Raw genomic sequence first — 115343 nt, forward strand, 5'->3', positions numbered from 1 at the left:
CGCATGACGCAGACCTCTGAAATCGGCTTCACCAGCTTCCAGCCCTCCCTGAATGAAGAGAATATCGCGCTTCTGGTGCAGACCTTTTATGGCCGCGCCCGCGAGGATGATTTGCTCGGGCCGATTTTCAACAGCGCGGTGACCGACTGGGATCATCACATTTCGCAGATCAGCGATTTCTGGTCGTCGATGATGCTGAAGACCGGCCGCTACAATGGCCGGCCCATGCGTCCACATCTCGTGTTGCCGCTGAAGGGCGAACATTTCGATCGCTGGCTTTTGCTGTTCGAACAGACCACGCGTGAGATATTTCCGGCTGAGGTCACCGAGGCCTTCATGACCCGCGCGCGCCGTATCGCTGACAGTTTCGAGATGGGCGTTGCCTCGGTGCGCGGTGAAATCGTCAAGCCGCGGCACAGCGTTTAAAAGGGTAAGTATGTGACGCATGGCCGGTCTTGCGAGAGCCGGTAGTTGCGCTAGGCTGCGGCTCCAACAAACCGGGAGTCGGTCCATGAAACGTCTGTCTGTTCTCGTTCTCTTGAGCCTGTTCAGTGCTGCGCCCGCAATGGCGCAATCCTGCAACGCCGTCAGCGGCGACGGCAAGCCGCTTGCGGGCGCCGCCAAGAAGAGCTTCATGAAGAAGTGTTGCGAGGACAACGCCAAGAGCGCCGAGGGCAAGCCACTGGCCGGCGCCGCCAAGACCTCATCAGTCAACAAGTGCATGAAGGGCTGAGCTTGCAGCCCCACGCATCCAGACGTGCAAAAGCCCCGCTCGCGCGGGGCTTTTCGTCTTCGGGCTGAAGCGACCTCGGCGCGAGCCCTTGTCTCAGCTCCTGGCTTCTAGCTTGTCCTGCGTGTTCGTGTCGAAGTCGCTGGCGTCATGGCGTTCGCGCAACTGGCCGGCCGGGTCGCCCGAGGTGCGATTGACCATGCGACCGCGCTTCACCGCAGGTCGTGCCGCGATGGTCCTGGTCCAGCGCTGCAGGTTCTTGTAGCTCTGCACATCGAGGAAAGTGCCGGCATCGCCATAGATCGCGCTCTCCGCAAGGCCGCCATACCAGGGGAAAATCGCCATGTCGGCGATGCTGTAGTCCTTGCCGGCGATGAACTCGTTGTTGGCGAGTTGGCGATCGAGCACGTCGAGCTGGCGCTTGGTTTCCATCGCATAGCGGTCGATGGCGTATTCGATCTTGGTCGGTGCATAGGCATAGAAATGGCCGAAGCCGCCGCCGAGGAAGGGGGCGCTGCCCATCTGCCAGAACAACCAGGACAGGCACTCGGCGCGTTCCGGGCCGCCCTTTGGAAGGAAGGCGCCGAATTTCTCGGCGAGATGCACCAGGATCGCGCCGGATTCGAACACGCGAAACGGCTTGTCGCCGCTGCGGTCGATCAGAGCTGGAATCTTGGAATTAGGGTTCACATCGACGAAACCCGAACCGAACTGGTTGCCGTCGATCCGGATCAGCCACGCATCATATTCCGCGCCTGTATGGCCGGCTGCGAGCAGTTCCTCGAACATGATCGTGACCTTCTGGCCGTTCGGCGTCGCCAGCGAATAGAGCTGGAACGGATGTTTGCCGGTCGGGAGCTCCTTCTCATGGGTGGGGCCGGCGATGGGCCGGTTGGTCGAGGCAAATTTGCCGCCGTTTTCCTTGTCCCAGGTCCAGACCTTGGGAGGCGTGTAGGGGGCGTCGGTCATGTCAGGCTGGCTCCGGAAAGGGGCGGGGTTGATGGTTGTCGGGGACAGGTAGGGTTGAATGCATCTGCATGCAAGATGGCGATGCTTCCTATGTCGGAAGCCGCCTTGTGCCGGGTGGTGACATGCGATGTAACGAGTTCGCGCCGTCATTGCTGACGGCAGGATTCCCTCCGTCTGAAGATTTCCGACCGATGAGCGACACCCCAGCGCAGACCGTCGGCGCACCGCCCACCAAACGATCCTTCGCGGCGCTGCATCACCCGGGTTTTCGCGCCCAGTTCATCACTTACGTGCTGGCCATGATGGCCGACAATATCGAGCATGTGATCAGCTACTGGGTGGTGTTTCAGAAATTCCAGTCGCCGGCGCTCGGCGGTTTCGCCATCGTCTCGCACTGGCTGCCGTTCCTGCTGTTCTCGGTCACGTCCGGCGCGCTGGCGGAGCGTTTCGATCCGCGGCGCGTGATCCAGTGCGGCATGGCGCTGTTCATTCTGGCATCGCTGGGCTGGGGCTATTTCTTCGTCACTGATACGCTGCAGATGTGGCAGGCCATGGTCCTGCTGGTGATCCATGGCTGTGCCGGCGTGCTCTGGCAGACGTCGAACCAGATGCTGCTCTACGACGTCGTCGGCCCGGCGGACCTGCCGAGCGCGGTGCGTCTGAACGCCATGGCGCGCTATCTCGGTGTCATGGTCGGCCCTGCGGTCGGCGGCGTGATCCTGCTCGTGTTGGGCCCGGCCTATGGCATCATGCTCAACACCATCTTCTATCTGCCGCTGGTGCTGTGGCTGATCAATGCGCCCTATGGTCCGCGTTTCCGCAAGGGCGCGCCGATCCCGCAGCGCGCGGTGCGCGGCTTCGCTGATATCGTCCAGACCATGCGTGACGTTCGCCACCGGCCCGTGATTGTCTCCATGATCTCACTGGCCGGCGCGGCATCGTTCTTCGTCGGCAACGCCTATAGTTCACAGATGCCGAGCTTCGCCCACGATCTTGGCCACGGCGATCCCGGCATGTCCTACAGCATGCTGCTGGCGGCTGACGCAGCTGGCGGCCTGCTTGCCGGCCTGGCGCTGGAGGGCAGGCAATTGCTGGCGCCGAAGCCGCGTACGGCGATCATTCTGGCGCTGCTCTGGTGCGGGGCGCTGGCGATCTTCGCGCTGACCGGTCACTACGCCATCGCACTGGTGTTCCTGTTTGCAGCGGGATTTCTTGAATTGTCGTTCAACGCGATGGCGCAGAGCCTCGTGCAGCTCGACGCCCCGCTCGATAAGCGCGGTCGCGTCATCGGCCTGTTCAATATGGCGAGCCTGGGTCTGCGCGCCTTCAGCGGCATCTCGGTCGGCGTGATCGGCAGCATGATCGGGATCCACTGGTCGCTCGCGCTGTCGGCGCTGGCGACCATGGTTGTCGCGGCGGGACTGTTGGCGCTACCCTAGCGAGGAGAACCCCGGCGTCCTACCAGTCGACGAACCGGTCGTCGCCGCCGAATGCAGCCGGCATGGCAGCGTAATGTGGGAGGCCGTCGCGGACCGGAGCGATTGCTTCGCTGCAATTGATATGCAGGCTCGGCTTGAACGCATCTCCGAGCAGATAGCCGTTGATGCTGCGCATGCCGATCCCGTCGAGTTCGATAATCAGCCGCGTGGCACATTTTGCGCAACTGAGGCGCGGGGTCGTCTTCAGCGCGAACGACGTCGTGTCGCCTTGAACGACTTCGACACCGTCAGCCGGATAGACAGCCTCGGCCACATAGGCCGCACCGTGGACGGTCTGGCAGTCGGCGCAGTGGCACCAGAAATGGGCGATGGGGTCGGCTGAAATCCTGAGCTTCACGGCGTTGCAGGGGCAGGCGAGTTCCATGGGTGCACCTCATCTGATGCGCAAACTACCAGCCGACCGCCATCGCCGACAACCGCCGCGGCTTGCGACAAATCGCTCGCCGCAGCGCTCATTCGCTATTTGCCGTTCTGCAACGCCGCCGTCTGTTTGGCGAGCTGCTTGTCGAAATCCTGTTCGAGTGTTGCAGCGTAGGTGGCAAGCTCGCCCGGTTTCACGAACGGGTTCGGCTCGCCGTCCTTCATCGCCGCGCGCTTGGCCTGCATGCCATAGACTTCCGGATGCGGTCCGAGCAGCACGTCGATTTTCATGGCTTTGGCCTTGGCATAGGTCGACCGATAATCGTCGACGATGCCGGAATGGGTCGGATTGCCGACCAGCCGGTTCAGCGCCACGGTGCCGCTGCAGAAGAACAGGACCTCACGGTTCTCGCTGCCGTCCTTCACGGTCATCTCCCAGCTCGTGCAGCCCGGCGAATGACCGGGCGTCGCATGCGCCGTCAGCGTGGTGCCGCCGAGCGTGACCTTGTCGCCTTCGGTGACGGTGCGATCGACCTTGACCGGCGGGAAACCGATGTCGGTGTTCTTTTCATCGCCCGGATAGGTGCCGCTTTCGAGCAACGGCTTGTCCCGTAAGCCTGCGATCAGTTGCGCGCCGGTGTCTTTCTTGATCTCCGCAAAACCGCCAGTGTGATCGAAATGGGCGTGGCTGTTGAGGATGATCTTGATGTCGGCTTCCTTGAAACCGAGCTTCGTGATGTGGTCCTTGATCATGCCCGTCGATTGCGGGACGCCGGTATCCATCAGGATCAGGCCGTCCGAGGTCTTGATGATATAGACCGCGATGCCATCGGTGCCGACATAATAGATGTTGTCGATGAGCTGAAAAGGCTCGAATGGCGCGGTCCATTTGACCATGACCTGCGCCAGAAAATCCTTGACTGTCTGTGCCTGCGCGCTACCTGCAAATAGCGCCAGAGCGCAAATGGCTCCTGCGAGCGTCTTCATGATGGCCTCCCGGTCTGATTTTTATTGGTTCTTCTGAACGCCAGGATTGAAGCGCGATTTGGGCAGATTGCTCAAGCGCTATTCACGCATGACGGGATCGCGCATGACAGACACGGCCCGGCGGCGAATATTGCGAGCGCCGCCGAACTATCCCGGCCGTTTCGGGTTAGAGTTCACCCATGAAACAACTGATCTGTCCCAATTGCCAGACGCGCGTCTTCTTCGAGCAAAGCGATTGCGTGCAATGCGGCGAGGCGCTGATCTTCGATACTTCGCAGTCCAATGTCGTCAGCGCCGCGTCAGCCATGTCCTGTGCCAATCGCAATCTGATTGCGTGCAACTGGGCCACAGATGAGAGCGATCCGTTCTGTCCGTCCTGTCGCCTGACGCGCACGATTCCCAATCTGGTGTCCGATCGCAATGTCGCGCTCTGGAAGCGGGTCGAGCAGGCCAAGCGACGTCTGACCTATGATCTGATGCGGCTCAGACTGCCTCTTGCCGTTTCGAGTGGCGCGCATATCGCGTTCGACATTCTCTCGGACGAGACCGCCGGACATCCGATCATGACCGGACATTTGTCGGGGCTGATCACCATGAATCTCTCCGAAGCGGACGATGCCGAGCGCGAGGCGCGGCGCGCGGCGTTTCGCGAGCCGTATCGTACATTGCTCGGCCATTTCCGCCACGAGGTCGGGCATTTCTACTGGGAGGCGCTGGTCGATCAATCGCAGCTCATCAGCCCATTCCGCCTGATCTTCGGCGATGAAACCCGCGACTATGGCGAAGCACTCGCGGCCTATCACAATCGCGCTGATTGTTCGTGGAACAGCGACGCCTTCATCAGCGAATATGCGACCTCGCATCCGTGGGAAGACTGGGCCGAGACCTTCGCGCATTTCCTGCATATCGTCTCGACGCTGGACACCGCGTCGTCGCTGCCGCTGTCACTGGACGAACGCTCGCGTCATACGCTGGACGATCCCTATCTCGAGCGTGATTTCGAAGCGCTGCTGTCGCTATGGGATGCTGTGTCCTACAGCATGAACGAACTCAATCGCTCCATGGGCATGAGCGATGCTTATCCGTTTCACCTGACACAGGCGGTGAGGGGAAAACTGCATTTCGTGCATCTGGCGATTCTGAAAACGCGCGGCGAAGGGTGAGGGTGGCTCTGTCATTCCGGGTTCGCGCCGGTCTGCTTCGCAGATCAGCGCGCCCCGGAATGACGAGCTACGTTCTTACTGCTCCATCTTGATCCCGGCGTCGGTGATCACCTTTTTCCAGCGCGCGATCTCGTCGGTGACGAAGGCGCGGAATTCATCCGGGGTGGTGCCCATGGGGACGATGCCCTGATCGTCGAGCTTCTTCTTCAGGTCGGGATCGGTGAGGGCTTTCTTTGCTTCGAGCGAGACGCGGTCCACGATCTCCTTCGGTGTACCCGCCGGCGCGATGATGCCGGACCAGGTGCCGGAGACGAAATCCGGCACGCCGGCTTCCGTCATGGTCGGCACATCGCCGGCCGCCGGGACGCGCTCCTTGGCGGCGACGGCGAGCGCCTTGGCATTGCCGGACTTCACCTGCGACATCAGCGGTCCGATGACGTCGAACATCACATTGATCTGGCCGCCGACCGTATCCTGCAGCGCGCCGGACGTGCCCTTGTAAGGAATGTGCTGCAGATTGATGCCTTCGCGGCTCTTCAGCATTTCCATGGTCAGATGTGCCGCCGAGCCGATGCCTGACGAGGCGAAGTTCAGCGAGCCGGGCTTAGCCTTGGCGAGCGCGATGAACTCCTTCATGTCCTTGACGGGCAGGGATGGTGTCGCAATCAAAATCAGTGGCGCGACCGAGGTCAGCGACACATAGGTGAAGTCCTTCATCGCATCATAGGGCAGCTTCGGATTGAGCGTCGGATTCACCGAATGCGCGGCGATCACGGTGCCGAAGGTGTAGCCGTCGGGGGCTGCCTTGGCGACGGCGTCGGTGCCGATGGCGGCATTCGCGCCCGGCTTGTTCTCGATGACGATCGGCTGGCCCAGCGCCGCCGACATCTTTTCGGAAACGAGGCGCGCCATCAGGTCGGTATAGCCGCCCGGCGTATAGGGCACGACCATGCGGATCGGCCGGTTCGGCCAGCTCTGCGCAAAGGCAGTCCCGGCGCTGCCGGCGCAGGCGGCCATCACGGCGATCACGCTCGCGGCGCGGACGAAGCTCTTCATCATTTCATTTCCTCGACTGCCGGCGCGCTCCGAGGCGGCGGGAGCGCCAAAGCGCCTGCCTCGGATCGCAGACCGTTCTTCTTGTTGTCTGCCCGTTCTGCGCCGCGACGGATGTCGCGGGATGCAGAGTCCCGTAGGCAGGCTATCGCATCACACCGTAACCGGGGAAGTAGACGAAAGGCCGCTAACGTCCGCTGCCGCAGCGTGGAATTTGCCGACGTGAGACGCGGATGCATGTGACCAGGATGCTTGTGGCCAAAGAGCATGTGACCTCCCGTGATGACGTTGTTGATCGCTGTGAATGCAGGTGAGGGGACGGCCACGCGCCGTCCTTGCCCGCGCCGGTGGCGCGTGAGTGGCAGTCCCGGTGGCCTCCCTCAAGAATGAGGGAGATGAAGCGCCGAAAGGCGCGACTTCAGTTAATGCCGCAGCATAGTGTCCGGATCGCCGGACAGCAGAGGCTGCGGAAACGCCTTTCGACGCTCCACCGTGACGATTTCTGTCCTCGGGGCCGTGCTTCCGGGTACTGGGCACAGGCATCGCGCCCGTCATCCGGCAGGCTTTCGCCCGCCTTCGCCCGCACCCGTCCAGCCGCAAGCGGCAGAGCCCCGTAATGGGCCCGGACGGCTACCCAAGGCCTCCCGAGTGCGTGAGGGAACGTCTCCCTCCCGCCCGCAGGCGCCACATCCCGCCCCGCGCTAACAAGCGTCCCTGGCAACGCCCCTCAAAGTAGGACGGGATGCAGGGGAATATAATCTGCATTGAAGCGACGTCAAGGATTATTTTCAAGATCGCCGCGGGCGCGCACGCCGACGATGGAGGGGCAGCATGTCAGGCTCAGGAACGCCCGGACATGCCGACGGGCGCGGGCTGTTCGGAATATTCAGCCCAGGCCTGACGGAGTATCTGCACCGAGGAGGAGAGAAATATGAAGGCCATCACGGCGGCAACCGCCAGATCCGGCCACGCGCTCGACGAGCCCCAGACTCCCAGGGCTGCGAACATGACAATGACGTTGCCGATGGCATCGTTGCGGGAACACAGCCAGACAGAGCGCACATTGGCGTCGCCGTCCTTGTAACGCATCAGGAGCAGCACCGAGGCGAGGTTGGCTGCCAGCGCCAGGAAGCCGATCGCGCCCATGACCTCGGCACTTGGAACGCCCAGGATCAGCGTGTGATAGACGGTCGAACCGAACACCCACAGCGCCATGACGCTGAGCGAAAGGCCCTTGAACAAAGCCGCCGTTGCTCGCGTCCTGATGCTGCTGCCGATGACCGCGAGGCTCAGTCCGTAAGTGACTGTATCGCCGAGGAAGTCGAGCGCATCCGCTTTCAGCGCCTGCGATCCCGCGATCTGTCCCGCGATCATCTCGACAAGAAACATGAGGCCGTTGATCGCAATGACCGCCCACAGCACGCGCTTGTAACGAGGATCGACGCCGTCGAAGACCGGAACGCCGCCAGAGCAACCGCATGCCTCGGTCCCGCAAGCCGCCGGGGAGATAGGCTTCGCGTTCGCCTTCGAAAAATCGATGGGCGGCGGCTCGCAGCAGGTGTCGGTGGTGCAACAGGTCTTGTCGGACATCGGCTTCCTTTCAATGTGAGACAAGCGTACAACCTCTAGCGACTAGAGGTTCAAGGGAAAAATGGATTACGCAATCGGAGAAGCGTCGCGTCTGACGGGCATCAAGGTGCCGACGATCCGTTACTACGAGGGGATTGGTCTGCTGGCCGCGCCCACAAGGACGGAGGGAAAGCAGCGCCGTTATCGCCCCGAGGATGTCGCCCGTCTGAACTTCATCCGGCACGCACGCGAACTCGGCTTCGAGATCGCCGACATCGCCGAATTGCTGACCCTGAGCGAGGGACCCGATCAGTCTTGCGCAGAGGTCGATCGGATCACGCGTCGGCACCTGTCGGACGTCGAGCGCCGGATTGCGCAACTCACCGCGTTACGCGGAGAATTGAGGCGCATGGTGGAAGAGTGCAGTCATGGCAGGGTCGGTGACTGCCGGGTGATCGAGACGCTGTCTGGATGACACAAAGCACGGCGGTTGCTCGCCGCGCATGGGGTACTCGTCCTCGTAAAAATGTGATGACCGATATCGGGCGGCTCGTCGCGACGTGATCGGTTGCGAGCTTTTTTGTTCGCGGCATCAGACCGGATGGTCACAGTTGATCGGTAAAACGGCTCGCGACGTCGACGCGTCGGCGCGCTCCGACCTTGGTGCGTGCGCATCCTCAAGCCAATGAGCCCGCGATGCCGATCCAATTCCGCAAGGCCTCAATCAGATCTCGCAAGCGAACATTGGGACTGGCCGCCTTCGGCCTGATCCTGGACGCGATCGTCAGTCATCCCCGCGTCGACGTGCCGGCGATGGTGAATGTCGCGATGATGTCGCGCTTTGCCATAGCGCCTGTCATGGCATCGCTCGGCGGTCTCTCATGGACGAGCAGCACAGGTTCGAGCAACACCGTCGCGCCGACGCCGGTGACGAGCGCGGATCATGTGGCGTGGATATGCCCGCGGGCGCGTGGCAGCGCAAGTTGATCGACAACCAGCTCTCTTAAACAACAACGGCCCGGATGAAGCAGGCGCTTCATCCGGGCCGTGTTGGATCAGACCACTCGTCGGCTCAGGCGACGCGCTTGATAGCGTCGCTGAGGATCGAGACGATCTCGTCGATATGGTTCTTCTCGACGGTCAGCGGCGGCGACATCGCGAAGGCATCGCCGCTCTGGCGCAGATAGAGACCGGTGTTGAAGCAATCCACCATCACCTCGTAGCCGCGGGCACCGGGTGCGTCCTTGCGCGGGGCGAGTTCGACGGCGCCCATCAGGCCGCAATTGCGGATGTCGATCACGTTTGGCAGATCACGCAGCGCGTGCAGGCTGTCGCGCCAGTATTCGGCCATCGACGCGCCGCGGGTCAGCAGACCTTCGTTCTTGTAGATGTCGAGCGTGGCGATGCCGGCGGCGCAGGCGACCGGATGTGCCGAATAGGTGTAGCCGTGGAACAGCTCGATCTGGCCTTCCGGGCCGTTCATCAGCCCATCATAGATCTTGCGGCTGGCGAATACGGCGCCGCAGGGCACGGTGCCGTTGGTGATGCCCTTGGCAGTGGTCATGATATCCGGCGTCACGCCGAAGAACTGCGATGCGAATGGCGCGCCGAGGCGGCCGAAGCCGGTGATGACTTCGTCGAAGATCAACAGGATGCCGTGCTTGGTGCACAGCTCGCGCAGGCGCTGCAGATAGCCCTTCGGCGGCGGCAGCACGCCTGTGGAGCCGGGGACCGGCTCGATGATAACGGCAGCGATGGTGTCGGCGCCATGCAACGCGACGAGACGCTCGACGTCGTCAGCAAATTCAGCGCCGTGATCCGGCAGGTCCTTCGAGAAGGCGTTGCGGGCGAGATCGTGGGTGTGGCGGATGTGGTCGACGCCCGGCAGCTGGGCGGACGAGAAGGCGCGACGGTTATTGACCATGCCGCCGACCGACGTGCCGCCGAAGCCGACGCCGTGATAGCCGCGCTCCCGGCCGATCAGGCGCGTGCGGGCGGCCTGGCCGTTGGCGCGATGATAGGCGAGCGCAATCTTCAGCGCGGTGTCGCCGGATTCAGAGCCCGAGTTCGTGAAGAAGATGCGGTCGAGGCCTTCCGGGGCGATCTCGGCGAGGCGGTTGGCAAATTCGAAGGCCAGCGGGTGGCCCATCTGGAAGGCCGGGGCGAAATCGAGGGTGGAGAGCTGCTTCTCCACGGCGCTGGCGATCTCGCGGCGGCCGTGGCCGGCATTGGTGCACCACAGGCCGGCGGAGCCGTCGATCACCTTGCGGCCGTCTTCGGTGGTGTAATACATGCCCTGGGCCGACGCGAACATGCGCGGTGCCGCCTTGAACTGACGGTTGGCCGTAAACGGCATCCAGAACGTGTCGAGCTGCAGGCTGTTCGGAATCTGATGGACGGTCACGTCGCGCTCCCAGGGATGATGTTCGGGCTGATTTTCGCATCTGGATCATGTTCGTAACATTGCAACAAGTCCTTTTCTTGAGCTGATTAAGCTGTTGATTTTGCTGAGCGGACCGAGCCATATTTGTTCGATCCAGAACACTCACAACAGGATTTGAGCGTGAGCATCGATCTCGGCGAACGGCTGCGCTTCGTGCGCGGGCGCCACAAGCTGTCGCAGCGCGAGTTGGCCAAGCGGGCGGGCGTCACCAATTCGACGATCTCGCTGATCGAATCCAACCAGATGAACCCGTCGGTCGGCGCGCTCAAGCGCATCCTCGACGGCATTCCCATGGGGCTCGCCGAATTCTTCGCCATCGAGCCGGACCGGCCGCGCAAGGCGTTCTACCGCTCGGATGAGCTGACCGAGATCGGCAAGAAACCAATCTCCTATCGCCAGGTCGGCGATAACCTGTTCGGCCGCGCCTTGCAGATTCTGAAGGAGTGTTACGAGCCGGGTAGCGACACCGGGCGCGTGCCGCTGGTGCATGACGGCGAGGAGGGCGGCATCGTGATCTCAGGCCGGCTGGAAGTCATCGTCGATGACGAGCGCCGCATCCTCGATCCCGGCGATGCCTATTATTTCGAAAGCCGTCGCCCGCATCGCTTCCGCTGCGTCGGCAACAAAGCCTGCGAGGTCATCAGCGCCTGTACGCCGCCGACGTTCTGAGGATCCAAGCCACGCTAACGGGACGTATCGATTCCTCTCATCAGCAGGTCGATACTGGCATCGGTGAAGACTGCGACGTCAATCTGCCTTCGCGTTCCAAACAACAGTGACCACACGGTCAACAGCAACGCCGGGCTCATCACGATTTCGGTGAATGTGCTTGCCTGCGACGGGCGGAATTCGCCGGCCGCGACTCCCGCGTTGATCACCATTCGGAACTGGTCGATGACCGGCCGCATGAACTCGTCATAATGCCGATCGACGAGGTCGGGGAAGCGGGAGCCGTCGGCGATCAGGAAGCGGAGTGTTTCGCGGAAAGGTCTGTCTTCGGCAATCTTGCGATACACGAAGACCATGAGTGCGCGCAGGCGCGCGTTGTATGATCCTTCCAGCGTCGCGGCATAGCTTTCCAGTTCGGGAAAGAACGCCTGCGACTTGTATCGGATCATCTCGTCGAACACGCGCTCCTTGGTTTCGAAATAGAAATAGATCGTGCCCTTGGTGACGGACGCGCGTGCGGCGACATCCTCCAGCCGGGTCGCGGCATAGCCGTTTTTGGCGAATTCCTCGAAGGCCGCGTCGAGGATCTCGATCGGTCGTTCCGCTTTTCGACGGGCGCGCTTCTTCAGCTCAGCATTCATGGGGGCAGGATAATCGATCCCTTGCAGAGGTGCTATTGACTTTTGAGTCAGTCAATAATAGTGAGTGATCGCTCACTTAATACGCGCGGTCAAATGCATAGTGCTTTCAAAACGATGTCTCCGTTGCCAGCCGATGCGGCCGGCACCGCGGATCGGCGACTCAAGCTGATCGAAACCGTGGCCACAACGAAAGCGACACTGATTGCCCGTCAGGCGCCGGACGGGGCGGGGGCTGCATGACGAATGCGGATGACAGCAAACCGCCACCGCAACTGTTCCGTGGTGCCCGTGTCCGGATGAGCCTTCTCGGTCGTGAGCGGCATCCCAAATACGGCGATCGCCAGGGAGTCATCGTGGGGCACGGCTCGCCGAGCAGTTGGCGGGTCAAGTTCGACGAGCGCAAGACCATCCAGGCGATCCACCGTGACTATCTCGAACTCGTTGCTCAGCCCGCGGCGGCATCCCATCAGGTTGTCCAGCGACGCGGTTCCATGGGTGGGGCGTCGAACCCGTGAGCGCTCTCCTTACCGAACAAGTCATGCATGGCCGCCCCTGGCGGCCGTCGGTCTCGTTGCTTGTCGTTGCGGCGCTGGGCCTTCTGGTGGCGGGATGTTCGTCATTGCCGCGGACGCCGCATAGCGCCGCAGATGCATCCAGTGCGCGCGTCCTCGATCTTACGGACCTGCGCCGTTATGCGGACGAACCGGCCTCGACGTTCCGAAACGGTCAGAACCAGGTCGCGTTGCGAGGGCCTCGAACCTATCTGGCGCTGTCCGGAGGCGGGGCGGACGGCGCCTATGGCGCCGGCGTTCTGAGCGGCTGGACCGAGGCGGCGACGCGCCCGACATTCTCGATGGTGTCCGGTGTGAGCACCGGTGCACTGATCGCGCCCTTCGCGTTTCTCGGTCCCGGCTATGACGCGACCTTGCGCGACGTCTACACCAGCGGCGTCGCCGCGAGCCTGCTCGATGCACCTAATCCGTTCAATGCGATCTTTGGTTCGGGCCTGTTCGGCAACACGCGGCTACGCGAGCTGGTGGCGAAGTATATTGACGAGACCTTCGTTGCCGCCGTCGCAGCCGAACATGCGAAGGGGCGGATGCTGTTCGTAGTCACGACCAATCTGGACTCGCAGCGGACCGCCATCTGGGACATGGGACGGATCGCCTCGCTCCGCACGCCCGAAGCATTGAACCTGTTCCGGGATGTTGTCGCGGCATCGGCGAGCCTGCCCGTGGTGTTTCCGCCGATGCTGGTGACCGCGGAGGCGAACGGCAAGCGCTTCGAGGAGATGCATGTGGATGGCGGCGTCACCGCGCCTGTCCTGACATTGCCCGAGGCTTTCCTGCTGCGCGACGCCACGTTCGCCAAAGCAGAGAAGCTGCAACTCTACGTCCTGATCAACAACAAGATCGAACGGGAATTTCAGGTCATTCCCAATTCCACCATCGAAATCGCTGCGCGGGCGTCATCGACCGTGACGAAGATTCAGACGCGCTCTATCCTTTACAACACCTATGCCTTCGCCCGCCGCAACAAGTTCGGATTCAATCTGACCTATATCGAGGGCGATCGACCGCCATCGCCGATGTCCGGCTTTGACACCGCCTATATGCGCGCGCTGTTCCAGTACGGTTACGAGAGAGCGCGGGGCAATCGTCTCTGGTCGAAATCCCCGCCCTCCGACGATCAGGATTCCGTGGCGGCGTCACACACAGCACCCACGCGGCAGGTCGCAAGCGGCAACTGATGCGCGATGCGACTTTCAAACCCGGCACATGCGTGCTGAAACAGGAGTGACCTCATGAGACTTACCATGCTTCGCAAGATCGTTTCGCCCCGCCGGATTGCGCTGGTGTCGATCCTGCTCGTCGCCGCCTCGGGTTCGGCGGCGGCGCAGTCGCTGCCGTTCACAGGCCTTACCGGATCCTGGGCAGGCGCGGGAGCGATCTCGCTGTCCGACGGATCGAAGGAGCGGCTTCGCTGCAAGGCGACATACCAGGTCAGCGGCGGCGAAAGGCGGCTTCTGCAGAGCCTGCGTTGCGCGAGCGACAGCTACCGCTTCGATCTCAACAGCGACGTGGTCAGCCAGGATGGCACCATCGCCGGAACGTGGAGCGAAACCAGTCGCGGAATCAGCGGAAGCATCGCGGGCCGCGAGTCCGGCGGCCTCATCTCGGCCGTCATCGATGCGCCGGGATTCTCGGCCAACCTGTCGCTCTCTACGCGCGGCAACAAACAGTCTTTCTCGATATCGTCCGAAGGCGATATCCGGAACGTCACCATCAACATGAGCAGAAACTGATCGGGATCGCTGCTCCGCGATCGGAGGCGTTGAACCCTGCGAGGTGATCAGCGTCTGCACGTTGCCGACATTTCGAGGGCTGCCGCGCGATCGGTTAGCAGCCCTTACAGACGTTTCCGATCATCTGTTTTATTTTTCTCTCACTCTCTTCGTAAGTCTGCGCAGGTGGCCGCGCTCCAAACCGGACCGGCAAATGGATCTCTTGCAGGGCCTCGTCGTCGGCTGAAACTATCGGGAATGGTTGCAGCTTCGCCAGCCACTCCAGTAAATCCTGATCAACCTTCGGAATGCTTGTTCCCTTTTCGACTATCGGGTTCAACAGTTTACCATCCCGGTCGAGTGAGAATTTTAAGAGCACATCGATGGGCAGACGCTCACTTCGTAATTCTGCCGGGAAACCGATCGGGTGTGCAGCCACGTATGCGCTGAGTTGTTTCTGGAAGAATGTTGGCTCCTTCGCCAATGCCTGCGTCCCGAGAAAGCCGATCATCAACAGATAGCAGAACAAAAATCGCATCACGGTCTTCCAAATTTGGCGCGGGGGCCGTCGCGCTTCATGATCAGCTCGGCAGTGAATGCGGCTCGTCCTGCAGATGTGGCGGCCACGTCTCGACGCGTTCCAGGATATCGGCGAGGGGCTTGGTTTTCATGGTGTGAGGGTATCACGGCGGAGACACAACGTCACAGGATAGCCTGAGGAATCCATCCGCCCCACCTGAATTTGAATGGCTGCCCGCGCGCCAAATCTCTATACTGTGGGTATGTCGCGATTCATGTGTCTATTGGTTGCTCTCGTCCTATCGCTCATTTCCGCCGTTGCACTGGCTGCGCCGGTCAAGAAGAAATCGCAGCAATGGAAGGGCTACGGCTTCCTGCCGGGCTATCACCAGCCACTGAACAATAGCGTTCCGCTGTTCATGCAGAAGCGCGCGGACCTGCGCATGGCCAAACGCGACCGGCGCCATTGGTATATCGACCGCACCCCGGTCTATTACCGCTGGTCCGACGGCGAGAAGTATTATTTCGGCCGACCCGGCTTCTATCGCGGCCAGTACAATGGCGGCAGCATGGGCCCATGCTGGACGCGAACCCCGATCGGGCCGATCTGGAATTGCGGCTAGGCGAGGCGGCGCATGTCGCGGCGCCGATTCCTGTGAAAGCTTTCGGTCGACGTTGTAGCGACCCTCATTAAATCATCGCAGCGACTATCTGTTGCTCCGGTTTGATCGCGGCGGAGTTCAAAAGCTCCGTGAAATCAAAATCAACGAAAGCACATTTCGGGTTCCGGCCACTATCTTCGCCTGACAGGACTTTGGTTCAGGGGCGGAGATATCAGTGGCTAGGATTTCACGACGTGACGTGTTGGCGGGTGGCGCGGCCATGCTTGGGTCGCTTGGCGCATCCGGGGGGACGTTCGGCCAGCAGCCCACTGAGAATTTCGATCTCGTGATCCGGGGCGGTGAGGTCATCGACCCCAGCCAGAATCTGCGCGGCATTCGCGATATCGGCATCAAGTTCGGGCAGGTCGCCGCCGTCGAGCCGAGCATTCCTGCGGAGCGGGCCAAACAAAGCATCGATGCCAAAGGCAAGCTGGTGACGCCCGGCCTCGTCGATCTTCACACCCATGTCTATCCCTATGGGTCTGCGATCGGCATTCCGCCGGATGAGCTGGTGCCGTTCTCGGCGACGACGACCTATGTGAGCGCCGGAGATGCCGGCGCCAACACGTTTGCCGGATTCAAGCGCGACGTCGTCGGACATTCGCGCAGCCGGCTGTTTGCCTTCGTGCACATCTCGACAATCGGCCTTGCGGGCTTTCCCGTCGGCGAGTTGCTGAATATCGATTACGCGAATGTCGATGCCGCGGCGCGCACCATCGCCGAAAATCCCGATCTCGTGCTCGGTGCCAAGGTGCGCGAGACGCTGGCATTCGTCGGCAACAACGGTATCGAACCGCTGAAGCGCGCCATTCTGGCCGTCGAACGCTCGGGCACCAAGGGCCGGGTGATGTGCCACATCGGCAATGCGCCAGGCGATCTGTCGGTGCTCGTCGATACGTTGCGTCCCGGCGATATCCTCACGCATCCCTACAGCGCACTCGGCAACAACACGGTGCAGAACGGCAAAGTGCTTCCCGCGCTGCTGGAAGCCAAGAAGCGCGGTGTCATCATCGATGTCGGTCATGGCGCCGGCAGTTTCGACTATGACATTGCCGAGGAGGCGATCCAGCAGGGGCTCGTGTTCGATACGATTTCCAGCGACGTCCATGTGGCCGCGGCGAACACGCCGAGCCGGCCCTATCTGCCCTGGGTGCTCAGCAAGTTTCTCGCGCTCGGCTTCTCGCTCGATCAGGTGATCGCGGCGGCCACGATCAAGCCGGCCAATGTCATCAACCGCGTGCCCAAGCTCGGCACGCTGCAGGTCGGCGCGCCCGCGGACGTCGCCATTCTCGAACTCGTCGAAGGTCCGGTCGAACTGCTCGACACCTCGAACAAGCCCCGCACCGGTAAGGCCTATCTGAAGGCGGTCCAGACCGTGCGCGGCGGGGTCCCGTTCGGACAGCCATATTCTCTGCCGTTCTCGGCGAACTGACGAGGGCAGCGCGTAGCCCTGGTGAGCGAAGCGGCACCCGGGGCGCCGGCGGCCCGGCTATGGTGCCGCAGGGCGCCATCCGGCCGGAATTCGCCGCCGGTGGCGGGTGACGGCAATCGCCATTCCGCACGCTGGTCTGCCCTGCGTCTGCCGCGCGCTCAAGGCACCCGCCACGGCTTCCGAAAAAACCACCATCCGGTCTAGGCTCGCACCAACCGAATCTCGAATTGGACGTGCGACATGACATTGGCGATGAGCTGGGACGAATGGGCCAAACACGACGCGGTAGCGCTGGCCACGCGCGTGCGCAAGGGCGACCTGGCCCCGGCCGAACTTGCGGCGCAGGCCGCCGCCGGCATCGCCAGCACCAATCCCGCGCTCGATGCCGTCGTCGAAGTATTCGACGACGTCGTCGCTGATCCTACCAGGGACGGGATGAATGCCGAGGGCGCGTTCGCTGGCGTTCCTTACCTGATGAAGGACCTCGGGCCGACCCTGAAGGGACGGCTGCAGGAATTCGGCTCCATGATCATGCAGGGCAACCGGCCCGCGCAGGACAGCTTCCTGACCGGCAAGATCCGGGGCGCCGGGCTCAACATCATTGGCCGCAGCACCACGCCAGAATTCGGCGTCTGCAGTTCTGCTGAGAACAAGCTCTATGTCACGCGCAATCCCTGGGACACCGACTACACCACCTGTGGCTCCTCCGCCGGCTCTGCGGCGATGGTCGCGGCCGGCGTGCTGCCGATCTCCCATGCCACGGATGGCGGTGGTTCGATCCGCATTCCCGCGGGTGTGAACGGCCTGATCGGCCTGAAGGTCTCGCGCGGCGTCTATTCGCTGGCGCCAGCGCTGTCGGATCTCTCCGGGTTGGTCTCCATCCAGGGCTGCGTCAGCCGCAGCGTGCGCGACACCGCAGCCTTCGTCGACAATTGCCGCGGCGGCGCGCCCGGCGAATTCATGCCGTTCTGGTCGCCCGCCGAACCCTATAGCGATCTCATCAAGCGCGACCCGGGCAAGCTGCGCATCGCGCTGTCGCATGAGTGGGGCGACTACAAAGCGCCGCCGCATTTCGTTGCAGAGCTGGAGCGTGTCGGCAAAATGCTCGAAGGGCTCGGCCATCACGTGGAATGGGCGCTGCCGGAGGTGGATTTCCGCAAGGCGTTTGCCGCGCAAACGACCTGCTACATCAGCAATTTCGCGCAGGTGATCGCCGGTCATCTGGCGCGGCTCGGTTTGGATAAGCCGACCACCGATCTGCTGGAGCCGATCAACATCAAGATCTGGGAGAGCGGGCTGAACACGTCCTATACCGAGCGCAACGCGATGCAGGCGGTGTTCAACACGACGTCGCGCGCTTTCGGCGCGTTCTTCGAGCGTTACGACATCATCCTGACGCCGATCACCGCCAAGCCGACGCCGAAGGTCGGCACATCAGAATATCTCACCACCAGCACCAATCCGTCGGTGCACGACTGGTTCGCCAATCTGTGGAAGAATTTCGCCTATACACCGCTCGCCAATCTGTGCGGCATTCCCGGCATCTCGCTGCCGCTGGCGGCGCAGGAGAACGGACTGCCGCTCGGCATCCAGGCGCAGACGCGTCAGGCGAATGACGGCCTGCTGCTGCAACTGGCCGCGCAGATCGAACGGGCGATCGACGGCAAGTGGAATGGCGGTAAGCTGCCGGCAAAGCATGTGAGCCGGCAATAGGCGCGTCAGCGCATCTTGTCTTCGTCGCACTAAAGATACGTGACACAACGGATATCGAATGGATCGAACATGGTTTCAAGCTTACCGGCTCCCGTGTCCCAGTCGGTCGCTGCCAGGCTGACGCGGGCGGCGATATTCCTGGTCGTGACGATCAATCCCGGACCGGCCCCCGAGAAGGCGGTTCGTGGCTTGTGCGGCGACCTGTCCAGCCTGTTGCGTGGCGTGGGATTCCGCAATCTCAACGGGCAGTTGTCCTGCATCATGGGGTTCGGCTCCGATGCTTGGAGCCGGCTGTTCGGAGCGCCGAGTCCGAAAGACTTGCATCCGTTTCGTGAAATTCGCGGTGTGCACACCGCCGTTTCGACATCCGGCGATATCCTCTTTCACATCCGTGCGGCGGGCATGGATCTCTGTTTCGAGCTGGCGACGCACATCATGTCGCGGCTCGCCGGCGCGGTTTCGGCTGTGGACGAGGTGCATGGCTTCAAATTCTTCGACGACCGCGATCTGATCGGCTTTGTTGACGGAACTGAAAACCCTGTCGGTCAGGCCGCTGACGCGGCCACCCTTGTCGGCGATGAAGACCCCGGCTTTGCCGGAGGCAGCTACGTGATCGTGCAAAAATATCTGCACGACGTCGCGCGATGGAACAAGGTGCCCGTCGAGGAACAGGAGAACATCATCGGCCGGCACAAGCTGTCCGATATCGAACAGCGCGATTCCGAGAAGAAGCCGTATGCGCACAACGTCCTGACGTCGATTGAAGAGAACGGGGAGCAGCTTCAAATTCTGCGCGACAACATGCCGTTCGGCGAAGTGGGCAAAGGTGAGTTCGGTACCTATTTCATCGGTTACGCCCGTTCCCCGCAGCGCATTGAGAAGATGCTGGAGAACATGTTCATCGGCAACCCGCCGGGCACTTACGACCATTTGCTGGATTTCAGCCGCGCGGTGACGGGGACGCTGTTCTTCGTTCCCACAGCGACGTTTCTGGACGATGTCGATCCCGAGGCTTAACCGGTGTTTGCTTATCTGCCCGCGGCTTGCTGAAACAGGAGATTGTGCATGGGTGTCGATCTCTTGAACATCAAGGGTCTCACAGAGCTCGCGCATCAGGGGCCGGTCGTCATGGTCAATCTGATGCGATTCCGGGAGCGCTCGCTCGACGGCGATGGGTCGGGCTGGGACGCCTATCTGCGTTACAGCGCGCTGACCGTGCCGATGATCAAGGCGCGGGGCGGCACATTGCTGTGGACTGGCGACGCGAAGGCCGTTGCGCTCGGCGAACCGGATCACCAGCAGTGGGACTATCTGGCGCTGGTGTATTATCCCTCCGTTGCAGCCTTCATCGAGATGATGACATCACCGGACTATGAAAATCTCTGCGACCCGCACCGTACTAACGGCTGTGCCGAGCATGTGATCATTTGCACGAGCGAGGCTTACAGCAAGTTCAAGATCGGGTGACGGAGGATCGCCACTGGCTTCCAGCTCATTCGGGGCATTGAATCTCAAATGAGCCGGGTGGCGATGAGGACGGAGATCACGAGAAGAACCGCGACGATGACCACGACGAAGGGAAACATTGCGCGATAGGCGTCCCGCTCGTGGCCGGGCGTGCCGGCGAGATTGCAGACGATCGACATCCGCACCGGCGAGACCATGTTGAGCGAGAGTGCCGCGGCATGCTGAAGCGCGACGACGGCGGCGACGTCGAGGCCGGCTTCGGTGGCGAGGCTGAGCTGCGACGGCATGAACAGTCCGTTGGCCGCATTGCCGCTATTGGCCAGCGCGCCGAACACGGCCGAGATCATCGGCGTGACCGTCACCGACCAGACCCCGAACGTGTCATACATGCCGCGGGCGAGGCCGCCGGCGATGCCCGAGCGCGACAGCAGTTCGGCCATCATCGAGAACACGATCACGGTAAGCACCGCGAGCCGGCCGGTCTTCCATGCGGCTGCGATCTCCGCAGGGAAGGCCCGCTGATGGCCGTGCAGCAGGGCGGTCAGCACGGCCGCCGCGACCAGCCAGGTGCCGGCGTGAAACAACGGCGCCCAGACCGGCGCGCCGGCGAAGGGCTGCATGCTCCATGCGGTCTGTAGAAGCTGGTTGAGCGGCGGCACGAGGCGCGTCAGTGCGAGCCAGCCGATCAGCAGTGTGAATGGCAGCATGCGCCGTGCCGCAGCGGCGATCGCCGCGCGATCCGGCTTCTCGTCGATGAGATAACGCAGCACGATGGCCGGCCCGAACGCGGCCAGCATCGCCGGCTCCGGCCCAAGAAACGCCGTTGCGACGATGGCGAGGCCGAGGCTGCCGATGAGCCAGAGCGCTTCGCTGGCGCGCTCGCGCCAGTCGGCGGTGATGCCGGCGCGTTCCGCCATGCGCCAGTAGATCGGCAGCCACAGGATGTTGAACACGAGATAGATGAGGCTGGTGCGTAGCGCGAGCGCCGTGGGATCGGTCCGCGCAAACGCTGCGCCGACCACCGCGCCGCTGCCCATGGCACCCCATACGATCATGGTCTGGCTGATCAGCGAGAAGGCGAGAAGCTCGATCGGCTTCAGGCCGAGGCGGCGGATCAGCACCATCGTCCCCATGATGCCGATGCCGAAGCCTGTGGCGGATTCCGCGAAGGGGCCGATCAGATAGCAGGCGGTGAACAGCAGGCGACGCCGCGCATGCGCATCCGGCAGTGACGTCTCGACCGGCATGGCCGCGTCGCCGGGGCGAATTGCCATCTGCCAGAACAGCAAGCCGCCGAGAATGTAGGGTACGACGATCCACCCGATCCATGCGCCGCGCAGCAGCGCCGTTCCAGCGTCAGTGATCGAGAACAGCTGCGGCGCAGTGGCCAGCGCGACCGCAAGCGCCGTGGCGAGGCCGATGAGCGAGGCGGGGAGCGTGCCGGCGAGTCCGCTGGCGATGGCGCCGATCACTGCCAGCGCGGGCAGCGCCCAGATCAGGTAAAGCACGTTCCGCCCCCAAGTTTCTCGTTGGGGGCTGGATGCGCGGGAAAGGCAGGGACGTCAACCGCGCTGCGCGCATAGCGCGCGTGCAACGAGCCTCATCATCGGCTCTATGCTGCGCCGGGGTTCGAACACGCGCCGCGCATCCCGGCGCGCGCCGGCTAGCTGTCTTTGCTCACGCGGATGCCAAGCTTGTTGACGCGGGTGCGCACTATGAGCGGCGACCGCTTCAGGCGGAGCGCGATCTCGTTGATACTGCGCCCGTTCGCCAGTTGCCGCCGCAGCTCCTCGTCCTGCTGGGATGTCCAGACGGTGTCGGTTGGGGCGTGCAGTTTCATGGACGGCTACGCGCGTTCATTGTCGAAGCCGACGAATACCGTGGCTTCCTCGACCGACTTGCGTTCGGATACCACCGCGTTCGCAGGAAAGCTGTCATCGGGCCATCCGAGTGCAATGCTTTTCATGATGACCTGATCGTCGGCAATGCCGGCATGCTCGCGCACGACCGGCGACTGCATGATGCCCTGGCTGTTGATCACCGCGCCAAGGCCGCGCGACCAGGCGGCATTGACGAGGGCGGTCGCCACGGCGCCGCAATCGAACGGCGTATCGTCGCTGCCGTCCAGCACGCGGTCATAGGTCACGATCACGCAAACCGGCGCATCGAACTGGCGGAAGCCGCGCAGCACCCAGTCCTGGCGCATCTCCTTGTCGTCGCGCGCGATCCCCATGGCCGAGAACAACTGCTTGGCGACACCGACCTGCCGGTCGCGGTGATGACCTGCAAAAGCCTGACCGGTGCGAAATTCGCGCGACTGCGGGATGCCTGCGATCATCCGTTCGGTATTGCCGGCGCGGATCCTGTCGAGCGGCTCGCCGGTGACGACATAGAAATTCCACGGCTGGGTGTTCATCGACGACGGCGCGCGCATCGCCAGATTGATGATTTCCTCGATCAGCTTTTTGGGGACCGGGTCGGGTTTGTAGCCGCGGATGCTGCGGCGGCCGAGAATGACGTCGTCGAACTTCATAGGCCTGGAATCTCCCCGGGGCGTTTCTGAATTGGGCGGGATATTCCCGGTTTTCTGAGCCGTGTGCAAGATTGACGCGAGGGGCATAAGGCGGTCGCCGCTCAGTTGCAGGGCGGAAGAGCGAAGCGTATTCCGCCGCGTAAACATCTCGATGGCGGCAGATTACGCTTCGCTCTTCCGCCCTGCGATTGCTAGTGTCGTGGTTCAATCCCATCATGCCGGGCCGAGGGCGATGAACACACGCAGCGATCATCTTGAAAAGCCAATGACGTTCAATGGCGTGACGCTCACGCCGCAGAAGGAGATGGTCCGCGCTTTCTACAAGGATATGTGGGACCATGCGGACGTGACTTTGATCCCGCAAATTTTCCATGAGGATTTCACCTTCAGGGGATCGCTCGGACCGGTGCTGGTCGGACATGCGCAGTTCGCCGACTATGTCCGCTGGGTCACCGGCGTGCTGCAGAATTATACGACGGACATTCTCCTGATGATCGAGGAGGGCAATCGCGTTTCCGGCAAGGTCTATTTCCACGGCGTTCAACGTGAAGCGATGTTCGGCAATCCGCCGACAGGAAAGCTCGTCGGCTGGCTTGGAGTGCCGATCTTTTCGTTCGACGGGCCGAAGGTGCGCGACCTCTGGGTGCTCGGCGACATCTACGGCCTGCTCGGACAGATCAGGACGGACGGCATGCAGGGCAACGAATTTTCGACGTCTCGGTGAGGCCGGGCGGGAGCGCGCTCAACCCATCATGCGCTGATCCTCGGTGCTGAGCGAGTAGGGTACAATAGCGAAACGTATTGCGCCGCTCAGCAGCAGGGTAGCGGATTATGCCGCGCTCATTCGCCCTCCGGGCTGAGTTCAAGTAAATGCGATGGAAGCCGTGTTGACACTCGGTTCTATGGTGCTTTAATCCGCAGCACGGGGGTGGCGATCCCCCCGCGAGGCGACATGCCCAAGTATCGCGTCCTGAATTCACCAAGGGCGCAGCATGTCTTCTTGCACCTCAATTTTTCCCGATAAACTGTCTCTTCTCGTTGGAACTGTCAGCGCGCTGACGCTCGTTGATGTGCGGACTGACGAGGATTTCGATGCGGATCCAACATTGTTTCCGGGCGCACGACGACGGCCGCACGCAGGTGTGAACGATCGGGCGCCGAAGTCACGGGTCGTTCGGTCGTGATTATCTGCCGACAAGGTGGAACACGAAGCGAAAGAATGGCCGCGTGCTCGCGGCGCGGCATACGCCGTGTTGCGACCATTGCCTCATTGCCGCCGGGAGCAACCGAGCCGGCGCCAGCTACAGATCACGGAGACTGCAATGAAGCCACCCAAGGTCGCAATTCTGTGGCGCGGAGACGCGGAGACCAGGCAGACTGCGACGTCGCAGAACAATCGCTTCCACCGCATTTTCGAAGAACTCGAAGCGGTAGGCATCGAAGCGGTTCCGGCGGTCTACGATGAAGCTTTCGCTGACGATCTCCGGAGCCAATTGCTGGGAACGGATGGCGTCCTGGTGTGGGTAAATCCGCTTCAGGACGGAAAATCTCGGCGTTCTCTCAATAACCTGCTTGCAGACGTCGCCGCTGTTGGGCCATGGGTCAGCGCGCACCCGGACGCGATCCAAGCCATGGGCACCAAGGAAATACTATTCCGCACAAAGCATCTTGGTTGGGGGACTGATACAAAGCTCTATGGGTCGCGTGCCCAATTGCGGGACGAGTTTCCGGGCGTGCTCGCCGCTAGGGGCGCACGCGTTCTGAAGCAGGCGCGTGGCAACGACGGTCATGGCGTATGGAAGGTAGAACCAGTTTCATCAGGCTCGCAGCGCGTTCGTGTAATGGAGGCGGCTGTCGAGGGGGTGGTAGAAGAGATGTCGCTGGACGATTTCCTTACGCGCTGTGAAGGGTACATGGTGGGCGACGGGTTCATCGTCGATCAGCCGTTCCAGGAGCGGCTCAGTGAGGGAATGGTCAGGTGTTACATGGCCGCAGAAAAGGTCGCCGGGTTCGCACACCAATATCCGAAAGGTTTACTGCCGCCGGGCCACGTCCGGCCTCACGCTGAGAAGCGTATGTTCGCTCCCGATGAGCAGGCGTTCGCGTTGCTGCGCCGGGAAGTCGAAGACCTATGGGTACCGCAAATGATTGCCGCGTTAGAACTGGATCGCCGTATACTTCCCGTGATCTGGGATGCCGATTTCCTCTATGGTCCGAGGACAGGGGCGGGCGAGGACACCTTCGTCCTGTGCGAGGTCAATGTGAGCTCGGTTTTCGCGATTCCGGATGACGCGCCGGCGGCTATCGCAAAAGTGGTGTCGAACCGATTCAGGGACCGATCGTAGATCGCCGCAGGCAGTCACTATTTCGGGACCTTGCAAGTGCAGCAAGCGATCATGACGGTGTGGCCAGACGTCGCGCTTTCACATTTGCGATCTGGTTGCTCGTCGGCGTATTACCGCGCGCATTTCTGTCGTGGATGGTTATCGAAGGGCCTGCGTTGAATTGCTGGCCGGGGAAGGGCCGCAAAGAGGCCGAAATCGACCAGCGAACTGCAGCGTTGTTACATTATTGCGGATCGACATGAATCGCCGATCCATGCTACCTCGCTCGCAGAGTTTGAAAGAGAAGCTAGAAGTGACGATTTTCGCCCGCATCTTCCGCCATGGCCTGCTGCGCATCTCGCGCAAGGCGTTGGTGATGGTTGTGCTGACGACGTACATCTTCGCCGGCGCCGTGCACGGTCTCTGCGAATGCGATGTGACTAATCCGTCGGGAGCGACGATCGTCTCGCTCACAGAGAAGGCGATCGGCCATTCCGACAAGGGAGTCGTCGCGGGCAAGCACTGCCACGGCTGCTTCTCCGTGACAGCGCAGCCGCTTATCTTCGCGGCGATGCCCGTCTCCATCGAGACCCGCACGGCGGTTTTTCACGATGTCGAACGTCGCAGCCTGCCGCGCGGGATTGATCCTCCCCCACCCAAATTCCTGACCTGACCGTCATCGCCGGGCGCATCGCGCCCAGAGTCCGTCATTCGTCAGGTTTCCATCATGTTTTCGAAGATCGCCACGCGTTTTGCGTGCGCGGCTGTGCTGTTCGTCAGTTCGCCGCTGACGGGGGTAGCTCATTCGCAAACCCTCACCATGGGGGCTGCGCTTCAACGCGCGCTCGCCGCCAGTCCGCGTCTGACAGCCGCCGAGCGTGACGTTGGGATCGCGCGTGGCCAGCGCATCCAGTCCGGTGCGCTGATCAATCCGGAGATTTCGTACGAGCAGGACAACTCGTTCGGTTCAGGCGCCTACAGGGGAACCCGCTCGGCGGAGACCACGCTGCAGGTCAGCCAGATGTTCGAGCTGTGGGGCAAGCGCGATGCGCGGGTCGCCGCCGGTCAGGCGGGCCTCGATGCGGCGGGCATCGGACGTCAGGCCATCCGGCTCGAAGTGCTGTCAGAGACCGCGATCGCCTTCGTGAGCGTGCTCGGCCTGCAGCGGCGGATCCAGATCCTCGACGAACAGATCGAGGCGATCGACAAGATCTCGCCGCTGCTGCAGCGGCGCGTCGAGGCCGGCGCATCATCCATCGCAGAGACCGGCCGCGCCGAGGTCGCATCGGCACTGGTCAAGGCCGATCGTGAGCGCACCAGGTCGTCGCTCGCGAGCGCGCGCCGTGAACTGGCGATCCTGATGGGCGATAGCGCGCCGAAATTCGCGGCCGTCTCCGGCCGGCTGGAAGCGACCGGTAAGCCGCCGACCTTCCAGTCGGTGGTCGCGGCGATTGATGCCAACCCGCAGCTCGTTCGCTGGAAAGCGATCTACGCGCAGCGCAACGCCGAACTGCTGCTCGCCCGGTTGAAGCCCTATCCGGACGTCACGGTATCCGCCGGATGGCGCCGCTTTAACGAGACCGGCGACAACGCCGTTCGGCTTTCGCTGTCGGTGCCAATCCCGGTGTTCGACCAGAACCAGGGCAACATCCTCTCCGCGCAGGAAAGCCTCGCCAAGACCGCCGCCGAACGCCAGGGCAACCGCAACACGCTGATCGTGGTAGCGGGCCGCGCCTACGACTCGCTGCAGGGCTCGCTGCGCGAGCTCGCCATCCTGCGCGAGACCGCGATCCCCAAGTCCAGGGACGCGGCCGATGCGATTTCCGAAGGCTACGGGCAGGGACGTTACTCGTTGCTCGAAGTGCTCGACGCGCAGGCCAGCGTCGCGCAGGCGCGCCTGCGCGAGCAGGAAGCCCAGCAGAATTTCCACGTCGCCGTCGCCACCATCGAGGGGCTCGTCGGCAATCCGTTTGCACTGGCGCGGGGGAGCGCACGATGAACAAGCCGATCATGTTGCTGGTGAGCGCGGCCGCGATCTTAGCGCTCGGCGCGGGCGTCTACGCCACAGCACCAAACAAGTCCGACACGCAGACCGCGGCCACCTCCAAGGCCGCCAGGCAGGGCGACAAGGGCAAGGGCGACAAGGGCCACGACGAGAAAGGCCACGGTGAAGAGGGCGTCGTGGAAATGAGCGACGCGCGCGTCGCCTCGTCGAACATCGAGATACTTTCCGCCAAAAGCGAAACGCTGCACGACTCTCTGGTGCTGAACGGCATCCTGCAGCCCAATCAGGAGACGCTGGTGCAGGTGACCCCGCGCTTTCCGGGCGTCGTGCGCGAGATCAAGAAGCGCATCGGCGACACCGTCGAGAAGGGCGAGCTCCTCGCGAAGATCGAGAGCAACCAGAGCCTGAGCGTCTATGAGATGCGGGCGCCGATCTCCGGCACGGTGATCGATCGCCAGATCTCGCTCGGCGAATATGCCTCCGAGCAGAAGCCGGCCTTCATCGTCGCCGACATCTCGACTGTCTGGGTGGATCTGTCCGTCTACCGTCGCAATCTGCCGCGCGTCCGGATCGGCGACAGGATCCTGATCGATGTCGGCGATGGCGGAAAGCCGATCGAGGCGAGCCTGTTCTACATTTCGCCGGTCGGCAGCAGTGATACGCAGAGCGCGCTCGCACGCGCCGTCGTGCCGAATATCGACATGCGCCTGCGCACGGGTCTGTTCGTCTCGGCACGCCTGATCCTGTCGGCCAAGCCGGTCGCGGTCGCCGTTCGGGCCTCGGCGATCCAGACGGTCGAGAACCGCAGCGTCGTATTCGTCCGCAACGGCGACAAGTTCGAGGCGCGTGACGTCGAACTCGGCGCGCGCGACTCCGACAATGTCGAGATCCTGTTCGGACTGCTCGACGGCGACAAATACGCGGCGAGGAACAGCTTCATCGTGAAAGCGGAGCTCGGAAAGGGATCGGCGTCCCATGAACACTGAGCTCGCTCGGGCGCGGCGGGACCGCGTCCGCTCACGTCTCCAGCGGTCCCCGTCAGGGATCGTCATGTCGGGAATGAGGTCATGATCGACAAGCTTCTTGCGTTCTCCGTGCACCAGCGCTGGCTGGTCATGATCGCTGTGTTGATGATGGGCGCCTTCGGCGTCTGGAACTTCACACGCCTGCCGATCGACGCCGTCCCTGACATCACGAATGTCCAGGTTCAGATCAACACCAACGCGCCGGGCTTCTCGCCGCTGGAGGTCGAGCAGCGCATCACGTTCCCGATCGAGACGGGAATGGCCGGCCTGCCGAACCTCGTGAACACGCGCTCGCTGTCGCGCTACGGCCTCAGCCAGGTCACCGTCGTGTTCAAGGACGGCACGGACATCTACTTCGCGCGCCAGTTGGTCAACGAACGTGTCCAGCGGGTGAAGGACTCGCTGCCGACCGGCATCGAGACGGCGATGGGACCGGTCTCTACCGGCCTCGGCGAGATCTACATGTACACGGTGGAGGCGAAGGAGGGGGCGAAGAACGCCGACGGCAGGCCCTACACGCCGAGCGACCTGCGGACCGTGCAGGACTGGATCATCAAGCCTCAGCTTCGCAACGTGCAGGGGGTCAACGAGGTCAACACCATCGGCGGCTTCGAGAAGCAGTTCCACGTGCTTCCGGATCCGGCCAGGCTGATGGCCTATCGCCTCAGCTTCCGCGACGTCATGACGTCGCTCGCCAACAACAATGCCAATGTCGGCGCCGGCTATATCGAGAAGAACGGCGAGCAGTATCTGGTGCGCACGCCCGGACAGGTCGCTGATGTCGAGGAGATCCGGCAGATCGTCATCGGCTCCCGGAACGGCGTCCCGGTCCGCATCCTCGACATCGCGGAGGTCAAGGAAGGCACCGACCTGCGAACCGGCGCGGCGACCGTCGACGGGAAGGAAGTCGTGCTCGGCACGGCGATGCTGCTGATCGGCGAGAACGGCCGGACCGTCGCGCAGCGTGTCGGGCAGAAGCTGGAGCAGATCCAGAAGTCGCTGCCGGAGGGCGTCTCTCTCCGCGCGATCTACGACCGGACCCATCTGATCGACGCGACCATCGCGACCGTCGAGAAGAACCTGGTCGAGGGCGCGCTGCTCGTCATCGCGATCCTCTTCCTGATCCTCGGGAACTTCAAGGCGGCCTTCGCCACCGCGCTCGTCATTCCGCTGTCCATGCTGTTCACCATCACGGGCATGTTCGAGAACAAGGTCAGCGCCAACCTGATGAGCCTCGGCGCGATCGATTTCGGCATCATCATCGATGGCGCTGTCATCATCGTGGAGAACTGCCTGCGTCTGCTCGCCCATGAGCAGGCGAAGCGAGGGCGCCTGCTGACCCGCGAGGAACGCTTCGAGACGATCATCGAAGCGTCGCGCGAGGTCATCAAGCCCAGCCTGTTCGGCACGCTGATCATCGCTGTGGTCTATCTGCCGGTGCTCACGCTGACCGGCGTCGAAGGCAAGATGTTCACGCCGATGGCGCTGACCGTTCTGATGGCGTTGCTGGGCGCCAGCATCCTGTCGATGACCTTCGTTCCGGCCGCTGTCGCGCTGTTCGTGACCGGCAAGGTCTCCGAGAAGGAGAACTGGTTCATGCGCGCCGCGCGCAGGACCTATATGCCGTTGCTCGATCTCGCGATCCGTCTGCGCGTCGTCGTGGCGGCCGCGGCCGTGGCGCTCGTCGTCGTGAGCGGATACGCCGCGACGCGGATGGGCGGCGAGTTCATCCCGAGCCTCGACGAGGGCGACGTTGCGATCCAGGCGATGCGCATCCCCGGAACCAGCCTCACGCAATCGCTCGAGATGCAGATGGCGCTCGAGAGGCGTCTGTTGAAGATTCCGGAGGTGAAGGAATCCTTCGCTCGCACCGGCACCGCGGAGGTGGCGACGGACCCGATGCCGCCGTCGATCTCGGACGGCTATGTTATGCTCAAGCCGCGCGACCAGTGGCCCGATCCGAAGAAGCCGAAGCTCGATGTGATGAAGGAGATCGAGGCTGCATCCGAGGAGGTCGCAGGCAGCCTTTACGAGCTCTCGCAGCCGATCCAGCTTCGCTTCAACGAGCTGATCTCGGGCGTGCGCAGCGATGTCGGCGTGAAGATTTTCGGCGACGACCTCGACGTGCTGGCAGGGATCGCGGGGCAGGTGCAGTCGGCGCTGCGGAACATCCAGGGCGCCGCGGACGTCAAGACCGAGCAGGTCGCGGGTCTTCCGGTGCTGACGGTCAAGCTGGACCGCAAGGCGCTGGCGCGCTTCGGCATCAGCGTGTCCGATGTGCAGAACCTGGTCGAGATCGCCGTGGGCGGCAAGACCGCGGGCCTGGTGTTCGAGGGCGACCGCCGTTTCGATCTCGTCGTGCGCCTTCCGGATGAACTGCGGACGGATATCGAGGCGATCAAGGCGCTGCCGATCCCGCTGCCGCCGCTGGAGGGCCAGCCGAGCCAGAACAAGGCGATGCCAGCGGCGTTCGGCACCTCGCCGCTGGCCCAGATGCGTTACGCGCCGCTGTCGGAACTGGCGGAGATCTCGGTCGCGCCGGGCCCGAACCAGATCAGCCGCGAGGACGGCAAGCGCCGTATCGTCGTCTCCGCCAATGTGCGCGGACGCGATCTCGGCTCTTTCGTCGGCGAGGCGCAGCAGCAGATCGCGCAGAAGGTCAAATTGCCGGCGGGCTACTGGATCGGCTGGGGCGGCCAGTTCGAGCAGCTCGTCTCGGCGACGCAGCGTCTGACCATCGTGGTTCCGATCGCGCTATTGCTGGTCTTCCTGCTGCTGTTCATCAGCCTCGGCTCCGTGGCCGACGCACTGCTCGTCTTCAGCGGCGTGCCGTTGGCGCTCACGGGCGGCATCTTCGCGCTGCTGCTGCGTGACATTCCGCTGTCGATCAGCGCGGGCATCGGCTTCATCGCGCTCTCGGGCGTCGCGGTGCTCAATGGTCTCGTCATCATCACCTTCATCGAGCGGCTGCGCCGTGACGGAAAGAAGGTGGTGGAGGCCGTGCGCGAGGGCGCGCTGACCCGCCTCCGGCCTGTGCTGATGACGGCGCTGGTGGCGTCCCTCGGCTTCGTGCCGATGGCGATCGCGACGGGAGCGGGCGCCGAGGTGCAGCGCCCGCTCGCGACGGTCGTCATCGGCGGCATCGTCTCGTCCACCATCCTCACGCTGCTCGTTCTTCCCGCGCTCTACATCCTGTTTCGCCGGGAATCGTCGCCTGCCCATGTGCAGGCGATGTCTGTCCACACCACCCCGGGAGACCATCGATGAAGACGATCCTGCTCGCCCTATCCGCGCTGTTGCTGGCGGCTCCGGCGATGGCGCAGCACGCCCATCAGAAGGGGCCGAATGGCGGACCCATGGAGGATGTCGCCGGCGTGCATGTCGAGATGATCGCTGCGGGGAAGACGCTGACCTTCAACATCCTCGACGAGGCTAACAGACCGCTCCCGGCCAGCGGCTATTCCGGCGCCGTGCTGCTGACATCCGGAAGCGACCGCGAGACGCTGCCGCTCGTCACCTCCGGGACTGCATTGAAGGCCGAAGCGAAGAGCGACATCGCCAAGGGCGCTTCGGTGAGCATCACGCTGAAAACGGCCGCCGGCAAGTCTGGGCAGGCCAGGTTCAGGAATTGAGCGACGGCAGAGAGTAGCAGTGAAATAGCGCAGCATATTTCGCCGCTCATCGGCAGGACGGCGGATTACGCTGCACTAATGCACCCTACGCTTGCAGATGGACATCAGACCGAGATGGTGATCATATCGCCAGAGTGTCGTTGTCTATCTGAAGACACTGACGTGACGACGATACAGACCAATCCGCCTAACCTGCGGCACTCATTCGCATTCGAAAGAACACGATGACAGGTCTCTCGCGTAGGACGACGCTGGTGAAGGCGACAAGTGCAGTCGGGGCGCCGGACGTTTCAGAGCGCACCATGATCGCGCGCCGCCAACTCTTGCGTTTTTTCGCCGCTAGTCCTCTTCTCACGGCGACCTCTCTCGGTGCGATCACCACCCTGTTGACGGCGAACTCGCATCAAGCGCTCGCGCAGAGCTACGACGTGCTGCGTGGCTCTCGAAGAGCGCTCGGCCCAGACGGCACCATCACCGCTGCGGCCGATGCGCTGGATGTGTTTGAGTTCGAGCCGGCGGCAAAGAAGGCCGTGCTCAGCCAGGACGCGCCGGCGCACTGGGGCTACCTCCAGAGCGGCGTCGACGGCGACGTGACGCGCGATGCCAACCACACCGCCTACGCGAAGTACAACATCCGCGTCCAGCGTCTCATCGATGCGCGAAAAGTCGACACCAGCGTGAAGATCTTCGGCGAAACCTGGGCCAGCCCCATCTTCATGTGCCCGGTCAGCAGCCTCGGCGCCTACGATCCCGAGGCGGGGGTCACCGTGGCGCGCGCCGCTGCTAAGCGCAACCATCAGATGATTCTTTCTACGGTCGATAATGCGAGCATTGTCGACGTCAACAAGGCGCACGGCCGGCCTGCTTGGTTCATGTTGTATCCGACCGATGACTGGAACGTGACGCGCGCGCTGGTGCAGCGCGCCGAGAACGCGGGCTCTCCGGCGATCGTCCTCACGGTCGACCGCCAGGGCGGCCGCAACACCGAAACCCTGTTCCGCGAGCGGCGCCAGGACCTGCGCGAGTGCTCGGGCTGTCACACACCGGGCTTCACCAACGAGGTCAGCCGCAAGGCCAACTTCTCGGACATCGATGTTTCCAAAGTCACCAACCTCTACGGCACCGGGATGACGTGGGAATTCATCGATCGCCTGCGCGGGATCGTCAAGGGCAAGCTCGTGCTGAAGGGCATCATGACGGGTGAGGACGCCAAGGAGGCGATGCGCCACGGCGTGGACGGCCTGATCGTCTCCAACCACGGCGGGCGCGCGGAAGAGAGCGGGCAGGCGACGATCGGTGTGCTGGCAGAGGTCGTGGATTCGGTGGGCGGCCGCATCCCGGTGCTTATCGACGGGGGCGTACGCCGCGGCACTGATGTCCTGAAGGCGCTCGCTCTGGGCGCCACGGCCGTCGGCATTGGCCGGCCTTACGTGTGGGGCCTGGCGTCGTTCGGCGAGGCCGGCGTGGACCGGGTGCTGCAGATCCTGGACGATGAGTTCATCACGATCATGCGGCAGGTGGGGGCACTGGACATCAACCACATCACGCGGCGCTGCGTCACTAGCGCTTAGCCTTGCCTGACCTCCGATGAATGAACTGCGCCTCGTGCCTGGACCATGGCCGTCGACCGTTTGACCGCGCACGACAAGACATCCAAGTTTTCCCTAATCCCCGGGATTCGGAAAGACGCAGTTGAAGTATTTCCTTTGCAAGTTCGTGCCGCCCCGAACGAATTTCCTCGCGCCACACCAGAGCATGGCGTTCATCCGAGTTGGGGTCCCGCTTCGGTGCTTCTTCACATCCAAGCTGCGTGAGGGGCAGAGCCCTCGGCGTAGCTTGGCGAGTAGGGCGCAATAGCAAAGCGTATTGCGCCGATACGAAGATAGCGGGTTACGCTGCGCTAACCCGCCCTACGCCCGCTCCGCTCATCCGGGCTACGCTTGCTATTTGAGGCCGGCGAAGAAGTCGCGGTCGTCAGCTGACTCTGCCGATAGATGCTCTTGAATATAGGCTAGGCGGCAAGCCAACGAGCGGCCTCTTCGGGGTCGCCGCGTCCGAGGTGCTGCAGGCAGAGCGCCGGCGGGCAGCGCGAAAAGGAACATGGGGAGGCTGCTCGCGACCTGGACCAGGGAGACCGTGAGTGGATCCAGAGTGAGGCTGGTCATCAGCCATCCGGATGCCGCGTTGTACATCCAGGTACCGACATTGGCGACGACGGTCGCGATCCAAACAACCGTAAACGCCTTGTATCGGAACGCGATCCAGGGCGATGCGCTCCGCGTTTGATTTTCGTCAATCTTTGTCATGTGCTTGCTGCGCAAATCGCATCCTTTCGCTCTGGCGCAACGAAGGATCGAAACGACGGCGCAAGGCGGGCCCCGCTCTGCTATGCAAAAGGCCCTGCAAGAATTAGCGGACCGCTGCCTGGTCAGTATTTGACGTCACCTCTCAGAGTGATCGCCGAGACCCGCCCCGATGGGCGCAAATTATCGGACGAATGCCGGGGCGGTGCCAGACGCACGATCTTGCGATGCCCAAATGCGATGTGGAAATAATTGTCCTCGGGCAGGAATTTGTTGTCCGCGATTTCAACGAAACGCGTCGCCGTGGCGGCTTGCAGATCGAGAAAGAAACCTGCGTCGTCTTCACCAAGCACTGCGCCAATCGTCTGGTCAACCGCCGACGTCGGGGGGGAAAGAAAATGAAAGGCCTCTTGAGGTTGATCGGAGTGCTCGGCCGCGAACGTTGCATGCACGGTGTCATGCGCCGCTGGCCCAAAGCGATAGCAGTGACCGGCGTCGAAGAACCGGTCGAGCATCTCGAACGCTCCGATTGAAAGCCCGGCATGCGGCGCGATGGTCACATTGCGCACCGCTTCGATCACCGGCGTCTTGCCGTCTCTCAGGCAACGCAAGGTCAGTTTGCCTGCGGCGGCCCGCGGCGTGTCGTTGACGAGATGCAGGTAGAGCCCGTTGGTGCCTTCGTCAGTGATCGACAAGCGCAGCGGCAGCGAGGCGCGGCGCAGTGCGTAGAAGGCTGATTTCGGGCGGCCGTAGCAATCCAGCAGGCCCCAGCCTGCGCCGGGCTGCAGGTCGCGCCACAGCCATATCAGCGCGCCAGCGGTGGTGGAGGCCGGGCGGCGCCATTCGTCTATTGTCCGTTCGATGACTTCGGCTGAGATTGCGCGCGAAAGTTGGCGCCACCGCAACGGTTCGCTCGCGCGAAGGCTGCGGCCGTCCTCGGTCCACAGCGCCTGAAGATAATGCTCGCGCACATCGTCAAAGTCCCAGGACGCGCCGCCGTCGCGCGGCACGCCGGCGAGCCAGCTCTCGGGATTGCCGGCTGGATCGATGCGGTGCTCCGCAAAATGGCGATCGTCCGGCAGGTTGGCGAAGGCGAGGCACTCGGAGGCGAAGCGGACATTGGCGCGGCGCGCATCGTCGAGCGGCCGCAAATAGGCACCGACGCCGTAATAATGCGACGGGCCGGCTTCTGCGACGAAGGGCAGGGCGCCGCCGGACGGCGAACCCGGCACATAGGCGACGTCACACCAGCCCGCCAAAACTTCGGGAATGACGGTTTCCGCCAACGGTACGTCGCGCATCTGGCGCGGCAGGCCCATCATCGCAGCCTGCTGACCAACCTCACTGCCGCCGCACATCACGACTAATGACGGCGACGCGCTCAACCGGCTAACGACCGTCGTGATTTCGCTGCGTATGACTTCAGCAAAGGCCGCATCCGACGGGTAATCAAAATTGGCCATCATGACGTCCTGCCAGACCATGATGCCGAGCCTGTCGCAGAGGCGGTGGAAACTTGGGATCTCATAGACCATGGTCCCGCTGAGACGGACCATGTTGAGGCCAGCACTTTGCACTAGGCCAAGGTCCTGCGCGTAATCGGCGTCAGATGCCTGCAGGCTCACCACGTCGATCGGCGTCCAACATGCGCCGCGGCAGAAAATGCGGACGCCGTTGACGTGCAGGGCGAAGCCGTTTCCATCCGGCCCGCGGTCGACCGCGATCCGGCGAAATCCAACCTCTCCCAAATCGATCCGGACGGTACCGATGTCGATGGTCACCGCATGGAGCGTCGGGCTACCATGGGTGTGAGGCCACCACAGCTCCACATCGGGGATCCGCAGTGTGCCCTGCCAGCGCGCCGCACCGGCCGGCGGCGCTTCCGTGTCGATCGGTCTCAGCAGCACCTCCGCCCCAGCGCAGTGAAGGACCGGCGTCACGCCTTCTGCCACTCCTGACAGATCGAGCGCGAGCGTCAGAACGCCTTCGGTGTCGTCGAGCCGGCTGCGCAGATCTACATTGTGGGCGCGAACAATTCCCTCTTCGATCAGCAAGACGGACCGGTATGGGCCGGCCACATCGACGGGCGGGCACCATCCGGGCATGTGCCCGATCAGCGTGGTGCGCAGGAACCGCAGCCGTGGCTCCTCGATCATCATCGTCTTCCAGCGTGGCCGAGGGCCTTTCGTTCCTGCCAGCGCGCCGCGGAGGCTCCTGAAGGCGATATGCATCCAATGCTCACCGCCGAGCACAATCTCGGCCTCATACGGCTCGAACATCGAGCTCCCGGTCAGGATGAGCCTGCCATCGAGAAAAACCTCGGCGAATGTCGCGAGCCCCTCGAACCGCAGCTTGCGCTTGCCGTTTCCACTGACCTGAATCCGGTACCAGACGTCCTTGTCATGCAGCGGTTGAGGGTCATCGAAACTCCATTGTCCGAGGGCCCGCAGCGCGCCGGCGGCCGTGCCAGGGACGATTGCGGGCAACCAGACGGCTTCACTCAGCCCGCTGGGCTCCTGCCATGCGTGAGGGAGCGACAGCGCCAGTTCCCAGCCGGTGTCGAGCGGCTGAACCTTGCGTCCCGTCATGGCGCGGATGTCGGTCATGGCAATCAACAGGCCGATCAGGTCACAGAGAAATCATGCCGCGGCGCCGTGAGCCGCGAAGCCGTTCATGAGGCTGTCGAGAGCGATATCGTAGTCGGTCGCGAGCTGGCGGATGGCATCCGCCACATCCGGAACCTTGCCGCGGGCCGAGGCGCGGGCGAATTGAAACTGCATGATCTTGGTGCCGCCGGCGATCGCCTCCGCGGCCAGCCTGGCGCGCTCCAGCGCCGGGTCACCGTGCTCTTGCAACCACGCCAGATAGGTCGCGAGCAATTCGAAATTCGCACCGGCCTGACGTAATGTACTGAAAGCGTAGGTGTGAAACCACTCGGGAGGCCGTCCCATCAGCCGGCCGATGTCGGCACTGATCACGTCGCCCCATGCGGTAAATGGATTCCGCGCCGGACGACGACGCAGATGTTGCGCCAGCAAGGTGCGAGACATTTCGATCTGCTTATGGGCAGAAGACGCCGGACCGAACTTGATGAATTCGACGTAAGGGAAAAGCGGCAGGCCGTTGTCACGCACGGGCCGCAACAGCGCCTCGAAGTCTTCGCCTTCGAGGCGGAAGTATCCACCATTGTGAAAGTAATCGAGCCGGCGGTCGACCGAATCCAGGACGTTGACGCCGATGGTCGTTTTGCTGTGACTATGACGATAGGTGATGCCGCGGGTATCCGGCAGGTAGTAAGAATCGACCTCGATCAGCGGCAGACGGCCTCGCGTCAACTGCACGCGCGCGTGATCTTCCAGCTGATCGAAAATCGCGAGCTCCAGAATCTCGACGCCGTACAACAGCGCGAGATCAGCGGCCGGGATCTTGAAAAACGTGAACTGGTCGCCCTCGTAATCCTGCGCGACTGTGAAAGCCAGCGCGGCCCGGGGATCATGCCCGCGTCGGGCCAGTACTTCGATCAGTAGATCGACGTAGCAGTTCGTCTCGGGCCAGTTGCGCGCGGGATCATGCAGCCCGTGACGCACATAGGTTGCGGGATCCAGTCCATCGATGGCGCAGGCGGTTTGCAAGGCCTAGCCCCACAGCACGCCACGGACATCCGCGGGCCACGCGTCGACCTTGGTGCCGTGGTGACGGAACAGCGCCAACGCCGTCCGCTCCAGGCCGAAGCCGACGCAGGCCGAATGTGCGACTTCGCCGTCTGCGAAATGCATGCCCCACAGGCTGCCGAAATGGTTCTGATGATAGTTGAATGACAGACACGCGGTCGGATTTTCATCGCTGGCGACCGGGATCAGCAACTCAAATTTCAGACCCTGGTCGCGCTGGCTCGACGCCATGACACGGCCTGTGCGCCCGAAGAAGGGATCGTTGGCCACATCGATAACGCAAGGCAGGCCCAACGAAGCGATAAGCTTCTCGCCGCGCTCGAGCCAGGTGGCCCGGAAAGACGTCACTTCGTCGGCCGTGCCGATACGGACGAATTCGCGCATCCGGAACAGCTGCATCCGCGCCGGATCCTTCGAGGGCTCATGGCGGAAGCAGTATGACTTGAGATCGAACAGCCGACCGCCTTCCGGTATCGGACCTTCCTTCGCGACAGTGGGATACAGCGGGTAGCAGGCAGCCGGCGTCAGCGCGACTTCCGTCGCATCCTGCATCTCGGTCCAGTCTTCACCCCGCTCGATCATATCGACGAGCTTGGCATGGTCGGCGTTATCGCCCATGAAAGAGTGAACGCAGCCGGCCAATTGCGGAAAGCTCTTCAGGTAACCGGCTTTCACAAGATTCTTGCGCGGTATGCCCGGCGGAAAATGAATCCGCGTCGCGTGATCGCCGACGGCCATTTTCGTCACCGCGGCTTCGAATCCGTCGATGACCTCTTCGAACACACCGGCGCGGCCATAGAGGCCATCGACGCCGGTCCTGATCAGGATCGACTCATCGAACAGGGCGTCGAGAAATGCTTCCGGACTTTGCACGGCTTTAACAGGCGCGTTCATCACTATCACTCCAGATCTGAGTCAAATCGGCTCGCGACCACGAGGCCAGCGGTGTTGGCGAGGATGCGATCGTTAGCCACCATCAGCGGCGCGGACAGTACATCCCTGAGATGGCGGCCGACCGAGAATGGACCGTCGTTGCGATAGCCGGCGATGCCCGTCACCATCAACGCTTCACGTACGATGTCGACGGCCATGGTCGAAGCCATGACCTTGAGATTGTTCATTTCGATCGCGAAATTGATCGAGCTGAGATCGTCTTCGTTGCGCTTCGCCGTCTCGAACCGCTCAATATGGGCGACGAGCGTGGACTTGAACGTCTGCAATTTGGCGGTGGCCTCGGCCAGTCGAGCCGCGCCTGGGAGCGGCCCGGCGAAATCGGACGGCACGCGCCGCGCCGTTGCTCGAACCGAGGCATGCGCGCGCGACAAAGCATCGGTCGCGATCCCGAACCAGACGCTCGCCCACAGCACATGCGCGGTGGCCAGCATGGACTGCACTGCGATCTCGTGGAACGGCTTCGGAAAGATCTGATCGACTCCGGCCGTTGCCGTCAGCAGGAAACCCTCGGAGCAGGTGGCGCGCATGCCGAGCGTATTCCACTCAGCGGTGCGCTGAAGTTGATAGTCGCCACGCCGCAGCGCGATCAGGATCTGATCGGACCCGATCGACGCCGGACCGCGCCGCGCGGTCGCCATGATGATATCGGCTTCCGCGGCATAAGACAGGACACTTGCCTGCTTTGTCAGCGAAACCCGATCACCCGTCGTCTCGATCGCGCAATTCGATATCCGCAGATCGCCGCCGATACCAGCCTCCGTGGTCGACGACGCGATCAGTAGCTGCTTGACAGCTACATCGCGCATGAGGGCGCGATGATATTCGGTTTGCATCCCATGGGCGACCAGGCTCGATAGCTTGATCTGATGCATGGCGTAAATCATGCCGCTGGCGCCGCACGCGCCCGCGAGAATCGCGCAAAGATTGGCAATCTTGCGCAATTCCAATTCCTGGCCACCAAGGCTTCTAGGTACCATCAAGCCGAGCATCTTGTTACGACGAAGAGCTTCGAATGTCTGTGCTGGAAACGTCGCGGTTAGGTCCGCAAAAGCGGCATTTGGCGAAGCAACCTCAGTGGCAACCCGCCGCATCGCGTCACGCCAGGACACGGCTTCGGGCACGTCAATGCCTTGCTTAACCGCGTTCGGGATCATGACCCTAGACTTTCTCAGAGACGAGTTGCTCGACAGCAGCAATCAACCCACCAAGCGTCGCAAATGTTTTGCGAGTCAGTAGACTATTCGGGAATTCGATATCGAACTTTTCCTCAATCGCTAGCATCAGTTGAACTGAACCAAACGACGTCATGCCCGCATCGAACAGATTGTCCTGGTCGGATAAGCCATCGACTGGAACGGGAAGTAGGTTCAGCGATCCGACAATGGTGCGAATACGATCACGCATTAATTTTCTCCAAAGTCATAAGAAGTGTGCCGCTTCAAAAAAGATTGCGACCGGCGTCATAGTTATATGAGGGAGATGTCAGGTAAATATGTAGTGATTCGTAATAAGCCTCAAATGCAACGGATCGTTCTGGTATCAAGCTTAACAAAATGACGATGGAATCACACAGAACCGACGCGTTCGCGGGTTCGAAACCGATCGTGCGAGATCCCTCACTATGATTAGCGAATAGCTAATATCGGCAAACCATGCAGCGCTGAGCACACGTTAATGATGGAGCACGATACCGGATGACACCTTCATCGCCCCCGAGTTAGGAAATGAACACCCCGCAAGGTCGATTGCTTGACAGGGGAAATATCGGGATGCCGGCCGCATTCCGCGGATGACCTGGGTTAGGCAAACTGTGATAGTTTCAAGATCATGACATCCCGATATGGCGCACCTGTAACGTTTGATACTTTCGGCGGCTTTTATCACGCGGGCTGCATTGATCGATGCGGACGCAAGGCGGTGCTGTTGCTCGCACCGATCGGATATGAGGAGTTGTGTACCCGAGCCACATGGAGTGCTTTGGCCGAGTACATTGCCGCGGCAGGTCATGCGTGCCTCAGATTCGATTATCCCGGCACGGCAGATGCAATCGATCTCGCTGGCGACCCTGAAGGCATCTCTGACTGGTTTGTTGCTGCCCGTCAGTGCGCTGCATTCTTGCGGGAACATAATCCTGATATCGAGATCGTTCTGGTCGGACAAGGCCTTGGCGCTAGTCTGGCCGCACAGCTCGGAACTGAGTTAGCCGACGTCGCAGCGACGGTCCTGATGGCGCCGGTCGTCAAAGGCCGCGTCTATCTTCGTGAACTTCAGGCTTGGTCTCGCATGCTGACCGACCGGATGGGTATCGGGCCCGACCCTTCCGACAACGGCTACAGCGTCGCTGGTATTCCACTGGCAAGCAGCCGTGCCGCAGCCATCAAAACTATCGATCTTATTCGGACAACTGAGCCTCCCGCCGCACGGGTCCTTTTGGTTGAGCGTAGTCAAATGTCCCGCGACAGCTCAATCGGCAACCACCTGAAGACGCTCGGAGCCGATGTTTCATCCATCGACTACGAGGGGTATGAAAATATCCTGCAAAATCCAAGTTTGGCTGGTCCACAGCTCGGCACGCTGACACGCATCGTGTCATGGATCGACAATCTCGGGCATTTTCCAATCTCGGGCGCCAACGGTTCTGTCAAAGTGGTAGGGCCCGCGCGGCCAATCGCTGGACCTCACTATGACGAGTTACCGGTTCGGTTTGGGCCAGACGAGCGGCTCTTCGGAGTCCTGTGTCTGCCGCTCGGTCGAAGGCCTTCAGCTATCGCAGTGCTCGCCAATTCGGGGCGCGACTATCACATCGGCTGGGGTCGCGCGGCAGTAGAACAGGCTCGCGCCCTCGCGGAGCGCGGGATCGCTTCGTTGAGAATCGACGCCGGCGGTATAGGCGACAGTGCGGCGTCGGCAGGCGCGCCGGCAGAAGTGCTTTATTCGGAAGAGCAAACTGCTGACCTGCATCACGCGATCGACTATGTAGAGAAGCTCGATGCCGGCCCGATCGCCTTGGTCGGACGCTGCAGTGGTGCTTACGCCGCATTCCAGGCAGCGGTGCAAGATGTGCGCGTTCGCAATGTCGTCGCCATCAATATCATGCGTTTTGTCTGGGACCCACGGGAAACCGTCGCTGAAGCCTTGTTATCGGCCCATCGAACCATCGGCGGGTCCGTTGCGATGTTGTTTAGCAAGCGAAGCCTGAGACGACTGCTGTCAGGCAATTTGCGCATCAAAGCTCCGGTTATCTTTTTCTCAAAACGCCTCGTTCGGACTGTCTTATTGATAGCCAGCCACATCCCGGGCCGGGCCGGCCAAAAGCTCTACAGCGAGGGTCATCGCCGTTTCCAAATTCTCGAAAGTCGCGGCGTTCGTCTAGCGATGTTATTTTCGGAAGGAGATCACGCGCTGGGCGAATTCCGCACGTATATGGGAAGAAGGGGCGCGCGGCTACGCCGCTATCCGAAGGCTTCGATTTCGATAATCCCTGATGCCGACCACGATTTCACCCATTCGGCGGCGCGCGCGCGACTAACGAACGCGTTGTGCGACGTGCTTGCGGCACCTTCGTCACCGCCATCTCGCGAATCGCACCGTCAGGCTTCCAAGTTTCCCTCGAGGTCTCTCCTGCGCCGTTAACGTTTCTCGACTGCTTTGCAGTGCCTCACCTCTCTCAACGAGCGAAGACGTTGCTACGTGCCATCGAACGTTTGCGCTCGGACAGCGATACGGATGTCTCTTTGTCCGCCCTGGCCTTGGATGCCGGCCTGTCGCGCTTTCACTTCTGCCGCGCTTTCAAGGAAAGCACCGGGCTTTCGCCACACGCGTGGTTGCGCCAACACCGCCTGGAGCCGGCCATGAACATGCTGCGCGATACCGACGCATCGGTCGTATCGGTAGCTGCAGCGCTCGGCTATTCGTCCCAAACCGCGTTCGCTGCGGCGTTTAGGAAGCTGACCGGCGAAACCCCGACCGATTGGCGGCGGCGCGTTCTCTGACGGCAATTGCTCTGCAGGTCGAGCAATCGCTCTGGCGCAGAAGAACGCCCGCTCCACTAGAAATCATCGTGCCACGTCAACGACAGGAGACGAACGATGAACTCGAAACGCGTCGTCAGCGGGCTTGCGAATGCCTCCCGACGGAGGGTGCTTGCGACCACGCTTACGTATGCGATTTCGCTAGTCGTCAACTCCACGTCGGCCGCGGGCATCCAAACGATACTCCCCATTTATCCAACGCAGAGGAACGATCCCATGACCTCCATCACCACCAAGGACGGCGTTCAGATTTTCTACAAGGACTGGGGCGCGACCTCGGCCCAACCGATCGTCTTTCACCATGGCTGGCCGCTGAGCTCCGACGACTGGGACAACCAGATGCTCTACTTCGTCCGCAAAGGCTTCCGCGTCATCGCCCATGATCGACGCGGTCATGGTCGATCGAGCCAGGTAAGCGACGGCCACGATATGGATCGCTACGCGGCCGATATCGCCGAACTGGTCGAACATCTCGATCTGCGCAATGCAATTCACATCGGACATTCAACCGGCGGCGGCGAAGCGACACGGTACGTCGCTCGTCACGGTAAGGGTCGCGTGGCCAAGCTCGTGATCATCGGTGCGGTGCCGCCGTTGATGCTGAAAACCGCCGCAAATCCCGGAGGCCTGCCTATCGAGGCGTTCGATAATCTGCGCAGCCAGCTTGCAGCCAACAGGTCGCAATTCTACCTCGATTTCTCGGGCGGTCCGTTCTACGGATACAATCGCCCGGGCGTTGAACCGTCGCAGGCGATCATCCAAAACTGGTGGCGCCAAGGTATGATGGGCAGCGCAAAAGCGCACCACGACGGCATCAAGGCCTTCTCGGAGACGGATTTCAGCGAGGACCTGAAGAGCATCGCTGTGCCAACGCTCATCCTGCACGGCGACGATGATCAGATCGTGCCTATCGCGGATTCCGCTCTTCTGTCGGCGAAACTTCTGAAAAACAGCACACTCAAAATCTACGAGAAGCTACCTCACGGCATGTGCACGACCCACGCCGACATCATCAATGCCGAGATTTTGTCCTTCGTAACGGCCTAAAGTCTTCGCTTAACCGACCGCGTCACCGAAAGCCAAGCTCAGTTGCTCTCAAAGTGCGGCAACGGTGACGCGCGTCTGCTCCACCAAACGTTACATTAAATGGACCTGTTTGTCTGATACGGTACTGGGCAAACGGAGGAGCTTGACGATGAACAACGAGGACCGGGAAATGAAGGGCTCCGATCTGCTAGTGGCGGCTCTCGAAAACGAGGGCGTCGACCGCATCTTTGGCGTCCCCGGCGAGGAGAACCTCGACGTCGTCGAGAGCTTGCGCAAGTCTTCCATCGAGCTGGTCGTCACTCGTCACGAGCAGCCTGCGGCCTTCATGGCTGCGACCCACGGGCGCCTCACAGGGAGGCCAGGTGTCGCGCTCAGCACTTTGGGGCCCGGAGCCCTGAACCTTTCTACAGGGGCTGCCTATGGGCTCCTGGGGGGCATGCCGATGGTCCTGATCACTGGCCAGAAGGCGATCCACGCCAGCCGGCAGGCGCACTTCCAGATCGTGGATGTCGTCGCGAGCATGAAGCCGCTCACGAAACTGTCGCAGCAGATCGTCAGTGCGTCTTCCATCGCAACCGTCGTCCGGAACGCTTTCCGGATTGCGATGGAGGAGCGTCCCGGGCCCGTGCACCTGGAGCTTCCGGAAGATGTCGCGGCGGAGAAGGTTTCCGGCGTTTCGGTCGTCCCGGTCCACCCGACCGATCTCCCGGCGCCCTCGCTGGATGCCGTCCGGAAGGCCGCCGAGCTAATTCTCTCGGCGAAATGCCCGTTGCTCATGTTCGGTGCCGGTGCCAGCAGGCCCAGGCTCGCGCCCGCGCTCTCCGAATTCGTCCGCCGGGTGAAGATCCCATTCTTCAACACGCAGATGGGGAAGGGTGCCGTCGGCGGGGCGTCCGACTACTATGTCGGCACGGCGGCGCTGAGTGAACGCGACTACGTCCACCGCGCGATCGACTGCGCCGACCTGATCATCACCATCGGCCACGACACCATCGAAAAGCCGCCATTCATCATGGGGCGTGACCGCCATCAGGTGCTTCACATCGGCTTTACGCCGGCGACGGTCGAGGAGGTTTACTACCCGCAAGCTGAACTTATCGGCGACATCGCGAAAGGCCTCGACATGCTGGCGGCCGAGCTCGATGGGAAGCTCAAGCAGACCACGCGGTGGGACGGCGTGCGCGCGGATATCCTGCGCCACATCGGCGACCGTGCCAGCGAAGACCGCTTTCCGCTGACGCCGCAGCGGATCGTCCACGACGTCCGCCAGGTCATGCCACCCGACGGCATCGTCGCGTTGGACAACGGGATGTACAAGATATGGTTCGCGCGCAACTACCGCACGGACGTCGCCAACACGCTGCTGCTCGACAATGCGCTTGCGACGATGGGAGCGGGGCTTCCGTCGGGCATGATGGCGGCGTTGCTGAATCCGAAGCGCCGTGTGCTCGTTGTCGCCGGCGACGGCGGTTTTATGATGAATTCGCAGGAACTGGAGACCGCGCAGCGTCTGAAGCTCGATCTCGTCGTGCTCGTAATCGAGGATCACGCCTACGGGATGATCAGGTGGAAGCAGGCCGTCGACGGTTTCGCCGATGCGGGGATGACTTTCGGCAATCCGGATTTCGTCGCTTACGCGCAGTCCTACGGTGCCCAGGGTCATCGCGTGACCGGGGCGGGCGGTCTGGCACCGACACTGGAGAAGGCCTTCGCGGCCGGTGGCCTCCACCTCGTAGTGGTGCCGGTGGACTACAGCGAGAATGTTCGTGTTTTGGTGGACGAACTGGCCGACATGCAGCACTAGGGCGCTTTGCTTTTAACGCCGCCTCATCGCCGATGCCGCGTTGCAATCGACGGCCATGGCCGGCCTTACGTATGGGGCCTGGCGTCGTTCGGCGAGGCCGGCGTGGACCGGGTGCTGCAGATCCTGGACGATGAGTTCATCACGATCATGCGGCAGGTGGGCGCGTTGGACATCAACCACATCACGCGACGCTGCGTCACCAGCTTCTAGCTGTGCCCGACCTCCGATGAATGAACAGCGCCTCATGCCTCGACCATAGCCGTCGACGGTTTGACCGCGCACTGCGTCGAGAGACAGTTGCGGCGGATTACGCTGCGCTAATCCGCCCTACGCTTGCTGATTACGCTTGCCGGTTGGATGTCGCAGTGAAGGCCAACGCATTGACGTTGGTGCATCCGATTACTGGTTCTGGATGGAGACGCTCATTCCGCTCAGGTCTAAATCGAACTGGAGGCCCAGTTGCTCGCCTTCCAGCGTCAGGACAACGCCCTTGGCGTTGCGCATCTGGATGGCGCGCCTGCCTGCACCGACCGCCAGACCTGCACCGAGCGCCGTATAAATGCCTTCGATGTCCGAAGCCTGACGCATATTTTGCGCCGTGCCGACCAGATCGGTCGAGGAGCCCCCAAATGTCAGGCCCGCGCTCACGCCGCCGATGCGAAACGGATACATCTCACCACGGTAACTGAGGATTCCGCTCCCTGCCTGCGCTCCGATGAACCATCCGGCCTTGAAGAACTTGAAGCGGACTTTGCCGGTGTCCGCGTGAGCGGGCAGCGACAGTGCGGCGGACAGCAGAGTTGCGACGGTGAGAAGAGTGAGACAGCGAGCCATTGGAAAGCGCATATTGATATTCCGGTCATCGGGTTGCCGCATGGCGGCACTGCGGCAACTAGATAGAGCATTGCAGGACTCGTCAATGACGTCGGCGCGATGTGCAGTCGCTTCCCAAGGGGCACAACGTCCAACGTCAACGAGTGGGGCGCAAGTGCGACCCGTCCGCCGTAGCTTGCAGCGCGAAGGCGGAAGCGTATTGCGCCGAGACGAAGCTGGCGGATTACGCTGCGCTAACCTGCCTTGCGCGTGTTGCGCTCATCCGGGCTACGCTTGCTGGGGCATAGGCCCTGTGTGGCAAGAAATCCGAATTACGCAAGGGATCTACCCGGTCTATGCTCACCGCAGAGAAACTAGGAGGATCAAAGGTGAGCTTGGAGACATCGCAATATTACGCGCTAACGGACGCTGCTTCGGGGCAGACGATATACGTTAATCCGGCTGCGATTCGCTTTGTCGTACCGGCCGGCCATCGTACGGCTCTTATATTCTCTGAACAGCACGTCGTCACAGTTACGGCTGACATCGAGGCAGTAATAGCTTACGGTTTGTTTGGTGTTGCCAACAATAGTTAAGCAACGGCGCAATAGCGAAGCGTATTGCGCTGAGAAACAGTTGCGGCGGATTACGCTGCGTTAATCCGCCCTACGCTTACTACAGGTTTTTCTTTCGCGAAGCGGTGAATACTTGATGATATCAAACATTCTAACCAACGCCGAACGATTGATTTCGGATGCCGAATTCATGCATGCCGGGAAGCGAAGCCGATCGGCCGCGACTCTGATTGTGATTGCCCTAGAACAGCTTGGGGCATTTGTGGAGGCTCTCACAAGAGAAACCTACCCGGACGCTGGAGTTCATATGGGGATTTTCGGCGACCGGGCCAACGCGCATGCAAGACGTCAGGACGCTCTAGCAGGCCACATCATGAACTATGCTTTCGGGGCCTTCAACAACCGAACAATGGGAAAGCGCTACGCGATCGAGTTCAAAGACAAGCCTACGGAAGACTTCACCGCATGGCTGTTACGGAAAAAATCCTTCCACTTCACCGAAGAAGAGCAGGCCGACCAGAGGTCTTGCCCGGACATAAAGGCCGCACATATCCTGATGCACTTTGTCAGAACGAATGTACTAAAGGACCTGAGAGAGTACGGACTTTACGAACATAACGCTCGGACTTTCACCGAAAAGGAAATCGAGCAAACGATAGAATTGGCTGCTCGCGTGCGTGCCATGCTTGAAAAATCCTGGGTTACTCCGGAGCCGTTCAAATTGGTCGGTGTTAATATGCCGGAGGGGATGACGTTCGACCAAGACGGCAAGCGGCTTACGTGAGCGCGCTCCATGCGCCGAGGGTGGCGCACTTCAAGATACAGGGATGGTTCGCCGGGCTGGAGCGTCAAGCCCGTAGAAGCGCTCTATGATCGTCGTGGCGAGCAAGTAGGACGCAATAGCGAAGCGTATTTCGCCGCCTGTCTCCGACACGGCGGATTATGCTGCGCTAATCCGCCCTATGCTTGCTTTCTTCAGGGCAAGAAACTGCAGCGGCTGTGAGAGCACAAATGTAAAAGGCCGCTCGTGAGAGCGGCCTTCTACTTCTATCTATCAATGAACGTTGTCACGAACACCCCGTGGTGGACCCGCACGTATCGCACTTCATGCAGGTCCCATTCCGCACCAGCGTGAAGTTCGAGCACTCGCCGCACATGTCGCCTTCATAGCCCTTGGCTTTCGCTTCGGCGCGACGCTCGGCCTTGCTTGGCGCGGCGGCTGCGGCGCTTCCCGCTTTGCTCCAGGCTTGCGCCTCGAGTTTTTCGGTCGGCGAGAGCTGGTGCTCGGGCTCTGCGGTCTTGAGGGCCACCGCGGCATCTCCGCTGCCATGGCGGGCAGTGGCGCCCGACGCGTTCAGCGAGGTGACGTTGCCCGACGCGCGGGCGTCAGTGGTGTCGGCAGGTGCCGGCGCGCGCATGACGACAAGGTTGTCGGTGCGCGAGCGGGTCAGGCCCTTGGAGACATACTTGTTCTGGTCGACCGGCGCCTTGCCTTCGTCCTCGCCCTTGCCGAGCGCATCGAAGCCCGCTTCGGAGACGTCGACATGGCCGAGATCGAAGCGCGACATGTAGGAGACCGCGAGTTCGCGGAACACATAGTCGAGGATCGAGGTCGCGAACTTGATGCTGTCGTTGCCCTGCACCGGACCCGCGGGTTCGAAGCGGGTGAAGGTGAAGGCGTCGACATATTCTTCCAGCGGCACGCCATACTGGAGACCCAGCGAGACGGCGATGGCGAAGTTGTTGATGAAGGAGCGAAGGGCCGCGCCTTCCTTGTGCATGTCGATGAAGATCTCGCCGAGGCGGCCGTCGTCATATTCGCCGGTGCGCAAGTACACTTTGTGACCGCCGACGACGGCCTTCTGGGTGTAGCCCTTGCGGCGATCCGGCATCTTCTCGCGGTCGCGCATGACCACGATGCGCTCGACCAGACGCTCGACCACCTTCTCGGAGATCGCGGCGGTGCGGGCCGCCATCGGCTTCTCCATCAGGCTCTCCAGCGCATCATCATCCTCGTCATCATCGCTGATGAGCTGCGAGTTGAGCGGCTGCGAGAGCTTGGAGCCATCGCGATACAGCGCGTTGGCCTTCAGGGCGAGCTTCCACGACAAGAGGTAAGCGGACTTGCAGTCCTCCACCGTGGCGTCGTTCGGCATGTTGATGGTCTTGGAGATCGCACCCGAGATGAAGGGCTGCGACGCCGCCATCATGTGGATGTGGCTTTCCACCGAGAGATAGCGCTTGCCGATCTTGCCGCAGGGATTGGCGCAGTCGAACACGTTGTAGTGCTCGGCCTTCAGATGCGGAGCACCTTCCACCGTCATCGCGCCGCAGATATGCACGTTGGCAGCTTCGATCTCGCGCTTGGTAAAGCCGACGGCGGCGAGCAGGTCGAAACCCGGGGCCGCGATGGCTTCGGCTTCGATCTTCAGGGTGTCGCGCAGGAAGTCCTCGCCGAAAGTCCACTTGTTGAAGGCGAACTTGATGTCGAAGGCGGTCGGCAATGCTGCCTCGACCTTCTTCAGCGCTTCGTCGGTGAAGCCCTTGGCCTTCAGTGTCGACACGTTGATGCCGGGCGAATTGCTCAGCGAACCGTGGCCAACGGCATAGGCTTCGATCTCGGCAATGCTGGCCTCGCTATAGCCGAGCTTGCGCAAGGCGGCGGGGACGGCGCGGTTGATGATCTTCCAGTAGCCGCCACCGGCGAGCTTCTTGAATTTCACCAGTGCGAAGTCAGGCTCGATGCCCGTGGTGTCGCAATCCATGACGAGACCAATGGTGCCGGTTGGCGCCACGACGGTGGTCTGGGCGTTGCGGTAGCCATGGAGTTCGCCGAGTTCGAGGGCGAGATCCCATGCAATCTTGGCGCGGGTGACGATGTCGGCCTGCGGGCAGGAGGCATGGTCCAGCGCCACGGGGGCGACGGCGAGGCCTTCATAGCCGCGGGTTTCGCCATGCGCGGCACGGCGATGGTTGCGGATGACACGCAGCATATGGGCTGCGTTCTTCTTGTAGCCGGGGAACGGACCAAGCTCCTTGGCCATCTCGGCCGAGGTCGCATAGCTGACGCCGGTCATCACAGCGGTAAGGGCGCCGCACAGTGCGCGGCCTTCCTTGGAGTCGTAGGACAGACCCATGGTCATCAACAGGCCGCCGATATTCGCATAGCCCAAACCGAGGGTGCGGAACTCGTAGGAGAGTTCAGCGATCGGCTTCGACGGGAACTGGGCCATCATGACCGAGATTTCGAGCACCATGGTCCACAGACGGCAGAGATGCTCGTAGGCGTGGATGTCGAAGGTGGCCGAAGCGGTGTCGTAGAAGGTCAGCAGGTTGGCCGACGCGAGGTTACACGCCGTGTCGTCCAGGAACATGTATTCCGAGCACGGATTGGACGCGCGGATATCGCCCGACGACTTGCAGGTGTGCCAGTCGTTCATGGTGGTGTTGAAGTGCAGGCCGGGATCGGCCGACGCCCAGGCGGCGTAACCGATTTTTTCCCAGAGATCGCGGGCCTTGATGGTCTTCATGACCTTGCCGTCCTTGCGGGCGATCAGGTCCCAGTTGCCATCGGTCTCGACGGCGCGCAGGAAATCATCCTTCAGCGAGACGGAGTTGTTGGAGTTCTGGCCGGCAACGGTGAGATAGGCCTCAGAGTCCCAGTCGGTGTCATAGATCGGGAAGTCGATGTCCTTGTAGCCCTGCTTGGCATACTGGATGACGCGCTTGATGACGTTGTCATTGACCAGTGAGCGGCGGGCGAGCTTGATCTCGCGGCGCAGCGCCGGGTTCTTCTCGGGATCGAAGCAGTCGTCGCCCGAACCTTCGCAGTTCACGCAGGCCTTCAGGATGGCCTTGAGGTGCTTCTGGTTCATCTTCGACCCGGTGACGAGGGCCGCGACCTTCTGCTCTTCCTTCACCTTCCAGTCGATATAGGTCTCGATATCCGGATGGTCGGCATCGACCACCACCATCTTGGCCGCGCGGCGCGTGGTGCCGCCCGACTTGATGGCGCCGGCCGCGCGATCGCCGATCTTCAGGAAGGACATCAGGCCAGACGAGCGGCCGCCGCCCGACAGCTTCTCGCCTTCGCCGCGCAGCTTCGAGAAATTCGAGCCGGTGCCCGAGCCGTATTTGAACAAGCGGGCTTCGCGCACCCACAGGTCCATGATGCCGCCTTCATTGACCAGATCGTCCTCGACGCCCTGGATGAAGCAGGCATGCGGCTGCGGATGTTCGTAAGCCGACTTCGACTTGGTCAGCTTGCCGGTCTTCCAGTCGACGTAATAGTGGCCCTGGCCGGGACCATCGACGCCGTAGGCCCAATGCAGGCCGGTGTTGAACCACTGCGGCGAATTCGGCGCGACCATCTGCTTGGCGAGCATGTAGCGCAGTTCGTCATGGAAGGCGTGGGCGTCGGCTTCCGACGTGAAGTAGCTGCCCTTCCAGCCCCAATAGGTCCAGCAGCCAGCGAGGCGGTCGAACACCTGCTTGGACGAGAGTTCAGAGACGAAGCGCTCTTTCTCGGGCAAAGTGGCGAGGGCCTCGGTGTCCGGCACCGAGCGCCACAGCCACGACGGTACGGTCTCTTCCTCGACCTTCTTCAGTTTCGCGGCGACGCCGGCCTTGCGGAAATACTTCTGGGCCAGCACGTCGGAGGCGACCTGCGACCATGAGTCGGGCACTTCAACGCCTTCAAGCTTGAACACCACGGAGCCATCCGGATTGCGGATCTCGGACGTGGTGTGGCGGAAGTCGATCCCGGCATAGGGCGACTGTCCTTCGGTGGTGTAGCGGCGTTGAATCTGCATCGTGGTCGTGCCCCGTCTTAAGCCCGACACCCCATCTGGCGGCATCGGCGATTTCTGTTAGCGACGTCCGGGTTGCCCCAAATTCGCCGCAGCTTGGCCGGGTGAACCGGTCCTGTTTATCTCTGTGGAGCATGTGCTGGCCGTCATCTCGGCCACCCGGGACTGCCGGGGTCATGCTTCCCGGATCTGGCTTTCCTTGCAACTGCAGGTCGACCCGATCCTAACGCCTCACCACGCTGTTTGAGCCGGTTTCCGGCCCGTTTTTTAATGCTCCAAGCGCCGACTTTCCGGCCCGGATTCCAGGACGCAAATCCCCGATCCCGTAGCCTCGACTGGAGGACGGAGCGGTCAATCTGGAACCCGTTTGGGAGCGTCCGGCGGGACAAAAAACGACCCGCGCCGAACAGTTCGAAAACTAGGCCAAACCGATCTCACCCGTCAAGGAGTAGTCGGGGTTCCTGAATCAAATACTAAATATGGTGGAAAGGGTGGATAACCAAGGGGGCAGAGCGCGCCTCGATTGGGGGCAAGTATCAGTGAGTCCTCATGGATTCGGAAGTCAAAAATATTTCTAAAACTGTCCGGAATCCGAGCTGCGCCCACTGTTCACAGCCCAACTTTATTTTGTCATCCAGGGATTGCGTTTGGGGGGACTCAGACGCAGCGGCGGTTGGCGGTCAGGTTCCCTCCACCGGCAGTGGTCAGGCCTCCGGATTGCGCGCATGGTCGCGCCGATTCCTCAGCCGGTTCCCTCCATGACAATGCCCAGTCCCCCCGTTTCGCGCGCGCGAATCGCTCCCTTCGGTCTCGTGTTGCTCGCCATCGCGTCGATCGCCTGGGGGCTGAACTGGCCGGTGTCGAAAGCGCTGCTGTCGGAATGGCCACCGCTGTCGGCGCGCGGCAGCACCGGCATCGTCGGAGCATTGCTGCTGGCCGGGATTGCCGTCTGGCGCGGCGAGAGTCTTCGCGTGCCGCATCATCAATGGTTGCATCTGGTCGTGCTGGCGGGCCTGAACGTGTTCGGCTGGATGGCTTTCGTCGGCTTGTCGCTGCTGTGGCTGCCGGCCGGCGAGGCCGCGGTGATTGCGTTCACCATGCCGGTCTGGGCTGCCGGACTGGCCTGGCTGATCCTCGGCGAGCGCCTGTCGATGCAGCGGATCGTGGCCATGCTGATGGCCTTTGCCGGCATCGCCGCGTTGATGGGGGGCGGTGGCCTGGCCGCGAGCGCGGAGAAGCTCCCGGGAATCGCTCTGGCGCTGCTGGGCGGGTTCGGCTTTGCGCTCGGCACGGTGCTGGCCAAGAAGTTCGGGCTCACGCTGCCACTGGTGACGTCATCCGCCTGGCAGATCGGGATCGGTTGTGTGCCGGTGCTGTTGCTGGGTCTGATCTTCGAAAGCCCGCATTTTTCAGCACTGACGCCGCTGGGCTGGGGGCTGCTCGCTTATGTCGTGCTGGTGGGGTTCTGCATCGCTTATGTCTGCTGGTTCGCGGCGCTCAAGCAGTTGCCGGCCTCGGTGGCCGCAATCGGGACCATGGCGGTGCCCGTGATCGGCGTGGTCAGCTCGGCCATCGCCCTGCGGGAACCGCTCGGCGCCATGCAGATCGCGGCCCTGGTATTTACGCTGGCGGGCGTTGCGCTGGCGACAAGGGGCTAGGCGCGGGCGCGTCGCCACCCGGCCACATCCTCTGCAGTTCGGGATGGCCGTCCCAGAACTGATGCTTTAGCGCGGCGGCGATGTGTAGGCCGACCAGCGCATAGAGCGCATAGGACAGCCAGACGTGAAGGCCGCCGAAGATGTCGTGCAGGCGTTCCTTGAAGGCTGGCTCGACACTCATGATCCAGCCGATGCGCGGCCACTGGAACAGCCCGAACAGATACATCGGAATTTCGCCGGCGGCCTTCCAGGCGGAATCATGCATCCAGCCCGACAGTGGCAATCCGATCATCAGCACATAGAGCGCGAGATGCGCACCACGTGCGGCGGCCTTCTCGGCGGGCGGATAGGTCTCGGGCAGATCAGGTGGCCTGTTCGCCGCGCGCCACAGCAGGCGCATCAGCACGAGGCCGAGCACGGTGATGCCGAACGACTTATGCGCATCGACGACGAAGCGGATGTTGTCCTCGGGAATGAGGTTGACGCTCCAGATCAGCGCGACGTTGAGTGTGATCAGAACGGCAATCAGCCAGTGCAGGATCATGGCGATGCGGCTGTAACGTTGAAACGGCATTTTCTGTGCGTGCATGGAATAAGTTTAAACAGGATTTGTCTTTTGAGGCATGACGACTTTGTGTGTTCGTCGTGACCGCAATCACGCGCTATTTAGTCGCGGCTCCGCAACTCGATCACGATTCACGCGTAGCTCTCGCAGGATCGGTTTGCTCGAACGCGCGATTGAATTGACGGCATGACAATATCCCTTCAGGCGGCCTTCGCCGCCGCATCGCCGCGTATCACACCGCGCCGGATGCCGTTCATCAGCCTGCTGATCTATCTCGTCGTACTCGCGCTATGGGCGCTGCTGTTCGGTCGCGCGTTCTTCCTCACCAGCATCTGGGCGTGGTCAGCGGGCATGGTCTACATCGCCTATGACACGGTGCTGATGCTCTATGTGGTGTGGCAGACGCTGCCGCTGGCAGTGTCTGCGCGTGGTCCATCTGCAGCGGTTGCCGGGCAATCGCGTCCATCGGTGGGCATCCTGATAGCCGCGCACAATGAGGCGCTGAATCTGCCGGAGGCGCTGGCCGCCATCGCACGGCAATCCGATGCGCCGGATCTGATCCTGATCGCGGATGACGGCTCGCGCGATGCAACTGATACGCTCCTCCGTGACCGCTACGGTCTCGCCATTCCGGCTGTCGGCCAGAGCAGCATCGACCAGTTCGGCAGTTCGAGGCTGCAATGGCTGCGCCTGCCGCATCAGGGCAAGGCGCGGGCGCTGAACACGGCGATCCTCAAGGCCGATACCGACATCGTCATCACGCTGGATGCCGACACGTTTCTGGCTGACGATGCCATCGCCGAAATGCGCGCGGCCTTTGGCGCCGATCCCAAGCTAGTCGCGGCCGGCGGCATCCTCGTGCCGGTCTGCGACGACAGCGCCAGCGGCCGCGTGATGCAGTGGTTCCAGACCTACGAATATATCCGCAACATCATCTCGCGCTTCGCATGGATGCGCGGCAACAGCCTGCTGCTGATCTCTGGCGCCTTTGCCGGCTTCCGCAGGGAGGCGCTGGTGGCCGTCGGCGGCTTCGATGCGGAGTGTCTTGTCGAGGACTATGAGCTGACCCACCGCATGCATCGCTATGCCGTCGATCACGGATTGGATTGGCAGTTGCGGATGGTTGGCACGTCGCTGGCGCGCACTGAAGCGCCGTCTCACGTCATGACGTTCCTGCGGCAGCGCCGGCGCTGGTTCGCGGGCTTCCTGCAGACGCAGTACTGGAATCGCGACATGACCGGCAATCGCCGCTATGGCCGGCTCGGCATGCGCATGTTGCCGATCAAGGCGCTGGATACGCTGCAGCCGATCTACGGCCTCACGGCCTTCGTGTTGCTGCTGGCTTTGCTCGTTACCGGCAAGACCACCATCGCCGTGCCAGTGTTCGGTCTGATCACCGCGAAGATCGTCGCGGATTTCCTGGTCTATCTCTGGACCGTGCACCTTTATCAACGACTGACCGGCGGCCGCACGCGGACGAGCTTTGCCGCAGCGGTGTTCGCCGCGATCCTCGAACCGTTCAGTTTTCAGTTGCTCCGCCACGCCGGCGCGGCCTGGGGTTGGATCGCCTTCCTGCGCGGCAACAACGAATGGGGCTTTGCACCCGTGACATCGCCCCCGCGTCAGGCGCCCAACGCGGGCGAGTAGTCGCTAGAGCGGTTTCGCCGCCAACGGCACTTTCACAGTGAAATGCGAACCGTGGGTGAGGTCAGACTTCACCTCGATCACATGGCCGAGTGCCTCCGCCGTCCGCCGCACAATCGACAGTCCGAGGCCGAGACCTTCGCTGGCCGGATTGATCTGGTGGAAGGCGTCAAAGATCGCGCTGAGCTGTTCGGCGGGAATACCCGTGCCGGAGTCCAGCACCTCGATGGTCAGTGCATTGCCATGCTTGCGGCAGCCGACCAGCACGCGACCGTGATCGGTATATTTGATGGCATTGCCGACAAGATTGCCAAGGATGGCGCGCAACATGCCGGGATCGCTGACCACCTGCGCCTTGCTGGGGATTACGACGAGGTCGAGGCCTTTGGCGTCGGCATGCAGGCGCCAGTTGGCGATGATCGACTCGAACACGTCGGAGATAGGGAACGATCGCAGGTTCGGAATCCCAAAGCCGGCATCCATCACCGAGGTTTCGGCAAGACGGTCGAGCTCTTCCGCCATCCGCATGCCGGCATCGATGGCGTAGCCGAGCCGCTCACGATCCTTCTCGTCGGTCAGCTTGTTGCGGATGCGGTCGATCGCCATGATCATGACCTGCAATGGCTGCTTCAGGTCGTGGCCTGCCACCGCCATCAGCCGACTGATATTGCGCTGAAGCCGATCCGACAGATGCAGCGCGCGGCGGAACTCCATCTGCGCCATGACCTGGCGAGCGAGGGCGGCCAGCACCTCGCGCTGCTCGGTCGACAGTACGCGTGGCTTGTCATCGAGCACGCAGACGGTGCCGAGCGGCAAGCCGTCGGGCGTGCGGAGCAGCGCGCCGGCATAGAAGCGCACATGCGGCTCGCCGGTTACCAGCGGATTGCAGTTGAAGCGAGGGTCTCCGGTGACGTCCTCGACTTCGAGAAAACTGTGTTCGAGGATCGCATGTGCGCAGATCGACTGATCCATTGGCGTCTGCCGCACGCCAAGACCGATCTCCGACTTGAACCACTGCCGGCCGTCATCGACCAGGCTGATGATCGAGATCGGTGTCTGGCAGACATAGCTGGCGATCTTGGTGATGTCGTCGAAGGATGGCTCAAAGGCAGTGTCGAGAATCCCGTAGGAGCGCAGCGCCTTGAGGCGTTCGGCTTCATTGGGATGGAGCCTGGCGATCTTCGGCTTGTCTGACGCGTCCACTGAACCTGCTCACACCCGACGTCGTCGACCCATCGAACCGGTAGATAGGTCCACATGTCCACAAACACTACGCGCGAGTTCCCTGAATGTCTCCCGCGCGCTGTATCCACGTTCTTAGACCTTGAGACGGCAGGCGCAAACCAGAAACGACAAAGGACGATGCCGCGAGGCACCGTCCTTTGCGTAATGCTTAGATCGTCATGCTATGGGCAGGCGTAACGCTGGCCGTCATAGCCAAGATACGTACCGGTCCGCACATTGTACGACTTGTAGGTGCGGATGCAGTAATCGACGTCACCGCCGCCGGTGTCAGGAGCGACTTCGACGGCCTCCGGGGCATCGTCATAGTAGGAGCTGCCATAATACGGGCTGCCGCCGTAGTAGCCATACGAGTTCCCGTAATAGCTGCTGGCCGCCAGTCCGCCGCCAATGATCGCGCCGGCTGCAAAGCCCGGGCCGAATCCGCCGCCACGGTAGCCACCACCGCGCCAGCCGCCGCCGTGATTCCAACCACCACCTCCGGGGCGCTGGCCGCCATGCCAACCGCCACCTCCGCCAACAAAGCGCGCGCCGCCGCCAGAGAACGTGCCGATTGTCCGCGCACCGCCGGGGCCGACGCCCACGACCTTGGTGTTCTGTGCGTAGCTGGGGGTCACTGCGAAGGCGGGGATGGCCACAGCGACCGCTGCCGCGACGCTCAATATCTTCAAATTCGTCATCGTCTGCTCCTGTCTGGGATGCATGTTCAACCCCCTGAAGGGACTGCCGTTCCCTGCCGCCACGCGGTTATTGCGCAATGACAGGATGGTCGTCCGGAACTGTATGCGGCATGAATGGATTGCGCCGTTTCTGCGATCACCGGTACTTTGGAGGTAGGGTTCGGGGGAGGCTGATACGAGGCTTGTCACGATCAGTTGCAGGCGGCGATCGGTCGCGGCGGTAACTGGACATTTGGCGGCCCGGATGGCATCAACAGCCCGACGAAAACCTTCGAACGGTTCAAAATATGAAACAGTTTCTGCTGAAATTCTTCACGTGGTGGAGCGGGACGACCTTCGGGACGAACCTGTGGACGTCGCGATTCGGCGAACTGGTCGGCACCGACGAGCAGGGCAACAAATATTACCGTACCAAGGGCGGCAAGATCGATCCGACGCTGGGCTTCGAGCGCCGCTGGGTCATCTATAACGGCTATGCCGAAGCCACCAAGATCCCGACCGGCTGGCATGGCTGGATGCACCACACGGTGGACGTGCCGCCGACCGAAGAGACCTATATGCCGCGCGAATGGCAGAAGCCGCATCAGCCGAACCTGACCGGCAGCCCGGCCGCTTATCGTCCGTCAGGCTCCACGCTCGCCTCTGGCCGCCGCCCGAAGGCGACCGGCGACTATCAGGCCTGGACACCAGGCTCTTAACGTCTCATCCGCTCTGGACGACCGGTTGCGCGAGCCACGCTGTGGCGCGCTCGAGCTTGGCCTCGCGCTGTTTCCAGCCGTCGGCTTTTGCGGTCAGATAGGCTAGCACGTCCGCCCATCTCGAGGGAGCCCGCCTTCAGGGCGGCGCCGGATTGTACTCGATCGATTGGGCTAGGGCGGATACACTATAGCCGTAACATGTGAGTTCGAGACGTTAAGTTTCGAAAGCTCACTGCGCATGATCGGGGACGAGGACGACTGGCGAGATCATCGCTTGTTCACGGCGACAACTCAGGAAAATCCGACATGACCAAGGATACGCGCAGTGAGCACGACCTATTGGGCAACCGCGATGTTCCGGCCGACGCCTATTACGGCGTTCATACGCTGAGGGCCGTCGAAAATTTTCCGATCACCGGGATTCCGATTTCCATCTATCCCGAACTCATCAGCGCGCTCGCCGCGATCAAGCAGGCGGCGGCGCTGTCGAATATGGAGCTGGGGCTGCTCGACAAGGTGCGCGGCGATGCGATCATCGCTGCCTGCGAGGAAATTCGCGCCGGTCGCCTGCATGACCAGTTCGTGGTGGACGTCATCCAGGGCGGCGCCGGGACCTCCACCAACATGAACGCGAATGAGGTGATCGCCAATCGTGCGCTGGAAATTCTCGGTCACGGCAAAGGCGACTACGAGCACCTGCATCCGAACGAACAGGTCAATATGAGCCAGAGCACCAACGACGTGTATCCCACGGCGTTGAAGATCGCGACCTATCACGGTGTGTTTCACCTGATCGATGCGATGGCGGTGCTTCGTCAGGCATTTGAACGCAAGGCCGAAGAGTTCAAGGATGTCCTGAAAATGGGCCGCACCCAGTTGCAGGACGCGGTGCCCATGACGCTCGGTCAGGAGTTCAGCACTTACGGCGTCATGATCGGCGAAGACGAGGATCGGCTGTGCGAGGCGGCATTGCTGATCTGTGAGATCAACATGGGAGCGACCGCCATCGGCACCGGGATCGCGTCGCATCCGGACTATGCGCGGCTGGTCTGCAAGCATCTCGTCACCATCACGGGAATGCCGCTGGTCACCGCTGTAAACCTGATCGAAGCCACGCAGGACTGCGGTGCGTTCGTGCAGTTGTCCGGCGTGCTCAAGCGTGTGGCCGTCAAGATTTCCAAGATCTGCAATGACCTCCGGCTGCTGTCCAGCGGTCCGCGTGCCGGTCTCAACGAGATCAATCTTCCGGCCGTGCAGGCAGGCTCTTCGATCATGCCGGGGAAGGTGAACCCCGTCATTCCCGAGGTCGTGAACCAGGTCGCGTTCGAGGTGATCGGTAACGATCTCACGGTGACCTTCGCCGCCGAGGCTGGCCAGCTTCAGCTCAACGCGTTCGAGCCGATCATCGCGCACAGCCTGTTCAAGAGCGTCAGCCATCTGCGTGAGGCTTGCCTGACGCTGGAGAAGCGTTGTGTCTCCGGTATCACGGCGAACCGCGAGCGTCTCCGCGCCTATGTCGAGAATTCGATCGGTCTCGTCACTGCGCTCAATCCCTATATCGGCTACGCCAATGCCACTGCCGTTGCGGTCGAGGCCCATGCGACCGGCCGCAGCGTCTACGATCTGGTGCTGGAAAAAGGTTTGCTGCCTGCAGCGACCCTTGCCGCCATTCTCCACCCCGACGTACTCACCAAGCCCCAGAGCATGTTGATCCGCGAATGAAGGCCGCATCGGCCCGGCGAGATCAACGCGTAGGCATCTGCGCGACCGCTAGCATGGCTGCGACATAGCCGTACGGTCCGAGACCGCAGATCACAGCGGTGGCAGCCTGCGAGAGCACAGAATGGCGATGATACTTGTCGCGCGCGTGGATGTTCGAAATGTGCAGCTCCACGATCGGTCCCTCGAACGCTTTCATGGCATCGAGCATGGCGATCGAGGTGAACGAATAGCCCGCAGGATTGATGATGATGGCGTCGGCATCCTGACGGGCTGACTGGATGAGGTCGACTAGAACGCCCTCGTGGTTCGACTGGTGGAACGCCAGCGTCAATTTGAGTTTGACGGCCTGTTCCTCGCAGCTGGCCTTGATCTGGTCGAGCGTGGTGGTTCCGTAGATATGCGGCTCCCGCACGCCGAGCAGGTTGAGGTTGGGACCGTTGAGGATCATCACGCGTTTCATTATCGAACTTCCTTCTAGCCGCCGAGCCATTTCGCCGGCACCATCACGAGCGACGGAAACAGCGTCAGCAGCGCCAGCACCACCAATTGTGCGATCATGAACGGCCAGACGCCGCGCATGATCTCGTCCATGCTCACCTTCGCCACGCCGCACACCACATTGAGCACCACGCCGACGGGTGGTGTGATCAGTCCGATCGCGTTGTTGATGATGAACAGCACCCCGAAATAGACCGGGTCGATGCCGGCCTCGCGGACGATTGGCATCAACACGGGCGTCAAGATCAGGATGGTCGGGGTCATGTCGAGTGCGGTGCCGACGATGACGACGATGATCATCAACACGATCATCAGCAGCGTCTGGTTGCCCATGAAGGGGCGGGCGAGTTCGACGATCTGGCCGGAAATTTCGGCCACCGTGATCAGCCACGACGACACGAGTGCTGCCGCGACCAGGAACATCACCACGGCAGTGATCTGGGCTGAACTGATCAGGATGTTCATCAGCTGCGCGAGCGTCAACTCGCGATAGACGAACGTTGCCACGATGAAGGAATAGACTGCGACGACGACGGCAGCTTCGGTCGGTGTGAAGATGCCGAAGCGGAGGCCGACGATGATGATCATCGGCAGCATCAAGGCCCAGAAGCCATCGATCAGCGCGCGAAAGATCTGCGCCAGGCTCTGGCGCGGCGGACTTACCGAGTTCTCATTGCGTGCAACCCACCACCAGGCAAAGCACAGACTGCCACCGAGCATCAGGCCCGGCACCACGCCGGCGAGAAACAGTTTTGAGATGGAAACGCCGGCGGCAACGCCGAAGATCACGAATCCGATCGAAGGCGGGATCACCGGCGCGATGATGCCGCCGGCGGCGACGAGGCCGGCTGCGGAGGCGCGGTTATGCCCGGCCGCAACCATCATCGGGACCAGCAATGCGCCGAGCGCGGCGGCGTCGGCAACGGCAGACCCAGATAGCGATGCCAGGATGCAGGAGGTCAGGATCGCGACATAGCCGAGACCGCCGCGCAGATGGCCGACAATGGCGATGGCGAAGTTCAGGATGCGCCGGGCAAGGCCGCCGGTGTTCATGATCTCGCCGGCCAGGATGAAAAACGGCACCGCCATCAGCGGGAAGGAATCGACGCCATTGATGACGTTCTGCGCGATGATCTGGGAGTCGAATATATCCAGATAGGTCATCAGCGCGACGCCGCAGATGATCAGGGCGAATGCGATCGGCATGCCGATGGCCATCGCGCCGAGCAGCGAGAAGGTGAAGATGCTGATGGTCATCGGCGGTCGTTCCTGTTGGCGTCAGATGACGTTGCCGGGACCTGTTCCTCGGACTCGCTGATGGCGATCAGCTCCGACGTGGCGAGCTGGCCGGTGAGCAGGCGATAGAGGTCATGCAGCAGGATCGGGATCGAGGCGACGCCGAAGACGAGACCAGCGGCGTAGAACAAGCCGATGGAGAGGCCCGAGGCCGGGGCCGTCGTGTCCCAGTTCAGCACCGTCTGTTTCCATGAGCCTTCGGTGAGCAATACAGAGGCGTAGAGCATCAGCGTATGGCTAAGCGCGTAGCAGATCTTACGGCCCATCGGCGACAGCAGCTTCACGAAACTGTCGACGCCGAGATGGGCGTGTTCGCGGAGGCCGACGATGGCGCCGAGAAACACCATCCAGACGAACAGCCAGCGCGATAGCTCCTCGGAAATGGCGATGCCCGAGTTAAAGACGTAACGTAGAACCACATTGCCGAATACCAGAACCACCATGGCGGCAAGCAACACCGCCATGACGATCTTGATTGACCGGTAATAGGCTTCGACGATCCTGCTTGTCGCAGAAGTTGATGAAGCGGACATGGATGCTTTCGCAGTGAGCGTGGGGTCGCCGCGTGGTTGCAGTCAGCGATAGGAATCTCAGTCCTTATGGACGCGCTCGAGTTCGCTATTGAACAGCTTGACGATGTCCTGATCGTAGTCGGCAGAGAATTTCGCTGCGATCGGCTTGGTCTTGTCGCGCATCTTGTTCAGTTCGGCCGGCGCGATCTCGTTGACTTCCATGCCCTTGGCCTTCAGCTCGCCGACGGAAGCCGTGGCTGCATCGCGACTGACCTTGCGCTGATAGTCGCGCGCCTCATTGGCGGCATCCTGCAGGATCTTCTGCTCGTCCTTGGAGAGCTTGTCCCAGAACACCTTGCTGACCAGGATGATGTTGGTCGAATAGGTGTGGTTGGTGACGCTGAGATACTTCTGCACCTCGTAGAACTTGTTCGACAGGATCACCGAGAACGGATTTTCCTGGCCGTCCACCGTGCGTGTTTCCAGCGCGGTGTAGAGCTCGGAGAAGCTCATCGGCACCGGATTGGCGTTGAATGCCTTGAAGGTCTCGAGATAGACCGGGTTCGGGATCACGCGGATCTTGATGCCGTCGAGATCCTCGCCCTTGGTGATCGGGCGGCGGCTGTTGGTGACGTTGCGGAAGCCGAGATCCCAGTAGCCCAGACCGATCAGACCCTTCTCCGGCAGCTTGGCAAGCAGGGCCGAGCCGAGCGGACCATCCAGCAATGCATCCGCCTGCTTCGGCGTCGAGACGATGAACGGGAAATCGATCAGCCCGTAATCCTTGACTATGCCGACCAGCGACGTCGTGGCCGGCGACTGCATTTCCTGCGTGCCGGCGCGCAGTGCGGATTGCTGCTGCATCTCGGAGCCAAGCTGGTTGGCGGGATATTCGCGCACCTTCATCTTGCCGCCGCTCTTGGCCGCAACGAGTTCGGTGAACTTCTGCACGCCCTTGCTGACGGGATGATCGGTGTTGTTGAGGTGACCCCAGCGGATCGTGCGCTCCTGCACCTGCGCGGATGCAGGGCCGCCGGCGATGGCGAGGGTGGCGGCGATGGCGGCAAGCCAGACGGCTGACTTCGAGTGTGCGGACATGTTGAAGCTCCCTTGGATGGTATTTTTACTTCTTGACGTCACCGTCATCTACGACAGAACAAAAATCAACCTATATTTTACATTATCTATGATGATTTGTATCTGAGGCGCGGGATGATGTATGGTGGCGCAACGCGACCATTCCTCGTCACCAGGACATTTCATGCTGGATACCCCCATTGCGGATCGCGCCGGAGAGACCGTCGGCGACAGCGCCTATCGGCGTATCCGCAACGACGTGATTTTCGGCACGCTTGAGCCCGGCCAGAAGCTGAAGCTGGAGAAGATGAGCGTTGCCTATGGCACCAGCGTCTCGACGCTGCGCGAGACGCTGAACCGTTTGTGTTCGGAAGGCTTTGTCGTCGCAGAGGGCCAGCGCGGCTTCGAGGTCACCTCGATCTCGGCCACGGAATTCCAGCAGATAGCTGAGCTTCGCGAACTGCTCGAAGGCCATGCCATCGAGCAGTCGTTCAAGTCAGGCGATCTCGATTGGGAAGCGCTGGTGGTCTCGGCCCATCACAAGCTGTCCGCCATGGAAAAGGCCATGCTGGCCGGCGACAAATCGAAGACCGAGGCCTGGAAGCAGTGCGACTGGCAATTTCACCGCGCGCTGATCGCAGCCTGCGGATCGCAGGTGCTGCTCGATGCGTTGTCCGCGGCCTACGACAAGTATCTGCGCTACCAGATGCTCGCCGTCGTGTTTCGCGGCGAGGTCGCCGCCGTCGAGCATCGCGAATTGATGAATGCTGCGCTGGCACGGGATTCCGCGAAGGCGCGAAGACTGCTGCACACCCACATCCATGACTGCGTGAAGCATGCGCTTGGCAATTCGGACTGGCTGAGACCGGCTCCGTCGCGGCAGCAGACCATCCAGCAGCGCAGAAAACCGAAAACCTAGAACGGTTCGTCGTTGGGAGTCCGTTTCTTCTTTCTTCCCGGACGCTTCCAGACGACGCCCGGAAAACCCTTGAGTGGAACCAGGGGCTCGCCGGTATAGGTCCACTCCTGTAACTCCTCGATGCCGATATGATAAAGGGGCTGCCGGCCGGTGCGGCTGCCGAATAACGCGCGGGGAATGTTGACCATGTGCGGCGAGCGGGCGCGCTCGTAAAACACCGGCGTGCCGCATTGCGTGCAGAAGCTTCGCGCGGCTCCCGACGCCTTGTCTTCGAAGCGTGTAATCTCCGCTTCGCCTGCGGTGATGCGGAAACGCTTGCGCCAGCTGCCGACATAGGTGGCATAGGCCGCGCCATGCGCCTGTCGTGTTGCGCGGGAATGATCGTGCCACGCCCAGCGCGCCGGAAAATCGATTTCGAACTGAACCGTGCCGCACAGGCAACGGCCCCTGACCGGACCGCCGGGTGCGATCTTTTCCGGCTTCTTCATCGCGATTGCTCCTGGGGCGCCGTCAGCGCGCTAGCCCAACCCTTTCAGCCATTCCCCCATCTCATGGAGTGCCGTATTCGCCTTGAGCAGGATCTTGCCCATGGTGATGAAGCCGTGGAATTGGCCGGGATAGGTCTTATATTCCACGGCCACGCCCGCGTCGGACAGGCGCCTGGCATATTCATCGCCTTCGTCGCGCAGCGGATCGGCACCGGCGGTCATGACATAGGCCGGCGGCAGGCCCGCGAGCTTGTCCATGCGGGCAGGTGACGCCCGCCAGTTGTCCACGTCAGCCTTGCTGGTGAGATAGTGGTCGGCGAACCAGCGAATGACATTGTGCGTCAGAAGGCAACTCGTCTCCGGCTCGCTGTGCGAGGGATGGCTCATGCGAAAATCGGTGGCGGGATAGATCAGCAATTGGCCGGCAAGCTTCGGCCCGCCATTGTCCCGCGCATCGATGGCTACGATGGCTGCAAGATTGCCGCCGGCGCTGTCGCCGCCGACGCTGATCTGCTTCGCATCCACATTGAGCTGCACGGCATTGTCGGAAATCCAGCGCGTCGCAGCAATGGCGTCGTCGATGGCTGCCGGAAACTTGTTCTCCGGCGCGAGGCGATAGTCGACCGAGGTCACGATCATCTCGCCTTCATGCGCGAGAATGCGACACACCACGTCGTGGGAGTCGAGATCGCCGATCACCCAGCCGCCGCCATGGAAGAACACCAGGCACGGCGACATGCCATCCTTTTTCCGCAGGGTCTTTGGTGTGTAGAGGCGCACGGGAATAGCACCGGCCGGGCCGGGCACCGTCATGGAGGTGACGGAGGCCAGCTCAGGCGGTTCGGGATTGGCGACGGGGCGCGCTTTCAAATACCACTCGCGCGCTTCCTGGGGCGAGATGGTCTCATAGGGCGGACGGCCGGCATCGCGAAACACGTTGAGGACGGCGGCGGCATCGGGATCGAGAACGACGGGCATGTGATCTGCTCTTGGTTTTTAGATGTTTAGGCGGAGGTGCGGCCGCCGTCGACCGTGTAGGCGGAGCCGGTGACGTAGCTCGCATCGTCGGAGGCGAGGAAGGCGACGATCGGGGCGACTTCCCTGGCGAGGCCGAGCCGGCGCTGCGGCACGCGATCGACAACCTTCTCGACTGGGGCAGGCGCGCCGCGGCCGACGCGTGCGTCCACAATCGCACTCAGCATGCGGCTGTCGATCAGGCCGGGGCAAACGCAGTTCACACGTACATTGGTGCCGGTGCATTCCTGCGCCGCGCTCTTGGTGAGGCCTATCACTGCGTGTTTGCTGGCGCTGTAGACGGCGACTTCGGCCGAGCCGATGACGCCGGCGATGGACGCAGTGTTGATGATCGACCCCTTGTTGGCCTTCAGCATCACCGGCAGCACGTGTTTCATGCCGAGAAAGACGCCGACCACATTGACGTCGAGTACCCGCCGGAAGTCGGTAAGCGACATCTTCACGATGGGCGTGATCGTGCCTTCGATCCCGGCATTGTTGTAGAAGATGTCGATGGTGCCGAAGCGCTTCACGGCGGCGGCGACATAGCCGATGACGTCTTCCTCGCTCGTCACGTCGGCTGTGAGAGCGAGCGCTTCGGCGGAGGCGGGGAGTTCTGCGACCGCGCGCTGCAATGCGCCGGCATCGCGATCCACCGCGACGATCCTGGCGCCGCGCGCCGCCAGTAGTTTGATGGTCTCGGTGCCAATCACCCCGGCCGCGCCGGTAACGACGGCTACCCTACCGTCCAGACGGATTCCATCAGCCATATTGAATGCTCTCCCCATGCTCCGGTTTGTTCCGGATTAATGGCCGGTCGCGCATCGCGCGCCTGCCTGATGTGGACTATTTCACGGGGAGAATGACCTGACCAGCCGGGCGGTATGGGGAGCAGGGTGCCCTTTCGCCGCCGCATTCCACGTGTTAACCGGAGGCGATTACGCGGCCATTCAAATACAATGTCGCGAGCCTGATTCTCGATTGAGCCGCGCCGCATGTTTCGAACCCTGACCCTTGCCGGATTTGCGGCCCTTTTGGCCGCCACCTCACTGTCGCCTGCACCTGCGCAGGCGCAGTTTGGTCCGCTGTTCGGTGACACGCCGCCACGGCCGCCGGGTGCCGTGCCGCGTGGCCAGCAACCGCCGCCGCCCATGGACGACGAGGAAGAGGTGCCGGAACTGCCGCAGGGCCGTCTCCTGCCGACGCGTCCGGGCATGGGCGCGCCGCCGCCGGGCGCCGTGCAGTCGCAGCCGCTGGCACCGCCGCCCGGCAGCAACACCACGGTCGTTCCGCAGAATCCGCCGGGGCAGGGACAGGCCCTGCAGCCGGCCGCGCCAGGGCAGCAACAGCCCGGCGTCGCCAATGCGCCGCCCGCCGCCACTCCCGGTGGCCGCCAGCCGCCGAAGGTGGCGCCGCCGACGCCTGCGACACTGCAGCCCGGCGACGAGGTGGTGACCGAGCCGCCGGCGCAGAAGATCGTCAACAAGAAGGCGAGCTTCTCGGGATTGGACAAAATCACCGGCCGTATCATCAATTTCGACGCCGACATTGGCGAGACCGTGCAGTTCGGCGCGCTCCGGGTGAAGACCGACGCCTGCTACACGCGTCCGGCCACTGAGGCCGCGAATACAGACGCCTTCGTCGAGGTCGACGAAATCACGCTGCAGGGTGAAGTGAAGCGGATCTTCTCAGGCTGGATGTTCGCGGCCAGCCCCGGCCTGCACGGCGTCGAGCATCCTATCTACGACATCTGGCTGACCGACTGTAAGCAGCCGGAAGCCACCGTTGCGACGACACAGCCCGAAGCACCACGCGCGCCGCCGCCGGCCCAGAAGCGCGCCCCGCCGAAGCAGCAGCCGCGCGCCCAGCAGCAGCCCCTGCAGCCGCCGCCGGGCTTCCCCGCGTTCCGGCAGTAAACGCTACGGGGCGTCTTAAGAGGCGTCGTTCCGTCCCGTGATGATGTCCAGCACCGTCGCGCCCTTGAGCGGAAAATCTACCGGCAGTCTGTCGAACTCCGCGATGCCGTCGAGCGATGCGTCGAGCAGCTTGCGATAGCGCGCACGGGGGACTTCCTGCGCGCCGAATGACAGCAGGTGATCGGTGACGTATTGCGTGTCGAGCAGCTTGAAGCCGCCGGCGAGCAACCGCGCTACGAGATGCACCAGCGCCACTTTGGAAGCATCGCGTGCGTGGTGAAACATGCTCTCGCCGAAGAAGGCGCGGCCGAGCGAGACGCCATAGAGCCCACCGGCCAAAGTATTGTCCTGCCAGACTTCGACGCTGTGCGCGTGGCCCATCTCATGAAGCTCACCATAGAGATCGCGGATACGCGTGTTGATCCAGGTATCCTCGCGGCCCGGCTTTGGCGCGGCACATTCGGCCATCACGCGCTTGAAGGCGGTGTTGACGGTCACCGTGAAAACGTCGGAGCGCACGGTGCGGGCGAGACGTGAACTGATGCGAAAACCATCCAGCGGAATGACGCCGCGCATCTCGGGCTCGACCCAGAACAGGCCGGGATCGTCGGCGCTTTCCGACATCGGGAAGATGCCGCAGGCATAGGCGCGCAGCAGCAGTTCGGGCGTGACCTCGGACGAGGCGGAGTCGCGTGAGCTCATGCGGACAGCATAGCAGGCCGAGGCCGCCCGGGCGACGGTCTCTGCGCTCGACAAGCGCCGAGCGGATTGATGTAGCCTCGGGGATCGGGACCACGAACCAAGCAATGCTTATGCCCGGTATTTGGCTTACTTATTGGATCGGTCCTGGCCGCGCAGGGCACACTGACGCCAACGCGCGCTGATCAATCTGGAACCGCTCAACAACCGGCCTGGCACGCCTGATTGTTGCTTGATTGTTCGGGCGACGGACATAGCTATCAGGATGCAGGCAGGGAGCCTGTTCACCATGACGAATATCGTGACAATCGACGGCAAGGCATCGATCAGAGCGACAACACCTCATCGCGTGGTCGTTGTCGGAGCCGGCTTCGGCGGGTTGGAGACGGTGTATCGGCTGACCGGCGCAGACGTCAGCATCACCATTGTCGATCGCCGCAATCATCATCTATTTCAGCCGCTACTGTATCAGGTCGCGACCGCGTCGCTGGCAACGTCGGAGATCGCCTGGCCGATCCGTTATCTGTTGCGTGGACGCAAGGATGTGACGACACTGCTCGGCACCGTGACCGGCGTAGACGCGGCGGCGCGCCGGGTGCTGCTCGATGACCGGCAGGCGCTGCCCTATGACACCCTGGTGCTCGCCACGGGGGCTGGTCACGCTTACTTCGGCCATGACGAATGGGAGCCGTTCGCGCCGGGCCTGAAGACGCTGGAAGATGCGACGACCATCCGTCGCCGTATCCTTACAGCCTTCGAGCGCGCCGAACGCGAGAGCGACCCTGCGAAGCGCGCGGCGCTGCTCACCTTCGTGATCATCGGCGCCGGACCAACCGGCGTCGAGCTCGCCGGCACCATCGCCGAGCTGGCGCGCGTGACCTTGCCGGAGGACTTCCGCAATATCGATACGCGCGAGACCCGCGTGGTGCTGATCGAAGCGGGGTCGCGGGTGCTTGCGGGGTTCCCCGAAGAACTGTCGGCCTATGCGCAACGCTCGCTGGAGAAACTCGGCGTCGAAGTCGCGCTCGGACATGCGGTGTCGGATTGTAACATCGATGGCGTTGTCTATGGCGACAAGACACTCGGCGCCAGGACGATCATCTGGGCGGCAGGCGTGCGCGCGTCGCCGGCTGCTGAATGGCTGAATGTGGCCGCCGATCGTGCCGGACGTCTGCAGGTCAATCCGGATCTCACAGTGCCGGGGCATCCCGCGATATTCGCTGTCGGTGACACCGTGAGCATTGCTGCCCCTGATGGCAAGCCGGTACCCGGCATTGCCCCGGCCGCCAAGCAGGAAGGGCGCTATGTGGCGTCAGCAATCAAACAACGTTTGCGTGGTGAGACACCCGCGCCGTTTCGCTATTCGCACGACGGCAGTCTCGCACAGATCGGCAAGAAGCTCGCCGTGATCGACTTCGGCCGCGTCAGGCTACGCGGCGCGCTGGCGTGGTGGATCTGGGGCATTGCCCATATCTACTTCCTGATCGGGCTGCGTAATCGTCTTGCGGTTGCGATCAACTGGCTGTGGATCCACACGCTGGATCAGCGCGGCGCACGGCTAATCACGCAGGGGCGTGCCGTGGTCGACAGCCAATCCGTGCCGTCGCATAGCGGCGAGGAGAAGCGCGTCAGTTCGGCACGCTGAAATCTCGGGACGGTTGCCAGGGCGGCTTGGCAGAAACCCGCCGGCCAAGGTCCGAGTCTTTCTGGATTTTGAGATCACCGCTTTTGCCGAGCCAGATAGATGCAATGGACGCCGCCAGGCGTGCGATCCAGACCCATCTGGGACCCGCGCACCATTTGCGCCTCGCCCGCACACTGGCATCCCTGCGCGAGCGGAATGTGCTCGTGATCGGCAGCTTCACCCACCCCGCAGGGGGGACGCCGAGCGTGACGCGGCTGCATGCCAGCGCGACGCTTGTTGCGGATGCGAAGGGAGAGAGCAGCACGCTTTAACATGGTGATACATACAGCGCAGCTCGTGTGGCCGATTGCTCGGCAGGCAAAAACTGGTGTTACGTTGCAAGACGTGTGTCGCAGGCACGGCAGATCAGTTCGCGGGAGGATGGGCTGTGTCATTGAGCTGGAAGAAGATCGCACCTTTGGCCGTCTGGCTGGTGCTGTACGTCACCCCGATCCCGGCGGGGCTTGTCACAAATCAGTGGCATTATTTTGCGGTTTTCGCTGCGGTGATTACCGGCCTGATTTTGGAGTCCATGCCCGTTGGCGCGGTCGGTCTGATCGGTCTGACCTTTGCGGGCGTGATGGGATATGTCGAACACGATCCTAACAAGTCGCTGCGCTGGATGCTGAGCGGATTCTCCGAAAGCACGGTGTGGCTGATCGTCGGCGCCTTCGTATTCTCGATCGGCTATCGCAAGAGCGGTCTTGGCAGGCGTCTGGCCTTGCTGCTGGTTCGCGGCCTCGGGCGCAACACGGTGGGACTGGGTTACGCCGTTGCGCTGTCCGATCTGGTTCTCGCGCCGGCGACGCCATCGAACACCGCGCGCAGCGGCGGCACAGTCTATCCGATTGTCAGCAACATCCCGAAGATCTACGGATCGGAGCCGGGTCCGACAGCCGGCAAGATCGGAACCTATGTGATGTGGACCGCATTCGCGGCGACTGCAGTCACGAGCTCGATGTTCCTCACCGCACTTGCGCCCAATGCGGCTGCACTGAGCATCGCCAAGAAGATCGTGAGTGTGGACGTAGGCTGGTCACAGTGGTTCATCGGTTTCGCGCCGCTCGGCGTGCCGCTTATTTTGCTTCTGCCACTGCTGAGCTACGCAATTTGCCGACCAGAGGTGAAAGAAAGCCCGGAGATCGTGGCGTGGAGCGCGAGCGAACTCGCGTCGATGGGGGCGTTGTCGCGCAGTGAATGGATCATGGCCGGACTGGTGGTGCTTGCGATGTTCCTGTGGATCACCGGATCCAATCCCGACATCTCGTTGCCTGGCGTCGGTTCGAACTTCATCAATGCGACCATGGTGGTGTTCGTTGTGATCTCGCTGATGCTCGTCACCGGCGTGATCACGTTTTCCGACATCATCGCCGAGAAAGCAGCGTGGGAGGTGTTTTTCTACTTCACATCGCTGCTGACGTTATCATCCGGCCTCAACGATATCGGCTTCATCAAATGGGCTGCCGCCGGCCTGGCGGCTCCACTCGCCACATTCAGCCCGACCATCGCGATGATCCTGCTGGTCTCGATCTTCTTCTGGATCCACTATTTTTTCTCGAGCATTACGGCGCACGCGGCGACGATGCTGCCTGTCGTGCTCGCGGTAGGGTCGAGCGTTCCCGGAATCCCAATGTCGACTCTGACATTGCTCTGTATCTATTCGCTCGGCTTGATGGGCGTGATCTCGCCCTATGCCACCGGACCGGCGCCGATGTATTTTGGCAGCGGTTATATAGGCAAGGCCGACTTCTGGAAGTTCGGCCTGATCTTCGGGCTGATCTATTTCGCCGGCTTGCTGCTGGTCGTGATGCCCTGGTTACTGATGATCAACTGAGCCGCTGTCCAGGGAAGCGCGCGCGGTGGGAGCCGCCCGCGTATCGCCGCGCGTCGTTACCTGGTGCCGTAAGCACGGTCACCGGCATCGCCGAGACCCGGCTCGATATAGGCGTGGTCGTTGAGCCGGTCGTCGATGGCCGCGGTCCAGATCGGCACGTCCGGATGATAGCCGCGCAGGCGTTCGATGCCTTCCGGCGCCGCCAGCAGGCAGACGAAGCGGATGTCCTTGGCGCCGCGTTCCTTGATGCGATCGATGGCGGCCACCGCCGTGTTCGCCGTTGCCAGCATCGGATCGATGACGATCACCAGGCGCTCGTCGAGATTGGTGGGAGCCTTGAAGAAGTATTCCACGGCCACAAACGTTTCGGGATCGCGATAGAGGCCGATATGCGCGATACGCGCTGATGGGACGAGGCCGATCATGCCTTCGACGAAAGAGAGGCCTGCGCGAAGGATCGGTGCGAAGACCAGCTTCTTGCCGGCGATTTCCTTGCCGGTCATCTTCATGATCGGCGTTTCGATCTCGACATCGGTGAGCGGCAGGTCGCGCGTCACCTCGTAGCACAGCAACATGCCAATTTCGTTGAGGAGTTCGCGAAAGCCCTTGGTCGAGCGGTTCTTGTCGCGGATCAGCGTCAGCTTGTGCTGCACCAGCGGGTGATTAACGATCGTGACGCCGTCCATGAACCTCATCCGTTGCGAGAGTGTAAAACCGTCTTTGATCTAGAAAACCGTACCGTCGCTGATGACCTTCACCGGCGGCGAATGATCCTCGCGGCGCTCGCGCGCCAGGATGCGGCCGGCGACCCATGTGCCTCCTTCGAGCACCTTGGCCAGCGGCAGCGACGTCGCGTCGAGCTTCAGTCTTTGTCGCAGGCCGCCGGCGACGCGGTCAAGTAGCGCCACGGTCAGTGCCCGCCATTCCACGACCAGCGGCGACGATACGTCGTGCTCACGCGTGGCGTCAGCAGGATCGCGGAATTTCAGGACGCCACCATCAACGAAAAGGCCACCATTGCGATATTCGGCCAATCCCGTGAGCCCGTCGATATCGGTCACATCGATGCCTGCGGTCTGCAGTGGTTCGATCAGCGAATAGGCCAGCCATTGCGACAGCTTGTGCAGGGGCACAAGGCCGCTCGTCGCATCCGAGGTCGTCATCGCTGGATGCTTCCAGCAATCACCCAGCGCGATGCCGTCCAGCGTCAGCCGCGACGGCCAGATCGGACCAAGTTGCAGCAGCAATTCCGAGAGGATGGTGGGAGCGGGTAGGCGGCCATTGTCAGCCAGCGACGCCAGGCGGTCGAACAATCCGCCGGGCCGCGGCCTATCCCTGATACCGAACACATCGGGCTTCGACGCGACGTGTTCGCCAAGCCGGCGCAGCAGATCGGCGCGGCCGTCGATGCCGACCATTGGATTGGTGTCGGAGACCTGCATGCCGCGCTTGAGATCGCTGACGTCGAGCTGTGCAAGCTTGCTGGCATCGGCGCGCAGTGGCTGCGCGGGATCGGCAGAGAACGTGCCGCCGGCGAACATCGCGAGGCTCGCAAGACCGAGACCTTCGGAGCGGCCGATGGCCGCGCCGGTTTGGGGATCGGTATAGCGCCAGGTTGGACCGGCCCCGGCATCGAGGAACACGCTGGCGATGGCGAGATCGAATTCCGCGCGCCCGCGTGCTGCGCGATCAGGCCATGAAATGCCGCCCGCGACATCGGCCCAGCGATCGTCGCCGGCATTGACGAAGTGACGCCAGCGCGAATGGAACGGGACATCGAGCGACGGATAGGAGGCGCGCGTCGTGTCCAGCACCAGATTGATCACGTCGTCCATGCGCGTCAGATCGATGCGGAAGTTCGGAAGTTTGTCGTCGAGGCCGAGGGTCAGCATGCGTTGCGCACGGGTGCGCACGGCGTGAGCTGACAGTAGAGAGAGGGCGGCAGAGGCTTCCGGGGTCTGGGGATTCACTGCTGATATCTCAATACTTCTCAAGCCCGCGACCGACGGAGTCGATCAGATCCTGCGGCGTCACCGGGTCCGGCGTGAAGTAGCCGGCCGCCTTCTTGGCGGCGATCTCCACATGCGCATCGGCCGGGATCATGTCGTCGGGGATCGGCACACGCTCGACGATTTCGACGCCCTGACTGGTCAGCGCATCATGCTTCATGTCGCTCATGGAAATGAAGCGATCTATGCGCTTGAGGCCGAGCCAGTGCACCACATCCGGCATCAATTGCTGGAAGCGCGCATCCTGCACGCCGGCGACGCATTCGGTGCGCTCGAAATATTGCGCAGCGGCGTCGCCGCCTTCCTGGCGCTTACGCGCGTTGTAGACGAGGAATTTGGTGACCTCGCCGAGCGCACGGCCTTCCTTGCGGTTGTAGATGATGATGCCGAGACCGCCGGACTGGCCAGCGCGCGCGCATTCCTCGATACCGTGAATCAGATAGGGGCGGCAGGTGCAGATATCGGAGCCGAACACGTCGGAGCCGTTGCACTCGTCATGGACGCGGCAGGTGATCTTTGTCGTGTGATCCGGCAGTTTGCTGACATCGCCGAACAGATAGGCGGTAGTCCCGCCGATGGGCGGCAGGAACACCTGCAGGTCAGGCCGCGTAACGAGTTCGGGGAACATGCCCGCGGTCTGTTCGAACAGCTGGCGGCGCAGATTGTTCTCGCTGGTATCAAAGCGTTTGGCGAGACCGGGCAGATACCACACGGGATCGATGGCAATCTTGACCACGGAGACGCTGCCATTGGCGTGCACGACGTCGCCGTCGTGTTTGAGGCGACCGCCAGCTATCGCGGCCTGCAGCTCGGGCAGATCGAGCCGCGCCTTGGTGATCGCAATGCTCGGGCGGATATCGATCCCTTCGGCGATCTCGGGCGCAAAGTTCTCGGCAACGAGATGACCCCAGGGATCAAGCGATACGATCTTCTCGGGATCGGTCCATTGTCCGAAAGGCCCGACGATAGCAGCAGGATGGGTGTTTGTGAGGTCAGGACGCTTCAGCGGATCAAGCGCGCCGGATGAAACCGCGAGCGCGCGATAGACCGAATAGGAGCCCCCATGGGTGCCGATGACGTTGCGGTCCTGCGGGCGGGAGACGGTGCCGATGACCGGCCCGCGTTCGCGCGCGGTGGGTGCGCCCCACTGGATCGGGAAGTGATGCTTGGCGCCCGGCGCAGGATGCGACGTCAGGCGAATATGATCGATCCGGTTGGAACGGCTCATCGCAAAGGCCTCCTAAAATGGCAACGGCCCGCCTGAAAGGACGGGCCTTATTGCTAAGGAAGCAACTAACTATAACTATCTCTCAAACAAATGCAACAGGGCGAAAGACGCGGTAGCCGGCACGGGATGTCCCACAGGCTCTGCCGCACCCAATATGCGCGGGTTGCCGACAATTTCGGCGTATTCGGGCCTTGTGTCACGCGATCGTCACGGCGAGCATACGCTTCATCAACCATGTTGGAGTGCCTGATATGCGCGCCGTTCTGGATCATTGCAGCGATGGCGTGAAGCACAGCGTTGCAGCGGGCGATACGATCATCCGGGAAGGACAGACCAGCGGGCATTTGTTCGTACTGATCGAAGGGCAGCTCGACGTCGTCAAGGGCGACACGGTGGTTGCGAGTTTGACCGAACCCGGTGCTGTGGTCGGTGAAATGTCGGTGCTCCTCGAACAGCCGCATACCGCGAACGTGCGCGCCGCGACGGAGACGCAAGTCTATGAGTTCGAGAATGCGACGGATTTCCTGCGGGATCACCCGACCGTCGCGCTGATGATCGCGCGGCTACTGGCGCAGCGGCTCAATGTGGCGACGAGCTATCTCGCCGACATCAAGCAGCAATATGCCGGCCATGGTACGCATCTGTCGATGGTTGGTGAGCTCCTGGAAAACATGGTCAACCTGTCGCCAACGAAGGTGTCGCTAGGTTCGGACCGACACTCGGATCATCAAGGCGATCCAAGGATCTGAGCCATGGCGGCACGGTCTTGATCGGCAACGCCGGACGCAGCAGCGGAGCGTTCAGATCGATATGGTCAGCGCCTTCCGCCGATAACCAGAATGCTGTGCCGTCATCGAGGTCGAGCACGATGTAAGTCGGCGGCCGACCGAACTGGCGGCCTGCATTGAACACCCAGGTCTCACCAATCCGATCGTACCATGAGCCGTCTTTGACAAACGGAGACTCATGCACATGGCCGGAGATCACCATCGCGGGCCGATGCGCCTCGATCCATTGCACCAGTTCGACATCGCCGAAGTAACGCTTGCCGCCCCAGCTCGTCGGTGAGTTGGTCGGCGGTGCGTGATGTATCCAGATCCAGCGTTTTGCGTTTTGTGCGGATGCTTCGTTGAGTTGCTGCGCGATGCGCTGCTGAACCAGCGGACCGTCCCACCACGGACAGACCGTAAATAACGTATCGCCGATGGTGAGGCTGTCGCCATCGCAGGCGATGCCCAGTTGTCTCAGATCGCCAACCCATCGCGCGATCTTCTCGCCCTCGGCGTTACGTTCGTCGAGATCGTGATTGCCCGAACACAGGATCACCTTCGTGCGCTCGGCGAGCAAAGCGAGATACTTCTTCACCACCAGGATCTGCGCACGGAAGTCCACGACCGACGCGATATCCAGCGCGTCACCGGCAAAGATCACGAGGTCGAATTGCGGCGCGACGCTGAGTAGCCAGTCGAACTGGGGCAGCGAATAGTGGAGATCGGCTACGACAAGGCAGCGCATGGTAATCCGAGGTCTGGAAATGGAGGAAATATCAGCAGACTGAAAGGCGTAGTCTAGGCACGCGAGAACACCGCGCAAGGCGGGCAGGAGCGGCATATTTGTGCACTCAAGGTAACCGTTGTGCAGGCAGGCCTAGCCGGCAGCGCTCACGGGCGGCTTGGCCGTCGGCTTGGTCACAGCGCAGAATCGCAGCACAATGCGCGTGCCAGCGTGGTTGGGGTCGCGTTCGACGGAGGCGTCGAGCTTGTTCGCCATCGCATTGACGATGCGCTGGCCCATGCCGGTGGAGCGCGGATCGACCTTCACATTGAGGCCAACACCGTCATCGGTGATTGACAGTTCGAGCTGGTCGCCCTGCGCGGTGAGCACCACATGGATCGGGCCGGCGCCGTCGGGATAGGCGTATTTGACGGCGTTCATCACCAGTTCGTTGACGATGATGCCGATGGCTACGGCGCGGTCAGGATCGATCTCGACAGCTTCGGCCTTCAGCGTCAGGCGCGACATCCTGTTGCCCTCGGCCGAGCGACGGAGATCTTCCAGCAAGGCTTCGAGATACTGATTGAGCAGCACGCTGTTGAGGTCGTGCGACGTGTACAGTCGGCGATGGACTTGCGCCACGGCGGCGACGCGGCCCATGGCGTTGGTCAGCGCCACCTTGACGTGATCTTCGCTGGATGAATTGGCTTGCAGATGGAGCAGCGAAGCGATGATCTGCAATGAGTTGCCAACGCGATGATTGACTTCGCGCAACAGCATTTCTCGCTCGGCCGCGAGGGCCGCATAGCGGTCGCGTGACGCGTGAACTTCGGCTTCGGCGTCGTCGCGTGCCTTTGATATCAGGGCCTGTTTGATGGCAGTGGTGCAGGCGACATGCAGCAGCGGCAGGAAGTCGCCCTGGGTGTCCTTCACCAAATAGTCGGCGGCACCCGCTTTGAGGGCGGTGACGGCGATCTTGCTGTCCTGCGAGGCCGTGACGAACACCACCGGGGGCGGCGAAGGCAGCTTCTGAATCTGCTCAAGCGTTTCCAGCCCGTCGAGGCCCGGCATGTACTGATCGAGCGCAATGACGTCGATGCCACCCTGCTTGATCCGCTCGATCCCGGCTTCGCCGTTGTCGCAATGCTCGACGCCAAAGCCCTGCCGTGTCAGGCCGCGTGACACCAGCCGCGCAAGACCCGCGTCGTCATCGATATACAGCAGCGTGGGCGTCGTGGCAGATGTCATGTGGACGCTTGCGGAACCTGAATGACGGAGAAAAACAAACCGAGCTGGCGGATTGCGTTGGCGAAGCTCTCGTAGTTTACAGGCTTGGTGATGTAGACGTTACAGCCCAGTTCGTAGCAGCGTTTGATTTCCTGCGCGTCGTCGGTAGTGGTGAGGACCACGACGGGCGCGCATTTGAGAAATTCGTTCTCTTTGACCCGCTTCAGGATATCGATCCCGGTCATGTCGGGCAGGTTGAGGTCGAGCAGGATCAGCAGGGCTTCGCCCTTGTGATCGAGGCCAGTGCTATCCTTGCCGAACAGATAGTTGACGGCATCTGTACCGTTGGTGAACGGGATGATCTCATTATTGACACCCGAGCGCCTGATGTTGCGTTCGATCAGACGGGCGTGACCCTCGTCGTCCTCGATCATAATGATGGTGACTGGCTTGCTCATGTTTGTTTATCCCGGTTATGCCCCGTCCATCTGGCCGGCAGCGTGACGGTGAAGTTGCTGCCATTGCCGAGTTCCGATGACACCGACATGGTGCCGCCCATTCGTCGCACCAAAGCGCGCACATGGGCCAGTCCGATGCCCTGGCCGGGCTTGTCCTGTGTACCCGCACGGCGGAAAAGATCAAAGATGCGCTGATGATCCCGGGGATCGATGCCGCGGCCGTTGTCGATGATCTCGAAGATCGCAAAGCCCATCTTGGTGCGGCCCTTGACGAGAATGTCGCCGGGGACGCCGGGCTTCAGATATTTCAGCGCATTGTCGATCAGGTTGCCGAAGATCTGTTCCATTGCGAGACGATCGCTCTCGATGTCAGGCAATGGCTCGATACGGATCTGGGTTTCGGTCTCGGCTGCCTGATGCGCCACGGTGGAAGCAATGCCCTCGATGAGTTCGCGGGTGTCGATCTTCACCGGCTTGAACTCCCGCCGGCCCTCGCGGGTCAGATTGAGAATAGCGCTGATCAAGCGGTCCATCTTCCCGATCGATGACTTGATGAAGCCAAGCGCTTCGGTGAAATCGGCGGAGAGTTGCTTGTCCTGTTCGGGCAGCGCCGGCTCCGGCAGTTCGCCGTTCACATCGGGCACCACGGGCTCTTCGTTGGCGAGCGTTGCGATACGCCTGAAGATGTCGCCGCGCAGCTCCTCGAGCTCGCTGGTGAAGCCCATGATGTTGACCAGCGGCGAGCGAAGGTCGTGGCTGACGATATAGGAGAAGCGCTGCAGCTCTTCGTTGGCTTCGCGCAGGTCGGCGGTGCGCTCCTCAACGGCGGCTTCGAGGTCAATGTTGCTGTCGCGCAACCTGGCCTCCGCCTCATCGCGGGCGTTTGACGAGCGTCGCACGAGGAAGATCGACAGCGCCGCCAGGAGTACCACCAGGCCGGAGCCGACCACGGTGACCCACGAGGCCCATTGCTGGCTCTGGTCTGCGGTTCGGGTCCGTTCGACGAACAGGCGACCTTCCTCGGCGCGCATCGCTCGGGTGATGCTGGCAATGTCCTGGACCGCCTGATTGGCACCGCCGCGGCGCAAGATATCGATGCTCGACTGGATGTCGTTGTTCTTGATGCGGTCGATACCCCTGGCGAATTCCGTCAGTCGTTGCTCGACGGCTGCGCGCAGTTTGACGGTGTTGGCGACCTGGGCCGGATTGTCGTTGGCCAGACTGATCAGCTTGTCGACGGCCGGCAGGATGGCGGCCGCCGAGGTTTCGTATTCGGACAGAAACTGCGGACCGGTGGAGAGCATATAGGCCCGCGTGGCGCTTTCGGCGCGGCGGATTTCCAGCAGCAGGTTCGATATCTGGTTCTGGACTTCGACGGTGTGGACCACCCACCTGGAATCGTCGCGTGCCTGATTCACCAGGATGACGGAGGCGGCGCTGATGGCGGCAAGCACGAGCAATCCCGCCAAGAGCAGCAGGATTTGCCAGAGCGCTCGCCTGCGGGCGGCGTCAGCGGTCACGTAATACTCGCTTGGATTGCAGACTGAACTTCAATATGGCCCCCGCCGCCGGACGGCTCCCGGCAGCACAAAAACGCCGATGGAGGCAATTGGTTCCAGTTTGCTCCAGATATCTCAGGTCTTGGCAGGCTTGCCAGCCAGATACTGTTCCAGCCAGTGGATGTGATAATCGCCCTCGATAATGTCGCTTTCCCGGGCCAAGGCCCGGAACAGCGGCAGGGTCGTCTCGACGCCGTCCACCACGATCTCGTCCAGGGCCCGTCGCAGCCGCATCAGGCATTCCGGCCGATTCTTGCCGTGAACGATCAGCTTGCCGACCAGCGAGTCGTAGTACGGGGGGATTTTGTAGCCTTGGTAGACCGCGGAATCGATGCGGACGCCGAGGCCGCCGGGGGCGTGATACTGGGTGATCGTGCCGGGTGAGGGCCGGAAGGTCTCCGGGTTCTCAGCATTGATGCGGCACTCAATGGAATGGCCGATGATGTTGACCTCATCCTGCGTGCAAGGCAGGTCGCCGCCGGCGGCGATACGGATCTGCTCCAGCACGAGATCGATGTCGGTGATCATCTCAGTGACCGGATGTTCGACCTGGATGCGGGTGTTCATTTCGATGAAATAAAACTCGCCGTCCTCATGGAGGAATTCGATGGTGCCGACGCCGAGATACTGCATGTCCTGCATCGCCTTGGCGCAGATGCCGCCGATCCTGGCGCGCGCTTCCGGTGACAGGATTGGCGAAGGGCCTTCTTCCCAGACTTTCTGGTGACGGCGTTGCAGCGAACAATCGCGCTCGCCAAGATGTAGCGCACCGCCGCGACCATCGCCCAGTACCTGGATTTCGATGTGGCGCGGCTTGGTCAGATACTTTTCGAGATAGACCGATGCGTCGCCGAACGCAGCCTTCGCTTCGTTCGAGGCAGTGGACAGCGCCATCAACAAATCGGCTTCGGTCTGCGCGACCTTCATGCCGCGGCCACCACCGCCGGCGGCGGCCTTGACGAGGACCGGGAAGCCGATCTCGCGGGCGATCGCAATAGCGTCGTCTTCAGGGCCGACGCCGCCGTCCGAGCCGGGCACGACGGGGATGCCGAGCCGCTTGGCCGTCTTCTTGGCCTCGATCTTGTCGCCCATCAGGCGGATATGCTCGGCCTTGGGGCCGATGAACTTCAGATTATGGTCGGCGAGTATCTCGGCGAACCGCGCATTCTCGGACAGGAAGCCGTAACCGGGATGCACCGCATCGGCGCCGGTGATCTCGCAGGCGGCGAGCAACGACGGGATGTTGAGGTAGCTGTCTTTCGACGCCGGCGGGCCGATGCAAACGCTCTCGTCGGCGAGGCGCACATGCATGGCGTCGGCATCCGCAGTCGAATGCACGGCCACGGTCGCGATACCGAGCTCCTTGCAGGCCCGCAGGATGCGCAACGCGATCTCGCCGCGGTTGGCGATCAGGATTTTCTCGAACATGGCGTTCCGAAGTCAGAGGACGTTGTGGTGTTACTCGATGATGACCAGTGCTTCACCGTATTCGACCGGCGAGCCGTCTTCGATCAGGATCTGCGTCACGGTACCGGCCCGCGGCGCCGGGATCTGGTTCATGGTCTTCATCGCCTCGATGATGACCAGTGTCTGACCGGCGGCGACCTTGGTACCGACCTCGATGAAGGCCGGCTTGCCAGGTTCCGGAGCGCGATAGACGGTGCCAACCATCGGCGAGGGCACGGCGCCAGGATGCTTGGTCATGTCGGCGGCGGCCGGTGCGGCAGCAGCGACCACGGCGACAGGCGCGGGGCCTGCAGCAGGGGCCTGTGCGTAAGCGGGTACTGCGGCAGCAACGCTGATGTTGCGCGCGACGCGCACGCGCAGACCGGCGCGCTCGACCTCGATCTCGGTGAGGTTGGTTTCATCCAGCAGCAGCGCCAGTTCGCGGATCATGCCGCTGTCGTTGCTTGCTTGCGGCGTCTGTGTGTCGTCAGGCTTGCGGGCCATGGGCAATCCAATGTCTGAAGTGAAAGACGAATAAAGAGCGAAGCAGGCGCGTTACGCGATGGCGTTGGCGCCGATTTTTGCGGCGAGGCCGCTGATGGCAAGGCGATAGCCCTCGATACCGAAGCCACACAGACTGGCAAAGGCGGCCTTGGCGATGAAGGAATGGTGGCGGAAGCTTTCGCGGGTGTAGACGTTGCTGACATGCACTTCCACAGTTGGAATGCGCACGCCGACGATGGCGTCGTGCAGGGCGATCGAGGTGTGCGAGTAAGCGCCGCCATTGATCACGATGCCGGCCACGTGTTTCTCGCGGGCCTCATGGATGTAACCGATCAAGTCGCTTTCGCTGTTGGACTGCCGGCAATCTGCGGTCAGACCATATTGCGCGGCAGCGGCGACGCACAGCTTTTCGACATCGGCCAGGGTCGCATGGCCGTAGGTGTCCGGCTCGCGGATTCCGAGCAGGTTGAGGTTGGGGCCGTTGAGCACGTAGATGGTGTTGGTCGTGGTATTGGCCATCGGACATCCCGGGCAATCGCAATGGGCGCGGGCGGCGCCGTTCTGCGGGGGTTATAGGTAACCTGATTGCGGAGGGGAAGCCTCTAGACCCCCGGTTCCCCCAGCCAAATACCTCACCCAATTCATAAAAAGCCCGGTGGAACCTATGGAAAACGCTTATTAACCAAGGTTAAAGCCGCTGGCGCCATTTCCGGCAATCTGCCGACTCACGACAGGAGCGGAGCGTGCCGGATAGCAAACGGGCGGACCCTTTCGAGCCCGCCCGGGTGTCACATCAGATGCGCCGCCTTAGGCATCCAGCACTGCGACGATTTCGAGTGTCCGCGGGTTTACGACGATGATCTCGTTGCGAACCAGGAAGAACTCATAGCCGCGCCAATCCGGATAGACGGTGATGATCTCTGCCGGAAGCGGGTGGAAGCGGACTTCACGCGGCACGCGGGTGCCGACCGAGATCGAGAAGTTCACATTGGTTACGGGCTGGATATTCTGCTGCTTGATCACAGTCGTCACCTTGGTGCGCTGCTCGGTCGTGAGCTTGGCGCCCGCGCCGGCCTGACCGGTGGTCGTGGTTGACTTAGTCTCCGTCGATGTCGACTTGGTGTCGGCACCCGACTTGGAGTCGGTCGACTTGGTATCGGCCTTCATGTCCTTGCCGGCTTTTCCACTATCGCGGGTCGAGTCGGTCGTACGCTTGTCATCACGTTGCATCTTGTCGTCGGACTGCGTCGACTTCACCGTCGGCTTCTGCTCGGACTTGTTGGTGGTATCGGTCGCTTCGTCCTTGTTGACGGGGGCGTTACGTTCTGCCGGCGCAGCACGATCGGCAGATGCGCCGCCTGCGGGCGCACTCGTTGCGCCGCTACGCGCAGCACCGCCAGCCGGTGCTTCACGGCTCATTCCTGCTCCACCACCCGACGGTGCGGCTCCTGTGCCGCCGGGATTTTGCGCGCTAGCGAAACCCGAACCTGCGATTAGTGCAACAGCGGCGACGCTCATCAATAAACGGTTGTTCATCTTGGTTCTCCTCGCGATGCATTGCCCGCCGTACAACGGCAGCGAACGATGGAGGTTCCTGAGAAAGATAGTTCCCGTGCTTTTGTTGTGAGCAAGATACATGGCACACCGTCAGGGCTTGATGTTTGTCTTGTAGACTTCATCGCCATTATCATTGAGGACCACGACGTTACGAGCGCTGTGTCCGGCTATATCAACGGCGATTTGGTGAGCAATGTTTTTGGCCATATCTTTGGCCTGTGCATCGTTGGCACATTGGAGACCTACGGGATCCTCGAGCCGGAAGCCATCGACGATCTCGAAATGATATTTTGGCATAGCGTTTCCTTCATCCTCCGTGACAGGGAAAATCCGCCAGTGTTGGGGATGTTCCTGAGTCGGAAATCGAAAGAGGGAGGCCTATGCCCGGAACGAAATGGCGGCGCGTGTATTGCACCATCGAATAGGGAAATTGCCATGACAGCTTTTGTCGAAATGATCGTTGAGAAGATCGCGGACGCAGCGCCGATCGAGAATTCGATGTCGGATTTTGTCGCCGACATGCTGGAAAATACGGCAAACAAGCTGCCGCACTTCGAGCCGCGACCGGATGAAGATGAGGCGACGGTCCAGGACGTAGCGTAAGGATCGGACGTCGCGCGTAAACACCGCTGAACAATGACGCAATTCCATAAAGCCGGCTGTTACGCAGCTGGCGTTTTTGTTGCGTGTTCAACATGGACAGGGCGGGTGCATCGACTAACATTGCATCACGCTAGTCAGGTTCTGCGGAGCTATGCGTCGATGAAGAACTGGGGTGCGGTGATATTGGCGCTCGTAGTCCTATCGGCTGCGCCGGCGCTCGGATGGGAGCACTGGGGCGGCGATCGTGGTGGCTCCCGCTTTGCGCCTCTGAACCAGATCACCCCTGACAATGTTGGCCACCTGGTCGAGGCCTGGCGCTTTCAGACTGGCGATCTCCTGCGTCGCACACCTGCGCAGATGGCGCGCACCAAATTCGAAGCGACGCCGTTGTTCGTCGATAACAGCCTGATCTTTTGCACGCCGTTCAACGAGGTAATCGCGCTCGATCCCTTGAGCGGCCGGCAAAAGTGGCGTTTCGATCCGCGCGTCGCGGCGGATGTGCGTCCCGCCAACCGCTGGGTCTGCCGCGGCGTGACTTACTGGCGTGACGATCGCGCAGCATCCGGCGCGACCTGTCGCAGCCGCATCTTCATGGGTACCAACGATGCCCGTATCGTTGCGCTGGATGCCGCGACGGGACTGCCATGCGCCGACTTCGGCGCGCAGGGTGAGGTCAAGCTCGACCCGGGAATGCCGCTTGACGGCCCAGGTGAATTTCAGATCACATCGCCGCCGGTGGTTGGGCGCAATGTCGTGGTGGTCGGTTCTGCACTCGCTGACAATCGGCGTGTGAGTGCGCCCAAGGGAACTGTCCGCGTGTTCGATGTGCGCAGCGGCGCGCCGCGATGGTCGTGGGATCCGCTAGTTCATGACGGTATCGAAGCCGGCCACGCCAATGTCTGGGCGCCGATGTCGGTGGATGACGAACGCGGATTGTTGTTCCTCCCGACGTCGTCACCCAGTCCGGATTTCTGGGGCGGCAGGCGGCCCGGCAACAATGCCCATGCCAATTCGGTGGTAGCGCTGAAGATCGATACCGGTGAACTGGTGTGGTCGTTCCAGACCGTGCATCACGACGTGTGGGATTATGATGTGCCGGCGCAGCCGACGCTGGCCCGTATCGATCTGGCAAGCGGTCCGCGCGACGTCGTCATCCAGGCCACCAAGCAAGGCTTTCTGTTCGTGCTGGATCGCACCAGCGGCGCGCCGATCTGGCCGGTGGAGGAGAGGACCGTTCCGCAAGGCGGCGTTGAGGGCGAAGCGCTGGCGCGGACTCAGCCGTTCCCCACGCACCTTCCGACACTGGTGCCGCAACGCGTTACGCCGGATGATGCATTTGGTGTGACGTTCTGGGATCGCGATAAGTGCCGGGATGCGCTGGCCAGTGGGCGCAATGAGGGTCTCTACACGCCGCCTGCAACGGGTGCCGGTACGCTGCTGTTTCCGATGACCGGCGGCGGCGTCAATTGGGGCGGCGTTGCATTCGATCCCGTCCGGCAGGTGCTCTACGCCAATACGAGTCGCGCCGTGCAGCGGGTCACGTTGATCCCGCGCGCCGAGGCGCAGAATTACAAGCCGCCAGCCGGTACCGATTTCGGTGTACAGCGCGGCGCGCCCTTTGCCATGACGCGGGCGCTGGTGGCGTCGCCGCTCGGCATGCCCTGTAACAAGCCGCCCTGGGGTGCCATGGTTGCGGTGGACCTCAAGGCCGGCAACGTGCTCTGGGAATCGAAGGTCGGCACGACAGAGGATATCGCGCCGCTCGGTCTCGCACTGGCCACCGGCACGCCGCTGGTCAACGGCCTGCTTGTGACGCGTGGCGGCGTGATCTTCACCGGCGCGATGGATGCGTACCTGCGTGCGTATGATGCGAAGACCGGCACTGAACTCTGGCAGGGGCGGCTGCCGGTGCCTGGCATCGCTAATCCCATGACTTACGCCATCGGTGGAGAGCAGTATGTGGTCATCGCCGCCGGTGGCCATTCCGAATCCGGCACCTCGATCGGCGACAGCGTCGTGGCATTTCGTCTTGCGCGCGACGGAGAGGCGCCTTCGCTGCGCTCGCTTTATATCGATCGTCCCGGCGGCCGGCTCCGCGCCGGCGCGATCACGCTGGGCGCGGTGCTACTCGCCGTCGGCATTGTCTGGCGTACCAAGCGCAAGGCGCGGGCGTGACTTACACCCAGCGCTTGTCGGCGGTGAAATCGACCGTCAGCCAGTAACCCGGGCTGAGACCGCCCATGGCCAGCGCGATTTCGGCACGGATGGCGTCGAGTTCGGCGAAAGTCTTGCTGATCTCGCCGGATGGCGCGACCAGCCCGATTTCAATGAATTGCTGGCGGCCGGAGCGCATCACATGCGAGCTGTAGTCGCTGAAGCCATGTTTATGCGCGATCGATTGCGCGAGTTCGCGAACCTCTTCGTCGAGATCGCTTGGCGCGACCTGCAGGATGTCGCGGCCGGCATTCCAGATCGTCGAGAGCGGAAACGGCAGCAGGCAGATCGCAACCACCAGCAGGATCAGTGGATCGACCAGCGGCGCATAGGCCGCTGCTGGAGTCTTCGCCATCACCGCTCCGAGCAGGAAGCTGATGCAGACCGCGAGGCTGAGCACGCCGCCCATCAGCCAGGCACGGGCATCGATGTCGAGCAGTTGCGAGCCATGTTCGCCGGCCGAGCGGCGGATATAGATGCTCATGCCGAAGCTGATGGCGCCCGCCACCGCGGCGAAGATAGCGCCGGGGCCGAATTCGATGGCGCGTCCACCCGTGATCAGCCCGTTGAGACCGTCAATGAAGGCATAGGCGCAGGCGAAGCTGAGCACCGTGCCGTTGATCAGCGCGAGGAGCGGTTCGAGATGCCAGTAGCCATACTGGAAGCGGTCGTCTTCGCCTCTGCTGATCAGTCGTGCGGTCAGCAATGCAACGCCGGTCATGGCTGCGTCGATCAACGTGTAGAAACCGTCGAAGGCGATGGCACGCGAACTGATGGCGAGCCCGAAAGCGATGCTGGCAAACGAAATGAGAAGCGTGACGTAAATGGAAATCTTCAGGAGCCGCTGCTCCTGTTTGGTATCGGTCAACATTGGGAACTTAAGCGGAGTGTCCGCTGCATCCTTTTTACCATTGGGGATGTCTCACTCTATCACAGAGCGCGTTCGACCGCGCAGAACGCCCGCAGAAGATAAATAAAAAACCGGCTGCAATGCAGCCGGTTTGTCATATTTCCGCGATGTTCGTCTCAAATCAGGTGGAGGTATCAATCGACCTCGCCGATATTAATACTTATGAACAGATCGCCTTGCCGCAGCGCGCCTGATTGATCTTCTCCTTCAACGCTTCGGCGCCGACGGCACCGATCACCACCTGCTTGCCGATCACGTAGCTGGGCGTGCCGTTCATGCCCATGGACTCCGCGAGCTTGAAGTTCTCTTCGATGGTGGCGCGCACTTCCGGGCTGGTCATGTCCTTTTCCAGTCTGGCAACGTCGAGACCGGCTTCCTTCGCGGCAGCCATAGCGCGGGCCTTGTCGGCCTGGCCGCGGCCGCTCAGCAGCTTCTGGTGAAAGTCGAGATACTTCTTGCCGGTCGGGTCCTGCATGCGCACGGCGACCGCGACCTGGGCGGCTTCAACCGAGCCGGGCCCGAGCACCGGGAATTCCTTCAGCACGACCTTGAGCTTCGGATCGCTCTTCATGATGCCGACCATGTCGTCCATGGCGCGCTTGCAGTAGCCGCAATTGTAATCGAAGAATTCGACGAAGGTGACGTCGCCATCCTTGTTGCCGACGACGACACCGCGCGGCGAGTTGAAGATGGTGTTTGCATTCGCGGCGATTGCAGCCTGGTGCTTCTCGGCTTCGGCCTGGGCCTGACGCTTGGTGAGCTCGGCCGAGACCTCTTCGAGGATTTCCGGATGGGTGATCAGGTAATCCTTGATGAGCTTCTGGATCTCGCCGCGCTGGGCGTCATTGAACGTCTGCGCCGATGCGACCGCAGGCGCGCCACACAGCGCAAGAGCCACGGCGGCGGAGGCGAGAAAACGGAACGAAGGCATGGGCAAATTATCCTTTGGAAAGGGCCGAGTCAGAAAGCCACGTGTCATTTGGGAAGCTGCTTAGCATTTTGAGGGCGAAATACGCGTTATTTGTGAAGGCGGTCACGCGCAATTCATCGTGGTGTCGGAGGCCTCAAAAGCCGGAATGATGATGATCCGGTCCGGTCATTGCAGTCAAAGCATGGGGCGCCGGCAATGAGGTGCCTTCGATGTCGTCGTCGAGGTCTGGCGCGAGCGGTGGCGCGGGCTCGTAGAGCACGACCCGGTTCTTGCCCTCATGTTTGGCCCGGTAGAGCGCATGGTCGGCGGCTGCCATCAATCGTTCAGGGGAGGCAGCGAGGTCGGTGGACCACTGCGCAACGCCGATAGAGGCTGACAGTGTCCGCGCCGCGCGTCCGCCATGGCCAAATTGTCGCGGGCAGGCCGCCAGCACGCGCCGCGCGATCTCGCCCGCCTGGTGCAGGTCGGTGTCGGGAAGCACGATACAGAATTCGTCACCCCCGCATCGGGCCAGCGTATCGCCCGGGCGGAGCTGGCTTTGCGCGGCCTGCGCGAACTGCCTCAGGCAGTCATCGCCGGCGCTGTGACCGAAACCGTCATTGACTGCCTTGAAGCCATCGAGGTCGATAGCCAGCAGCGTGAATGGCCGCACCGTACGCCGGGCCAGCGCACATTCCTCGTCCAGTCGCTGCAGAAGCCGCCTGCGATTGCCGGCACCGGTGAGGTCGTCGATCAACGCCAGTTCGGCAGCATCGCCGCGCAGGCGGTCGATGGCCATCATCAGCAATCCGTAATTCCACGTCATCGCGAGGAATGCCACTGCCAGCATGAAGCCGGCCTGCACTGCGTCAAGCGTCACGATCGTCGGTTCGCTGCCGCCCAGATGAAGTAATGCGGCGATTGCGCGGAGCGCGAAGGCACCGAGCAACAGGATCGAGAAATAGCCGGCCATCCGCGCGCCGTGATTGCTGCGCGGATGGTCGCGCGACAACAGCAGCGGCAAGGTCAGTGCAACGGGAATGCCTTGTCCCAGAGAATAGACGACGACGCGCATTGCATAATTGTCGAGGACCAATCTAAAAAACAGGAAGGCCGCCAGGCACGACGCCACCACCACGGCGGAGGTGATCCAGGATGTCGGTCGGTCGTAGAAGCGCCGGATGCCAGCTTCCGACAGGCAGAAGCCGAGAACCGTCATCTGGGCCGCGAGCACCAGGCCGGCGGGATTGGGAAACAGCAGCCCGAGGGCAGGGCCGCAACTGGCGCTCAGCGCGGCCACGCTCCAGTAGCGTGCCGGGACGAAATTCGGATAGCAATGTGCCACATAGGCCCAGACGAGCCCCGAGGATAGGAAGTTGGCGAGCGTGAACCAGAAGATGGTCGTGGTGCTCATCGCCGGATGCTTCTCATGCGCACGGCGCGGCTCCCCGCGGTCCTGTCATTTACAAGCTGCATTGGTCTCCCCGCCGGACGCGATGAGCGCATCCATTCTCGCTAAATGCGACCTGTTCCGTTAACGGAACCTGACCGCTGGCGACGAGAAACCGAAAGTGGTTGTAAAATGATAAATATCATATCGCCGCGCGCGGGCGATGTGGGACAGGGGCGGCACCGGTGGGAGGGATCATGAACGCCAGACTTGAACGGAAACTCAGGGTCCTAGCGACGATTGTTGCCGCTGGCGGCGTTGCGGGCGTGGCGTTCAGTGCCACCCACGATCTGCCGATCCTGCCCGGGTGCGTCATTGGATTAGTGATCAGCACGGTTCTGGTCGGCTTCGAAATCATGGTGGCCGATGGTCCGATCCGGAACTGGCTGAGCGGTCGCTCATTCACCGCGAACCTCCTGATCAAGAGCGCGTTCTATGCTGCAGTGATTCTGGCAGTGCAATGGTTTCGGCTTGCGGATGTGCTGATCGGGCGAACGGTCGAGATCGCGGAGGATACGTTCTGGTCGAGCCTCGTCTACTCCGTCGTCGTCTCCATCGTCTTCAATCTGGTTCTGGCAATCACCAACCTCGTCGGCGGGCGCGCGTTGCTGAACTTCTTCACCGGGCGCTATCACGCGCCGGTTGAGGAAGAGCGTTTCGTCCTGTTCGTGGATATTGCGGGCTCGACCAGCCTGGCCGAGCAACTTGGCGGCGTCGGTATCCATCGTTTCCTCGATCGGACTTTTCGCCTGTTATCGCTCCCGGTCGTCGACTATCGCGGCGAGGTGCTCGCCTATGTCGGCGACGAAATGATCGTGACCTGGCCGAAGCGAGACGGTGCGGTCGATTGCCGTCCGTTGCGCTGTTTTATGGCCATGCGCGACGAACTGGCGCGCAAAGCGGGGCAGTTTGAGCGCGAGTTTGGCACAGCGCCCCGCATTCGCGGCAGCCTGCATTTCGGGCCGGTAATCATCGGCGAAATCGGCGACGTCAAACGCGCGATCGTCTTCAATGGCGACGTCATGAACACCGCCTCGCGGCTGGAAGAGCTCAGTCGTGGTGTAGAGGGCGGCTTTGTCGCATCGAAGGCGGCGATGGATTGCTTTGCCTCGGCACCGCCATTCACGGTCAGCGCACTCGGTCATCTTCCCATTCGTGGACGTGTGGATGGAATTGTAGCATTCGGTTTGCAGCCGCCGCGCGCAACATAATGAAATAAACGCGCAAACAAATGGCAAATCAAACGTGCAAGAGTTTCCGGACATGGAAACCTGCATGGCCCAATTCTCAAGATTTACTTTGATCGTTGCGGAGCGCGTGTGATGCCTCGCGCGACGCTGCCCATCATTTGCACGGCACTGCTGCTGTCGGCCTGTGCGTCGCTGCCGCGTGCACCGCTGATCGCAAGCGCGCGAGCGACGATCCCGCAGATTCCGTTGGCCAGGATATCGCCCGACGAAGGCTATCGCATCTTTGCGGGATCGCGGCGCGGTGCCGCACCGCTCGCCATCCTTGCCTTGTCCGGCGGCGGCGCTGACGGCTCCTATGGCGCAGGATTCCTGAAGGGCTGGTCCGACTCCGGGCTGCGCCCCGAGTTCGATGTTGTCACCGGCTCCAGCGTCGGCGCCCTGATTGCGCCATTCGCGTTTCTCGGCCCGGGCTATGACGGCCGTCTCGAAGCGATCTTCACCAGCGGCGCTACTGAAAATCTGATGCGTATCGCGGGGATCAACGCCGTTGTCGGATCTGGCGTCTTCAAGGCGGGGCCGATGAAAGACCTCATCTCGAAATATGCCGATGATCGGATCATCGATGCGGTCGGCGCACGGTATCGCAAGGGCAAGATGCTCATCGTGGCCACCACGAACCTCGACACCCAAGGGACGACGCTCTGGAACATGGGGGAGATCGCAAGCAGCGATAGTCCTGGCCGCTATGAGTTGTTCCGGAATGTTCTCGCTGCGTCAGCCGCTATCCCCGGGATTTTCCCGCCGGCCTTGATCGCCGTCGAGTCCGGCGGAAACATGTATTCCGAGATGCATGTCGATGGCGGCGTGACGTCGAATATTCTGGCTGTGCCGGAAAGCGTGTTGACGGCCCATGCGGGATCGCTGGCTACGAAGTCTCGGGTCTTCGTGATCGTTAACGGCAAGCTGTCGCCCGACGCCTCCTATACATCGGATCTGACGCTTTCGATCGTAGCGCGCTCGTTTCAGACCTCGGTGAAGGCCAATACGCGCAATGCGATGATCGCGACATATGATTTCTGCAAACGCAACAACTGGGATTTCAAAGCAACGGCCATCGACGCGGGCAAGCTCACCACGAGCGATCCGATCAATTTCGATACCGATTATATGAAAGAGCTCTATGCCTACGGTCGCGCCAAGGGCGGTTCGGCCAGTGGATTTCAATCGAACCTGGAAGGGTTGAAGGGGCAGGGTAGCTAGATGTGTCGCATCGCTCCAACAGTGTATCTGGAAGACTCCCGAATACGGATAATCGTTCGGCGCCTCTGGTCTCGCACAAAAGACATCGCGTTCCTGAGCGTGGAGATCGCGTATTATCCGCTGCTCGTCTTCGGGATCGCGATGATCTTGTGGTCAGGCTGATCGCGTGGTCGCATGGCGCGTGTGTGGGTCAGGCTGCGACCGATGATACGTTCGCGATATCGATCTCAATGGAAAGCGTCTGCCTCAACCCGTGAGGCTGCCGGTTCTCGATCTGGAGCGTGCCTCCCTGCCGTTCGACAATTTCCTTGGCGATGGCCAGGCCGAGCCCGGCGCCGGGAATTGGCTGGCGGCGGGCGGGGTCGACGCGAAAGAATGGTTCGAAGGCGCTTGCCAGGAATTGCTCCGGAATACCCGGACCATTGTCGTCGATCATGACGACAGCAAAGCCATCGCGCGCTTGCAGGCTCACGATAGCGCCGCCGCCATGGGTTGCGGCGTTGATGATGAGATTGCGCAAAGCCCGTGTGAGAGCGAGTGGCGAGATCTTGACGCTGGCTTGGTCGAGTTCAGTAACCGTCACCGGCATCTTGATGAGGATCAACTCGTCGCAAATATCTCTGACGAGATCGTTGAGTTCGATGACTTCCGTGCCTTTTCCGACTGTTTCTTCCCGGACAAGCTGAATGGCGCTATCGGCAATGCGATCCATCTCATCGAGGTCGTGCAGCCATTCGGCCCGCTCCTGTTCGTTGAGAAATTCAGCGCGAAGGCGCATGCGAGTCATGGGAGTCCGCAAATCATGTCCGGCGGCAGCCACCAGCCTGATCTTGCTGTCCATCGCCTTTTTCAGGCTCGCACCCATCATGTTCAGGGCCCGGGCGGTCGCCTTGATTTCGGCAGATCCCTCTTCCTTGACGACAGGGAGGATGCCATCCTTGCCCACGGACGTGGCCATGGTCTCCAGGAACTTGAGTTGCTTCGTCGTTTGATGGGCTACCGCCAGCGCCACACCGATGACGCCAACAGTAATCAAAGCCATCCAACCGGCAAGGCCATACCAGACCGTGGGAGGCGGCGTGTGGTTCGGCACCGGCCAGCTCAGCCAACCCGGTCCCATCTTGATGGAAACCCATCTGCGGCCGTCTGGCGTCTGCTTGACGAAACTCTCGAAACCGCTGCGTGCCTTGCGAAACGAGTCTTTGATGAGGACGGTCGGTTCTTCGAGTGTTTTTCCCTCCACCGGTGCGGATTGAAGATGAAAAACGGCATTGTTGTCCTGGAACGTGATGCTGTTGGAAAAAGCCGCAACGCGATCTGAAAGCCCGTCGCGGGCGTTCTGTTCGATGATGTCGATGACCAGCTTCGACATCACGGCGCTGGCCAAGATGACCACGCAAAGAACCGAGCAGACCAGCATCAGGGAAACGCGAAAGCGGATCGAGTTCATGTGTCTGCGCCAATGGTTTCAACGCGTGCCGAGAAAATATAACCGCCGTTGCGCACGGTTTTGATCAATTGAAAGTCGTCGTTGTCGCCCAGCTTCTTGCGCAGCCGGCTCATCAAAACATCGATCGAGCGATCGAACACGTCGTCGGAGCTGCGGTTCGTCAGTTCGATCAGTTGATCCCGGGAGAGCAGGCGGCCCGGCCGTCTGACGAGTACGAGCAACAGTTCAAATTCAGCTGTCGTGAGATCGAACGGCTGCCCGTTTTCGTCCAGCAACTGTCGCGCGCCGGGATGGAGTTTAAATCTGCCGAAGTGATGTTCGAGCACCTGGGAGAGGTGGATATCCTGCGTCACCTTGCGGCGAAGCACTGCGCGGATGCGGGCGAGCAACTCGCGCGGATTGAACGGCTTTCCGAGATAGTCGTCTGCGCCGATTTCGAGGCCGATGATCCGGTCGACATCCTCCTTCAGCGCCGTCAACAAGATGACGGGTATCTCGGAGCCCTCCCGCCGAAGATCGCGGCAGATATCGAGCCCCGATCCATCGGGGAGCAGGACATCGAGAACGATCAGGCTGACCTCGTTGGTCTGCAGCGCTTTCTTCATCGTTCGCTGGTCGGAGGCAATGGATACGCGGTAGCCTTGTTCGGTCAGATAGCGCCCCAGCAGTTTTCGTATTGCAAGATCGTCATCGACGATGAGGATGTGAGACATGGTCTGCATTGGGCGGCATCCGGCTCCAGGCGGTTGTTCGTTCAATGTGGCTGCTAATGTGGTAGCATAGCTGTCTTGGGCGGAGGGACGGCAATCATTGTCATGCATGTCCGGTCATTCCGTCACCGGCATCGCGTCGTCGTTCCATTCGGGAGGTGCTCCCATCTTCCCGCCGATGAAGGCGGAAACGCCGGTACGCCCGAAAGCATCACATGCGGCGTATTTGGGCTTTCCTCCAAAGGCCGAATTCACGCGCTGCATACTGGGCGCGGACAGCTTCTTGTCGAACGGATTTTCGCCGGTAATGAGGAGCTTGCTGAAATCTGCGCCGAACTCGCCCGCTAGATCGTAGGCATCGCCGGATGCCGCAACGCGCGGCGTGCTCGTCAACATATCGGCATCGCGGGCCCAGACGAATGCCGCTTTCTGCTGGCCTTGTACGTCGCGGGCTTCCGCCTCAACCGAGAGGCCGCCCATGCCGTAGGGGATCCGGGGCACGACGATGGGAAATCCGGCGCTTATGAACATCGGTGCGGCGGAGGCAACCTTGGCGGCTCCGGCGACATTCGGATCGGTGACGGTCACACGCGTCACGGTGACATGCACCGTCAGGTCGGCGGGCTGTCCCGACGGGACCACGTTGAAGCGGTCACTCAGTCCGATGCAGACCGAGCGGTCGACAGCATTCGCAATGACGCGACGTTGCTTGTCGGTGAGGGCGGCTCGAGATGCGGCATGAGAGAAGGACGTGGGTACGATGCTGACGCTCCTGGCCGCCAGGACACCGGCCTTGTCGACGCGCATCTTGGATTTGGTGGTGATGCCGTCGGCCGGCGCGAGATCGTTATACGAGGCAAGAGACCCTGATGTCTCCAGTTGGGCCGTAGCGCATCCAGCGACAGTTGCTGTCAGAGCGTGCAGGCATATCATTTTCAACACGAGGTTGATCGTGTTCGTGCGCATCGAGATGTCCCCCAAGAGTTCGGGACAATGCGTAGTGAGACAAATTGTCAGCTAGATTGCCAAAGATTACGGATCAGCCGCCATTTGTTGCAGAACATTGCAGAGGGAGTCGCGCTAGTTCTTGCCCGGCATTTTCGCGGCGATGATGTCATCGGCTTTCACCCAGCCGGGCGTCCCCACTGCAAACCGTGCCTTGGCGCGTGATGCCAGATCGCGGGCGGTCTTGTTGTCGCCGCGCAGGAAGGCGGCCTGGGCCGAGGCAAGGTCGGCCTCTGCGAGTTCGCCCTTGCGGCCATAGGCCATGGCGAGCTGCATATAGCCGGCAGGCGCTTCGTTTTCGCGCGCGACGGCCGTTTTCAGGATGCGGATCGCCTCGTCGGTGTAGGCCTTGTTGTCGGAGGCGACCAGCGCCTGGCCGAGCATCATCTCGATCAGCGGCGCGTTGTTGGAGAGCTGCACCGCGCGGCGTAGCGGCGCGATGGCCTCGTTGGGTTTGCCGCCTTCGAGTAGCGCCTGGCCGCGCAACTCGTAGAAATATGGATTGTTGGGCTGCACCTTGATCAGCGCATCGATCTGCTCGACGGCCACGCGCAGATCGCCATGGCGATAGGTGGCGATGGCGCGGGCATATTGCGCGGGCAGGCTGGTGTCGGATGGCGGATAGCGCCGCAGCACCGTGTCGCGTTGCTCCATGAAGCCGGCGGTCTTGGCGCGCATTAATTCGTGGCGCAGAAGGAGCGCCGGATCATCCTTCTTGTCCCAATAGGGACTCGACTTCGCAAGCTCCTCAAGGGCGGCAACGCGCTCCCGAGGCATCGGATGCGACATCATATACGGGTCGCTTCCGCGCGCTGCGAACAGACTGTCGGCGCCGAAGCGCTGGAACGTCTCATACATGCCTTTGGACGACTGGCCGGTCTGGTTCAGGAATTTGACACCGGCACGGTCGGCGTTTTCTTCCTGCTGGCGCTGATAGGACAGCATCGTATTCATCATCATTGCCTGCGGCGCGGTGACCGCTGCGGCACCAATATTGCCGGCAGCGCCATTGGAGTTGCCGCCGCGCGCGCCGGCCGCCATGGCGCCGACGCCGAGCAGCATTGCCACAATCATCTGGGTCTGCGCCTGCGCCATGCGCTCGCGCAGCTTCGACAGATGGCCGCCGGCGAGATGGCCAGTCTCGTGGGCGAGCACGCCGATCAGCTGGTTCGGCGTCTGCGACTGCATCAGCGCGCCGTGATTGACGAAGATGCGGCGACCGTCAGCGACAAAGGCGTTGAAGCTGGCGTTGTTGATGATGACAATCTGGATGTTCTGCTTTTCGAGGCCTGCGGCGCGCAGGATCGGGCGCGTATAGTCACGCAGCAGCTGTTCGATCTCAGCGTCGCGCAGCAGGCGGGGGGCACCGCCTTGCTGCGCATGGGCGGCCATCGGCGTCAGCGTCAATGCCGCCGCGGTCAGCAGCGTGGTCAGCTTCGAGAACAATCGAGATGCAGCCCTTTTTGGCTGCAGCGGCAGGTCTTTCATCATTGGCCGGGGTTCGGATTCGATATAAGCCCTAACAAGTCAAATATTGCGGCGGGAGCGCGGCGTTGCTCCCATGCCGTAACGTGCACGACGCCGCGCAGATAGCAGATTTTTATGCCAGATACGATCCTCAAGGCCCGGGCACACAGCCTTCTTGCGGCGTCCGGACGCAGCGACGTTCCCCCGTTCATGGTGATGGACGTGATGGCCGCCGCGGCGCAGATCGAGGCGGCTGGCGGGCATGTGATTCACATGGAGGTCGGGCAGCCGGCAGCGCCCGCGCCGAAGGTGGCCATTGAGGCTGCGCAGGCCGCACTGGCGCACGGGCGGATTGAATATACCGCTGCGCTTGGCACGCCGTCGCTGCGCGCGCGGATCTCCAGGCATTATCGCGACGTCTATGGCTGCACGGTCGATCCGGAGCAGATCGTGGTGACCACCGGCTCCTCCGGCGCGTTCATTCTGTCCTTCCTGGCCCTGTTCGAGCCCTGCGACCGCGTCGCCGTCACCGTGCCTGGCTATCCGCCGTATCGGCACATCCTCACCGCACTGGGTTGCGAGCCGGTGCTGATCGAGACCCATGCCGACAAACGCCATGCCCTGACCGCCAAGGATCTGCTCGCCGCGCATCGCGAAAAGCCGCTGAAGGGCGTGCTGGTCGCTAGCCCGGCCAATCCCACCGGCACCATGATGTCGCGCGAAGCGCTGACCAGCCTGATCCACGCGGCCGATGATGCGGGCATTCGCTTCATCTCCGACGAAATCTATCACGGCCTCGACTATGCATTCCCGGCAGTGACCGCGGCCGAGCTATCGCCGAACGCGCTGGTCATCAATTCGTTCTCGAAATACTTTTGCATGACCGGCTGGCGCGTCGGCTGGATGGTTGTGCCGAAGCCGCTGGTGCGGTCCATGGAGCGGTTGCAGCAGAACCTGTCGATCTCGGTGCCGACGCTGTCGCAGATTGCGGCAGAGGCGGCGTTCGACGGTCATGCGCAGATGGAAGACATCAAGCATGGCTATCAGGAGAACCGCCGCATCCTGACCGCAGGATTGCCGCAAGCCGGCCTCACGGACTTCCTGCCGGCCGATGGCGCCTTCTATCTCTATGCAGATGTGTCGAAATTCACGAATGACAGCTTCGATTTCGCCAAGCAGATGCTGGAACAGGCGCATGTCGCCGCAACGCCCGGCAGCGACTTCGATCCGATCCACGGCAAGTCCTATATTCGCTTCTCCTATGCGAGCTCGACCGAAGACATGCATGAGGCGGTCGCGCGGATCAGCAAATGGCTCGGGCAGGGCGGCCCGAAGTGACGGAGCCTGTCTTGTCGATGGATTCCTCTGTCTCGAACCCGCGCCACGTCTCGATCGCCAGTGTGTGGTGGCCAAGCCGCGGTGAGGGCCTTGCCGCTGCGCGCCGTGCCGCGGTGCTGGCAGCTTTTGGCGTCGCGTTGCTGGCGGTTTCGGCGAAGATCAATCTGCCACTGCCATATGTGCCGATGACCCTGCAGACGCTGGTCGTTTTGATGATCGGCGCCGTCTATGGCTGGCGCCTCGGCACGTTGACGATCATCGCCTATCTCGCCGTCGGCGCATTGGGATTGCCGGTGTTCGCCGGGCCCGTTGGCGGTCTCAAACCGCTCACAGGGGCCACGGCCGGCTTCCTGTCCGGCTTCGTCGTTGCTTCGTTCATTACCGGCTGGTTCAGCGAACGCGGATGGGATCGCTCGATGGTTCGCCTGTTCGTTGCCATGGCTATCGGCCACATCGTGATCATGGCCATGGGCTTTGCCTGGCTGGCTTACGGCATGAAGCTCGGCGTCGAGAAAGCGTGGCTGGTGGGCGTGATGCCGTTCCTGGCGGGCGCGCTGGTGAAGAACACATTGGGCGCGATCCTGGTACCCGTCCTGCGCGGAATGGTTGATCGCCGGTATCGCTGAACGCCTAGCGCGATATTTGTTCGTTAATCGCCCAAGTAATTCCGCGTGGCGGCTTGCAAGAGGCCGCCCATGTGACTAATGACCGCGGCAGTAAAAATGCTCAGGGAGTTGAAGCGGAATGTCTGCGGTAACGGCAACGGCCAGTCCGGGAGCAGCTGCTCCGGCCAAAAAGCCCTGGTACAAGGTTCTCTATATTCAGGTGCTGATCGCTATCGTGATCGGTGTGCTGGTTGGGTGGCTGGAGCCTCAGTTCGCCACCAATGAATGGATCAAGGCGCTCGGCGACGGCTTCATCAAGCTGATCAAGATGGTCATCGCGCCGATCATCTTCTGTACCGTGGTATCTGGCATTGCCCATATCCAGGACGCCAAGAAGGTCGGCCGCGTCGGCATCAAGGCGTTGGTCTATTTCGAGATCGTCTCGACCTTCGCGCTGATCCTTGGCCTTGTGATGGGCAACCTGTTCCAGGTCGGCCATGGCCTGGTGACCAAGACCGAAGGCAGCGCGGGCGCAGTCGCCAACTACGTCAAACAGGCCGAAGCAACGAAGTCGGTCGATTTCGTGCTCAACATCATTCCCGACAGCGTCGTCGGCGCCTTCGCCAAGGGCGACATCCTGCAGGTGCTGTTGTTCGCGATCCTGTTCGGTTTCGCGCTGATGGCGCTGGGCGAGCGCGGCCACAGGCTGCGCGACATGATTGATGAGACATCGCATGCCGTGTTCGGCGTGATCGCCATCGTCATGAAGGCGGCCCCCCTCGGCGCATTCGGCGCGATGGCCTACACCATTGGCAAGTTCGGCCCGGCGGCGCTCACCAACCTGTTGAGCCTGATCGTGCTGTTCTACGCGACTGCAGCACTGTTCGTGGTGATCGTGCTCGGCATCATTGCCCGCATCGTCGGCTTCAACATCTTCAAGTTCATCGTCTACATCAAGGATGAGCTTTTGATCGTGCTCGGCACTTCTTCGTCGGAAAGCGCGTTGCCGCAGCTGATGGAGAAGCTGCAGCGTCTGGGCTGTTCGAAGTCGGTCGTCGGCCTCGTGGTGCCGACCGGCTATTCGTTTAACCTCGACGGCACCAACATCTACATGACTCTGGCGACGCTGTTCATCGCCCAGGCGCTCGGTGTGGATCTGTCGTTCGGCCAGCAGGTGACGATCCTGATCGTGGCGATGCTGACCTCCAAAGGCGCCTCGGGCGTCACCGGCGCTGGCTTCATCACGCTGGCAGCCACGCTGTCGGTGGTCGATCCGCGTCTGGTGCCCGGCATGGCGATCGTGTTCTCGATCGACAAGTTCATGAGCGAGGTTCGCGCGCTCACCAACATCACGGGCAACGGCATTGCTACGGTGTTCGTGTCGTGGTGGGAAGGCGAGCTCGATCACGACACGATGCATGCCAATCTCAACAAGACGATCGATCCGTCGGATGTGGAAACGGCGATTACCACTAACTGATCTGCGACCACATCAAAGGCACTAAAAAAGCCGCCCGGTTTGCCGGGCGGCTTTTTCGTTGTTGCGTTGAAAGCGCTTAGTCGTTGCCGAGGACGCGCGACCACCAGCCAGCCTTGCGGGGCTGGACTTCGGCTGCGGCGGCGGGCGCCGCAGGCGCGGCAACGGGAGCAGGTGCCGGCTCCGGCGCAGCGACAACGGGCGCTGCAGCGGGCTGCGGCTCCGGAGACGAGGAGCCGAAGTTGACCTTCTCGCGGACCGTCGAACGGCGGCGGGCTGCAGCCTTGTCGTCGTCCTGAGGCGCGGCTTCCTGAACCGCAGCCGGAGCAGGAGCGACCGGCGTCGGCTCGAGCGCGGCTGGAGCGAACATCGGCACGGCATCGTGACGGCTCTGTTCGATCTCTGGCTGCGGCGCGACATAGGACGTCTCGACGTCCGGAGCTGCGTGCTGGTTCGGCTGTGCCTCGTTACGCGTGTCCTGACCTTCCAGATCGGCCACAGCATCGCTGGCTTCCGAGGTCTGCGTGGGTCCGAGTTCATCGGAGATCGATCCGGCCAGACCTTCGTCGTTACCACCACGCCGGCGGCGTCCGCCGCGACGGCCACGGCGACGCGGGCGACGCTCGCCATCGGCCGGCTGGTCGGCACGGGCTTCACGGGGCTGATCGTCGGCCTCGTCGTCTTCACCTTCGCTGTCGTCGCCAACGGTTTCGACGTTGCCTTCGACTGCGCCTTCAGCAGCGTTCTGGAACTCGCTGTCCTCACGACCGGGAGCGCCGCCTTCGCGGGCTTCGCCAGCACGACCACGACGGCGCCGACGGCGCTTGCGCTTGCGGCCATCGCCATCTGCATCGCCAGCGGCGCTTTCACCCGAGGTCTCGTCGTCGGTGAGACCTTCGGTCTCCTCGGTTTCGATTTCGGCTTCCGTCTCGAACAGGTCTTCGTCGTCGAATGGTTCTTCTTCCAGCGGGGGCGGGAAGGCTGCGACCTGCGCCGCGAGCAGCGCCTTGGCGGCTTCCAGCGTATGCACCTGTTCGCCGCGGTCGATCACGAAGGACTGCTGACCACTGACATTCGGATCGGCGATGACGGCGAGCGTCACCTTGAAGCTGTTTTCGAGATCGCGCAGATGGCCACGTTTGTGATTCAGCACATAGAGCGCAACATCGGTGCGGGTGCGCACGATCAGGTTATGCGTGGCGCCCTTCATCAGGATTTCTTCGAGGCCGCGCAGCAACTGCAGGGCTACTGACGAGACCGAGCGGACGTGACCGCTGCCACCGCAATGCGGGCAGATATCCGTGGAGCTTTCCAGCACGCTGGCGCGGATGCGCTGGCGCGACATTTCGAGCAGGCCAAAATGCGAGATGCGGCCGACCTGGATACGTGCGCGATCCTGCCGCAGACAGTCGCTCATCTTGCGTTCGACAGCGCGGTTGTTGCGCTTCTCGTCCATGTCGATGAAGTCGATCACGATCAGGCCGGCGAGATCGCGTAGACGGAGCTGACGGGCGACTTCTTCGGCGGCCTCGAGATTGGTCTTCAGCGCCGTGTCTTCGATGTGATGCTCGCGGGTCGAACGGCCCGAGTTCACGTCGATCGAAACCAAGGCTTCGGTCTGGTTGATGACGATGTAGCCACCGGAGCGGAGCTGCACGGTCGGCGAGAACATCGCGTCGAGCTGGCTCTCGACGCCCATGCGTGAGAACAGCGGCTGGCCGTCGCGATACTGCTTCACCGCGCGGACGTTGCTCGGCATCAGCATGTGCATGAAGTCGCGCGCTTCCTGATAGCCGGCTTCGCCGGCGACCTGGATCTCGTCGATTTCCTTATTGTAGAGATCGCGCAGCGAGCGCTTGATCAGCGACCCCTCTTCATAGACGAGGGTCGGGGCCTGCGACTTCAGCGTCATGTCGCGGACGGTTTCCCACATCCGGATCAGGTATTCGAAGTCGCGCTTGATTTCCGGCTTGGTGCGCGAGGCACCGGCGGTGCGCAGGATGATCCCCATGCCTTCCGGCACGTCGAGGTCCGACACCACTTCCTTGAGACGCGAACGATCCTGTGCCGAGGTGATCTTGCGGGAGATGCCGCCGCCACGGGCGGTGTTCGGCATCAAGACGGCGTAACGGCCGGCAAGCGACAGGTAGGTGGTCAGTGCAGCGCCCTTGTTGCCGCGCTCTTCCTTGACGACCTGCACCAGCATGACCTGGCGACGCTTGATGACTTCCTGGATCTTGTACTGGCGACGCGGGCGGAAGGCGCGCTCGGGGACTTCCTCGAGAACGTCGTCACCGCCGACGGACTCGACCTGATCCTCTTCGGCTTCTTCCTCGCCGTCTTCTTCGTCTTCCTCGTCGTCGTGTTCGTCGCTGTCAGCGGCAGCGGTGTGCTCGCTTTCGGCACGCTCTTCATGATGAGCGTCCTCGGCATGCGCCGCGTTCTCTTCGGCGTGAGCGGCCTGAATCTGTTCATCGCGCGAATGATCGTCGTGTGCTTCGGCCGCGACTGGCGCCGGCGTTTCCGCCACTGCTTCGACCGGAGTAGACGAGAAGCCTGCCGAAACTGGCTGTTCGGCTACGGGCTCGGATGCAACGACCTCAGAAGCGACGACCTCGGGAGTTGCGGCTTCAGCAGCGACGGTCTCGGACGCGACCGGTGCGGGGGCATGATCGTGGTGATCATGGTCGTGCGCGTGATCGCCTTCGGTATGCTCATGCGCGTGGGTGTGCTCGTGACCGTCATGGTCATGATGGTCGTGATCGGCAGCGTGGTGCCCGTCATCATGGGCATGGCTATGGACCTCGAAGGCCGGATCGCGCGGCTGTTCGGCCTGCGACGGATCGATCGCTGTCGTATCGACAACATCGCTCTGCACCCGTTCGCCACGGTCGCGGCGACGGGAATTGCGATGACGTGAGCGCTTACGATTGGAGCGGTTTTCGGTCTCTTCTTCAGCTTCGCGATGGGCGCGTTCATCCGCCTCTATCAGCGCCTGACGGTCGGCGACCGGGATCTGATAATAATCGGGATGAATTTCGCTGAAAGCGAGAAAGCCGTGGCGGTTGCCACCGTATTCGATGAAGGCGGCCTGCAGCGACGGTTCGACGCGCGTGACCTTGGCGAGGTAGATGTTGCCGCGGAGCTGCTTGCGCTGCGCAGTCTCGAAATCAAACTCTTCGACGCGATTGCCGCGAACCACGACAACCCGGGTCTCTTCCGGGTGAGTCGCATCGATCAACATTTTGTTTGGCATTTGGAGGCTCATGGAGGCGGACGGCGCGCGTGGCGGCAAGCGCGTATCGCGCAGCCGGGTGACGCAACGGTCCACCTGATTCGGGGGTGAGGGGAAGGCCGAAACACAGCCCTGAACGCCGTGCCGATCGCGAGGTCAGTGCGGGGCGACGCGCGAGGCTTGGGCCTCGCATCGGCATAGTTCCCACCTGGGTCTCGGTCGGCATCACAGTCTGGCGCATCAAGCGTCGGCCCGTCTGAACATCTTGGCGGCAAAGGCGCCGCCTTTTGCTGACGTCCGGCGCGCCGCAGGACGCGGTCACCGGCTGTCGCATACTCCGCCCGTAAGGTCGGAATAATCGGTCATGAAGTGTCTAAAGCCGCCCCGGGAGCGAGATAAGGACCTGGGACCGGACACCTCCTGGGCTAAGACCGCCTCTCTGGGCAACCGCGCGCTGCGCTGGTTGTAGAGGGGAGGCCGGAAAACGCTGGATCCACCGATAGATAGTCGGGGGAACGAGCGCTGCACCGGGAGGCTGAACGCGACACAACCGGGAGTTAAACCGTCAGCTCTTCGTACATACGAGGAATGGGGGGGGCATGCAAGGGAAGCGTCACAAGGCTGCAACACTCAGGCTTATTCAATACGATGGGCTTAAGCTTCGGTTAACCCTGCAATCCTATTGGGTTAATGAGGGGCTGCTTCGGAGGCTGTGGATTCGTTGACGAGCCGCGCAAACCACATCGTCAGGCTGGTCACGGTGCTCTTTAGTGCCGGTTTTGGGCTGTTTTGGTGTCCGAATTCCACCTATGCCGCCGGTGAGGCGCCGCGCGCGGAAGTGGAGGGCACTTTGCCCATCGCCTCAGACGTGCGGATTGCTGGCGACGACAAGCAAACCCGTTTCATCCTCGATCTCGACAAGAAGATCCCGCTGCGTGCTTTCGCGCTTGCCGACCCGTATCGGGTGGTCATCGACCTTCCCCAGGTCACCTTCCATCTCGATCCCGGTGCTGGAACGGTATCCCGTGGCCTAATCAAGGCGTTCCGCTACGGGCTGGTGATGCCGGGTGGGTCGCGCATGGTGTTCGATCTGACCGGACCCGCCAAAATTAAGAATTCATATGCGCTCGATCCCGCCAACGGGCAGCCGGCCCGGATGGTGATCGAGCTCGAGTCGGTTGATCGCACCACCTTCGTGCAGGCGCTGGCAGTCGAGAATCGTCCGGATCTACGGCCGGCCGTCGGAGCGGCTGCTGCGGTATCTCCGGTTGCCACCAAGGTAGTCGCGAGCGCCGTGCCTGATGCTGCGCCGGACGCTCGTCCAGTCATCGTAATCGATCCCGGTCATGGCGGCATCGACAATGGCACCCAGGCAGGCGGCGAGAGCGAGAAGGGGATCGTGCTGGGCTTCGGTCTGGCCTTGCGTGACCGTCTGGAGAAGCTTGGCAAATACCGCATCGTGATGACCCGCGCCGACGATACGTTCATTCCCTTAGATGAACGGGTGAAGGTGGCGCGCAACCAGTCGGCTGCTTTGTTCGTCTCCATCCATGCCGACGCATTGCCGCGCGGCGAGGGCGATGCGCAGGGTGCCACTGTTTATACGCTGTCCGACAAAGCCTCCGACGTCGAGGCGGAGCGGCTGGCAGACTCGGAAAATAAGGCTGACGCCATTGCCGGCGTCAATCTGACGGAAGAGCCAACCGACGTTGCAGACATCCTGATCGACCTTGCGCAGCGCGAAACCCGGACCTTCTCGAATCGCTTTGCCCGGCTGGTGGTGGGCGAGATGAAGACCACGGCGCGGATGCACAAGCATCCCCTGAAATCGGCAGGTTTCCGTGTGCTCAAGGCCCCGGACGTCCCCTCGGTGCTGATCGAACTAGGTTACGTGTCCAACAAGGACGATCTCCAGCAACTGATGTCCGAGAACTGGCGCTCCAAGACTGTCGGGGCGGTCGCCAAGGCGATCGACGGGTTCTTCTCCAAGCGGATGGTCTCTGCCGGCCCGGGAAACTGACGACCGGAACTGAAAATGACAAATCTTTCAGTACGAAAGCCCCGGCCTTCAGTATGAAAGCCCTAGTTTGGCCACAGCCGGAGCTCTATAAAAATTTCCGTGTGGCTGTCAGAATCGGTCAAGACTGACGGCCATTTCGGGTTGTCTCCTTGCTGATTTTTGCCGCGGGACTTGTTGCTGACTTCGCGCCCATGGGGGCCGCCGTATGCTATATTGCGGCACAGCGATTGAAACGGATCGTCGATAATGCGTCTGCTGGTGCGGTTTCTGGGTTTCTTGTTCGCTGCAGGAACCGTGGTGTTCCTAGTGGGCGTCGCCGCCACAGCCGGGCTGATCTGGCATTATTCCAAGGACTTGCCGGACTATTCGCAGCTTCAGGATTATGAGCCGCCGGTGATGACGCGCGTCCATGCGGCCGACGGTGCGTTGCTCGGCGAATACTCCAAGGAGCGCCGGCTCTATCTGCCGATTCAGGCCGTGCCGAAGCTCGTGATCAACGCGTTCCTCGCGGCCGAAGACAAGAATTTCTACGAGCACGGCGGCCTCGATTATTCGGGCATGGCGCGCGCGATGGTGCTTTACGCGCAGAACCTTGGCTCCAACCGCAGGCCCCAGGGCGCGTCGACGATCACGCAGCAGGTTGCGAAGAACTTCCTTCTGACCAACGAGGTGTCGTTCACCCGCAAGATCAAGGAAGCCTTGCTGGCGATGCGCATCGAGCGCACCTATTCGAAGGACAAGATCCTCGAACTGTATCTCAATGAAATCTATCTCGGTCTCGGCGCCTATGGCATTGCCGCCGCGTCGCTGGTCTATTTCGACAAGTCGGTGAATGAACTGACCGTCTCGGAAGCTGCGTATCTCGCAGCTTTGCCGAAGGCGCCGTCGTCGCTGCATCCGGTCAAGAACCGCGACCGTGCGATTGAGCGCCGTAACTATGTGGTCGATCGTCTGCTGGAAAACGGCTGGATCAAGCAGGCCGATGCTGACAAGGCGCGCAAGGAGACGCTGAGCGTCACCGGCCGCAACAGTTCGGGTCATATCTTTGCCGGCGAGTATTTTGCCGAGGAAGTCCGCCGCGACATTCTTGAGCGTTACGGCGAAAAGAAGCTCTATGAGGGCGGCCTGTCGGTTCGCACGACGCTTGATCCGAAGATGCAGGTGATGGCCCGCAAGACCATGACTAATGGTCTGATCAATTTCGACGAGATCCGTGGTTGGCGCGGTGCGACCAACAAGATCGATATCTCCGGCGACTGGGGCGTGAAACTTGCCGAAGTGAAGGCGCTGTCCGACATCGCGCCGTGGAAGCTCGCGGTCGTGCTGGATGTCAGCGATCAGTCGGCACGGATCGGCTTTCAGCCGGGCCGTGAACTTGGCGGCGCCGTGCTCAAGGATCGCCAGACCGGCATCCTCACGCTGGACGGCGTGCGCTGGGCCAAACCCGCCGCCGGCCCGACAAAGGGCAAAACACCGACGGCCGTGTCACAGGTTTTGGCCGCGGGCGACGTGATCTATGTCGATCCGCTCACAAACAAGGACGGCTCGGTCGTCGAAGGCCAGTTCCGGCTGCGACAGTATCCGGAAGTGTCCGGCGCCATGGTTGCGATGGATCCTTTGACCGGACGCGTGCTCGCCATGGTCGGCGGCTTCTCGTTCGACCAGAGCCAGTTCAACCGCGCCACGCAGGCCTATCGTCAGCCCGGCTCATCCTTCAAGCCGCTGGTCTATTCGGCGGCGATGGACAATGGCTATACGCCGTCCACCGTCGTGGTCGACGCGCCGATCGAGATCGATCAGGGGCAGGGTGCCGGCGTCTGGCGTCCGGAAAACTATTCGACCGGCAAGTATTATGGCCCAGTGACGCTGCGCAACGCGCTGATGCGCTCGCTGAACACCGTGACCGTGCGGCTGGCGCAGGACGTCGGCATGCCGCTGATCGGCGAATATGCCAAGCGATTCGGCGTCTATGACGAATTGCCGAACTACCTCTCCTATGCGCTCGGCGCCGGTGAAACGACCGTCATGCGGATGGTGACAGCCTATTCGATGTTCGCCAATGGCGGCCGCCGCGTGAAGTCGACGCTGATCGACCGTATTCAGGACCGCTACGGGCATACGATTTTCAAGCATGACCAGCGCGAATGCCGCGGCTGCGACGCGCCGGAAGGCTGGAAGAACCAGGCCGAGCCGCAGCTCGTCGATCGCCGCGAGCAGGTGCTCGACGCCATGACCGCCTACCAGATCACCTCGATGATGGAAGGCGTCGTGCAGGGCGGCACCGCGACCGTGCTCCGCGAAGTCGGCAAGCCGATCGCCGGCAAGACCGGCACCACCAATGACGAGAAGGATGCCTGGTTCATCGGCTTCTCGCCTGACGTCGTGGTCGGTATCTATGTCGGTTACGACAAGCCCAGGAACCTCGGCAACAAGGCCACCGGCGGTGCGCTGGCCGCGCCGATTGCGAAGGACTTCATGAAGCTTGCGCTCGCCGACAAGCCGGCCGTGCCGTTCCGCGTGCCTGCCGGCATCAAGCTGATCCGCGTCGACGCCAAGTCGGGCATGCGCGCCGGACCGGGCGACGGCGGCCGCACCATCCTCGAGGCCTTCAAGCCGGGCACCGCGCCGCCGGACAACTATTCTGTGATCGGTGTCGCCGATGCGGATGGTCGTTCGCTCTCGGTGTCGCCGGAAACCGACCGCAGTTTCATGCGACCGGGAACGGGCGGCCTGTATTGAGGCCCATCTGACCCACACCAAATCCTAGCGGATTGCGCTTTGCCGCGCACGCCGCTACATCCCGATCACCATTCGTATTGCGGCTGATGCCGCCAGATCAGAGTTTCCATGCGCGCTGAAATCGAACGCCTCGTAGAAGAGATCAAGCAGTCAGTCGGGCTGCTGAGGAGGCATCTTTGACGTCGATGCATCCACGGCACGACTGGCTGAGCTGAACGCTCTCGCCGAAGACCCCAATCTCTGGAACGACCCCCAAAAGGCCCAGCGCCTGATGCAGGAGCGCACCTCACTTGAGGACTCGCTTCAAGGCATCGGCAAGGTAACGCGTGAACTCGACGACAACGTCGAGATGATCGAACTCGGCGAGGCCGAGGGCGACCAGAGCGTCGTGACGGAAGCCGAGAATGCGCTCAAGGCGCTGAAGAAAGAGGTCGCGCGCCGCGAGCTGGAAGCGCTGCTGTCCGGTGAAGCGGATCGCTTCGACACCTATCTCGAAGTCCATGCCGGCGCCGGCGGCACCGAGAGCCAGGACTGGGCCTCGATGCTGCTGCGCATGTATACGCGCTGGGCCGAAAAGCACGGTTTCAAGATCGAATATCTCGAAGAGACACAGGGTGAAGAAGCCGGCATCAAATCGGCGACCATCCAGATCTCCGGCCACAACGCCTATGGCTGGCTGAAGACCGAAGGCGGCGTGCATCGTCTGGTGCGTATCTCGCCTTACGACTCCAATGCCCGTCGGCACACGTCGTTCTCGAGCGTCGCGATCTTCCCGGTTGTGGACGACAGCATCAAGATCGACATCAACGAGTCCGATGTGCGTGTCGATACGATGCGTTCGGGCGGCGCGGGCGGTCAGCACGTCAACAAGACGGAGTCGGCGGTGCGTCTCACGCATATTCCGAGCGGCGTGGCCGTGGTCTGTCAGGCCGGCCGTTCGCAGCACAAGAACAAGGCCCAGGCCTGGGACATGCTTCGGGCGCGTCTTTACGAGATCGAGCTGAAGAAGCGCGAAGAGAAGGCTGCTGCCGATCAGGCTGCCAAGACCGATATCGGCTGGGGTCACCAGATCCGTTCCTACGTGCTGCAGCCCTATCAGATGGTGAAGGACCTGCGCACCGGCGTGCAGACGTCGGACACCTCAGGCGTGCTCGACGGCGATCTTGACGAGTTCATGGCGGCGACGCTGGCGCAGCGCGCCTTCGGCACGTCGCCAGGCGCAATCGACGACGTAGACTAACCCATGCCCCATGTTGCGTTCATCGGTTTGGGACGCATGGGGCGCGGCATGGCCGGCTGCTATCTCGAAGCCGGTTTCAGCGTTGCCGTCTGGAATCGCAGCAGGGCGAAAGCAGAAGATCTGATCGCACGTGGCGCACGCTGGGCAGCTTCGCCGGCGGATGCAGCCGAAGGCGCCGACGCCATCGTCACGATGGTCGCCGATGACGAGGCTTCACAGACTGTGTGGCTCGGCACCGATGGTGCCGGGCGAACCGCGGAGGCGGGCGCGCTGGCGATCGAATGTTCGACAGTGTCGCACCAGCACGCGCTCGACCTTGCCAGGGCGCTGCAGGATCGCGGCCTGATCTATATTGATAGTCCGGTCACCGGTCTGCCGGATGCGGCTGCGAGCGGCAAACTCACGCTGCTGGTCGGCGCGGATACTGCGGACCTCGACAAGGCCCGGTCGTTCCTGGGGCCGATCGGATCGACGATCCGGCATTTCGGCCCCGTCGGATCGGGTACGGTTTACAAGCTGATCAACAACCTGATGGGCGCAATCCATATCGCTGGGCTCGCCGAAGGTCTGGCCATTGCAGAACATGCCGGGCTGGACATGAAGCTGGTGCTGGAGTCCATCGCGAGCGGCGTCGCGGCAAGCCCGCAGGTGCTGCGACATGCGCCGCGGATGGTGGCCCGCGATTATTCAGGTGCATCCTTCACCGCTGCACTGCGCCATAAGGATGCGGCCTATGCTGTGAGATTGGCGGAGCAGCTTTTGCGGGCCAGGCCCCTGATCGGCGCGGCGGCTGTTGAAGCCTATGAAAAGGCAAAGGCTTTCGCGCCCGACGGTGACGAAGCCAAAATGATCGAGCTCATCTCGCAACCGAGAGACGGCTGAGCAAGCTAACCGCCCGCCAAAGTCTGCGGCGTCTTGAAACAGTCGCGTCGCTGCGCGGCCGCTTCCGTTCTTCTTGTCACCCGATATCATCCCCATGCCGGAACTCAATATCCGGCGCTGGCTTATCCCGACGCCGCATATCGCGGTGTCACGAATTCAACGGGGTGTGGGGCATGAATAAGATCATTCCAATTCTTGCTGTTGGCGTTGCATTGATGCTGGGCGGCTGCGGCCGCGATCCCGGACCGGCAGGTCCGAAGGGTGAGACCGGTGCGCAGGGGCCGGCCGGGCCGCAGGGTGCGCAAGGCGTTCAGGGCATTCCCGGTGCGCAGGGACAGGCGGGTGCACAGGGACCGCAAGGTCCGCAGGGCACGCCGGGCGCCAAGGGTGACAAGGGCGATGCGGCACCGGTGAGCTTCCGTGCGGTGCAGGCAGATGGCGCGATTAGCTGCGAGGCGACGGAGACGCTGGTGTCCGTTGTCTGCCCGAGTGGCGGCGCACCGGATGGCACCAAGTGCACCACGACACCAACCGTTGGTCTCTGCCTGAAGAAGTAATTGTGTGGCAGATTGAAATCGGCTGCTAGCAAAAAGGCCCCTCGCTCGCAGGTGAGCGAGGGGCCTTCAAACTTGCGGACGCGTGCTAGGCCTTGCCGTCGCTGCGTCGTCCGTAACTCGGAGGCACCGAAATCACGAGATAGTATTCACACCGGCGCGCAGTCTTGTTCTCGAACCAGTGCTCGACGTCGACTTCGAAATACAGCGAGTCACCCTCATCCAGAACCGTCTCGGTATCCTTGGTGCGCACGGTGACGCGTCCGTGCGTGGCAAGGACGTGTTTGGATGTGCCCTGCGGGTAGGCGGGCAATTTGCCGGTCGAGGTTTTCGGGGGCAGGTGATGCAGGACGACTTCCACGGCCATGCCGGCCATGACGGGCGACAGCAGGAAGCGCTCGAAGCCCGTCTTTGAATCGCGAAAGATCTGGCGTTGATCCTTGCGCACCACAGCGAAGGCGCGACGCGGCGCGTCGTCGTCGCCCATCAGCGTCGAGAACGATGTCTCCAGAGCCAGCGCGATACGTCGCGCGACCCCGATCGTCGGGCTCTTTTCGCCGCGCTCGACCTTCGACAGCATCGCCCGACTGACACCGGACTGCTTGGAGAATTGCTCCAGGGTCAGGTTGGCCTGTTCGCGCAATATGCGAACCCGATCGCCGAATGCGCGACTGACGGGGTCTTCACGAACGACCTTCCGCGTCGCCGGTTTCGCCATATCGGGTGATGCTCCGTTGTAATTAGCGGGCGTAATCCGCTGGTGATTCCATCTTAGGCGCGGTTGCCCGCTATGTCACACCCTGCTGCGGCAGATGATCGCGCGCGTCTTCTAAAGAATAAATAGCCGGGATGACCAGCTTGCCAAAATCTTCTATCGAAGATAGGTGTATCTTTAGAAGACGCGGCGATCTGTTCGCCGGACAAGCAGACATATCAGGAGGAAGAATGCACCTTGTTACTTTCCTGCATGAGGGCCGCGCCACGGTCGGCATTGCAGATCAGGCGCTCACTCAGGTCTCGCCGCTGCCGCGCGACGTTGCCCCCGATATGATTGCGCTAATTGCCAATTTCGATCGCCTGAAGGATGCGCTTACCGCTTCAGCGGGCGCGCCCCTTCCTATCGCAAGCGTCGAGCTTCTTGCGCCAATCCCGCGCCCGGCACGCAACGTGTTTTGCGTTGGCAAGAACTACCATGAGCACGCGAAGGAATTCGCGGGCAGCGGTTTCGACTCTTCCGCAAAGGAAGTCGTGCCGGAAGCGCCGGTGATCTTCACGAAGCCGTCGAGCACCGTGATCGGTCCCGGCAAGTCGATCCCGAACTATCTCGATCCGACCGACAGCACCGACTACGAGGGCGAGCTGACGGTCGTCATCGGGCGCGGCGGCCGCGGCATCAAGAAGCAGGACGCGCTGGCGCATGTGTTCGGTTACACGATCATCAATGACGTCACGGCACGTACGCTGCAGCACAAGCATCGCCAGTGGTTCATCGGCAAGGGCATCGACGGCTTCTGCCCGATGGGTCCGGCGATCCTCACAGCCGACGTTATGCCCGACCCGACGAAAATGCGACTGACGACATCCGTCAACGGCGAACGCCGCCAGGATGCCTCGGTGACCGATCTCATCTTCGACATTCCGACGCTGATCGAGACGCTCTCGGCAGGGATCACGCTGGAGCCCGGCGATCTGATCGCGACCGGAACGCCGGCTGGCGTCGGCCTTGGCTTCACGCCGCCGCGCTTCCTGAAGAAGGGCGACGTGGTTACGATCGAGGTCAGCGGCATCGGCAAACTCGAAAATCCGGTCGGCTGAACAAGCCGACATCGGTTGCTGTTTTGATGAAGAGGCGCGGGGCATCATCTGCCCCACGCTCAACTCTGCGAGCTTCAACAACTTGAAGCTTTGAGAGAGCTCCAAGATAACTCAAAGGCGCGCGGGCGCTGTCTCCCGAGATGGCGCGTCGCCCCCTAGATGCGACTGAATCCAATGCGTTGCTCAAAAACAAAACGGGAGACAAGTATGAAACGTCGCGACTTCATTGCAGGCCTCGGGGGCCTGTCGACGCTCGCTTTGACCGGTCAGGGTGTACGCGCGCAGGAAGCCTGGCCGAGCCGCAACATCACCATGGTCGTGCCATTTCCGGCTGGCGGGCAGGCCGATATCGCCGCGCGTCCGGTCGCGAGCTATATGCAGAAGGTGCTCGGCAAGCCGGTCATCATCGACAACCGCAGCGGCGCCGGTGGTTCGCTCGGCAACGCGACCGTTGCCCGCGCCCAGCCTGACGGGCACACGCTGCTGATGACGCTGTCGTCGCTGGCGGTTCTGCCCGAGTCGGACCGCATCTATGATCGGCCGGTTGCCTATGAGGTCGACCAACTGCAACCGGTCGCGCGCGTGCTCGCGGATCCGACCCTGTTCGCGGTGCCGGCCAGCGCGCCTTGGAAGACGATTCAGGAATTCGTCGCTGACGCCAAGGCGCGTCCCGGAGCGATATCATACGGATCGTCGGGCCCGTTTGGTACGTTGCACGTCTCGATGGAGATGTTCGCGATCGCGGCTGGCATCAAGCTGCTCCATGTCCCTTATCGCGGAGCAACGCCTGCGATTAGCGATCTCCTGGGCGGCCAAATCCAGGCGCTGGCCTCGGCTCCGGGCACGCTCAAGCAGCATGTAGACGCCGGGACGTTGCGTGTTCTCGCAAACTTCGGCGGCGAACGCCTCGCTGCCTTCCCGAATCTGCCGACGTTCAAGGAACTGGGCTATCCCGATGTCGAGTTCTACATCTGGGCGGGTCTGTTTGCGCCCAAGGGAATGCCAGCGCCTGTCCTGACCAAATTGCGCGAGACGATGAAGCAGGCGATGAGCGATCCGGAAGTCACGAAGACGTTCGAGGCTGCTGGCAACATGCCCGCCTATCAGGACTCAGAAGAGTTCGCGGCGTTCGTGGCCAAGGACAGTGCGCGTCTGGTTGCCGTCGCAAGAAAGATCGGCAAGGTCTGATAGTTTGGCAGTGGATGCGTTAGCTGCGGCTGCGCATCCACTCAGATAGCCACGCCGTGAAACGGCCGCTGTCGCGGGTGCCGCCATGCCAAGCGGCGGTCACCTGACCGTCGCTTGCAACCATCAGCGCCACGTCGAGACCCGCCGAACGGCGCAGGGTCTCGACGGCTTGCTGCGGTGTCTGCGCGATCGGGCCAGCGACGTTGAATGAGGTATTCACCGACAACTCGACGCCGATATGGCGACCGAGCGCCTTGAGATAGGCGTGGGTGAGGGGATCATCCTCGGCGCGGACGATCTGGATACGTCCGGTGCCGTCGGCATGAATCACGGCCGGGATTTTGTCCCGTGCATGTGGCTTCGATTGCGCCGTCAGCACCATATAATTATAGGCGTTGTAGTCCGCGTCGGACGCGCCCTTCAGCAAATCGAAATACTCGTGCGCCGCGTCAAGCGTCGCCATCGGCGCCAACGGGCGGATCGCCTCGCGATATTTCACGCGTTCATTGAGCCGTTCGCGCGTACCGGCGTCGCAGGGATTGGCGAGGATCGAGCGATGGCCGAGCGCACGTGGCCCGGTCTCCGCCGCGCCCTGATAGAGCGCGATGATGCCGCTCTGCGCGACCACGAAGGCCATCAGGTGGGCAATTGCATCGCAGCCCTCAGGCGTTGAGATATTGCCGATCGTCTGTGTCTTGATGTCGTCAGCCTGCAATGCCGCGGTGATGTCACTCTGCGTCGGCGCATCGCCGCAATAGAACGCATGCGCCATCGGCGCACCGCGCGGCGCGCCGATGAGATGAGCGAACATCCAGGCCGCGCCGATGGTCACACCAGGATCGCCAGGCGTTGGCGGAATCCACAGATGCAGTCGTTTTGAACGCCCCTGAGCCTGCTTGAACCAGTTCTCGTCGAAATGCTGCAGCAGTCGCATGTTGCCGAGCGCATTCAGCGCTACGCCGCCGGTCAGCACCAGCCGATGCGCGCCGGTGGTGCGCAGTAGATGATCGACGACGTGCTTCATCGCATCTTCGAAGACGAGTTGAGTGGCCGCGGCCTTATCGAGGCGATCCTGCGTATCCGGTCGATGCTGAATATCTTCGACGCGCAGCACGGCGTCGGGATTCCAGAGCTGGTCTGGTTTGAGCGGCTCGCCGAGAATCTTGATCAATGCGGACTTATAAGGCGCCTCGAACGGGTCGCAGTACCAGTTGCCCATGGCGCGGTTGAGCTGGATCTCACCATTTGCACCGAAATGCAGCACCTCGCGCAAGCGTGCGTAATACGGATTGCTGGCGCGATCCATGTCGCCCCAGGCGGCCGCGCCCATGTAGCGGCCCTCGCTGGAGAGCCAGGTCCAGCCGCCCTGTGTCGACGAGATGACGCTGTAGAACGCACCGAGAGAGTCGAACACGCTGTTGTTGCAATAGAGTCGCTGCATCTCGCCGCGCTCGGCGACATAGAGCGAGATCGAGCCCTGATCCCCTGTACCATCCAGCACGGCGATCGCGACCGGTTCGTCATCCGGGAAGGGAGATGCGGCAAAGGAGAACCAGGCGTGGTTGTCGTGATGGGGCATCATCATCAGCGGGACGCGCGCGGGCAGGCCGAATTGCTTGCGAAGCAGTTTCGGGGTCCGCGTCATCTGCTCCAACCGTCGTGCGTCGAAGCTGACGGAGTTTTTCGTGCGCAGCAGTTTCAGTCCGTCGGGCAGCTCATCGACAATGCTTCGCACCAGGGTGCCGAGCAGATCGGGATAGTCCCAGGT

At 61.9% G+C, this 115343-nt stretch carries 102 protein-coding genes and 2 pseudogenes (1 of these 104 only partly in view); 53 read left to right on the top strand and 51 right to left on the bottom strand.

Going from position 1 to position 115343, the window contains the following annotated elements:
* Positions 1–3 precede the first annotated feature (3 nt).
* Positions 4–426, top strand: coding sequence for a group III truncated hemoglobin (locus AB8A33_RS11600; protein WP_439092878.1), 423 nt, complete (start codon positions 4–6; stop codon positions 424–426).
* An 85-nt stretch (positions 427–511) separates the two neighbouring features.
* Complete coding sequence (locus AB8A33_RS11605; RefSeq protein ID WP_093758344.1) at positions 512–733, top strand: hypothetical protein; 222 nt, start codon at positions 512–514, stop codon at positions 731–733.
* A 93-nt stretch (positions 734–826) separates the two neighbouring features.
* Here the strand turns inward: AB8A33_RS11605 and yghU are convergent, their stop codons facing one another.
* On the bottom strand, positions 827–1699 hold the full coding sequence (gene yghU / locus AB8A33_RS11610) for a glutathione-dependent disulfide-bond oxidoreductase (protein WP_439092880.1): 873 nt from the start codon (positions 1697–1699) through the stop codon (positions 827–829).
* 191 nt (positions 1700–1890) lie between these two features.
* Between yghU and AB8A33_RS11615 the strand changes: the two genes are divergently transcribed.
* Complete coding sequence (locus tag AB8A33_RS11615; protein WP_439092882.1) at positions 1891–3138, top strand: MFS transporter; 1248 nt, start codon at positions 1891–1893, stop codon at positions 3136–3138.
* 19 nt (positions 3139–3157) lie between these two features.
* On the opposite strand, the gene AB8A33_RS11620 is transcribed toward AB8A33_RS11615, so the two are convergent.
* Positions 3158–3562, bottom strand: coding sequence for a GFA family protein (locus AB8A33_RS11620; protein ID WP_115028945.1), 405 nt, complete (start codon positions 3560–3562; stop codon positions 3158–3160).
* A 95-nt stretch (positions 3563–3657) separates the two neighbouring features.
* The gene (gene blaBJP, locus AB8A33_RS11625) at positions 3658–4545 is read right to left on the bottom strand and encodes a BJP family subclass B3 metallo-beta-lactamase (protein WP_439092886.1); all 888 of its coding nucleotides are present in this window, start codon (positions 4543–4545) and stop codon (positions 3658–3660) included.
* 179 nt (positions 4546–4724) lie between these two features.
* Between blaBJP and AB8A33_RS11630 the strand changes: the two genes are divergently transcribed.
* Complete coding sequence (locus AB8A33_RS11630) at positions 4725–5708, top strand: zinc-binding metallopeptidase family protein (protein WP_439092888.1); 984 nt, start codon at positions 4725–4727, stop codon at positions 5706–5708.
* A 75-nt stretch (positions 5709–5783) separates the two neighbouring features.
* On the opposite strand, the gene AB8A33_RS11635 is transcribed toward AB8A33_RS11630, so the two are convergent.
* Both AB8A33_RS11635 and AB8A33_RS11640 read right to left on the bottom strand, forming a co-directional pair.
* On the bottom strand, positions 5784–6764 hold the full coding sequence (locus tag AB8A33_RS11635; protein WP_439092890.1) for a Bug family tripartite tricarboxylate transporter substrate binding protein: 981 nt from the start codon (positions 6762–6764) through the stop codon (positions 5784–5786).
* 837 nt (positions 6765–7601) lie between these two features.
* Positions 7602–8351 carry a cation transporter gene (locus AB8A33_RS11640; protein WP_439092892.1) on the bottom strand — a complete coding sequence of 250 codons (750 nt, stop codon included), beginning with the start codon at positions 8349–8351 and terminating at the stop codon, positions 7602–7604.
* A gap of 61 nt (positions 8352–8412) precedes the next feature.
* Between AB8A33_RS11640 and AB8A33_RS11645 the strand changes: the two genes are divergently transcribed.
* Together AB8A33_RS11645 and AB8A33_RS11650 are read left to right on the top strand one after the other, a co-directional pair.
* Positions 8413–8805: a MerR family transcriptional regulator gene (locus tag AB8A33_RS11645; RefSeq protein ID WP_439092894.1), complete on the top strand. Its 393-nt coding sequence runs from the start codon at positions 8413–8415 to the stop codon at positions 8803–8805.
* A 221-nt stretch (positions 8806–9026) separates the two neighbouring features.
* Complete coding sequence (locus AB8A33_RS11650; protein WP_439092896.1) at positions 9027–9317, top strand: hypothetical protein; 291 nt, start codon at positions 9027–9029, stop codon at positions 9315–9317.
* 85 nt (positions 9318–9402) lie between these two features.
* Here AB8A33_RS11650 and AB8A33_RS11655 read toward each other — a convergent pair whose 3' ends face one another.
* Complete coding sequence (locus tag AB8A33_RS11655; RefSeq protein WP_439085027.1) at positions 9403–10734, bottom strand: aspartate aminotransferase family protein; 1332 nt, start codon at positions 10732–10734, stop codon at positions 9403–9405.
* Positions 10735–10893: 159 nt separating this feature from the next.
* On the opposite strand from AB8A33_RS11655, the gene AB8A33_RS11660 reads away from it, so the two are divergent.
* The gene (locus tag AB8A33_RS11660; protein ID WP_092143706.1) at positions 10894–11442 is read left to right on the top strand and encodes a cupin domain-containing protein; all 549 of its coding nucleotides are present in this window, start codon (positions 10894–10896) and stop codon (positions 11440–11442) included.
* 14 nt (positions 11443–11456) lie between these two features.
* On the opposite strand, the gene AB8A33_RS11665 is transcribed toward AB8A33_RS11660, so the two are convergent.
* Positions 11457–12083: a TetR/AcrR family transcriptional regulator gene (locus AB8A33_RS11665; RefSeq protein ID WP_439092897.1), complete on the bottom strand. Its 627-nt coding sequence runs from the start codon at positions 12081–12083 to the stop codon at positions 11457–11459.
* Between the two features lie 236 nt (positions 12084–12319).
* Between AB8A33_RS11665 and AB8A33_RS11670 the strand changes: the two genes are divergently transcribed.
* The 3 genes from AB8A33_RS11670 to AB8A33_RS11680 are packed head-to-tail and all read left to right on the top strand — an operon-like array spanning position 12320 to position 14388.
* A complete protein-coding gene (locus AB8A33_RS11670; RefSeq protein WP_439092898.1) occupies positions 12320–12598 on the top strand; it encodes a hypothetical protein in 279 nt (92 codons plus the stop codon).
* A 23-nt stretch (positions 12599–12621) separates the two neighbouring features.
* Positions 12622–13833 (top strand): patatin-like phospholipase family protein, encoded by a 1212-nt coding sequence (locus tag AB8A33_RS11675; protein WP_439095915.1) that lies wholly within the window; start codon positions 12622–12624, stop codon positions 13831–13833.
* 54 nt (positions 13834–13887) lie between these two features.
* Positions 13888–14388, top strand: a complete 501-nt coding sequence (locus AB8A33_RS11680; protein WP_439092899.1) for a hypothetical protein — start codon at positions 13888–13890, stop codon at positions 14386–14388.
* Between the two features lie 94 nt (positions 14389–14482).
* On the opposite strand, the gene AB8A33_RS11685 is transcribed toward AB8A33_RS11680, so the two are convergent.
* Positions 14483–14905, bottom strand: a complete 423-nt coding sequence (locus AB8A33_RS11685) for an energy transducer TonB family protein (RefSeq protein ID WP_439092900.1) — start codon at positions 14903–14905, stop codon at positions 14483–14485.
* A gap of 244 nt (positions 14906–15149) precedes the next feature.
* Here AB8A33_RS11685 and AB8A33_RS11690 point away from each other — a divergent pair, with 244 nt between their 5' ends.
* The 5 genes from AB8A33_RS11690 to AB8A33_RS11710 all read left to right on the top strand — a co-directional run bounded on the left by AB8A33_RS11690 (position 15150) and on the right by AB8A33_RS11710 (position 20160).
* Complete coding sequence (locus AB8A33_RS11690; RefSeq protein ID WP_439095916.1) at positions 15150–15509, top strand: hypothetical protein; 360 nt, start codon at positions 15150–15152, stop codon at positions 15507–15509.
* A 214-nt stretch (positions 15510–15723) separates the two neighbouring features.
* Positions 15724–16980 carry an amidohydrolase family protein gene (locus AB8A33_RS11695; protein ID WP_439092901.1) on the top strand — a complete coding sequence of 419 codons (1257 nt, stop codon included), beginning with the start codon at positions 15724–15726 and terminating at the stop codon, positions 16978–16980.
* 240 nt (positions 16981–17220) lie between these two features.
* Positions 17221–18693: an amidase gene (locus AB8A33_RS11700; RefSeq protein ID WP_439092902.1), complete on the top strand. Its 1473-nt coding sequence runs from the start codon at positions 17221–17223 to the stop codon at positions 18691–18693.
* A 69-nt stretch (positions 18694–18762) separates the two neighbouring features.
* Positions 18763–19710: a Dyp-type peroxidase gene (locus AB8A33_RS11705; RefSeq protein ID WP_439092903.1), complete on the top strand. Its 948-nt coding sequence runs from the start codon at positions 18763–18765 to the stop codon at positions 19708–19710.
* A 48-nt stretch (positions 19711–19758) separates the two neighbouring features.
* Positions 19759–20160, top strand: coding sequence for a DUF1330 domain-containing protein (locus tag AB8A33_RS11710; protein WP_439092904.1), 402 nt, complete (start codon positions 19759–19761; stop codon positions 20158–20160).
* 44 nt (positions 20161–20204) lie between these two features.
* Here the strand turns inward: AB8A33_RS11710 and AB8A33_RS11715 are convergent, their stop codons facing one another.
* The 3 genes from AB8A33_RS11715 to AB8A33_RS11725 all read right to left on the bottom strand — a co-directional run bounded on the left by AB8A33_RS11715 (position 20205) and on the right by AB8A33_RS11725 (position 22693).
* The gene (locus AB8A33_RS11715; RefSeq protein ID WP_439092905.1) at positions 20205–21668 is read right to left on the bottom strand and encodes an L-lactate permease; all 1464 of its coding nucleotides are present in this window, start codon (positions 21666–21668) and stop codon (positions 20205–20207) included.
* Between the two features lie 155 nt (positions 21669–21823).
* Positions 21824–22000 (bottom strand): hypothetical protein, encoded by a 177-nt coding sequence (locus AB8A33_RS11720; protein ID WP_439092906.1) that lies wholly within the window; start codon positions 21998–22000, stop codon positions 21824–21826.
* A 6-nt stretch (positions 22001–22006) separates the two neighbouring features.
* Positions 22007–22693 (bottom strand): nitroreductase, encoded by a 687-nt coding sequence (locus AB8A33_RS11725; protein ID WP_439092908.1) that lies wholly within the window; start codon positions 22691–22693, stop codon positions 22007–22009.
* Positions 22694–22958: 265 nt separating this feature from the next.
* Between AB8A33_RS11725 and AB8A33_RS11730 the strand changes: the two genes are divergently transcribed.
* The 8 genes from AB8A33_RS11730 (at position 22959) to AB8A33_RS11765 (ending at position 33250) form a co-directional block, all read left to right on the top strand.
* The gene (locus tag AB8A33_RS11730) at positions 22959–23417 is read left to right on the top strand and encodes an ester cyclase (protein ID WP_439092909.1); all 459 of its coding nucleotides are present in this window, start codon (positions 22959–22961) and stop codon (positions 23415–23417) included.
* A gap of 598 nt (positions 23418–24015) precedes the next feature.
* Positions 24016–25038, top strand: coding sequence for a Cj0069 family protein (locus tag AB8A33_RS11735; protein ID WP_439092910.1), 1023 nt, complete (start codon positions 24016–24018; stop codon positions 25036–25038).
* Positions 25039–25330: 292 nt separating this feature from the next.
* A complete protein-coding gene (locus tag AB8A33_RS11740) occupies positions 25331–25690 on the top strand; it encodes a hypothetical protein (protein WP_439092911.1) in 360 nt (119 codons plus the stop codon).
* Between the two features lie 54 nt (positions 25691–25744).
* Complete coding sequence (ihpA, locus tag AB8A33_RS11745; RefSeq protein WP_439092912.1) at positions 25745–27016, top strand: divalent metal ion exporter subunit IhpA; 1272 nt, start codon at positions 25745–25747, stop codon at positions 27014–27016.
* On the top strand, positions 27013–28008 hold the full coding sequence (gene ihpB, locus AB8A33_RS11750) for a divalent metal ion exporter adaptor subunit IhpB (protein ID WP_439092913.1): 996 nt from the start codon (positions 27013–27015) through the stop codon (positions 28006–28008). Before ihpA ends, ihpB begins: the two co-directional genes overlap by 4 nt.
* An 81-nt stretch (positions 28009–28089) precedes the next feature.
* On the top strand, positions 28090–31314 hold the full coding sequence (locus AB8A33_RS11755; protein ID WP_439092914.1) for an efflux RND transporter permease subunit: 3225 nt from the start codon (positions 28090–28092) through the stop codon (positions 31312–31314).
* Positions 31311–31679, top strand: a complete 369-nt coding sequence (locus AB8A33_RS11760; RefSeq protein ID WP_439092915.1) for a hypothetical protein — start codon at positions 31311–31313, stop codon at positions 31677–31679. Before AB8A33_RS11755 ends, AB8A33_RS11760 begins: the two co-directional genes overlap by 4 nt.
* A gap of 302 nt (positions 31680–31981) precedes the next feature.
* Positions 31982–33250, top strand: coding sequence for an alpha-hydroxy acid oxidase (locus AB8A33_RS11765; protein WP_439092916.1), 1269 nt, complete (start codon positions 31982–31984; stop codon positions 33248–33250).
* Positions 33251–33724: 474 nt separating this feature from the next.
* On the opposite strand, the pseudogene AB8A33_RS11770 reads toward AB8A33_RS11765, so the two are convergent.
* The 6 genes and pseudogenes from AB8A33_RS11770 to AB8A33_RS11795 all read right to left on the bottom strand — a co-directional run.
* Positions 33725–34007: pseudogene (locus tag AB8A33_RS11770) on the bottom strand (MFS transporter); the annotation flags it as partial.
* 100 nt (positions 34008–34107) lie between these two features.
* Positions 34108–36588 carry a glycoside hydrolase family 2 protein gene (locus tag AB8A33_RS11775; RefSeq protein WP_439092917.1) on the bottom strand — a complete coding sequence of 827 codons (2481 nt, stop codon included), beginning with the start codon at positions 36586–36588 and terminating at the stop codon, positions 34108–34110.
* 33 nt (positions 36589–36621) lie between these two features.
* Positions 36622–37569, bottom strand: coding sequence for a DUF1839 family protein (locus AB8A33_RS11780; protein ID WP_439092918.1), 948 nt, complete (start codon positions 37567–37569; stop codon positions 36622–36624).
* A gap of 48 nt (positions 37570–37617) precedes the next feature.
* Positions 37618–38526, bottom strand: a complete 909-nt coding sequence (locus tag AB8A33_RS11785; protein WP_439095917.1) for an amino acid--[acyl-carrier-protein] ligase — start codon at positions 38524–38526, stop codon at positions 37618–37620.
* A gap of 26 nt (positions 38527–38552) precedes the next feature.
* Positions 38553–39761 carry an acyl-CoA dehydrogenase family protein gene (locus AB8A33_RS11790; protein WP_439092920.1) on the bottom strand — a complete coding sequence of 403 codons (1209 nt, stop codon included), beginning with the start codon at positions 39759–39761 and terminating at the stop codon, positions 38553–38555.
* 4 nt (positions 39762–39765) lie between these two features.
* Positions 39766–40011, bottom strand: a complete 246-nt coding sequence (locus tag AB8A33_RS11795; RefSeq protein WP_439092921.1) for an acyl carrier protein — start codon at positions 40009–40011, stop codon at positions 39766–39768.
* 423 nt (positions 40012–40434) lie between these two features.
* On the opposite strand from AB8A33_RS11795, the gene AB8A33_RS11800 reads away from it, so the two are divergent.
* The 5 genes and pseudogenes from AB8A33_RS11800 (at position 40435) to AB8A33_RS11820 (ending at position 45699) form a co-directional block, all read left to right on the top strand.
* Positions 40435–42240 (top strand): alpha/beta fold hydrolase, encoded by a 1806-nt coding sequence (locus AB8A33_RS11800; protein WP_439092923.1) that lies wholly within the window; start codon positions 40435–40437, stop codon positions 42238–42240.
* A 44-nt stretch (positions 42241–42284) separates the two neighbouring features.
* Positions 42285–42599, top strand: a pseudogene (locus AB8A33_RS11805) (helix-turn-helix transcriptional regulator); the annotation flags it as partial.
* Positions 42600–42854: 255 nt separating this feature from the next.
* Positions 42855–43685, top strand: a complete 831-nt coding sequence (locus AB8A33_RS11810) for an alpha/beta fold hydrolase (protein WP_439095918.1) — start codon at positions 42855–42857, stop codon at positions 43683–43685.
* 148 nt (positions 43686–43833) lie between these two features.
* Positions 43834–45489, top strand: a complete 1656-nt coding sequence (locus AB8A33_RS11815) for an acetolactate synthase large subunit (RefSeq protein WP_439092924.1) — start codon at positions 43834–43836, stop codon at positions 45487–45489.
* A 6-nt stretch (positions 45490–45495) separates the two neighbouring features.
* Entirely contained in the window at positions 45496–45699 is a 204-nt protein-coding gene (locus tag AB8A33_RS11820; RefSeq protein ID WP_439092925.1) for an alpha-hydroxy-acid oxidizing protein, read from the top strand.
* A 189-nt stretch (positions 45700–45888) separates the two neighbouring features.
* On the opposite strand, the gene AB8A33_RS11825 is transcribed toward AB8A33_RS11820, so the two are convergent.
* Positions 45889–46365, bottom strand: a complete 477-nt coding sequence (locus AB8A33_RS11825; protein WP_439092926.1) for a hypothetical protein — start codon at positions 46363–46365, stop codon at positions 45889–45891.
* Positions 46366–47013: 648 nt separating this feature from the next.
* Between AB8A33_RS11825 and AB8A33_RS11830 the strand changes: the two genes are divergently transcribed.
* Entirely contained in the window at positions 47014–47661 is a 648-nt protein-coding gene (locus AB8A33_RS11830) for a hypothetical protein (protein WP_439092927.1), read from the top strand.
* A 283-nt stretch (positions 47662–47944) separates the two neighbouring features.
* Here AB8A33_RS11830 and AB8A33_RS11835 read toward each other — a convergent pair whose 3' ends face one another.
* Complete coding sequence (locus AB8A33_RS11835) at positions 47945–51688, bottom strand: vitamin B12-dependent ribonucleotide reductase (RefSeq protein ID WP_439092928.1); 3744 nt, start codon at positions 51686–51688, stop codon at positions 47945–47947.
* A 755-nt stretch (positions 51689–52443) separates the two neighbouring features.
* On the opposite strand from AB8A33_RS11835, the gene AB8A33_RS11840 reads away from it, so the two are divergent.
* The gene (locus tag AB8A33_RS11840; protein WP_439092929.1) at positions 52444–53343 is read left to right on the top strand and encodes a DMT family transporter; all 900 of its coding nucleotides are present in this window, start codon (positions 52444–52446) and stop codon (positions 53341–53343) included.
* Here AB8A33_RS11840 and AB8A33_RS11845 read toward each other — a convergent pair.
* Positions 53306–53917 (bottom strand): cytochrome b, encoded by a 612-nt coding sequence (locus tag AB8A33_RS11845; protein WP_439092930.1) that lies wholly within the window; start codon positions 53915–53917, stop codon positions 53306–53308. The two genes, AB8A33_RS11840 and AB8A33_RS11845, sit on opposite strands and share 38 nt — an antisense overlap.
* Before the next feature lie 177 nt (positions 53918–54094).
* On the opposite strand from AB8A33_RS11845, the gene AB8A33_RS11850 reads away from it, so the two are divergent.
* The gene (locus AB8A33_RS11850) at positions 54095–55555 is read left to right on the top strand and encodes a glycosyltransferase family 2 protein (RefSeq protein WP_439092931.1); all 1461 of its coding nucleotides are present in this window, start codon (positions 54095–54097) and stop codon (positions 55553–55555) included.
* A 3-nt stretch (positions 55556–55558) separates the two neighbouring features.
* Here AB8A33_RS11850 and AB8A33_RS11855 read toward each other — a convergent pair whose 3' ends face one another.
* Positions 55559–56755, bottom strand: a complete 1197-nt coding sequence (locus AB8A33_RS11855; RefSeq protein ID WP_439092932.1) for a GAF domain-containing sensor histidine kinase — start codon at positions 56753–56755, stop codon at positions 55559–55561.
* A gap of 203 nt (positions 56756–56958) precedes the next feature.
* Entirely contained in the window at positions 56959–57474 is a 516-nt protein-coding gene (locus AB8A33_RS11860) for a BA14K family protein (protein ID WP_439092933.1), read from the bottom strand.
* Between the two features lie 287 nt (positions 57475–57761).
* Here AB8A33_RS11860 and AB8A33_RS11865 point away from each other — a divergent pair, with 287 nt between their 5' ends.
* Both AB8A33_RS11865 and aspA read left to right on the top strand, forming a co-directional pair.
* On the top strand, positions 57762–58172 hold the full coding sequence (locus AB8A33_RS11865; RefSeq protein ID WP_439092935.1) for an NADH:ubiquinone oxidoreductase subunit NDUFA12: 411 nt from the start codon (positions 57762–57764) through the stop codon (positions 58170–58172).
* A 306-nt stretch (positions 58173–58478) separates the two neighbouring features.
* Positions 58479–59894, top strand: coding sequence for an aspartate ammonia-lyase (gene aspA / locus AB8A33_RS11870; protein ID WP_439092936.1), 1416 nt, complete (start codon positions 58479–58481; stop codon positions 59892–59894).
* A 22-nt stretch (positions 59895–59916) separates the two neighbouring features.
* Here the strand turns inward: aspA and aroQ (AB8A33_RS11875) are convergent, their stop codons facing one another.
* Genes aroQ (AB8A33_RS11875) through AB8A33_RS11890 form a run of 4 tightly spaced genes read right to left on the bottom strand, consistent with a single transcriptional unit; the run spans position 59917 to position 63298 of the window.
* A complete protein-coding gene (aroQ, locus tag AB8A33_RS11875; RefSeq protein WP_439092937.1) occupies positions 59917–60354 on the bottom strand; it encodes a type II 3-dehydroquinate dehydratase in 438 nt (145 codons plus the stop codon).
* A 14-nt stretch (positions 60355–60368) separates the two neighbouring features.
* Complete coding sequence (locus AB8A33_RS11880; protein ID WP_439092938.1) at positions 60369–61649, bottom strand: TRAP transporter large permease subunit; 1281 nt, start codon at positions 61647–61649, stop codon at positions 60369–60371.
* Positions 61646–62221, bottom strand: a complete 576-nt coding sequence (locus AB8A33_RS11885) for a TRAP transporter small permease (protein WP_439092939.1) — start codon at positions 62219–62221, stop codon at positions 61646–61648. The genes AB8A33_RS11880 and AB8A33_RS11885 overlap by 4 nt, the downstream gene beginning before the upstream one ends.
* A gap of 57 nt (positions 62222–62278) precedes the next feature.
* Positions 62279–63298, bottom strand: coding sequence for a TRAP transporter substrate-binding protein (locus AB8A33_RS11890; RefSeq protein ID WP_439092940.1), 1020 nt, complete (start codon positions 63296–63298; stop codon positions 62279–62281).
* Positions 63299–63461: 163 nt separating this feature from the next.
* Here AB8A33_RS11890 and AB8A33_RS11895 point away from each other — a divergent pair, with 163 nt between their 5' ends.
* Positions 63462–64196, top strand: coding sequence for a GntR family transcriptional regulator (locus tag AB8A33_RS11895; protein WP_439092941.1), 735 nt, complete (start codon positions 63462–63464; stop codon positions 64194–64196).
* Here the strand turns inward: AB8A33_RS11895 and AB8A33_RS11900 are convergent.
* Genes AB8A33_RS11900 through AB8A33_RS11910 form a run of 3 tightly spaced genes read right to left on the bottom strand, consistent with a single transcriptional unit; the run spans position 64193 to position 66468 of the window.
* Positions 64193–64684, bottom strand: a complete 492-nt coding sequence (locus AB8A33_RS11900; protein ID WP_439092942.1) for a GFA family protein — start codon at positions 64682–64684, stop codon at positions 64193–64195. The genes AB8A33_RS11895 and AB8A33_RS11900 overlap by 4 nt on opposite strands.
* A gap of 30 nt (positions 64685–64714) precedes the next feature.
* A complete protein-coding gene (locus AB8A33_RS11905; RefSeq protein ID WP_439092943.1) occupies positions 64715–65662 on the bottom strand; it encodes an alpha/beta hydrolase in 948 nt (315 codons plus the stop codon).
* A gap of 26 nt (positions 65663–65688) precedes the next feature.
* Positions 65689–66468, bottom strand: coding sequence for an SDR family NAD(P)-dependent oxidoreductase (locus tag AB8A33_RS11910; RefSeq protein ID WP_439092944.1), 780 nt, complete (start codon positions 66466–66468; stop codon positions 65689–65691).
* A 225-nt stretch (positions 66469–66693) separates the two neighbouring features.
* Between AB8A33_RS11910 and AB8A33_RS11915 the strand changes: the two genes are divergently transcribed.
* Positions 66694–67614, top strand: a complete 921-nt coding sequence (locus AB8A33_RS11915; RefSeq protein ID WP_439092945.1) for a DUF2155 domain-containing protein — start codon at positions 66694–66696, stop codon at positions 67612–67614.
* A 15-nt stretch (positions 67615–67629) separates the two neighbouring features.
* Here the strand turns inward: AB8A33_RS11915 and aat are convergent, their stop codons facing one another.
* On the bottom strand, positions 67630–68316 hold the full coding sequence (gene aat / locus AB8A33_RS11920) for a leucyl/phenylalanyl-tRNA--protein transferase (protein WP_439092946.1): 687 nt from the start codon (positions 68314–68316) through the stop codon (positions 67630–67632).
* A 286-nt stretch (positions 68317–68602) separates the two neighbouring features.
* Between aat and AB8A33_RS11925 the strand changes: the two genes are divergently transcribed.
* The 3 genes from AB8A33_RS11925 (at position 68603) to AB8A33_RS11935 (ending at position 71831) form a co-directional block, all read left to right on the top strand.
* Positions 68603–69958 (top strand): NAD(P)/FAD-dependent oxidoreductase, encoded by a 1356-nt coding sequence (locus AB8A33_RS11925; RefSeq protein WP_439092947.1) that lies wholly within the window; start codon positions 68603–68605, stop codon positions 69956–69958.
* Between the two features lie 104 nt (positions 69959–70062).
* Complete coding sequence (locus AB8A33_RS11930) at positions 70063–70269, top strand: hypothetical protein (RefSeq protein ID WP_439092948.1); 207 nt, start codon at positions 70063–70065, stop codon at positions 70267–70269.
* 116 nt (positions 70270–70385) lie between these two features.
* On the top strand, positions 70386–71831 hold the full coding sequence (locus AB8A33_RS11935) for a DASS family sodium-coupled anion symporter (RefSeq protein ID WP_439092950.1): 1446 nt from the start codon (positions 70386–70388) through the stop codon (positions 71829–71831).
* 56 nt (positions 71832–71887) lie between these two features.
* Here the strand turns inward: AB8A33_RS11935 and upp are convergent, their stop codons facing one another.
* Genes upp through AB8A33_RS11950 form a run of 3 tightly spaced genes read right to left on the bottom strand, consistent with a single transcriptional unit; the run spans position 71888 to position 75068 of the window.
* Positions 71888–72517 carry a uracil phosphoribosyltransferase gene (gene upp / locus AB8A33_RS11940; protein WP_068736713.1) on the bottom strand — a complete coding sequence of 210 codons (630 nt, stop codon included), beginning with the start codon at positions 72515–72517 and terminating at the stop codon, positions 71888–71890.
* Positions 72518–72556: 39 nt separating this feature from the next.
* Positions 72557–73801 (bottom strand): URC4/urg3 family protein, encoded by a 1245-nt coding sequence (locus AB8A33_RS11945; RefSeq protein WP_439092952.1) that lies wholly within the window; start codon positions 73799–73801, stop codon positions 72557–72559.
* A 10-nt stretch (positions 73802–73811) separates the two neighbouring features.
* Positions 73812–75068 (bottom strand): GTP cyclohydrolase II, encoded by a 1257-nt coding sequence (locus AB8A33_RS11950; protein WP_439092953.1) that lies wholly within the window; start codon positions 75066–75068, stop codon positions 73812–73814.
* 251 nt (positions 75069–75319) lie between these two features.
* On the opposite strand from AB8A33_RS11950, the gene AB8A33_RS11955 reads away from it, so the two are divergent.
* Positions 75320–75817, top strand: coding sequence for a Crp/Fnr family transcriptional regulator (locus AB8A33_RS11955; protein WP_439092954.1), 498 nt, complete (start codon positions 75320–75322; stop codon positions 75815–75817).
* Here the strand turns inward: AB8A33_RS11955 and AB8A33_RS11960 are convergent.
* From AB8A33_RS11960 to AB8A33_RS11995, 8 genes are all read right to left on the bottom strand, one after another.
* Positions 75744–76583, bottom strand: a complete 840-nt coding sequence (locus AB8A33_RS11960) for a metallophosphoesterase family protein (RefSeq protein WP_439092955.1) — start codon at positions 76581–76583, stop codon at positions 75744–75746. The two genes, AB8A33_RS11955 and AB8A33_RS11960, sit on opposite strands and share 74 nt — an antisense overlap.
* 132 nt (positions 76584–76715) lie before the next feature.
* The gene (locus tag AB8A33_RS11965) at positions 76716–77810 is read right to left on the bottom strand and encodes a response regulator (protein WP_439092957.1); all 1095 of its coding nucleotides are present in this window, start codon (positions 77808–77810) and stop codon (positions 76716–76718) included.
* The gene (locus AB8A33_RS11970; protein ID WP_089264105.1) at positions 77807–78247 is read right to left on the bottom strand and encodes a response regulator; all 441 of its coding nucleotides are present in this window, start codon (positions 78245–78247) and stop codon (positions 77807–77809) included. The genes AB8A33_RS11965 and AB8A33_RS11970 overlap by 4 nt, the downstream gene beginning before the upstream one ends.
* Positions 78244–79767: a sensor histidine kinase gene (locus AB8A33_RS11975; protein ID WP_439092958.1), complete on the bottom strand. Its 1524-nt coding sequence runs from the start codon at positions 79765–79767 to the stop codon at positions 78244–78246. Before AB8A33_RS11975 ends, AB8A33_RS11970 begins: the two co-directional genes overlap by 4 nt.
* A gap of 114 nt (positions 79768–79881) precedes the next feature.
* A complete protein-coding gene (gene accC / locus AB8A33_RS11980) occupies positions 79882–81234 on the bottom strand; it encodes an acetyl-CoA carboxylase biotin carboxylase subunit (protein WP_439092959.1) in 1353 nt (450 codons plus the stop codon).
* 30 nt (positions 81235–81264) lie between these two features.
* A complete protein-coding gene (accB, locus tag AB8A33_RS11985; RefSeq protein ID WP_439092960.1) occupies positions 81265–81756 on the bottom strand; it encodes an acetyl-CoA carboxylase biotin carboxyl carrier protein in 492 nt (163 codons plus the stop codon).
* A 51-nt stretch (positions 81757–81807) separates the two neighbouring features.
* A complete protein-coding gene (gene aroQ, locus AB8A33_RS11990) occupies positions 81808–82275 on the bottom strand; it encodes a type II 3-dehydroquinate dehydratase (RefSeq protein ID WP_439092961.1) in 468 nt (155 codons plus the stop codon).
* A 288-nt stretch (positions 82276–82563) separates the two neighbouring features.
* Positions 82564–83292 carry a DUF1236 domain-containing protein gene (locus AB8A33_RS11995; RefSeq protein ID WP_439092963.1) on the bottom strand — a complete coding sequence of 243 codons (729 nt, stop codon included), beginning with the start codon at positions 83290–83292 and terminating at the stop codon, positions 82564–82566.
* 48 nt (positions 83293–83340) lie between these two features.
* Here AB8A33_RS11995 and AB8A33_RS12000 point away from each other — a divergent pair, with 48 nt between their 5' ends.
* Complete coding sequence (locus AB8A33_RS12000; RefSeq protein ID WP_439092964.1) at positions 83341–83916, top strand: hypothetical protein; 576 nt, start codon at positions 83341–83343, stop codon at positions 83914–83916.
* A gap of 159 nt (positions 83917–84075) precedes the next feature.
* Complete coding sequence (locus AB8A33_RS12005; protein WP_439092966.1) at positions 84076–86091, top strand: pyrroloquinoline quinone-dependent dehydrogenase; 2016 nt, start codon at positions 84076–84078, stop codon at positions 86089–86091.
* Position 86092: 1 nt separating this feature from the next.
* Here AB8A33_RS12005 and AB8A33_RS12010 read toward each other — a convergent pair whose 3' ends face one another.
* The 3 genes from AB8A33_RS12010 to AB8A33_RS12020 form a co-directional block, all read right to left on the bottom strand.
* A complete protein-coding gene (locus AB8A33_RS12010) occupies positions 86093–87001 on the bottom strand; it encodes a cation diffusion facilitator family transporter (RefSeq protein WP_439092967.1) in 909 nt (302 codons plus the stop codon).
* 199 nt (positions 87002–87200) lie between these two features.
* Positions 87201–87971 (bottom strand): DsbA family protein, encoded by a 771-nt coding sequence (locus AB8A33_RS12015; RefSeq protein WP_439092968.1) that lies wholly within the window; start codon positions 87969–87971, stop codon positions 87201–87203.
* A 133-nt stretch (positions 87972–88104) separates the two neighbouring features.
* The gene (locus AB8A33_RS12020) at positions 88105–89364 is read right to left on the bottom strand and encodes a GGDEF domain-containing protein (protein ID WP_439092970.1); all 1260 of its coding nucleotides are present in this window, start codon (positions 89362–89364) and stop codon (positions 88105–88107) included.
* Positions 89365–89597: 233 nt separating this feature from the next.
* Between AB8A33_RS12020 and AB8A33_RS12025 the strand changes: the two genes are divergently transcribed.
* Entirely contained in the window at positions 89598–90611 is a 1014-nt protein-coding gene (locus tag AB8A33_RS12025; protein ID WP_439092971.1) for an adenylate/guanylate cyclase domain-containing protein, read from the top strand.
* A 111-nt stretch (positions 90612–90722) separates the two neighbouring features.
* Positions 90723–91850, top strand: a complete 1128-nt coding sequence (locus tag AB8A33_RS12030) for a patatin-like phospholipase family protein (RefSeq protein WP_439092973.1) — start codon at positions 90723–90725, stop codon at positions 91848–91850.
* A gap of 190 nt (positions 91851–92040) precedes the next feature.
* On the opposite strand, the gene AB8A33_RS12035 is transcribed toward AB8A33_RS12030, so the two are convergent.
* From AB8A33_RS12035 to AB8A33_RS12050, 4 genes are all read right to left on the bottom strand, one after another.
* Positions 92041–93300, bottom strand: coding sequence for an ATP-binding protein (locus tag AB8A33_RS12035; protein WP_439092974.1), 1260 nt, complete (start codon positions 93298–93300; stop codon positions 92041–92043).
* Positions 93297–94121: a response regulator gene (locus AB8A33_RS12040; protein WP_439092975.1), complete on the bottom strand. Its 825-nt coding sequence runs from the start codon at positions 94119–94121 to the stop codon at positions 93297–93299. The genes AB8A33_RS12035 and AB8A33_RS12040 overlap by 4 nt, the downstream gene beginning before the upstream one ends.
* Before the next feature lie 6 nt (positions 94122–94127).
* A complete protein-coding gene (locus tag AB8A33_RS12045) occupies positions 94128–94976 on the bottom strand; it encodes a DUF3313 family protein (RefSeq protein ID WP_439092976.1) in 849 nt (282 codons plus the stop codon).
* Positions 94977–95090: 114 nt separating this feature from the next.
* A complete protein-coding gene (locus AB8A33_RS12050; RefSeq protein WP_439092978.1) occupies positions 95091–96506 on the bottom strand; it encodes a M48 family metalloprotease in 1416 nt (471 codons plus the stop codon).
* Positions 96507–96617: 111 nt separating this feature from the next.
* Here AB8A33_RS12050 and AB8A33_RS12055 point away from each other — a divergent pair, with 111 nt between their 5' ends.
* The 3 genes from AB8A33_RS12055 (at position 96618) to AB8A33_RS12065 (ending at position 99905) form a co-directional block, all read left to right on the top strand.
* Positions 96618–97820, top strand: coding sequence for a pyridoxal phosphate-dependent aminotransferase (locus AB8A33_RS12055; RefSeq protein WP_439092979.1), 1203 nt, complete (start codon positions 96618–96620; stop codon positions 97818–97820).
* A gap of 17 nt (positions 97821–97837) precedes the next feature.
* Positions 97838–98446: a biotin transporter BioY gene (locus AB8A33_RS12060; RefSeq protein ID WP_439092980.1), complete on the top strand. Its 609-nt coding sequence runs from the start codon at positions 97838–97840 to the stop codon at positions 98444–98446.
* A 118-nt stretch (positions 98447–98564) separates the two neighbouring features.
* Entirely contained in the window at positions 98565–99905 is a 1341-nt protein-coding gene (locus tag AB8A33_RS12065) for a dicarboxylate/amino acid:cation symporter (RefSeq protein WP_439092982.1), read from the top strand.
* Positions 99906–99981: 76 nt separating this feature from the next.
* Here AB8A33_RS12065 and AB8A33_RS12070 read toward each other — a convergent pair whose 3' ends face one another.
* The gene (locus AB8A33_RS12070; RefSeq protein ID WP_439092983.1) at positions 99982–103158 is read right to left on the bottom strand and encodes an Rne/Rng family ribonuclease; all 3177 of its coding nucleotides are present in this window, start codon (positions 103156–103158) and stop codon (positions 99982–99984) included.
* A 700-nt stretch (positions 103159–103858) separates the two neighbouring features.
* On the opposite strand from AB8A33_RS12070, the gene AB8A33_RS12075 reads away from it, so the two are divergent.
* From AB8A33_RS12075 to AB8A33_RS12095, 5 genes are all read left to right on the top strand, one after another.
* Positions 103859–105157, top strand: coding sequence for an N-acetylmuramoyl-L-alanine amidase (locus AB8A33_RS12075; RefSeq protein ID WP_439092984.1), 1299 nt, complete (start codon positions 103859–103861; stop codon positions 105155–105157).
* A gap of 246 nt (positions 105158–105403) precedes the next feature.
* Positions 105404–107896: a penicillin-binding protein 1A gene (locus tag AB8A33_RS12080; protein ID WP_439092985.1), complete on the top strand. Its 2493-nt coding sequence runs from the start codon at positions 105404–105406 to the stop codon at positions 107894–107896.
* A 108-nt stretch (positions 107897–108004) separates the two neighbouring features.
* Positions 108005–109136 (top strand): peptide chain release factor 2 gene (gene prfB / locus AB8A33_RS12085; protein ID WP_120289384.1). Its coding sequence is split into 2 segments (ribosomal slippage): positions 108005–108073 and positions 108075–109136, totalling 1131 coding nucleotides; the frame shifts between segments, so codons are not numbered across the junction.
* 3 nt (positions 109137–109139) lie between these two features.
* Positions 109140–110018, top strand: a complete 879-nt coding sequence (locus AB8A33_RS12090; protein ID WP_439092986.1) for an NAD(P)-dependent oxidoreductase — start codon at positions 109140–109142, stop codon at positions 110016–110018.
* 173 nt (positions 110019–110191) lie between these two features.
* Entirely contained in the window at positions 110192–110575 is a 384-nt protein-coding gene (locus AB8A33_RS12095) for a hypothetical protein (protein ID WP_068736651.1), read from the top strand.
* A gap of 85 nt (positions 110576–110660) precedes the next feature.
* Here the strand turns inward: AB8A33_RS12095 and AB8A33_RS12100 are convergent, their stop codons facing one another.
* Positions 110661–111290: a helix-turn-helix domain-containing protein gene (locus tag AB8A33_RS12100; protein WP_089264128.1), complete on the bottom strand. Its 630-nt coding sequence runs from the start codon at positions 111288–111290 to the stop codon at positions 110661–110663.
* Positions 111291–111517: 227 nt separating this feature from the next.
* On the opposite strand from AB8A33_RS12100, the gene AB8A33_RS12105 reads away from it, so the two are divergent.
* On the top strand, positions 111518–112387 hold the full coding sequence (locus AB8A33_RS12105; RefSeq protein WP_439092988.1) for a fumarylacetoacetate hydrolase family protein: 870 nt from the start codon (positions 111518–111520) through the stop codon (positions 112385–112387).
* 207 nt (positions 112388–112594) lie between these two features.
* Positions 112595–113575: a tripartite tricarboxylate transporter substrate binding protein gene (locus AB8A33_RS12110; protein ID WP_309946046.1), complete on the top strand. Its 981-nt coding sequence runs from the start codon at positions 112595–112597 to the stop codon at positions 113573–113575.
* Positions 113576–113594: 19 nt separating this feature from the next.
* Here the strand turns inward: AB8A33_RS12110 and AB8A33_RS12115 are convergent, their stop codons facing one another.
* Positions 113595–115343, bottom strand: the 3' portion of a protein-coding gene (locus AB8A33_RS12115) for a carbamoyltransferase C-terminal domain-containing protein (RefSeq protein WP_439092989.1). Its footprint extends 312 nt past the window's final position; 1749 of the gene's 2061 nt are visible here — the last part of the coding sequence; its start codon lies beyond the right edge, outside the window — the gene reads right to left on this strand; its stop codon occupies positions 113595–113597.

It is taken from the genome of Tardiphaga sp. 813_E8_N1_3, assembly GCF_051811025.1.
Taxonomy (GTDB): Bacteria; Pseudomonadota; Alphaproteobacteria; order Rhizobiales; family Xanthobacteraceae; genus Tardiphaga.

Bases quoted from the DNA above. Each gene is read 5' to 3' on its own strand.
- AB8A33_RS11865 (WP_439092935.1), top strand. From the start codon at position 57,762: ATGAAACAGTTTCTGCTGAAATTCTTCACGTGGTGGAGCGGGACGACC.
- AB8A33_RS11665 (WP_439092897.1), bottom strand. From the start codon at position 12,083: ATGAATGCTGAGCTGAAGAAGCGCGCCCGTCGAAAAGCGGAACGACCG.
- AB8A33_RS11630 (WP_439092888.1), top strand. From the start codon at position 4,725: ATGAAACAACTGATCTGTCCCAATTGCCAGACGCGCGTCTTCTTCGAG.
- AB8A33_RS12010 (WP_439092967.1), bottom strand. From the start codon at position 87,001: ATGTTGACCGATACCAAACAGGAGCAGCGGCTCCTGAAGATTTCCATT.
- AB8A33_RS11895 (WP_439092941.1), top strand. From the start codon at position 63,462: ATGCTGGATACCCCCATTGCGGATCGCGCCGGAGAGACCGTCGGCGAC.
- ihpB (WP_439092913.1), top strand. From the start codon at position 27,013: ATGAACAAGCCGATCATGTTGCTGGTGAGCGCGGCCGCGATCTTAGCG.
- AB8A33_RS11830 (WP_439092927.1), top strand. From the start codon at position 47,014: ATGATATCAAACATTCTAACCAACGCCGAACGATTGATTTCGGATGCC.
- aroQ (WP_439092961.1), bottom strand. From the start codon at position 82,275: ATGGCCAATACCACGACCAACACCATCTACGTGCTCAACGGCCCCAAC.
- AB8A33_RS11810 (WP_439095918.1), top strand. From the start codon at position 42,855: ATGACCTCCATCACCACCAAGGACGGCGTTCAGATTTTCTACAAGGAC.
- AB8A33_RS11930 (WP_439092948.1), top strand. From the start codon at position 70,063: ATGGACGCCGCCAGGCGTGCGATCCAGACCCATCTGGGACCCGCGCAC.
- AB8A33_RS11685 (WP_439092900.1), bottom strand. From the start codon at position 14,905: ATGCGATTTTTGTTCTGCTATCTGTTGATGATCGGCTTTCTCGGGACG.
- AB8A33_RS12070 (WP_439092983.1), bottom strand. From the start codon at position 103,158: ATGCCAAACAAAATGTTGATCGATGCGACTCACCCGGAAGAGACCCGG.
- blaBJP (WP_439092886.1), bottom strand. From the start codon at position 4,545: ATGAAGACGCTCGCAGGAGCCATTTGCGCTCTGGCGCTATTTGCAGGT.
- AB8A33_RS12040 (WP_439092975.1), bottom strand. From the start codon at position 94,121: ATGCATGACAATGATTGCCGTCCCTCCGCCCAAGACAGCTATGCTACC.
- AB8A33_RS12095 (WP_068736651.1), top strand. From the start codon at position 110,192: ATGAATAAGATCATTCCAATTCTTGCTGTTGGCGTTGCATTGATGCTG.
- AB8A33_RS11755 (WP_439092914.1), top strand. From the start codon at position 28,090: ATGATCGACAAGCTTCTTGCGTTCTCCGTGCACCAGCGCTGGCTGGTC.
- AB8A33_RS11960 (WP_439092955.1), bottom strand. From the start codon at position 76,583: ATGCGCTGCCTTGTCGTAGCCGATCTCCACTATTCGCTGCCCCAGTTC.
- AB8A33_RS12100 (WP_089264128.1), bottom strand. From the start codon at position 111,290: ATGGCGAAACCGGCGACGCGGAAGGTCGTTCGTGAAGACCCCGTCAGT.
- AB8A33_RS11925 (WP_439092947.1), top strand. From the start codon at position 68,603: ATGACGAATATCGTGACAATCGACGGCAAGGCATCGATCAGAGCGACA.
- AB8A33_RS12090 (WP_439092986.1), top strand. From the start codon at position 109,140: ATGCCCCATGTTGCGTTCATCGGTTTGGGACGCATGGGGCGCGGCATG.
- AB8A33_RS11725 (WP_439092908.1), bottom strand. From the start codon at position 22,693: ATGAAGTTCGACGACGTCATTCTCGGCCGCCGCAGCATCCGCGGCTAC.
- AB8A33_RS11970 (WP_089264105.1), bottom strand. From the start codon at position 78,247: ATGAGCAAGCCAGTCACCATCATTATGATCGAGGACGACGAGGGTCAC.
- AB8A33_RS11680 (WP_439092899.1), top strand. From the start codon at position 13,888: ATGAGACTTACCATGCTTCGCAAGATCGTTTCGCCCCGCCGGATTGCG.
- AB8A33_RS12025 (WP_439092971.1), top strand. From the start codon at position 89,598: ATGAACGCCAGACTTGAACGGAAACTCAGGGTCCTAGCGACGATTGTT.
- AB8A33_RS11710 (WP_439092904.1), top strand. From the start codon at position 19,759: ATGGGTGTCGATCTCTTGAACATCAAGGGTCTCACAGAGCTCGCGCAT.
- accB (WP_439092960.1), bottom strand. From the start codon at position 81,756: ATGGCCCGCAAGCCTGACGACACACAGACGCCGCAAGCAAGCAACGAC.
- accC (WP_439092959.1), bottom strand. From the start codon at position 81,234: ATGTTCGAGAAAATCCTGATCGCCAACCGCGGCGAGATCGCGTTGCGC.
- AB8A33_RS12030 (WP_439092973.1), top strand. From the start codon at position 90,723: ATGCCTCGCGCGACGCTGCCCATCATTTGCACGGCACTGCTGCTGTCG.
- AB8A33_RS12035 (WP_439092974.1), bottom strand. From the start codon at position 93,300: ATGAACTCGATCCGCTTTCGCGTTTCCCTGATGCTGGTCTGCTCGGTT.
- AB8A33_RS12060 (WP_439092980.1), top strand. From the start codon at position 97,838: ATGGATTCCTCTGTCTCGAACCCGCGCCACGTCTCGATCGCCAGTGTG.
- AB8A33_RS11670 (WP_439092898.1), top strand. From the start codon at position 12,320: ATGACGAATGCGGATGACAGCAAACCGCCACCGCAACTGTTCCGTGGT.
- AB8A33_RS12105 (WP_439092988.1), top strand. From the start codon at position 111,518: ATGCACCTTGTTACTTTCCTGCATGAGGGCCGCGCCACGGTCGGCATT.
- AB8A33_RS11915 (WP_439092945.1), top strand. From the start codon at position 66,694: ATGTTTCGAACCCTGACCCTTGCCGGATTTGCGGCCCTTTTGGCCGCC.
- AB8A33_RS11815 (WP_439092924.1), top strand. From the start codon at position 43,834: ATGAACAACGAGGACCGGGAAATGAAGGGCTCCGATCTGCTAGTGGCG.
- AB8A33_RS11890 (WP_439092940.1), bottom strand. From the start codon at position 63,298: ATGTCCGCACACTCGAAGTCAGCCGTCTGGCTTGCCGCCATCGCCGCC.
- AB8A33_RS11950 (WP_439092953.1), bottom strand. From the start codon at position 75,068: ATGAGCCGTTCCAACCGGATCGATCATATTCGCCTGACGTCGCATCCT.
- ihpA (WP_439092912.1), top strand. From the start codon at position 25,745: ATGTTTTCGAAGATCGCCACGCGTTTTGCGTGCGCGGCTGTGCTGTTC.
- AB8A33_RS12020 (WP_439092970.1), bottom strand. From the start codon at position 89,364: ATGAGCACCACGACCATCTTCTGGTTCACGCTCGCCAACTTCCTATCC.
- AB8A33_RS11860 (WP_439092933.1), bottom strand. From the start codon at position 57,474: ATGACGAATTTGAAGATATTGAGCGTCGCGGCAGCGGTCGCTGTGGCC.
- yghU (WP_439092880.1), bottom strand. From the start codon at position 1,699: ATGACCGACGCCCCCTACACGCCTCCCAAGGTCTGGACCTGGGACAAG.
- AB8A33_RS11775 (WP_439092917.1), bottom strand. From the start codon at position 36,588: ATGACCGACATCCGCGCCATGACGGGACGCAAGGTTCAGCCGCTCGAC.
- AB8A33_RS12065 (WP_439092982.1), top strand. From the start codon at position 98,565: ATGTCTGCGGTAACGGCAACGGCCAGTCCGGGAGCAGCTGCTCCGGCC.
- AB8A33_RS12050 (WP_439092978.1), bottom strand. From the start codon at position 96,506: ATGATGAAAGACCTGCCGCTGCAGCCAAAAAGGGCTGCATCTCGATTG.
- AB8A33_RS11905 (WP_439092943.1), bottom strand. From the start codon at position 65,662: ATGCCCGTCGTTCTCGATCCCGATGCCGCCGCCGTCCTCAACGTGTTT.
- AB8A33_RS11635 (WP_439092890.1), bottom strand. From the start codon at position 6,764: ATGAAGAGCTTCGTCCGCGCCGCGAGCGTGATCGCCGTGATGGCCGCC.
- AB8A33_RS11850 (WP_439092931.1), top strand. From the start codon at position 54,095: ATGACAATATCCCTTCAGGCGGCCTTCGCCGCCGCATCGCCGCGTATC.
- AB8A33_RS11910 (WP_439092944.1), bottom strand. From the start codon at position 66,468: ATGGCTGATGGAATCCGTCTGGACGGTAGGGTAGCCGTCGTTACCGGC.
- AB8A33_RS11795 (WP_439092921.1), bottom strand. From the start codon at position 40,011: ATGCGTGATCGTATTCGCACCATTGTCGGATCGCTGAACCTACTTCCC.
- AB8A33_RS12055 (WP_439092979.1), top strand. From the start codon at position 96,618: ATGCCAGATACGATCCTCAAGGCCCGGGCACACAGCCTTCTTGCGGCG.
- AB8A33_RS12000 (WP_439092964.1), top strand. From the start codon at position 83,341: ATGGAGGTTCCTGAGAAAGATAGTTCCCGTGCTTTTGTTGTGAGCAAG.
- AB8A33_RS11995 (WP_439092963.1), bottom strand. From the start codon at position 83,292: ATGAACAACCGTTTATTGATGAGCGTCGCCGCTGTTGCACTAATCGCA.
- AB8A33_RS12080 (WP_439092985.1), top strand. From the start codon at position 105,404: ATGCGTCTGCTGGTGCGGTTTCTGGGTTTCTTGTTCGCTGCAGGAACC.
- AB8A33_RS11840 (WP_439092929.1), top strand. From the start codon at position 52,444: ATGACAATGCCCAGTCCCCCCGTTTCGCGCGCGCGAATCGCTCCCTTC.
- AB8A33_RS11955 (WP_439092954.1), top strand. From the start codon at position 75,320: ATGCGCGCCGTTCTGGATCATTGCAGCGATGGCGTGAAGCACAGCGTT.
- AB8A33_RS11760 (WP_439092915.1), top strand. From the start codon at position 31,311: ATGAAGACGATCCTGCTCGCCCTATCCGCGCTGTTGCTGGCGGCTCCG.
- AB8A33_RS11620 (WP_115028945.1), bottom strand. From the start codon at position 3,562: ATGGAACTCGCCTGCCCCTGCAACGCCGTGAAGCTCAGGATTTCAGCC.
- AB8A33_RS11825 (WP_439092926.1), bottom strand. From the start codon at position 46,365: ATGCGGCAACCCGATGACCGGAATATCAATATGCGCTTTCCAATGGCT.
- upp (WP_068736713.1), bottom strand. From the start codon at position 72,517: ATGGACGGCGTCACGATCGTTAATCACCCGCTGGTGCAGCACAAGCTG.
- AB8A33_RS11605 (WP_093758344.1), top strand. From the start codon at position 512: ATGAAACGTCTGTCTGTTCTCGTTCTCTTGAGCCTGTTCAGTGCTGCG.
- AB8A33_RS11730 (WP_439092909.1), top strand. From the start codon at position 22,959: ATGACGTTCAATGGCGTGACGCTCACGCCGCAGAAGGAGATGGTCCGC.
- AB8A33_RS11845 (WP_439092930.1), bottom strand. From the start codon at position 53,917: ATGCCGTTTCAACGTTACAGCCGCATCGCCATGATCCTGCACTGGCTG.
- AB8A33_RS11600 (WP_439092878.1), top strand. From the start codon at position 4: ATGACGCAGACCTCTGAAATCGGCTTCACCAGCTTCCAGCCCTCCCTG.
- AB8A33_RS11735 (WP_439092910.1), top strand. From the start codon at position 24,016: ATGAAGCCACCCAAGGTCGCAATTCTGTGGCGCGGAGACGCGGAGACC.
- AB8A33_RS11720 (WP_439092906.1), bottom strand. From the start codon at position 22,000: ATGAAACTGCACGCCCCAACCGACACCGTCTGGACATCCCAGCAGGAC.
- AB8A33_RS11675 (WP_439095915.1), top strand. From the start codon at position 12,622: ATGCATGGCCGCCCCTGGCGGCCGTCGGTCTCGTTGCTTGTCGTTGCG.
- aat (WP_439092946.1), bottom strand. From the start codon at position 68,316: ATGAGCTCACGCGACTCCGCCTCGTCCGAGGTCACGCCCGAACTGCTG.
- AB8A33_RS11690 (WP_439095916.1), top strand. From the start codon at position 15,150: ATGTCGCGATTCATGTGTCTATTGGTTGCTCTCGTCCTATCGCTCATT.
- AB8A33_RS11900 (WP_439092942.1), bottom strand. From the start codon at position 64,684: ATGAAGAAGCCGGAAAAGATCGCACCCGGCGGTCCGGTCAGGGGCCGT.
- AB8A33_RS11835 (WP_439092928.1), bottom strand. From the start codon at position 51,688: ATGCAGATTCAACGCCGCTACACCACCGAAGGACAGTCGCCCTATGCC.
- AB8A33_RS11640 (WP_439092892.1), bottom strand. From the start codon at position 8,351: ATGTCCGACAAGACCTGTTGCACCACCGACACCTGCTGCGAGCCGCCG.
- AB8A33_RS11705 (WP_439092903.1), top strand. From the start codon at position 18,763: ATGGTTTCAAGCTTACCGGCTCCCGTGTCCCAGTCGGTCGCTGCCAGG.
- AB8A33_RS11700 (WP_439092902.1), top strand. From the start codon at position 17,221: ATGACATTGGCGATGAGCTGGGACGAATGGGCCAAACACGACGCGGTA.
- AB8A33_RS11885 (WP_439092939.1), bottom strand. From the start codon at position 62,221: ATGTCCGCTTCATCAACTTCTGCGACAAGCAGGATCGTCGAAGCCTAT.
- AB8A33_RS11650 (WP_439092896.1), top strand. From the start codon at position 9,027: ATGCCGATCCAATTCCGCAAGGCCTCAATCAGATCTCGCAAGCGAACA.
- AB8A33_RS11965 (WP_439092957.1), bottom strand. From the start codon at position 77,810: ATGACATCTGCCACGACGCCCACGCTGCTGTATATCGATGACGACGCG.
- aroQ (WP_439092937.1), bottom strand. From the start codon at position 60,354: ATGAAACGCGTGATGATCCTCAACGGTCCCAACCTCAACCTGCTCGGC.
- AB8A33_RS12110 (WP_309946046.1), top strand. From the start codon at position 112,595: ATGAAACGTCGCGACTTCATTGCAGGCCTCGGGGGCCTGTCGACGCTC.
- AB8A33_RS11790 (WP_439092920.1), bottom strand. From the start codon at position 39,761: ATGATCCCGAACGCGGTTAAGCAAGGCATTGACGTGCCCGAAGCCGTG.
- AB8A33_RS11800 (WP_439092923.1), top strand. From the start codon at position 40,435: ATGACATCCCGATATGGCGCACCTGTAACGTTTGATACTTTCGGCGGC.
- AB8A33_RS11880 (WP_439092938.1), bottom strand. From the start codon at position 61,649: ATGACCATCAGCATCTTCACCTTCTCGCTGCTCGGCGCGATGGCCATC.
- AB8A33_RS12045 (WP_439092976.1), bottom strand. From the start codon at position 94,976: ATGCGCACGAACACGATCAACCTCGTGTTGAAAATGATATGCCTGCAC.
- AB8A33_RS12005 (WP_439092966.1), top strand. From the start codon at position 84,076: ATGAAGAACTGGGGTGCGGTGATATTGGCGCTCGTAGTCCTATCGGCT.
- AB8A33_RS11765 (WP_439092916.1), top strand. From the start codon at position 31,982: ATGATCGCGCGCCGCCAACTCTTGCGTTTTTTCGCCGCTAGTCCTCTT.
- AB8A33_RS11645 (WP_439092894.1), top strand. From the start codon at position 8,413: ATGGATTACGCAATCGGAGAAGCGTCGCGTCTGACGGGCATCAAGGTG.
- AB8A33_RS11615 (WP_439092882.1), top strand. From the start codon at position 1,891: ATGAGCGACACCCCAGCGCAGACCGTCGGCGCACCGCCCACCAAACGA.
- aspA (WP_439092936.1), top strand. From the start codon at position 58,479: ATGACCAAGGATACGCGCAGTGAGCACGACCTATTGGGCAACCGCGAT.
- AB8A33_RS12015 (WP_439092968.1), bottom strand. From the start codon at position 87,971: ATGCCTTCGTTCCGTTTTCTCGCCTCCGCCGCCGTGGCTCTTGCGCTG.